The following is a 111,572-nucleotide window of genomic DNA, read 5'->3' on the forward strand; positions in this document are numbered from 1 at the left end:
GGCCGCCCTCGACCTTGACCTCGCCCGGGATCGACGCGGCGGCGGGCTCGTCGCCGAGCGACTCCAGCACCGCGCACTCGATCTCGCGGCCCTCGATCGCGGCCTCGATCAGCACCTTGGGGTCGTGCCGCCGGGCGGACTCGACGGCCGCCTCCAGCTCGGCGCGGTCGTGGGCCTTGGAGATGCCCTGCGAGGAGCCGGCCCTGGCGGGCTTGACGAACACCGGGAAGCCGAGCTCCTCGGCCTCCTTCAGCACGACCTCGCGGTTGAGCCGCCAGTCGCGGTCGCGGACGACGACGTAAGGGCCGATCGGCAGCCCGGCGGCGGCCATCACGGTCTTCATGTGGGCCTTGTCCATGCCGACGGCGCTGGCCAGCACGCCGGAGCCGACGTAGCGGACGCCGGCCATCTCCAGCAGGCCCTGGATGGTGCCGTCCTCGGCGAACGGGCCGTGCATGACGGGGAAGACGACGTCGACCGTGCCGAGCTCGACCGGGATGCTCCCGGGGTCGTAGGCCACCAGCCCGGCTCCGCCGCTGGGCAGGGCGAGCGCGGCTCCCGAGGTGTCGACCGCGGGCAGCTCCCCGGCCTCGATGGCGAACCGCTGGTCGGACGCGGCGAGCACCCACCTGCCGTCCTGGGCGATCCCGACCGGGATCACCTCGTACTTACTCCTGTCGATCACATCCAGCACGCTGCCCGCGCCCATGAGGGACACGGCATGCTCAGAATTGCGACCTCCGAAAACGACGGCGACGCGTGGCTTGCTCATGACGTCCGAATCTACCGGGGTGTCCCCCTGACAGCGAGTCGAGCGCGCGGTGGCGTCCGGATTCACAGGCCGTACCGTTCGGGTTTGGGCGAGCGGGACATGAGCAGCATGCCCGCCTCCGACGGCGACATGCCGTCGTGCACGACCCCGACGACCACCTCGGTGATCGGCATCTCGACGTCGTGCTTCCTGGCCAGTTCGAGGACGGACTCGCAGGACTTCACGCCCTCGGCGGTCTGCTTGGTAGCGGCGACGACCTCGGCGAGGGTCATGCCGCGGCCCAGGTTCTCGCCGAAGGTGCGGTTGCGCGACAGCGGCGAGGTGCAGGTGGCCACCAGGTCGCCCATGCCGGCCAGCCCGGCGAAGGTGTGGGGGTCGGCGCCCAGCGCGGCGCCGAGGCGGGAGATCTCGGCCAGGCCCCTGGTGATGAGCATGGCGCTGACGTTGTCGCCCATGCCCATGCCCGCCGAGACGCCCACGGCCAGCGCGATCACGTTCTTCACCGCGCCGCCCAGCTCGACCCCGACCACGTCGGTGTTGGTGTACGGCCGGAACCACGGCGGCAGGTGGCAGGCGGCCTGGAGGCGTTCGGCGACCGACTCGTCGGTGCAGGCGACGACCGTGGCGGCGGGCTGGCGGTGGGCGATCTCCTTGGCCAGGTTGGGCCCGGACACCACCGCGACCCGCTCCTCGGGCACCTCGGCGACCTCGCGGATCACCTCGCTCATGCGCTTGGTCGTGCCCAGCTCGACGCCCTTCATGAGGCTGACCAGGACCGCGTTCGACGGGATGTGCTCGCGCCAGGCGGTCAGGTTGGGCCGCAACATCTGCGAGGGCACGGCCAGCACCACGAAGTCGGCGCCGTCGAGCGCGCGGACGGGGTCGGTGGTGGCGCGCAGCGCCTCGGGCAGCGTCACGCCGGGCAGGTAGTCGGGGTTGGCGTGGTCCTGGTCGATCGCCTCGACCAGCTCCGGCCTGCGCCCCCACAGCGTGACCTCGTTGCCCGCCTCGGCGAGGACCATGGCGAACGTGGTGCCCCACGAGCCCGTGCCGAGAACGGCTGCCTTTGTCATGCCATCACCGCCTGGCGGGATCGTAGGGAGTTTCCGGGGCCTTCTCGCCGCGCAGCTCGGTCAGCTGCTCGGTGATGGCCGCCATGATGTCTTCGGTCGCCTCGCGCAGCACGCCGGCGCGCAGGGGCTGCCCCTCGTACTTGGACAGGTCGACCGGCGGGCCGACGGTGACGTGGAAGGTCTTGCGCGGGAACAGCCTGGGCTTCTTGGCGCCGTACGGCAGCAGCTCGTGGGCGCCCCAGTGGGCGATGGGGATGACCTGCGCGCCGCTCTCCAGCGCCAGCCGGGCGGCGCCGGTCTTGCCCACCATGGGCCACAGCTCGGGATCGCGGGTGCAGGTGCCCTCGGGGTAGAACAGGATGGCCGCGCCGTCGCGCAGCCGCTGGGCCGACGAGCTGAGCGACCTGGCCGCCTCGCTGCTGCCCCGCTCGACCGGGATGGCCAGCAGGCCGTTGAGCGCCCGGCCCAGGAAGGGCACCTTGAACAGCGCGGCCTTGGCCAGGATGACCGGCCAGCGCCCGTTGTTGAACAGGAAGTGCGACAGCAGGACGGGATCGCTCCATGACAGGTGGTTGGCCGCGATGATGATGCCGCCGGTGCGCGGGAGTCGCTCGCCGTTGCGCCAGTCCTTCTTGACCAGGAGCCACGACAGCGGCTTCACCACCGCTACGGCGAATGACTCCCAGAAACGCGAAGGTCGCGTGGGGCGGCTCATGGTCTCCTCCAACCCGTACGGTGTGCGCCCCAAGTCTCCCGGTTGGCCGCGTGGGATGTCGAGGCGAGATGCTTAAGCCTATGAGCAACCGCTGGTCTCTGGTCATTCCGGTGAAGACGCTGGTCGCGGCGAAGACCCGGCTGGCGGCCGCGACGGGCCCCCACCGTACGCGCCTGGCCGTGGCCGTGGCCTGCGACACCGTGGCCGCGGCGCTGGCCTGCCCGGCGGTGGCGCGGGTGATCGTGGTGACCGCCGATCCGGCCGCGGCGGGGCCGCTGGGGGCGCTGGGCGCGCAGGTGGTGCACGACCCCGACCGCGGGCTCAACACCGCGTTGCGCACGGGCGCGGCCCATGCCGTACGCGTCGCGCCCGGTGAGGCGGTGGGCGCGCTCCAGGCCGACCTGCCGGCCCTGCGACCGGCGGAGCTGGCGACGGCGCTGGCCGCGGCGGCCGAGTTCGACCAGTCGTTCGTGCCGGACGCCCAGGAGGTCGGCACGACGTTCTACGGCGTGCTCGCCGGGCGGCCGTTCACGCCGCGGTTCGGCGGCGAGTCGCGGGCCAGGCACCTGGCCGGCGGCGCGAAGGAGCTGTGCGTGCCGGGGATCGACTCGCTCCGCCGGGACGTGGACACCCCCGACGACCTGCGCGCGGCCCTCGCCCTGGGCCTGGGGCGGCACACGGCGGCGGTGGTCGCCGACCTGTGGCCGGGGGCGTGACCCTCCGGGCCGCCTCTCGCCCGCCGGGCGGCGGTCGGCTTAGGCTGGACGGCGTGCAGGCGACGGTACGCAGCTTCGACGAGGTCACCCGTTCCGGCTCGGTCTTCCTCGACGACGGGACGGTGCTGGAGTTCGGCACGCGCGCCTTCGACGCGGGGCCGCTGCTGCTGCTGCGCACGGGGCAGCGGGTGAACCTGGCGACCGACGGCGGGCAGATCACCTACATCACGCTGTCGACGTTCCCGATTCCCGCGCCCGAATGACGACGCGGTCCCGGAAAACAGCGAACGCCCGGGCGTGGGCCGCCCGGGCGTGATGTCCGCTGAGACTATTTCTTCTTGCCGATCTGCTTGCCGCCCTCGTTCACCAGGTCCTTGAATTCAGAGCCGGGACGGAACTTAGGCGCCCAGCTCTCGGCGACCTTGATCTCGGCGCCGGTCGACGGGTTCCTGGCAGTGCGGGCGGGCTTGTTCACCATCTCGAACGCGCCGAAGCCCGTGATGGAGACCTTGTCCCCGCTCGCCACGGCCTTCTGGATGGCCTCGATGACCGCGTTGACGGCCTCGGTGGCCGTCCTTTTGTCGCCCACCCGATCGGTGATGGCGTCGACGAGCTCTCGCTTGTTCATGAAAGTCCTGCTCCCCCAGTGACGGCTCGGGGTTCCAGCTCTCGAGTTCGACGTAGAAACCCCTTACGCGCTCGAAAGTAGGCGGGATCGCGAGGGAACTCAATCACCCTGCGTGTTTTCCCCCTCGCGTGGCGTGTCGAGAGCGCCCAGAAAGGCGTCGAGCCGGGCGGCCGCCCTTTCCGGATCGCGCTTGGCGAGATCGCAGATGGACAGGTAGCGGCGGGCCGCCCGTTCCTTGTCGGCGGCGGGGAGCATGCGGACGCGGCGGTGCGCCTCGCGCAACCGCCGCGCCAGTTCGTCGTCTTCTAGACGGTCGTCGGCAGCCATGGCTGCCGACCATTCTCGTACGCGGCCACGTCGTCGGCGTGACGCAGGGTCAGGCCGATGTCGTCCAGGCCCTCGGTGAGGCGCCAGCGGGTGTAGTCGTCGATCTCGAACGGCACGACCTCATCGGCCCAGCGGACCTGGCGTTCCAGCAGGTCGACGGTCACCTGCAGCTTCGGCTCGGCCTCGACGGCGGCCTGCAGGGCCTCGACCTTCTCGGCGGGCAGGACGACCGGCAGCAGGCCCATCTTGGTGGAGTTGTTGCGGAAGATGTCGCCGAACCGGGCGGCGATCACGGCGCGGAACCCGTACTGCTGCAGGGCCCACACGGCGTGCTCGCGGGAGGAGCCGGTGCCGAAGTCGGGGCCGGAGACCAGGATCGAGCCGCCCTCGTAGGAGGGGTCGTTCAGGACGAACGTCGGGTCCTCGCGCCAGGCGGCGAACAGGCCCTTCTCGAAGCCGGTGCGGCTGACCTGCTTGAGCCAGACGGCCGGGATGATCTGGTCGGTGTCGACGTTGCTGCGGCGCAGCGGCACCGCCGTACCGGTGTGGGTGGTGAAGGCGTCCATCGGTCTGGTTCTCCTTACAGGTCGGCGGGGGCGGTCAGGCGGCCGGTGACCGCGGTCGCGGCGGCGACCTGCGGCGACACCAGGTGGGTGCGGCCGCCCTTGCCCTGGCGGCCCTCGAAGTTGCGGTTGGAGGTGGAGGCGCTGCGCTCGCCGGGCTTGAGCGTGTCGGGGTTCATGCCGAGGCACATCGAGCAGCCGGCCTCGCGCCACTCGGCGCCGGCGGCCTTGAACACCTCGTGCAGGCCCTCCTGCTCGGCCTGGAGCTTGACCAGCATCGACCCGGGCACGATCAGCGTGCGGGTGCGGACCTGGCGGCCGCGCAGGATCTCGGCGGCCGAGCGCAGGTCCTCGATGCGGCCGTTGGTGCACGAGCCGACGAACACGGTGTCGACCTCGATCTCGCGCAGCGGCGTGCCCGCGGTCAGGCCCATGTACTCCAGCGCGCGCTCGGCGGCCGAGCGCTCGACCGGGTCGGCGAAGCTGTCGGGGCTCGGCACGGACCCGCCCAGCGGCAGGCCCTGGCCGGGGTTGGTGCCCCACGTGACGTACGGGGTCAGCGTCGAGGCGTCGATCTCCACGACCTTGTCGAACACGGCGTCGTCGTCGGTGCGCAGCGACTTCCAGTACTCGACGGCCTGGTCCCACAGCTCGCCCTCGGGGGCGTGCGGGCGGCCCTTGAGGTAGGCGAACGTGGTCTCGTCCGGGGCGATCACGCCGGCGCGGGCGCCCGCCTCGATGGACATGTTGCAGACGGTCATGCGGCCCTCCATGGAGAGCTTGCGCACGGCCTCGCCGCGGTACTCGACGATGTAGCCCTGGCCGCCACCGGTGCCGATCTTGGCGATGATCGCCAGGATCAGGTCCTTGGCCGTGACGCCGGCGGGCAGCTCGCCCGAGACCTCGATGGCCATCGTCTTCGGCCGGTAGGCGGGCAGCGTCTGGGTGGCCAGCACGTGCTCGACCTCGGAGGTGCCGATGCCGAACGCGATGCCGCCGAAGGCGCCGTGGGTGGAGGTGTGGGAGTCGCCGCACACGATCGTCATGCCCGGCTGGGTCAGGCCGAACTGCGGGCCGATGATGTGCACCACGCCCTGGCCGGCGTCGCCCATCGGGTGCAGCCTGATGCCGAACTCGGCCGCGTTCTTGCGCAGCGTCTCGACCTGGGCCTTGGAGACGGGGTCGGAGATCGGGCCGAGCACGGTCGGGACGTTGTGGTCCTCGGTGGCGATGGTGAGATCGGGCCTTCGCACCTTCCGGCCGGCGAGACGGAGGCCGTCGAACGCCTGCGGACTGGTCACCTCGTGAATGAGGTGCAGGTCGATGTAGAGCAGGTCGGGTTCGCCCTCCGCACGGCGGACGACGTGCTGCTCCCAGACCTTCTCGGCCAGTGTGCGGCCCATGATCTCCTCCTTGAGATTGCCTCCGACTTGCTTTCTCATATGTCGAGACGGCAGTATCGGTGTATGGACAACTCTAGCGGAGTCGGAGTACTCGACAAGGCCGTTCTTGTACTCAATGCCCTCGAAGCGGGTCCCGCTTCCCTGGCTCAGCTCGTCCAGGCCACCGGCCTGGCCCGCCCCACGGCCCACCGGCTGGCCGTCGCACTTGAGCACCACCGCATCGTGAGCCGCGACACCCAGGGCAGATTCGTGCTCGGGCCGCGGCTCGCGGAGTTGTCCACGGCGGCCGGCGAGGACCGGCTGCTCGCGGTGGCCTCGCCCGTGCTGATGCAGCTGCGCGACCTGACCGGCGAGAGCGCGCAACTCTACCGGCGCCAGGGTGACGAGCGGGTCTGCGTGGCGGCGGCCGAGCGGGCCAGCGGCCTGCGCGACACCGTCCCGGTGGGCTCGGCGCTGCCGATGACGGCCGGTTCGGCGGCCCAGATCCTGCTGGCCTGGGAGGAGCCCGACCGGCTGCACAGGGGCCTGCGCGGCGCCAAGTTCACCGCCGCCACCCTCGCCTCTGTGCGCCGCCGCGGGTGGGCCCACAGCGTCGGCGAGCGCGAGCAGGGGGTGGCCAGCGTGTCCGCCCCCATAAGGGGCAGCGGAGGCAAGGTGATCGCCTCCGTCTCGGTCTCCGGGCCCATCGAACGGCTCACCCGAGCGCCCGGCCGCCTGCACGCCGTACCCGTCATGGCGGCCGCCGAACGCATCACCGAGGCCATGCGCCGCACGTCATGATCGGCGAAAGCTCGTATTTCGGGGGCCGACTGCCTCGCGGGCGCACTAGCCTGAGTGCGTGACAGATCGCATCGAGGTAGCCGCCACTGAGCTGCGACCCCTGCTCGAAGAGTTCATCATGTGGGCGCGTTCCAACGCGCCCGACAGCGACCCCGAGCTCGTGGGGCCTGCCGCACTCTGGCACCGTCTCGCCTTCTCGCAGGATCTCGGCACGTGGAAGCGCGCCGACCTGCGCAACCTGCTGCTCGACCGCATGCCGAAGGTCGTGGAGGATCCCGACGCCGCCGCCGACGGCATGCTGCCCGCCGTCGACGCGTACCTGACGTTCCTCTCCCAGACCGGCAGGCTCGCCAAGGGCTCCGACTCCCTCGCCGACCTGCGGGCCGAGCTCGACGACGTCGAGGACGAGTTCGTCGAGCTCATGGAGGACCTGCTCGACGACGACGGCGCGGGTGACGACGAGGAGGAGACCGGCGACCTGGGCGACTTCGAGGCGTTCGCCGACGAGCTGGCCGAGCTCGACACCATCAGGTTGCGCCCCGACTCCGAGCTGGCCGCGGCCGCCCGCCAGGCCCCGCTGGTCGCCAAGGCCCGCGACCTGGCGCTGTGGGTCGGCTCCGGCCGCCGCGTCGGCGAGGACACCCTGCTCACCGACGCCGAGGTGGAGGAGGCGCTGGCCGCCGTCGGCCTGCCCATGCCCGAGACCGACGGCCCGGTGGCCGAGGCGGTCCCGCAGCTCTGGAACATCTGGAACCTCGCCGTCGACCTGGAGTTCCTCGAACCGGGCGAGGGCAACACCGTGGCCGTCCAGGACGACACCTCCGAGTGGCCGTTCGACGACGACGAGGACGTCCTCGACGCCTGGATGCTCGGCCTGCACTCGGTCGACTACGGCGACCCCGAGCTCGACGACGACGACCTGACGATGGCGCTGACCGGCCTGACCCGGGGCCTGCTGGTCAGGCTGCTGCTGGCCGGCGGCTCGCGTGAGCGCGACGACCTGGCCCGCGAGCTGGCCGAGGCCGCCGCCGACCTCGACGAGCTGGGCGGCGACGCCTGGGAGGCGGCCGGCGACCCGCTGGCCCCCGCCATCGACTGGCTGACCGGCTACGGCATGATCGAGGTCGAGGGCACGACCGTGCGCCTCACCCCGCTGGGCACCGAGGGCGTCATCCACCTGGTGGACGACGCCGACATCGAGGTCGACGCCCGGCCCGCGATCGAGTCGATGAGCGCCCACGAGCTGCTCGCGCTGAGCGCCGAGCTGCCCGAGGACGAGGCCGACGCCGAGTTCGCGGCCTGGATGCGGCTCAGGGAGCCGGCCAAGGCCGCCGAGGAGCTGCTCGACGCGGCGGCCGAGGACGAGAGCGACGCCCTGATCCGGGTGCAGGCGGCCAGCGTGGTGGGCACGCTGGGCGAGGCCGCCGTCCCGGCCTGGCAGGCGGCGCTCAAGCAGGCGTCCCTGCGGCCGTACGCGGCGACGCACCTGAGCCAGCTCGGGGTCGAGGGGGCGCCCGAGCCCACCCAGGACGACACCCACTGGCTGATCCTCGACATGTGGACGATCTCGGCCGGGCTGGGGCGTTCCGAGTTCGTCAGCAGCCTGCGGGACATCGGCCCCGACATGGTCAACGGGCTCCTCGAGGTGATCTGGAAGATCCCGCACGCGCACGTGGAGGAGCTGCTTGACCTGATCTCCCAGGTCCACCCCGACAAGCAGATCGCCAAGACGGCCCGCCGCGCCCTGTTCAAGGCCCGCTCCTCGGCCTGATCCCACCACGGCCAGGGCCCCGCGCGACCCGCGCGGGGCCCTGTTCCCGTTCATGGGCGGCCCGCAAGGGTTCTCGGTCGCGGGCGGCCCGTAGAACACGAAAGGTTGCCGTTCGCGGGCGGCCCGTAGAACACGAAAGGTTGCCGTTCACGAGCGGCCCGTAGAACGCGAAAAACGCCCCGGTGCTTGACGCACCGGAGCGTTTGGGTGAACGTAGTCCCGACCGGATTCGAACCGGCGCTACCGCCTTGAGAGGGCGGCGTCCTGGGCCACTAGACGACGGGACCTTCGCACAGCTTGTGATCGTGGTAGTCCCGACCGGATTCGAACCGGCGCTACCGCCTTGAGAGGGCGGCGTCCTGGGCCACTAGACGACGGGACCTTGTCCACAAGCTGGTGTGCCGGGTCTCCCCGGCGACGCAGGTAACTCTACCGCACCCCGCAGACCACAACCAACCCGCTTATCAGCGCATGAGATCGGGCCGGTGGCGGCGGACCCAGTCGCCCATCGGCCCCCGTTCCCACAGCGGGTCGATCTCGCCGAGCGGGATCGCCACCTCGGGCCGTCCGGTGACGGGGTCGGCGGGCACCCGGGCCAGGCGCTCGCGCATCCACCGCGGCGCCCGCGGCGGGAGCGTGCGCTCGCCCCACCCGACCAGCCCCACCGAGCGCAGGGCCTGGACGCGTACGCGCACGCCGCCGGGCCGGCCCAGGAGCCGTGGGTCGGCCGGCCGGGTGTCCACCACGCCGATCCTGGTGATGTCGGGCCAGCGCAGCCGCACCCGGAAGCCGCGGGCGTCGGCCAGCTCCACGCCCTCCGGCGAGAAGCGCACCACCGTGCCCGCCACCAGCCGGCGGTGCTTGACGACGAGCACGCCGGTCAGGGCCGCCGTGGCGAGCGCGCCGATCACGACGCCCAGCGCCGAGCTGCCGGTGAGGATGGCTCCGAGCAGCAGGCAGACGGCGAAGAAGAGCACCAGCGGCCCGGCGAACGGGGCGATGAAACGGGCAAGACCGCCCTCGCGCATGCGGAATTCGTCCATGAGGCGAGGGAGGCTACCCGCCGAGCAGCCCGCGGCGGAAGGCCTCGGCCACGGCGGCGGCGCGGTCACGGACGTCGAGCTTGGCGTAGGCGTGCAGCAGGTGCGTCTTGACGCTGGCCTCGCTGATGAACAGCTCGGCCGCCGCCTGCCGGTTGGTCGCTCCCCCGGCCACCAGCCGCAGCACCTCCAGCTCACGTCTGCTCAGGTCGCCCCGCCTCGGCCTGCGGACGTGGTCGGCCAGCCGTCCGGCCACGGCGGGGGCGAGCACGGTCTCCCCCTCGTACGTGGCCCGCACGGCGCGTGCCAGCTCCTCCGGGTGGGCGTCCTTCAGCAGGTAGCCGGCCGCCCCGGCCTCCAGTGCGGGCAGGACGTCGGTGTCGAACGTCGTGAGCACCAGCACCCGCGGCCCGCTCCCGCTCAGCTCCCTGATCGCGGCCAGGCCGTCCATGCCGGGCATGCGCAGGTCCATGAGGACGACGTCGGGTCGCAGCTCGGCCGCCAGCCGGACGGCCTGGGCGCCGTCGGCCGCCTCGCCCACGATCTCCATGCCGGGCTCGGCGCCCAGGGCGGCGCGCAGGCCGTCCCTGACGATCGGGTGGTCGTCCACGATGAGCAGTCTCACGGTCGTTCGCCTTCCGCGGGTATGACGGGGACGGCCGCGGCCACGGCGCTCCCCCGGCCCGGCTCGGACTCGACCTCCAGCGTGCCACCCACCGCGCGGGCCCGCCGGCGCATGCCCTCCACCCCGAAGCCCTCAGCAGCCTCCTGCGGAACGAAACCGCGCCCGTCGTCACGGATGTCGAGCATGACGACTTCGTCCGTGTACGACAGGGTGAGGGCCGTCCTGGTGGCATCGGCGTGCTTGGCGACGTTGGCCAGTGCCTCCTGGGCGATGCGGAACAGCGTGGCCTCGACGTCGGCGGACAGGGCGACGGGGGTGCCGGTGATCTCGACGGCCAGGCCGACGCCCGCCGTGGCGGCCCACGAGCGGGCCATGCGGCCGAGCGCGTCGGGGAGTCCGGAGTCCTCCAGGGGGCCGGGGCTCAGGGCGCGTACCGTCCGGCGGGTCTCGGCCAGGCTCTGGCGGGCCAGCCGGGCCGCCTGGTCGAGGTGGCGGCGGCGGTCGGCCTCGTCGGTGGCGCGGCCGGCCGCGCCGAGCTTGCCGATCAGGGCCGCGAGGTCCTGGGCGACGGGGTCGTGGATCTCGCCCGCCACGCGCTGCCGCTCGTCGAGCACGCCCGCCCGCCTGGCCTGGTGGAGGAGCCGGGCGTGCAGGTCGGCGTTCTCGTCCATGGCGGTACGCAGCTCGCCGATCAGGCGGCGGCGCCGGTCGCTCTCGGCGGAGACGTACCAGCCGGCCAGGGCGAGCGGGACGGCGATGCCGCCGGCCACCGTGAACAGCCCGGCGGGCGCGCCGGGACCGGCCTGGGCCACGACGACGACCACGGCGGTGAGCGTCACGCCCGCCATCACCAGGCGGGTCGGCAGCAGCGCGACGGCCAGGGGGTAGCCGAGCGAGGCGAACACGACGAAGGCCGGGTTGCCCGCCACCAGCGCGGCCGCGAGGCCCACGAGCAGCACGTAGTACGGGACGACGAGAACGGCCGGCCGGTGCCGCCGGGAATGCAGCCACGGGACGGCGGCGAGCCACACCGCCGCGACGGCGGCCAGGACGGGCCAGGGCGCGACGATCCAGGGCGCCGCGGCGGCGAGGGCGTTGCCACCCTGCGGCGGGTCGCCCATGACGGCGGCGGCGACCACGGAGATCGCCAGCAGCCCGTAGCCGAGCGCGACGTGGAGCAGACGCTCACGTCCTGGTGCCCGGCTCACGCCTCCAGCCTGGCACGCCGCCCGGGTCGACCGATCGGTGGATGGGCGGACTCAGCCGTACGGACGGCCGTACGGGCGATGCGCAGGACTGCCGGCCCGGGCGAACATCGGCCCATGAGCGATCGAGAGAGCCGATCCCGGCCCGGCCGGGTGACCACGTTCGTGTTCGTCACCGGAGCCGGCGGGGTGGCGCAGGGAGATCCGGAGCTGACGCTGCGCGGGCACCGGACCGTGGGCGTGGAGCTGCCGGGGCACCTGCCCGCCGAGCAGTTCAGCCGCGCCTACCAGGCTCCGCAGGACCTGGCGGCGCTGGCCGCCGCGCCCTCGCCGGTGTCCGGGGTGACCCTGGACGACTACGTCGAGGCCACGGTGGACGTCGTGCGCAGGGTCGCCGCGTACGGCCCGGTGGTCCTGGTGGGCGGGAGCCTCGGCGGAGCGGCGGTCACCAAGGCCGCCGACGAGGTCCCCCACCTGCTCGACCGGCTGGTCTATGACACGGCGTTCTGCTGCACGCGGCTGCGCTCGCCGGCCGAGTACCTGGAGACCCCGGAGGCCGCCACGAGCCTGGGGAAGGGGCTGGTGGCCGGGATGATCGGCGACCCCGCGGCGCTCATGGCGGTGCGGATGAACTGGCGGACGTCCGACCCGGCGTTCCTGGCCGCGGCCAAGGAGGCGTTCATGGCCGAGGCGGCCGACGGCGAGTTCCTGGCGCTGCTCAACACGTTGCTGCCGGACGAGAGCCTGCTGGTCTCCGCCGCGGACGCGCGCGGCAGGACGGACGCCTGGGGGCGGGTGCCGCGGACGTACATCAGGCACGCGCGGGACCGGATGATCCCGCTCGCGCTGCAGGACCGGATGATCAGGGAGGCGGACGCGGCCACCCCGGACAACACGTTCGAGGTGCGCACGGTCGACGCCGGGCACGCGGCCACGGCCGCGGAGTACCGGAGGATCAGCGAGATCCTGGACGGCCTGGCGACCTGACGGGCCGCCGAAACGAAAAAACGGACGTCTCTCAAGGAGACATCCGTTTCGGGAACTTGCTGGGGTACCAGGACTCGAACCTAGACTAACTGAACCAGAATCAGTCGTGCTGCCAATTACACCATACCCCACCGCTGCGAACCCCTTCTCGGAGCGCGCTTGGCGACGTCCGAAAGAATAGCCCAGCTCGGGGGGTAAGACCAAAACGATTGCCGAAGCGGCGTCCGGCCGCCTGCGGCACGGGCTCCGACGTGCCAAGCTGAAGAGGACAAAACACCACGTGGAGGAGCCCAAGCGTTGGCCGAGAACCCGTTCTTCGCCCCTAGTAGCCTGCCGTACCAGCTGCCGCCGTTCGCGGACGTCCGCGAGGAGCACTACCTGCCCGCGTTCGAGCGCGGCATGGCCGAGCACCTGGCCGAGGTCGACGCGATCGCGAACAACACCGAGCCGCCCACCTTCGACAACACGATCGCGGCCCTGGAGCGTTCGGGGCGGATCCTCGACCGCACGGCCACGGTCTTCTTCAGCATGGCCGCGTCCAACTCCAGCGACGGGATCATGGAGATCGAGAAGGAGATCTCCCCGAAGCTGACCGCGCACAATGACGCGATCCGCCTCAACCGGGCGCTGTGGGCGCGGATCAAGCAGGTCGGCACGTCCGACGCCGAGGAGGCGTGGCTGCTGGAGAAGTACCGGGAGGACTTCGTCCGGGCCGGGGCCGACCTGTCGGAGCCGGAGCAGGACCGGCTGCGCGAGCTCAACGGCGAGCTGTCGAAGCTGTCGACCGAGTTCGCGCAGACCCTGCTCAAGGCGTCCACCGAGGAGGCCCTGGTCCTCACGGACCCCAAGGAGCTCGACGGCTTCGACGAGGCCAGGATCGAGTCCCTGCGCAAGGACGACGGCACGTACGTCCTGCCGCTGCTGAACTTCACCAACCAGCCCGGCCTGGCCCAGCTCACCGACCGCGACGTGCGCCGCCGCCTGTACGAGCGGAGCGTCGGCCGCGCCCCCGCCAACTTCGACCGGGCCGCCAGGATGGCCACGCTGCGGGCCGAGCGGGCCGCGCTGCTCGGCTTCCCCGACCACGCCGCCTACTCGGTGGCCGACCAGACGGCCAAGACCGTCGAGGCGGTCGAGGAGATGCTCGGCCAGCTCGTCGGCCCGGCGGTGCGCAACGCCGGCAGGGAGGCCGAGGCGCTGACCGAGCAGGCCGGGTTCGAGATCGAGCCGTGGGACTGGTCGTACTACTCGGAGAAGGTGCGGCTGGCCCGCTACGACTTCGACGCCGACGCCATGCGCCCCTACTTCGAGCTGAACCGGGTCATCAGGGACGGCGTGTTCTTCGCCGCCACCGAGCTCTACGGCATCACCTTCACCGAGCGGCCCGACCTGCGCGGCTACCACCCCGACGTAACCGTCTTCGAGGTGTTCAACGAGGACGGCGGCGCGCTCGGCCTGTTCCTGCTCGACCCCTACGCCAGGGCGAACAAGCGCGGCGGGGCGTGGATGAACAACCTGGTCGACCAGTCGCACCTGTTCGGCGAGCTGCCGGTGGTCATGAACAACCTCAACATCACCAAGCCGGCCTCGGGGCCGACGCTGCTGACGTACGACGAGGTGAACACCGCCTTCCACGAGTTCGGCCACGCGCTGCACGGGCTGTTCTCGCAGGTGCGCTACCCGCGCGTGTCGGGCACCAGCGTGCCGCGCGACTTCGTCGAGTACCCCTCGCAGGTCAACGAGATGTGGGTGACCTGGCCGGAGGTCCTGGCCAACTACGCCAAGCACCACGAGACGGGCGAGCCGATGCCCGCCGAGCTGGTGGAGAAGCTCAACGCGGCCGAGAAGTTCAACCAGGGCTTCGCGACGGTGGAGTACCTGGCGGCCACGCTGCTCGACTGGGCCTGGCACCGGCTGGCGCCCGGCGAGCAGGTGGCCGACGCGCAGGCGTTCGAGCAGCGGGCCCTGGAGGCGGCCGGGATCGACGTGCGGCTGGTGCGCCCGCGTTACCGGACGAACTACTTCGCCCACATCTTCTCGGGCGGCTACAGCGCCGGCTACTACTCCTACATCTGGAGCGAGGTGCTCGACGCCGAGAGCGTGGAGTGGTTCAAGGAGAACGGCGGCCTGACCAGGGCGAACGGCGACCACTTCCGCCGCGAGCTGCTCTCCAGGGGCGGCAGCCTCGACCCGCTGACCGCCTTCCGCAACTTCCGCGGGCGCGAGCCGGGCATCGGGCCGCTGCTGGCCCGCCGCGGCCTCGACTGACCGCCGCTCCCCGCCTCCCCCGCCGAGGCTTTCCCCTATGGCTCCGGCAGCTCCTCGATGCGCTGCCGGAGCCATTCCTTCTCCGCCCGGCTCGACGCGCGGGCGATCTCCAGCATCCCGCGCCGGTACGGGTCGGGCTCGTCCTTGATCCGGACGGGCCGGCCGCCCTCGTAGAAGAAGCTCGCCGGGGCCTCCAGGAAGGCCAGCCTGCGCCGCAGCACCCGTGACCGGTCGGCGGGGTCGGGCAGCGCCGACAGGAACGTCAGCAGGGCGAAGAAGCGCGTCTGGTCGCTGACGTCGAGCTCGCTCGGGTCGCGCAGCCGCCGCAGCAGCTCCTCGCGGCCCTTGCCGGTGAGCGTGAGCACCTGCCTGCGGGCCGCCGCCGCGCCCGCCTCCTCGTGCCGCTCGACCAGGCCCTTGCTCTCCAGTCTCGAGATGGCGGGGTAGAGGGCGCCGTCGCTGACCGGGCGGAGGTGGCCGGTGAGCGCGGCCAGGCGCGCCTTGAGCTCGTAGCCGTGCATCGGCCGTTCGTTCAGGAACCCCAGGATCGTGAGGGACAGATCCCCGCCGCTTGCCATGTCGTGCATCGTAACGCTATACCTCTAATCGAGGTACAACGAAACGAGGTACGCATGTTCAGGCTGGCTCTCCCCATCTACGTGGAGCTGCTCACGGCCGTGGTGGCGGTGGGGGTGATCGACCTGCTGTGGGTCTCGGGGCTCGGGGAGGGCGCCATCGCGGCCGTCACCGTGGGCACCACGGCCGAATACCTGGCCTACGGCCTGTTCCTGGCCGTCCCGACGGGGGTGACCGTGCTGATCGGGCGGCGTGACGGGCACGCGCTGATCGGGCCCGTGATCAGGACGGGCTGGGTGTTGTGGGCCGCGTTCTCGGTCGCCGTCGCCGTCCCCGGCGTGTTGCTGAGCGAGCCGCTGGCGGCCCTGTTCACCGACGATCCCCGGCTGACGGCCGACTTCTTCCTGGTCTCGCTGGCCGGGCTGCCGGTGTTCTTCGCCCAGACGGTCGTGGACGGCGTCCTCAAGGGGCTGGGCGACACGAAGACCCCCATGCGGAACGCGCTGATCTGCAACGCCCTGGTCGTCGTCCTGGACCCGCTGTTCATCTACGGCCTCGACCTGGGCGTCCAGGGGGCCGCGCTGGCCACCGTGGCGGCGCGGCTGGTCACGCTCGGGGTGGCCCTGACCTCCCTCGTACGGCTCCGCGCCGCCGGCGGCGACGGCCTGCTCGCCGGCGAGGTGCTGCGGACCGGCCTGCCCATGTCGGGCGACTTCCTGGCCCGCTCCCTGGTGGGCATGGCGCTGGTGGAGATCGTGGCCGGGTTCGGCACGGCCGAGGTCGCCGGGTACGGCATCGGCCAGAAGATCATGCTGGCCGGGGTCATGGTCTTCTACGCGCTGCGCCAGGCGGCGATGATCCGCACCGCGCGGTCGGAGCCGGTCGGGTCACCGCTGCGGCTCGGGCTGGCGACGGGGGCGGTGGTCGCGGTCGTGCTCAACCTGGTGGCCGCGCCCGCGGCCGGGCTGTTCACCGACGACCCGGCGGTGGCCGTGGGCTTCCTGCGGTGGATGGCGCTCTACCTGGTGCCGTTCGGCGGGCTGATCGCCGTCGGCGGGGTGCTCCAGGCGAGCGGAAGGGGCAGCCGCCTGCTCGCCGCCACGCTGGCGGGCTTCGCGGTGCAGCTGCCCCTGGCCTACCTGCTGAGCTCGTGGCTCGGTGTCACGGGGGTGTGGTTGTCGATGGCCGTCGGGTCGTCGCTCAGCCTCGCAGGCGCGCTAGCGCCGCCCGGATCCGCTCCATGGCGCGCTCGCGCCCGAGCACCTCGATCGACTCGAACAGCGGCAGGCCCACCGTCCGGCCGGTGATCGCCACGCGTACGGGGGCCTGGGTCTTGCCCAGCTTGAGCCCGAGCGGCGCGCCGACCTCCTCCAGGGCCTCCTTGAGCGACTCCGGGTCCCAGGCGACCGTCTGCAGGCGGTCGAGATAGCCGCCGAGGATCTCCACCGGGGAGTTCTTCATCGCCTTGTCCCAGGACGGCTGGTCGAAGACGGGCTCGTCGAGGAAGAGGAAGTCGACGTTCTGCCGGATCTCCGACAGCACGCCGATGCGGGTCTGGGCCAGCGCCGCGACCTTGCTGAACAGCTCGCGGTCCCAGGTGGGGTCGAGGTAGGGCGAGCAGCGCTCCTCGAAGGTCTCCAGCGGCAGGGCCCTGATGTACTCGCCGTTGAAGGCCCGCAGCTTCTTCTCGTCGAAGAAGGCGCTGGCGGAGTTGACGTCCTCCAGCCTGAACAGCGGGACCATCTCCGCCCACGGCATGATCTCGCGGTCCTCGCCGGGGCCCCAGCCGAGCAGCATGAGGTAGTTGACCATGGCCTCGGCGAGGTAGCCCTCGTCGCGATAGTCCTCCAGGGCCACCTTGTCGCGGCGCTTGGACAGCTTCTTGCGCTGCTCGTTGACGATCACCGGCAGGTGGGCCCAGACCGGCGGGGTCGAGCCGAGCGCGGGCCACAGCAGCACCTGCTTGGCGGCGTTGCCGAGGTGCTCCTCGCCGCGCACGACGTGCGTGATGCCCTGGGTGATGTCGTCGACGGCGTTGGCCAGCACGTAGAGCGGCGAGCCGTCGGTGCGGGCGATCACGAAGTCTTCCTGGGCCTCGTTGGGGAACTCGACGTTGCCCCTGATCAGGTCTTCGACGAGGGTGACGCCCTCGTCGGGGGTGCGGAAGCGCACCGCGCCCTCGGTCAGGCCGCGCTCGCGGCAGAACCCGTCGTAGCCCTTGTGCTCGGAGCCGGTGCGGGCCACCAGCGTCTCGCGGGTGCAGTCGCAGTGGTACGCCTTGCCGTCGGCCAGCAGCTTGGCCACGGCCTCGCGGTGCTGCGGCTCGTACGCCGACTGGAAGTAGGGGCCCTCGAACACCGGGTTGGTGCCGTTGATGCCGATCCAGTCGAGCGCCGAGATGATGCCCTCGGTCCACTCCGGACGGTTGCGCGTGGCGTCGGTGTCCTCCACGCGCAGGACGAAGCGGCCGCCGGACTGTTCGGCGAGTGCCCAGTTGAACAGCGCCGTACGGGCGCCGCCGACGTGGAACATGCCGGTCGGGGACGGGGCGAAACGCACCCGTAGATCAGTCACGGGAGACCACCTTGTTCGTGAGAGTGCCGATGCCTTCGATGCCGACGCTGACCTCGTCGCCGATCTCCAGCGGGCCGATGCCCGCCGGGGTGCCGGTCAGGATGACGTCGCCGGGGATCAGCGTCATGACGGCGCTGACGTAGGCGACCAGCGCCGGGATGTCGTTGATGAGCTGGCTGGTGCGGCCGCTCTGCCGGATCTCGCCGTTGACCGTGGTGGTCAGCGCGAGGTCGCTCGCGTCGAGATCGGTCTGGATCCAGGGACCGAGCGGGCAGAACGTGTCGAAGCTCTTGGCCCGGGTGAACTGCACGTCCTTCTTCTGCAGGTCGCGGGCGGTGACGTCGTTGGCGCAGGTGTAGCCGAAGATGACGTCCTTGACCCGGTCGACGGGCACGTCGCGGCAGAGCCTGCCGATCACCACGGCCAGCTCGCCCTCGTAGTCGACCCGGTCGGACAGCGAGGTCGGGTAGGCGATGGCCTCGCCGTGGCCGATCACCGACGTGGACGGCTTCATGAAGATGAGCGGCTCGTCGGGCACCTCGTTGCCCATCTCGCGGGCGTGCTCAGCGTAGTTCCTGCCGATGGCGACGACCTTGCTCGGCAGCATCGGGGCCAGCAGCTTCACCTGGGACAGCGGGAAGCGCTCGCCGGTGAACTGCACCTGGCCGAACGGATGGCCGGAGACCGTGGAGACGAACTCCTCTCCAGGGCCGCCTTCGACCACGCCGAACGACACGCCTTCGCCTGTGGAGAACCTCGCTATACGCACCTGACAAGGCTATCGCCGCCGCCGGAGGGGTCCGCCCACCGCCAAAAAAGTCAGGAACTCTCCATAAATGCCCCCAGAGTCCGTTTTGTGGGGCATCGGTGGTGGTTAACCGGATATCTCTGCTTATCAGAGACTTCTAGGGGGTGACGGAACGTGCCGGACACGATGGTCAACCAGACTTCTGCCGTACCGCGGGCCAGAACGCAGGACGGCGGGCCGGCGACCTCGCTGGTCACCGACAAGGGCACGACGAGCATCGACGACGTCGTCGTCGCCAAGATCGCCGGACTGGCCGCACGCGAGGTCTCCGGCGTGCACGCCATGGGCGGCGGCGCCGCCAGGGCGCTCGGCAACGTGCGCGGGATGGTCGGCGGCGAGCGCAGCGTCGCCCAGGGCGTCTCGGTCGAGGTCGGCGAGCGCCAGGCGGCCGTGGACATGGACCTGGTCGCCGAGTACGGCACCGCCATCCCCGACCTGGCCGCGGCCGTGCGCAGGAACGTCATCGCGGCGGTCGAGCGCATGTGCGGCCTGGAGGTGACCGAGGTCAACATCAGGGTCGACGACGTGCACCTGCCCGGCCAGGATCGCGACAGGGATCGCGGCAGGAGCGACGGCAGGGGCGAGGACGCCGAGCAGCCGGAGCCCCGGGTCCAATGACCGGGCCCGGCGCCACCGCCTGCACGCGGGCCGACGCCGACGCCGACGCCAAGGCGGAGGCCGAGACGCTGGCCGAGCTCGTACGGGCCTGCCCGGGGGTGGCGGGGCTCTCCGGCGGCCCGTTCGGGACGGTGGCGACGTACCTGCCCGGGGCGCGGGTCATGGGCGTCTCGGCCGACGGCGACACGGTGGAGATCGCCATCGTGGCGACCCTGGAACGGCCGCTGCCCGAGACCGCCGAGGACGTCCGCCAGGCCGTGTGGGAGCCGGCCGGCGGGCGTCCCGTCAACGTACGCATCGACGACGTGGTGATCGACGTGGTGGAGGAATCATGAGCAACGTCCCTTGGCTGCCGGTCATCGGCATGGCGGTCGGCATCATCCTCGGACTCGCGGGAGCCTTCGGCGGCCTCGGCGCGTTCCTGCTCGTCCTCGTGCTCGGCGCGGTCGGCTTCCTGGTCGGCAAGGTCGCCGAGACCGGCGAGGTCAACCTGTCCGGTCTGACCGCGAGGCGGCGATGACCACTCCCGCTCCCCAGGTTGATCCACAGGGCGCTGTCCGGGTCACGGTGCCCCGGCAGCGGCTCGCGCCGGCGGCCGAGCCCGGGCGGCGGGGCCGTACCGAGATCTCCGAGCGGGTGGTCGCCAAGATCGCCTGCTGCGCGGCGCGGGAGGTGCCCGAGGTGCTCGACGTGCGGCTGGGCGGGGTGCCGTGGACGCACTCGTCCAGCGCCGAGGTGCGCGGCGAGCGGGCCACCCTGAAGCTGGACGTGACCGTCGCCTACCCGGCCCCGCTGCACGCCGTGGCCGCCCGGCTGCGGCAGCACGTGCGCAACCGGGTGGCCATGCAGACCGGCCTGGACGTCACCCGCCTCGACGTGATCATGACCGATCTGTCGGGAGGCCCGGCATGACCCACGACCGCCCGCCCGGGGAGTCCGCGGACACGACAGGAGGCGGCCCGCCGCGGGACAAGGGCGCCGACCGGGCCGCGGTGCGCGCGTTCCGGCCGCAGCGCCGGGTGCCCGCCATCGTGGTCGCCGTCCTGCTCACGCTGCTGGGGTTGCTGGTCGCCGCCGAGACGGTGTCCGCGCTGGTCGGCAGCCCGCTGCGGTGGTTGCCCTACGACCGGATGCTGGCGTGGGCGGCCACGACGCCGTGGTCGGACCCGCTGGTCCTGACCGGGGCCGCGATCGTGGCGCTGGTGGGGCTGGCGCTGCTGGTCACCGCCCTGGTGCCGGGACGGCCGCGGATGGTCCCCGTGCGGACCGGCGACCCCGACCTGATCATCGGCGTGCGTCCCAAGAGCTTCACCAGGGCCCTGGAGCACGCCGCCGAGGAGGTGCCCGGGGTGCGCTCGGCGCACGCCAGCCTGCGCGGCCGCACGGTCGCCGTCACCCCCGCCACGTCCGGCTGGGACGACGAGGGCTTCGGCCGGGCCGTGCGCGAAGCCGTCCTCACCAGGCTCGCCGGGCTGGATCCGGTGGAGCCGTACCGGGTGGCGGTCAACGTCAAGGAGCGCCGATGAACAGGAAGACCGGCCGCGGCAACCGCTGGGGGCTGGCCCTGGTCGGGCTGGTGCTGGCCGTCCTGGGCGGGCTGACGCTGGCCCGCGGGCTGCTGGGGCCGGCCACGCCGATCGTGGACGCGGGCGTCCGGGGGTTCTTCACCCGCAACAGCCCGCCCGTGTGGTGGGCCGTGGCCGCCGTGTCGGTCCTGGTCGCGCTGCTGGCCCTGCGCTGGCTGGTCGCGCAGGGCCGCAGGGACGCCCACACCCGGCTGCGCCTGGAGGCCGGCCCGGACGGCGTCACCGAGATCGCCGCGGGCGGCATGGCCCACGCGGTCGCCGCGGACGTCGAGGCCAGCCCCGCCGTCCTGAACGCCGACGCCGACCTGGTCGGCCCGCGCGGCCACCCCGAGGTACGGCTGCGCGTGGCCGCCGACGAGGCCGCCCCGATGAGCGAGCTGAGCGAGCACCTGTCCCGGGTCACCCTGCCGAACCTGCGGGACGCGCTGGACAGGGATCACGTACCGGCGGTGGCCCGCGTTAGCCTGGAGCCCTCACCTGCGACGCAGCGGGTCGTGCGCTAAGGCTTCGCCGAGAGGGGTCCTCCGTTGTCCATCGTGAAGATCAACGTCCTGACCGTGCCCGCCGAGATGCGGGAGGAGCTGGAGAAGCGGTTCTCCGGCCGGGCCGGGATGGTGGAGTCGGCCGACGGCTTCGAGTGGTTCGAGCTGCTGCGGCCGGTCGAGGGCACCGACCAGTACCTCGTCTACACGCGCTGGCGCAGCGAGGAGGACTTCCAGACCTGGCAGCAGGGCCAGGCGTTCCGGCGCGGCCACGCCCAGGCCGCCGCAGGGCAGGGCCAGGGGCACGGCCAGGGACACGGTCACGGGCAGGGCCCGGCGGCGACGGACTCCCGGGTGTGGAGCTTCGACGTCGTTCAGAGCGCCGGGCCCAAGGGCTAGGCGTCGAGGGGGTTGGCGGCGATGCGGTCGGCGATCCCGCCGCGCACGAACCGGCCCGCGTAGCTCGACGGCTTGCGCGCGCCCTGGTCGGCGATGCAGGCGGCGAACTCCTTGGCGATCTCCAGCCGCGGGTAGCGCTCCAGCACCTCGCGCCGCACGCCCTCGGGGATGTCCTCGGTACGCCGGCCGGAGATGTCCATGCCGGTGGAGAGCTCCAGCAGGTGACCCTCCGGGTCCTCCTCCACCGGCACCTCCTCCCACATGTGCCGGATGATCACCTCGGCGGCGCGCAGCCGGCGCTCGGGCGACCAACCGGCTCCCGCGCAGAAGGCCCAGGCCACGTGGCCGCCGGCCTCCTCGTACGGCACCGTCTGGCTGTCGAACTCGGCGACCAGGCCGATGTCGTGCAGCATGGACGACACGTAGAGCAGCTCGGCGTCGAAGTCGATCGCCCTGCTCTGGGCGTACGCGGCGGCCCACAGGTACGCGCGCGAGGAGTGGTTGAGCAGCGAGGGTGTCTGGTAGCGGGTGGCCACCTCCAGCGCGCCGCGGCAGGCGGGCGTGTCGGGCAGCACGATGTCGTCGAATCTCACGGCCTCAGCATGACATCCGCGGCGCCGGAGCCACCGGGGGGCATCGGGCCGTTAACGATCCGGTACGCGACTTGACCGGTTGATCGTGATTCCGAAAGCATGTCCCGCCCTCACTTTCTTGTCCGGAAGGAACCCTGGCGTGCGCCGGCTCGCGATACCTCTTGCCCTCACGCTCGCGCTCGGCGGGCTGACGAGCCCGGCCCAGGCCGCCGACAAGGTCACCCGTACCGCACAGTGCCAGGGGGACTGGCTGCCGGGCACGCCGACGGCCGAGGACGTCATGAAGGGCGAGATCTCGCTGGTGGGGCTGCCGGCGTACAAGCTGGGCAAGGACATCAGCTGGGGGGCGAGCCCGTACCGGAACCGGTCGTGGGAGTTCGTCTTCCAGTCGTTGCGCTGGATGGGCACCCTGGTCGTGGCCTACGAGAACACCGGCGAGCGGCGTTACCTGGATCGTGCCACCGAGATCACCAAGGACTGGGTGGCGAACAACCGGCGCGGGGCCGCCGCCACCAAGCCGTACGTGTGGAAGGACCACCCGGTCTCGCTGCGCACGCAGCCGTTGTTGTGCCTGAGCATGCACGTCAAGGAGAGCTGGCTGAAGGACAGCCTGGCCGACCACGCCAAGCTGCTGTCGGACGCGCGGTTGTACAAGAAGGGCCACAACCACGGCATCGACCAGGACATCGCCCTCATGGGCATCGGCTGCCGGTACGGCCGCTCCGACTGGTCGAACCTGGCCTCCAGGCGGCTCGCCGGCACGGTCAAGCTGGACGTCGACTCCCAGGGCGCGCTCATGGAGCAGGCCCCCCGCTACGCCGTCTACGTGTACGGCCGCCTCCAGGTCGCCATCACCAACATGAAGGCGTGCGACCGCAAGGTGCCGGCCGAGATCAGCCGGCGGGCCGAGGCGCTGAAGGACTTCATCGCCCACTCCACGATGCCCAACGGCTACATGGTCCCGATCGGCGACGGCAGCGCCGAGACCGAGCCCAAGATGGAGACCGGCACCCCGAAGCAGAAGGTCAAGGTCTACAAGGCCGGTTACGTCTACGGCCGGACGGCCTGGGGCAAGCCGGGCTCGTCGTACTACTCGATCAGGTTCGGGCCCGGCATGAAGTTCCACGGGCACGAGGACCACCTGGGCGTGACGTACTACGCGCAGGGCCGCGACATCCTCATGGACGGCGGCTTCCACTCCTACGAGAAGAGCGCCTACCGCTACTGGACGCTCTCCCCCGAGGCGCACAACGTGCCGACGGTCGAGGGGGCCCGGTTCCGGCCGCGCACCTCGTCCAGACTGACCAAGACCTCCTACGGCAAGGACCGGCAGGCCTTCCGCCTCACGGACCGGGCCTACGGCGTGAGCCGGACGCGTTCGGTGCTGGTGAACCACGGCCAGGACCTGATGGCGGTGCTCGACACGGCCTCCGGGGGCAAGAAGGTCAGGAACCTGTGGCGGTTCGCGCCCTCGTACAAGGTCGTCTCCAACGGCGGCGGCAAGGTGGTGCTGGCCGACGGCGCCTTCAAGGTGACGCTGATGCAGTTCTCCTCGTGCCGGCGGGTCGGCGGCCAGAAGGTGGAGCGCGGCGGCGAGCTGGGCTGGGTGTCGCCCACCTACCTGGCCAAGGACGCGACCAACGTGGTGGTGTCGCCGGCGGCGAAGTCGCTGCTGACGGTGATCGTGCCGGGCACCGACTCGCCCAAGGTGTCGTGCTCGGGAGGCAAGCTCAAGGTCGAGGGCGAGACCCTCTCCGCGGGCCTGCTCTAGCCGGTCTAGAAGGCGATCCGGCGGTACCACTCGTTGGAGAGCATCTGGGCGCGGGCCCGCTCCGGCAGCCCGGTCAGCATGGTCATCGACGCGCCGCGCTCCACCTCTGACTCGTGGGCGAGCATGGCCGCCCACTTGCGCTCCGACCAGCGTGACACGTCGATCGCGGCCGAGACCTGGTGGTCGGGGACCCCGGGCAGGGCCTGGCCCGGCTCCGGATCGGCGCCGAAGACCGCCCGCCAGTGGGCCGTCACGACCGAGCGCGGGACGGTCGCCAGGTAGAGCGCGTGCGGCCGCCAGGGGTCGCCCGTGCCGGGGTAGAGCTGGTCGTAGCCGGCCGCCTCGACCGCGGCCAGGGTGACCCGGTGCACGTGGACGTGGTCGGGGTGGCCGTAGCCGCCGAAGCCGTCGAAGGTGAGCACGACGTCGGGCCGGACGGCCCTGATGTGCTCGACCAGCAGGCCCACCGCCTCGTCGAACGGCACATCGAGGAAGCGCGGGCGGCCGGGGGCGGACTCGGGCTTGCCCGCGTCGGCCAGGCCGAGCAGCCGGGGCTTGCCCGCGCCGAGGATGTCGAGGGCCCGTTCCAGTTCCTGCGCCCGCTGGGTGCCCTCGGCCCAGGTGCAGGTGACGACGGCGGTCGTGGCGCCCTCGTCGGCGTATTTGGCGAGGGTGCCGCCGGTCCAGATCGCCTCGTCGTCCGGGTGGGCGTGCACGCCGAGCACACTGAAGCTCATGGGTCACCATCGTATGGAGGCCGGGCACCGGTCGGGACCCGCGTAGGCTCTACGCGGAACACCCGCCCCCGGAAGAGACGAGCCGATGAGCGAGCCCGTACCCCCTGACCTGCTGGAGATCGCCGACGCGCTCGTGCCCGGCGCTCCCCTGGGCAGCGCGCGGCTCGCCCGTGGCGGGATGCACGACGTCGTGCTGCTCCCGGGGGTGGCGGCCGTACGGGTCGGCCGGCGGCCGAGCGTGACCGAGGCGCTGCCCCGGCGGACCGAGGTGCTGCGCGCGATCGCGGCCGCCGGGCTGCCGTTCGCGGTGCCCGAGCCGGTGACGCCGGTGACGACGTTCGGGGAGCGCGCCGCCGTGGCCGTGTCCTGGCTGGACGGCGCCGGTCTCGACGCCGGCCGGGGCGACCCGGCCCTGATCGGCGAGCTGCTCGGCGCCCTGCGCGAGCTGCCCGTCACCCCGGAGCTGCGTGCCCTGCTGCCCGCCCCGCGCTCGTACGCCGGGCCCGCGAGCTGGAGCACGATCCTCGCCGAAGAGGTCATCCCCCGCTTCCCGGCCAGGTGGCAGGAGGAGGGACGCCGGCGCCTCGACGACGCCCTGGCCCTGGAACAGGTCCCCGACACGCTGGTCCACGGCGACCTCGTCGGCGACAACGTCCACTGGGACGCGAACGGCAAGCTGGTCGGCGTCCTCGACTGGGACCGGGCCCACCTGTTCGACCCGGCGATCGACGCGGCCTTCATGGGCTGGCACGGCTGGGAGCACCTGCGCGACGCCGTCGACGCCGGCACCTACCGGCGGGCGGTCACGTGGGAGCGCGCGTTCGGCGTCAACCAGCTCGTCGCCCTCCTCGTGCTCGCCGGCGAGCCCCTGACCCTCGTGGACAGCTTCACCACCCACGTCGTGGCCTGGCTGGACGAGGACGGCGGCCCCGACGTGCCCTAGGCCGCCCGTTCCCGCGGCGCCGGCATGCGGATGATCGACACGCCGACGGTGCCGAACGCGGCCAGCAGGATGACCGGGCCGCCGATCCCGAGCACCAGGTTCCACGCGCTCGCGCCGAACAGCCACACCACGATGCCCACCAGCACGCCCGCCGGGAACCACCAGCCCGCCAGCCCCGCCCGCGCGTACGCGACCGCGACGAGGACCAGGCCCAGGAAGGACCCGATCATCCCGGGCAGCTGCCAGGCGGCGATGAGGGCGGGCTGCGCCGCGTCCTGCATGAGCTTCTCGGCCTGCGCGGCGGGCAGGGCGTCGAAGAGCACGATGTCGAAGAAGTCCGAGATCATCAGCGACGAGAAGTTGATCAGGCCGAGCACCGCGAGCGCGCCCGCGACGGTGGCCAGCGCCCTGCCCTTGCCCCTGACGAGCTGGACCATGCCGATCATCCCTGGCACGAACAGCACCCAGGTGTAGTGCAGGAGCGTCGCGCTGACACCCACGGCGCCCGGGTTGTGCGCGTAGACCAGCGGGTCCTCGACCCCGGGCTCGGACGGGTCGGTGATCATGCCGAGGATCAGGCAGACCGGGGCCACGAGGCTCGCGCCGGCCAGGAAGCGGCGGATGGAGAGTGCGTCGGTTGACATGCCGGGCACGGTAGGCGGCGCTCGCCGGGCCCGTCGTCAAGGCAGGCTTGGACCCGGCGTCCCCCTTTCGGTGGATTCCGCTGCACATTGTGACAATCCGGGCGGGCTACTCTCGCCTCATGCTCCACCGCCGTTCCCCCTCCCCCGTCGACTGGCTCGTGGCGGCGGTCGTGGCCCTGTTCGCGGTCGCGGAGGAGGTCAGCGTGCGCTCGATGGCCTCTCCCCGCTCATACGTGCCGCTGTGGATCGCCGCCGGGCTGGTCACCGCCGCCGCGGTGCTGTTCAGGACCCGCGCGCCCTTTGCGATCCTGGCCGTCTACTCGGCCGCCAACATCGCGACGTTCGCGCTGGCGCCCGGGTCCCCCGCGGCCTGGCAGTTCTACACCCAGCTCGTGCTGCTGTGCACGCTGCTGGCCGAGGTGCGCCCCGACAGTGCGCGGGCCGTGGCCGGGCTGACGGCGACGGGCGTGTTCGTGGCCGCCATGCTGTCCAGAACCTCCCCTCCGTCCGGATGGGGGGACGTCGCCGTGGCGCTGGTGATGTGCGCCATCGCCGCCGGAGCCGGTCTGGCCGTACGCCGCCACCGCGTGCTGGCCGTGCAGGCGGCCGAGCGCGGCGCGCTGCTGGCCCGCGAGTCGGTTCAGGAGGAACGGGCCCGGATCGCCCGCGAGCTGCACGACATCGTCGCGCACAGCGTCAGTGTGATGACCATGCACACCGGCACCGTCCGGCTGCTCCTGCGCGAGGACCAGGAACCCGAGCGGCAGGCGCTCACCACGGTGGAGGCGGCCGGCCGGGAGGCCATGGAGGAGCTGCGGCGCATGCTCGGGCTGCTGCGCGGCACGCAGGCCGGCGACCGGCTCCCGCAGGCCGGCCTCGACCGGCTGGCGGACCTGCTGGAGCAGTTCAGGTCGGCCGGGCTCGACGTCACCCTTGAGGTGTCGGGCGAGCGGGTGCCGCTGTCCGCCGGGCTGGATCTGTCGGCGTACCGGATCGTCCAGGAGGCGCTGACCAACACCCTCAAGCACGCCGGGCCGACGCGGGCGGCGGTGCACGTCTCGTACCTGCCGGCGGAGCTCCGGCTGGAGATCACGGACCAGGGGCCGCGCGGCCCCCGGCCGCCGTCGGGCGGGGGCGGCGGCCACGGCCTGATCGGCATGCGCGAGCGAGCCGCCCTCTTCGAGGGCACGCTGACGGCGGCCCCTCTGCCTGGGGGCGGCTTCACGGTACGCGCGGAGCTCCCCCTGTGACCCCCGCCTCCTCGCCGCGCCCGGACGCCCCCGCCATCCCCGCCGCCTCTCCCCTCGACGCCGCCGACGATCTCGCCCTCGACGGGCCCGGTCGCGGGATCGGCGTGGTGATCGCCGACGACCAGGCGATGATCAGGGCCGGGCTGCGCCTGATGATCGGCACCCAGCCGGACCTGTCCGTGCTGGGCGAGGCCGCCGACGGCGAACGGGCCGTGCAGCTGGCCCGCGACCTGCGCCCCGACGTCGTCCTGCTCGACATCGCGATGCCCAGGCTGAACGGCCTGGAGGCCGCCCGCCGCATCCTCGCGGTCCCGGCGCCTCCACGGGTGATCATGCTGACCACCTACGACACCGACGAGAACCTCGACCTCGCGCTGCACGCCGGGGTCAGCGGGTTCCTGCTCAAGGTGTCGCCGCCCGAGCACCTGTTCGCCGCCATCCGCAGCGCCGCGCGGGGTGACGTCCTGCTCGACCCGGCGGTGACCGGCCGCGTCGTGGCGGCCTACCGGCGTACGGCCCCCGCCCCCTCACCGGCGGCCACTGGCGTCACGGCCCGGGAGGAGGAGGTGCTGCGGCTGGTGGCGCAGGGCCTGTCCAACACCGAGATCGCCGGCACGCTGTCCATCACGGAGGCGACCGTCAGCACCCACATCAACCGCCTGCTGACCAAACTCGCCCTCCGCGACCGCGCCCAGATGGTCCGCCACGCCTACGAATCAGGCCTCGTCCGCCCCGGCGACCCCCCGGACGGCATCCCATCGATCAGATGATCTGATTCCTAAAGGTGATGACCGCCACCGAAGCGTCCAGAAGCTTCGCCGCCGCCGTGATCGGACCGGCTCCCATGGCACCGGGCGGCATGGTCAAGGCGTTCCTGGCGAGGCGTTCGACGACGAGCTGAGGGACACGTGGCCCGACGCCTGATCCCGGACACAGGGGTGCTCATCGCAGCCGCGCCTCCAGGTCCGCCCGGGTCACCCCTTGCCCCGCCCCCGGCTGAGGGCCGCCCCTTCCACAGGGCGGCCCTCAGCGGCGAGGGCCGCTCGGAGCAGGCTCCCGAAGACCCCCGGCAAGTAGACGAACAGGCGGGCCGAGGCACGGGGTGCGCCGAAGGCGCCAGATCAAAAACGTCTGAGCCCCCAGCGTGCAGCGCCCCGAAGGCGAAGCCCGCTCCCAGCGCGCCGGGGTCAGCTGCAGTCGCGGCCCGCGCGTAGCAGGCCGTACGTGACTGCCTGCTCCAGCGCCTGCCAGGAGGCGTCGATGATGTTCTCGGCCACCCCCACCGTCGCCCACTCGGCGGTGTCGTCGCTGGAGGTGATGAGGACGCGGGTGACGGCGTCCGTGCCGTGGGTGCCCTCGAGGATGCGGACCTTGTAGTCCACCAGCTCAAGCCTGGCCAGCTCGGGGTAGAGCTGCTCGAGCCCCTGCCGTACGGCCTTGTCCAGGGCGTTCACGGGGCCGTTGCCCTCGCCGGTGGCGACGATGCGCTCGCCCTTGGCGTGCAGCTTGACGGTGGCCTCGCTGACCAGCTCGCCGCCCTTCGTCCGCTCGACGATCACCCGCCACGACTCCACCTCGAAGTGCCGCCGGCGCGCCCCCTGGACGGTGTCGCGCAGCAGCAGCTCGAACGACGCGTCCGCGGCCTCGAAGGTGAACCCCTGCGACTCCAGCTCCTTGACGCGATCGACCAGCGTCTTGGTGTGCTCGGGGGTCAGCTCGTAGCCCAGCTCGCGGCCCTTGAGCTCGACGGAGGCGCGGCCGGCCATGTCGGAGACGAGCATGCGCATGTCGTTGCCCACGGCGGCCGGGTCGATGTGCTGGTAGAGGTTGGGGTCGACCTTGATGGCGCTGGCGTGCAGGCCGGCCTTGTGGGCGAAGGCGGACATGCCGACGTAGGGGGCGTGGGAGTTGGGGGTGACGTTGGTGACCTCGGTGATCGCGTGGGCGATGCGGGTCATGTCCGCCAGCGCCTCCCGCGGCACGAGGTCGAAACCGCGCTTGAGCTGGAGGTTGGCGACGACGGTGAAGAGGTTGGCGTTGCCCGAGCGCTCGCCGTAGCCGTTGGCGCAGCCCTGGACGTGCGTGGCGCCCGCCTTGACCGCGGCGAGGGTGTTGGCGACGGCGCAGCCGGTGTCGTCGTGGCAGTGGATGCCGACGCGGGCCCCGGTCTGGACGGCCGCGTGCACGGTCTCGGCCAGCTCGTCGGGCAGCATGCCGCCGTTCGTGTCGCACAGGGCGATGACGTCGGCCCCGGCTTCGGCCGCGGTCCGCAGCACTTCGAGCGCGTAGGCTGGGTTGGACGTGTAGCCGTCGAAGAAGTGCTCGGCGTCGAGGAAGACTCGCTGTCCCTCCGCACGAAGGTGAGAAACCGTGTCGCGGATCATCGCGAGGTTCTCCTGGAGAGTCGTGCGGAGGGCCAGCTCCACGTGCCGGTCGTGACTCTTGGCGACAAGGGTCACGACCGGCGCGCCGGATTCGCGCAATGCGGCTACCAATGGGTCGTCGGCGGCCTTCACACCGGCCCGGCGGGTCGCGCCGAACGCGGCGAGCTGCGCGTGCTTCAGGTCGAGCTCTGTTCGAGCGCGCCTGAAGAACTCTGTGTCCTTGGGGTTGGCGCCCGGCCAGCCCCCCTCGATGAAACCGACGCCCAGGCTGTCCAGCTGCCGTGCGATGGCGAGCTTGTCGACGACGGTGAGGTTGAGTCCTTCCTGCTGCGCGCCGTCGCGCAGGGTCGTGTCGTAGACGTGGAAGCGGTCGTCGGCCATGAAGTCTCTTCTTTCGGATCCGTGTCCTGGAAAACAAAAAGACCCCTCACGGACGTGAGAGGTCTGCGCGCTGGCGGTGTCCCTTTGTCAGCCAGCGCGCCTGCCGATAATGAGCAGACCGTAGAACATGGTGCCTGCCAGTCTGCCACAGGGATTCACCATCTGGCACATCGGTCTCAGGTTGTGGACACGACCTTTACACTTGCACGCCGGCGCCCCCGGTGACGGCACGTTCGAACGCCGCCGGGTCGAACACCTCGTTGCCGAGCTGCTGCCCGTCGAGCAACACGGTGGGCGTGCCCTGGATGCGGATCTTCGCGGTCTCCCCCAGGTGGGTCTTGGCGTACGACTGCGAGGTCACGCACTCGTCCACCGAGGCGCCGACCTTCCTGGCGGCGGCCACCAGCTCCGGCACGGTGAAGCCCGAGGCCGAGCCGTGCGGGGCGGGCTGCATGGCGTAGAGCTCGTCCCTGAAGGCCAGCCAGTTGTCCTCCGGCATGCACCGGGCGGCGGCCGCGGCCCTGATGGAGTTGGAGCGCATCGGCTCGTCCTGGAAGATCGTCACGGCGTGGAAGACGACCTTGAGCCTGCCCTCCCTGGCCAGCTTCTGGATCGTGCCGTCGACCTTGGAGTGCATCTCCTTGCAGATCGGGCAGTCGAAGTCTTCGTACACGTCTAGCACGAGCGCGTCGCTGGACCTGTCGGCCAGCACCATCGAACCGTCGAGCTGCCTGGTCAGGCGTACCGACCCGGCCGTCTCACCCGGCTCCGAGAAGGCCAGCACACCCAGCATCACCAGCGCCGCACACGCGACCGCGACCGCAACCAACCGCTTCATCATCCGCCCACTTCCAGCTCACCGATCGCGCGAACCCTACCAACGACAGACCCCCTCTCCGGACAGCCGGCCGGGGCGGGCCCGGCGCGGCGGCCCGCCGGAGGATCTTCCATGGATACCTGATGACGATGAGAGAACGCTGTGAGGGGAGAATGACCTTCATGAAGGCGAACCTCCTCGACCCCGCGGTGGGCCGGTACATCCTCGACCACTCCACCCCGCCCGACCCTCTGCTCGACGAGCTGGCGCGGGAGACCGCCGAGGCGACGGGCGACGCCGCCAGGATGCAGATCTCCGCCGACCAGGGCCGGTTCCTGACCATGCTGACCCAGCTCGTGGCCCCGGCCGTGGCGGTCGAGGTGGGCACGTTCACCGGCTACTCGTCGGTGTGCATCGCGCGGGGGCTGTCCGGCGGGCGGCTGCACTGCTTCGACGTGAGCGAGGAGTGGACGTCGATCGCCCGGCGCTACTGGGAGCGGGCGGGCGTGGCCGACCGCGTCTCGCTGACGCTCGGGCCCGCGCTGGAGACGCTGGCCGCGTTCGACGAGCCGATCGACCTGGCCTTCCTCGACGCCGACAAGGGCAACTACCCCGGTTACTACGAGTTGCTGGTCGAGCGGCTGCGGCCGGGCGGCCTGCTGCTGGCCGACAACACGCTGCGCAGCGGGCACGTCGCCGATCCGGCGCGCTCGGAGACGACGACGGTGCAGATCCGCGAGTTCAACGACCTGGTGATCGAGGACCCGCGGGTGAGCGTGGTCATGCTGCCGGTCGCCGACGGGATCACGATGATCAGGAAGAACCACTAGATCACGGGACGCCGCTCCCGTTACTCTGAGTGATCCTTTGGAGACCCCCGGGAAAGCATGAGGACGGCGGCATGGTCAGGCCCCTGGAAGAGCGCTACCGCACCGTGCGCGAACTGTTCCCCGAGTTCCGCATCGAGACGGTCCAGGGCCGGATCGTGGTGAACGAGCCGGGCACCTGGCAGCACAACACGATCCTGTCCCGGACGTTGTTCCAGCTCGCCGCCGCGGCGGCGGTCCGGGGCTGGGAGATCTGGCCGAACATCACCGTCTACCTGGGCCCCGGCCACGATCTCTACGTGCCCGACCTGGCCGTGGTCCCGCGCCGGCCGCGGCTGCACGAGGAGCACGCCGTCCACGGCGCCTCGACGATCCTGCTCGTGGACGTCGTCTCGGTGGCCACGACGTACGACGTGCACTTCGTCAAGACGGGCGGTTACGCGCGCGGCGGGGTGCCGCTCTACCTGGTGATCGACCCGTTCCAGCAGCTGGTGACGTTGTTCGGCGGGCCGGGCGGGCGGCGCTACCGCAGCGAGAACGTCGTCTCCCTGGGCGAGCCGGTGTTCCTGCCCGACCCGTGGAACCTCCACGTCGACACCGCGGCCCTGACGGAGGCCGGCGCCTGAACGCCGGCCGTCCGCGCGGCTCTAGCCGACCTTGTGGATCCAGTTGCGGGTGTCGGGACGGGCGCCGTACTGGATGCCGACGAGCTCCTCGCGCACCCGCATCGTCACCGGGCCGGGGGTGCCGTCGGCGATGGTCCAGGAGCGGTCGTCGCCCCTGACCGAGCCCACCGGCGTGACCACGGCGGCGGTGCCGCACGCGAACACCTCGGTCAGCTCGCCGGAGGCGCAGGCGGACTCCCACTCGTCCACCGAGATCAGCCGCTCCTCGGTCTCCAGACCGAGGTCGCCGGCCATCTCCAGGATCGACTCCCGGGTGATGCCGGGCAGCAGGGTGCCGGTGAGCGCCGGGGTGACGAGCTTGTTGCCGAAGACGAAGAACAGGTTCATCCCGCCCATCTCCTCGACGTACTCGTGCTTGTGGGCGTCGAGCCAGACGACCTGGTCGCAGCCGTTGTCGACGGCCTGGCGCTGGGCGACGAAGGCGGCGGCGTAGTTGCCGCCGCACTTGGCGAAGCCGGTGCCGCCGGGCGCGGCGCGCGTGTACTCGGTGGACAGCCAGACCGAGACCGGCTTGATGCCGCCGCTGAAGTACGAGGCCGCCGGCGAGGCGATCACCATGTACTTGTAGGTCTTCGACGGGTAGTTGACGCCGAGCCCGGCCTGCGTGGCGAACATGAACGGGCGCAGGTAGAGGCTGTGGCCCTCGGTGGTGGGCACCCACTCCTTGTCGGCCGAGACCAGCAGCTCCAGCGACTCCACGAACGCCTCCTCCGGCAGCTCGGGCATGGCCATGCGCTCGGCCGAGCGGTTGAAGCGGGCGGCGTTCGCGTACGGACGGAAGGTCGCGATCGAGCCGGAGATCTGCCGGTACGCCTTCAGGCCCTCGAACAGCTCCTGCGCATAGTGGAAGACCGAGGTCGCGGGGTCGAGCGAGAGCGGCCCGTACGGCATGAGCCTGGCGTCGTGCCATCCCTCGCCGTCGGTGTAGTCGATCGAGATCATGTGGTCGGTGAAGACCTGCCCGAACCCGGGGTTCGCCAGTACCTGCTCCCGCTCGGCCGCGGTGCGAGCGTGGTCGGAATGCTGCACGTCGAAGCTGAGCTTCTGAGCGATGGTCATGACGGCGGTCCTTCTCTCTACGAATCTGCGACTTCAAGCTGATTCTGGTAGCTACTGCCCGCGAGCAGTATTCGTACTTCCTAGTGTCTCGCGATTTGGGATAGCAAGAGGCAGTTGGGGGTGGTTCGATCCGGTGAACGCAAAAAGCGCCTGGCAGTCCTCGTCCGGACCGCCAGGCGCGTGCGGGGCTAGGCGGTCCTAGCCGGCTACTCGCGCGGCGATGTCGTCGCCGATCTCGCTGGTCGTGCGGCCGGCGCGGCCGGTCACCCGCTCGGCGATGTCGGCGGCCACGGCCTGCTCGACCTTGGCGGCCTCGGCGTGCAGGCCGAGGTGGTCGAGGAGCATGCCGACGGACAGGATGGTGGCGGTCGGGTCGGCCTTGCCCTGACCGGCGATGTCGGGCGCGCTGCCGTGCACCGGCTCGAACATGCTCGGCGAGGTGCGCTCGGGGTTGATGTTGCCGCTGGCCGCCAGGCCGATGCCGCCGGTGATCGCGGCGCCGAGGTCGGTGATGATGTCGCCGAACAGGTTGTCGGTGACGATCACGTCGAAGCGCTCGGGCTGGGTGACGAAGAACATCGAGGCCGCGTCGATGTGGCTGTAGTCGGTGGTGACGTCGGGGAACTCGGCGGCCACGCGGTTGACCGTGCGCTGCCAGAGGTCGCCGGCGTAGGTGAGCACGTTCGTCTTGTGGACGAGCGTGAGCTTCTTGCGGGGCCGCGACTGAGCCTTCTGGAAGGCGTAACGCACGACGCGCTCGACGCCGTGGGCGGTGTTCAGCGACTCCTGGGTGGCGATCTCGTGCGGCGTGCCGCGGCGCATGACGCCGCCGGTGCCCGCGTAGAGGCCCTCGGTGCCCTCGCGGACGACGACCATGTCGATGTGCTCGGCCGAGGCGCCGGCCAGCGCGGTCTCGACGCCGGGGAACAGCTTGACCGGCCGCAGGTTGACGTAGTGGTCGAACTCGAACCGGAGCTTGAGCAGCAGGTCGCGCTCCAGGATGCCGGGCGGCACGCTGGGGTCGCCCACGGCGCCGAGCAGGATCGCGTCATAGCCGCGCAGCTCTTCGAGCACCGCGTCGGGCAGTGTCTCGCCCGTGCGGTGGTAGCGGGCTGCGCCCAGGTCGTAGTGGGTGGGCTCGATCTTCGTGCCCACGGCCTCCAGGACCTTGAGCCCTTCGGCTACGACCTCGGCGCCGATGCCATCCCCGGGGATGACGGCCAGGCGGATGTTACGCGACTCCATGGGCGGTACCTTACCGGCTCGTCTCGGCTGACGAACACATCATCTCAACAACCGGACAATCCGTTTTGGGGGGATTGCGACCTTTTGACCGTTTCGTTAGAGTCCGACGAGCCTAATCCACGCAGCCGCTGCGTGGAGCCGGGGACCCACCTTTCCCCCCGGGGCGAATCGGCCGCGCCTCCCCCCGAGGAGCACCGCCGTAGGGCTACTTCCAGGCCCGAGCCCGTCAGCTAACCCGGTCGGCCACGTGGAAGGACAGTCCCCTGTCTAGCATCGCCATCTTTTTGGCGGTGGCAGCGGGCGCCGCAGGTCTCGCGCCTGCCGCCCCCGCGGCTCCCGCCGCTCCGGCCGCCCCCGCCCCCTCCGTCACCCTCACCGGCCCCCAGGTGAAACAGGTCCAGGAACGGCACGTGCCGAAACCGGCCTGGAAGGTCGCCCTCGAATACGCCATGGACAAGCGCGGCACCCCGTACGTGTGGGGTGGCGCCAGCGAACGGGGCTACGACTGCTCGGGCCTCATGCTCCGGGCCTACGAAGACGCCGGCATCGAGCTCCCCAGAACCGCCGCGGAGCAGTACGGCGCCTTCTCCAGGAAGATCGCCTGGAAGGACCTCGAACCAGGCGACCTGGTGTTCTTCAGCGGCCTGGGCCACGTCGGCATGATCTCCAAGCCCGGCTATATGGTCCACTCCCCCCACACCGGCGACGTGGTGAAGGAGGAACGCCTGTCGCAGTGGCGCAGGCAGGCCTTCGTCGGCGCGGTACGCCCCGACCCCAAGGGCGTCAAGCGCTGGGCCGACTACAAGCAGCTCCAGAAGGCCCCCGCCCCCGCCATGCTCACCGCGACCCTGTGACGACGACCTTCCCCGGGGCGTGCCCCTCCTCCTGGTAGCGGACGGCCGCCGGGAGCTCGCCGAACGGGAAGGTCCTGTCGATGACCGGGGTGACCGCGCCCTGCTCGATCAGCCTGGTCAACGTCAGCAGGTTCGCCCTGTTGCTCCCGCAGCGGACCACGTCCGCCCTGACGATCCGCTGCGGGACGAAGGGCCCCGACGCGAGCGCGGCGAACATGTGGCCGGCCGGCTGCACCCAGCGGCCGGCCGGCCCGCCGACCAGCACGTACGTGCCCTTCCTGGTCAGCACGCGGCGGCAGTCCGCCAGCCGGCGACCGCCCGCCACGTCGAGCAGGAGGTCGAAGCGCCGCCCCGACGCCGCGAAGTCCTCCTTGGTGTGGTCGATGACGTCGTCCGCGCCGAGCGAGCGGACCAGGTCCGCGTTGCGCCCGCTGCACACGCCCGTGACCTGCGCCCCCAGCGCCTTGGCGAGCTGCACGGCGAACGTGCCCACGCCGCCGGACGCGCCGTTGACCAGTACCTTCTGGCCCGGCTGGACGCGTCCCTCGTCGCGCAGCGCGATCAGCGCGGTGTTGGCCGCCATCGGCACCGCCGCCGCCTGCTCGAACGACAGGCCCGCCGGCTTGGGCGCCACCTCGCCCTGCCGCAGGCAGACGTACTCGCCGAAGCCGCCCCCCAGCGACATCGCGTACACCTCGTCGCCGGGACGGAACAGCGTGACGTCCTTGCCGGCCGCCTCCACCTCCCCCGCCACGTCGGCCCCGAGGACGGCGATGCTGGGCCGGCGCAGCCCGACCCCGCCGCCCATGACCCGGGCCAGGTACGGCTCTCCCCGCATGAAGTGCCAGTCGTAGGGCTGCACGGACGTGGCCCGCACCCGCACCAGCACCTCGTCGTCGCGCGGCACGGGCCGCTCGACGTCGGTCAGGACGAGCTGGTCGGGCGAGCCGAACGAGCGCAGGACGTACGCCTTCATCGTTTTTCTCCCTCGTGCCGCTGATGTGCCGTCAGTGTGGGCGTGACCTGCACGGACGCTCAACGGTCGAAAGGCGACGGCTCGATGGCCGAAAGTACGACCGCCCTCCCGCCGATGGTGCGAACCGGGACGGGCCGTCCGCGCGATGACCGGGCACGGGCGCGGGCGGCACGCTTTCGGGCATGAGATGGATCGCACCCGCCGGGCTGCTCGCGCTCAGCGTCGTCCCCCTGGTCGCCGGCGCACTCCGGCTGACCGAACTGGCCGCCGGCGCGCCCGTCACGGCGGACAACGCGCGCTTCTTCGCCATGCCCGTGCCGGTGCTGCTGCACATCCCGGCTTCCCTGGTGTTCTGCGTCCTCGGCACGTTCCAGTTCCAGGCCCGGTTCCGGGCCGGGCGGCCGGGGTGGCACCGCGCGGCGGGCCGGGTCCTGGTGGCCTGCGGGCTGGTCGCCGCATTGTCGGGGTTGTGGCTGACGCTCTTCTCCGACCTTCCCGCCGGCGACGGGCTGCTGCTGGCCGCCTTCCGGCTGCTGTTCGGGACGGCCATGGCCGCCTGCCTCCTGCTCGGCCTGGCCGCGATCCGGCGGCGCGACGTGGCCCGCCATCGCGCCTGGATGACCCGCGGGTACGCGATCGGGCTCGGCGCGGGCACGCAGGCGTTCACCCTGGCGTTCGGGCCGGCCGCCTTCGGGCCGCCCGGCGAGCTCGGCCGGGCGCTGCTCGTCGGCGCGGGCTGGGTGATCAACCTGGCGGTGGCCGAGTCGATCCTCCGCAGAGCCCGCAGAGTCCGTCGAGGTCAGGTGCGTACGCGGTCGGTCTCGTAGGCCCACATGGCGATCTCGACGCGGTTGCGCACGCCGAGCTTGGTCATCAGGCTCGCGACGTGGCTCTTGACCGTGCTGAGCGAGATGTGCAGCTCGCGGGCGATCTCGCTGTTGGTCCGGCCGCGGGCCACGGCGCGCAGGATCTCCTCCTCGCGGCCGGTGAGCGCCTCGACCGGCTGCGCGGGCGCCTCCGTACGCCCGGCTCCGGCGAACGCGGCCAGCAGGCGCGCGGTCACGCTCGGGGCGATGAGCGCCTCGCCGCCGGCCGCCGCGGTCACCGCCTGGGCGAGCAGCGCCGGGCCGGCGTCCTTGAGCAGGAAACCCCTGGCCCCGGCGCGCAGGGCGGCGTAGACGTACTCGTCGAGGTCGAACGTGGTGATCACGACCACCGCCATGGGGTCGGCGACGTCGGGCCCGGCCAGCTCGCGGGTGGCCGCGATGCCGTCGAGGCCGGGCATGCGGATGTCGAACAGGCACACGTCGGGGCGCAGGCGGCGGGCCAGCTCGACGGCCCGCCTGCCGTCGCCGGCCTCGCCGACGACCTCGATGCCGGGCTGGGCGTCGAGGATCATCCTGAGGCCGGTGCGGGCGATCTCCTGGTCGTCGGCGACCAGCACCCGGATGGCCGCCGCCCCCTCCGGATCACTCACCGCGGCCTCCCGCCGGTCGCTCACGCCGCCTCCCTCCGGTCACTCACCGCGGCCTCCCGCCGGTCGTTCATGCGGTCTCTTTCGGCAGGACGGCGGTGACCGTCCAGCCCCGGTTGGGGTTGGGGCCCGCCTCGCAGGTGCCGCCGAGCAGGGCGGCGCGTTCGATCATGCCGATCAGGCCGTAGCCGGGGGCGGCGACCCCGCCGGCGCGGTCGCCGTCGTCGCTCACGGTCAGGTGTACGGCGGCGTCGTCGGCGGTGACCCGGACGGTGATGTGGGTGGCGTGGCGGGCGTGCCGCCGGGCGTTGGTGATCGACTCCTGGGCGATGCGGTAGAGCGCCGCGCCGGCCGAGGGCGGCAGGTCGCCGAGCCCGTCCGCGATCTCCACCTCGACGGCCGGGCCGACGCGTGGGCGTCCGGCGAGCCGCCGCAGGTCGTCGAGGTGGCGGCCCGGGGTCAGCTCCGCCGGCTCGTTCCTGCGCAGCACGCGGACCATGGCCCGCATCTCGGCGAGCGTGCGCGACGCCTCGGCCTCGATCACCCGCAGCGCGTCGGTGGCCGCGCCCGGCTCGGAGGCGGCGGTGGCCAGGCCCGCCTGGGCGCGGATGGCCATGGCCGAGACGTGGTGGGCGACGGTGTCGTGCAGGTCGCGGGCGAGCTGTTCGCGTTCGAGCAGTTTGACCTGGTCGAGCTCGCGCAGCCGCGCGCCGGCCCGGTAGCGGAAGGCGCTGCCCAGCCCGACGGTCGCGACCAGCACGCCGAGCGCCGGGACGACGTCGCCGGGCGCCATGCGGCCGGAGACCAGCGACAGGCCGACCGCGACCAGCCCGGCCGCCATCCCGATCACGGCCTCGCGCCCCGATCCCCACCGGAACAGCGCGTAGAGCACGATCGTGACGAACGCCAGCGTGTACGTCTCCACCGGCTCGCCGCCGGTCAGCAGCGGGGCCACGGCGGTGGCGCCGAACACGAGCGCGACCATGAGCAGCGGCCTGGTCCTGCGCCACAGCAACGTGGGGATCAGCGCGACGGTGACGGCCGTCGAGACCACCGGCCACCGGAGGTCGGGCCGTAACACGCCCTCGATCACCGCGGCCGGCACGAGCGCCGCGACGAGCGCCCAGTCGCGCCACACCCGCACCGGCGGGCCGGGAGGACGAGGCTCGCGCCACACGGAACGAAGGAGGCCGGCCACCCCCACATCGTAAGCGCGCCCCACCTCCCCACAGAGCCCCGAACCCGCACCAACCCCCGTCCCCGAAAACTCCGGCACCGGAGGGGGCCGAGCCAGGGGTCCAGCGGGCAGACCCGGCCAACGGAACCGAGGAGCACGTGCCAAGCCAAGGGGCCGGGGGCCGGGGGCGGAACCAGGGGCGACCGGGGCCGCCTCGGGGACTCAGCGGGTGTGGGCTCTGGGGGCTGTTGGGGTGGTCAGTGTTTGCGGGCGTCGAAGATGAGGTCCCAGGCGCGGGACTTGGCGTGGGCGACCGCGCCCAGCAGCACGCCGCTGTCACCCAGCGCGCTGGCCACCACCCGCGGGCGCAGCGGTCCGAGCTCGGCGATGCGGCGCTCCACGGACGCGCCCAGCAGGTCGAGGTTGCGGCCCACTCCCCCGCTCAGCACGATCACCTCCGGATCGAGCACGGCGGCCACGGCCACCAGCAGCCCGCCGATGCGGCGGCCCTCGGCCTCCACCACCGACCTGGCCGCCTCGTTCCCGTCGGCGGCGGCGGCGAAGACCTCCCTGGCCGTCTGCAGCTCCAGCCCCGCCGCCCGAGCGGCGCGCACCACGCCGGGCGCGGAGGTGACCGCCTCGGTGGCCCCGTGCGTGAAGGGGTCGGCGTCCTGCGTGAAGGGGCCGGCGGGCAGGGCGGGGGCGGAAGGTTCCTCGGCGGCCGGGATGTAGGAGACCTCCCCCGCCGCCCCTCGCGCCCCGACGTACAGCTCGCCGTTGATCACGATGCCCATGCCGACGCCGGTGCCGATGGACACCAGGGCGAAGTTGGCCTTGCCCCGCCCCGCCCCGTGGACGTGCTCGCCGACGGCGGCCAGGTTGATGTCGTTCTCGATGACGAGGTCGACGCCCAGGGCGGCGTGCAGCCGGTCGGCCAGGTCAGGCGGTCCGGGCAGGTTGGGGGCGAAGTCGAGGCCGCCGCGCACGGGGTCGTACACGCCGGGCGAGCCCACCACCGCGCAGGTGATCGAGCGCCACTCGACCTCGGCCTCGCGGGCCGCCGCCCTGGCCAGCTCGCCGACCAGCGCGGCCAGCTCGGCCGAGGTGCGGGCCGTGTTGCGGCCGTCGGTACGCCCGGCGAACGTGCCGCGCAGGTCGGCCACGGCCACCCTGATCCAGTCGCGGCCGATGTCGACCCCGGCGACGTGGGTGGAGGCGGCGTTGACGTCGTAGAGCGAGGAGACCGGGCCGGGCCGCCCGGACACCTCCCCCACCAGGTGGACCAGGCCGTCCTCGGCCAGCCCCGCCAGGGCGGCCGAGACCGTGGGCTTGGACAGGCCGGTGCTCTTGGCCAGGTCGGCGCGCGAGGCGGGGCCGTGCTCGTGCAGCTGGTCGAGCAGGCGGCGCTCGTTGAGCACCCGCAGCAGCCGTGGATTCGCCAGGTCGCGTCGCATGTCCGGCCTCCCTCCGAGGTGCACTCTAGCCAACACACCTGATAGTAAACTACCTTTCTTACCAAGCGGGGGCGGGCATCTTCTGAGAGGACGAAGTGTGATGCACCGAGCTTGGCGACTCATCCCCGCGGCGGCGGTCCTGCTGGCCGCCGCCTGCGGGACCAGCACCACCGGCACGACCACCACCACCACTCAGGCCGAGGGGACGTCGAAGGGCGGGACGATCGCCCTGTTCCTCCCCGAATCCAAGACCACCCGGTACGAAGCCTTCGACCGCCCGCTGTTCGAGGCCAAGGTCAAGGCGTTGTGCCCCGACTGCAAGGTGATCTACGGCAACGCCGAGCAGGACGCGGCCAAACAACAACAACAGGTCGAGGCCGCGCTCACCCAGGACGCCGACGTGCTCGTCCTGGACGCCGTGGACGCCAACGCGGTCGCGCCCCTGGTCAACCAGGCCAGACAGAAGAAGGTCCCGGTGGTCGCCTACGACCGGCTGATCTCGGGGATCGACTACGCCTACTACGTCTCGTTCAACAACGTACGGGTGGGCGAGATGCAGGGCCAGGCGCTGCTCGACGCCATGAACGCCAAGGGCACCACGTCCAAGGGCCAGATCGTGATGATCCACGGCTCGCCCACCGACCCCAGCTCGGCCGACTACAAGAAGGGCGCCAAGAGCGTCCTGGACGGCAAGGTCAGGGTCGGCAGGGAGTTCGACACCCCCGACTGGAGCCCCGACAAGGCGCAGCAGCAGATGGAGCAGGCGATCACCGCCATCGGCAGGGACCAGATCGTCGGCGTGCTGTCGGCCAACGACGGCATGGCGGGCGGCGCCATCGCGGCCATGAAGCGCGCCGGCTACAAGGAGCTGCCGCCCATCACCGGGCAGGACGCCGAGCTGGCCGCCGTGCAGCGCATCCTCACCGGCGAGCAGTACATGACCATCTACCTGGACATCAGGCGGGAGGCGGAGAAGGCGGCCGAGCTGGCCGTCGCCCTGACCATGGGTGAGCAGCCCGCCGCCACCTCCAAGATGAACAACGGCACGGCCGACATCCCGGCCTTCCTCCTCGACCCCATCGCGGTCACCGCCGACAAGATCAAGGACACCATCGTGAAGGACGGGTTCTACCAGGCAGACCAGATCTGCACGGCCGAGGTCAAGGCCGCCTGCGCGAAGGCGGGCATCGAGTAGATGATCGCGGCGACCGGGATCTCCAAACGGTACGGAGCGGTGCGGGCGCTCGACGGGGCAGGGCTGGAGCTGCGTCCCGGCGAGGTCGTGGCGCTCATGGGCGACAACGGCGCGGGCAAGTCGACGCTGGTCAAGACCATCTCCGGCGCGGTCGTGCCGGACGAGGGCGAGATCACGGTGGACGGCGTGCCGGTGCGCGTCGCCACCCCGCACGACGCGCAGGCGCTCGGCATCTCGACCGTCTACCAGGACCTCGCGCTCTGCGAGAACCTCGACGTCGTGGCCAACCTGTTCCTCGGCGCCGAACGCCGCCGCTGGTCGGTGCTGCGCCACCTGAGCATGGAACGCGCGACCCGCGACCTGCTCGCCCAGCTCGACGTGCGCATCGGCGACATCAGGGTGCCGGTGTCGACGTTGTCGGGCGGGCAGCGGCAGTCGGTGGCCATCGCCAGGGCGCTGCTCGGCGAGCCCCGGCTGGTCATCCTGGACGAGCCGACCGCCGCTCTCGGCGTCGAGCAGACGGCCCAGGTGCTGGCGCTGATCCGGCGGTTGCGCGAGCGCGGGCTCGCGGTGCTGGTCATCTCGCACAACCTCGCCGACGTGCACGAGGTGAGCGACCGGGTGGTGGTGCTGCGTCTCGGGCGCAACGCCGGTGAGTTCCGTACGGCCGAGGCCTCCCGCGAGGAGATCGTGGCCGCGATCACAGGAGCGGGCGAATGACGGCGATGCCGATCACGGTGACCGGACGGCTGCGCCACGGAGAGGCCGGCGCCTGGCCGGTGGTCGGCGGCCTGGTGGCGATCACGATCGTGTTCAGCACGCTCAACGAGCGTTTCCTGTCGCCCGAGAACCTCACCAACCTGGCACTCCAGATGGCCGCCACGGGCACGATCGCGCTCGGCGTCATCATGGTGCTGCTGCTCGGCGAGATCGACCTGTCGGCCGGCTCGGTCAGCGGCCTGTGCGCCACGATCATGACGATCGCCCACGTCAAGCAGGGCTGGAACGCCCTTCTCGCCATCCTGCTGGCGCTGGCGGCCGGCGCGGCGATCGGGCTGCTGCACGGGCTCATGCTGACCAAGCTGCGGATGCCGTCGTTCGTGGTCACGCTGGCCGGGCTGATGGGCTGGCTCGGGCTGCTGCTCTACCTGCTGCGCCAGGGCGGGACGATCAACCTGCCGTTCAACGGGTTCATCTCGGGGCTGAGCGACACCTGGCTGCCGGGGTGGCTGTCCTGGGCGCTGGTGGTCGTGCTGGCGGGCGGTCACGCCGGGATCGCCACGCTGGCCAGGCGGGCGCGGGTGGCCGCCGGGCTGCCCGTGGCGCCGGCGTGGCAGGTCCCCGTGACGGCGGGCGGGCTGGCGGTCGTGCTCGGCGCGGCGGTGGCGATCATGTCGGCCGACCGGGGCGTGCCGCTGCTGCTGGTGCTCTTCGGCGCGCTGGTGGTCCTGCTCGACCTGGTGCTGCGGCACACCGCGTTCGGCCGCCACCTGTACGCCGTCGGCGGCAACGCCGAGGCCGCCAGGCGCGCGGGCATCAACGTGACCAGGATCAGGATCCTGGCGTTCGTGCTGGCCTCGACGCTGGCGGCGGCGGGCGGCGTGCTGGCCGCCAGTCGGCTGTCGGCGGTCAACCAGGGGTCGGGCGGGAGCGACATTCTGCTCATGGCCATCGCCACGGCGGTCATCGGCGGCACGTCCCTGTTCGGCGGACGGGGACGGGCCTACGCCGCGCTGCTCGGGGTGCTGGTCATCCAGTCGATCACCAACGGCATGTTCCTGCTGAGCGTGGACTCCTCCGTCCGGTTCATGGTGACGGCCGGCGTGCTGGCCCTGGCGGTGGCGATCGACTCGCTGGCCCGCAGGGGCGCGGCGCGGTGAGCCGGGTCCTGGGCATCGACGTCGGCGGGACCAAGGTCGCGATCGGGGTCTCGGGCTCGGACGGGCCCGTGGTCGCCGGACGCACCCGGCTGGAGACCGGGCCGGACACGCTCGTCCGGGCCCTCGCCGCCGCCCGCGCCCTGGACGCGCGTCCGGCCGCGGTCGGCTTCTCGACCTGCGGGGTGATCAGGGACGGCGTGGTGCGCCTGGCGCCGAACGTGCCCGGCTGGGAGGGGCTGGAGCTGCCCAGGCTGCTGCGCGAGGAGTTCGGCGCGACACCGGTGGCCATCGACAACGACGTGAACGCGGCGGCGGCTGCCGAGCTGCGGTGGGGCGCGCTGCGCGGCGTCTCCACGGGCGTCTACCTCAACCTCGGCACCGGCCTGGCGGCGGCCCTGGTGGTCGGCGGCCGGGTGGTGCCCGGCGCGCACGGCGCGGCGGGCGAGATCGGCTACCTCCAGGTCACGCCGGGGCAGGCGGCCTTCGCCGACGGGCGGGTGCCGCTGGAGGAGCTGGTCTCCGGCGCGGGGCTGGCGGCCAGGGGCGGCGCGCTGCTCGGCCGCGCGACCACGGCGGAGGAGGTGCTCGCCGCGCGTTCCGGACCGATGGCGGAGCTGGTGGCGCAGGCGCTGTCGGTGCTGACCATGACCGTGGCGAACCTGTGCGTCACCCTCGACCCCGAGGTGCTGGTCGTGGGCGGCGGCATGATGGGCGCGGCCGGGCTGATCGTGCCCAGGCTGGCCGGGGAGGTGCGGCGCGCCGTGCCGTTCCCGCCGGAGATCCGGCCCGGCCGGTTCACGGACGACGCGCCGCTGCTCGGCGCGCTCGCCCTGGCCCACGCCGCGGCGCGGGCCTGAGGGCGGCGCTACCGGGCGGAGTTCTGGGGGGCGCCGCCGTTGTCCCTGCGGTCCAGGGCGGTCTGCAGGGCCTCGGCGGCCTCGTTCTCGTTCTCTTCGGTACGGTTCCAGGCGTACATCTCGTACATGTCGCTCATCTCGTTTCGCTGGCGCGTTCCAGAAAGGGGCGTCGGACCCCGGTCGCGAATCCGACCGGGCCTGCTCTCGCGGGTCCGGGTCACGGACCGGGCGAAGGGAAGGGACTGACCGGCCGACGGCATCACCACTCACCGCGGCGGGTCGTCGGCCTGCCCTAACAGGCCCCGCCGCGGCAGGTAATGAGTACGAGAACCTGGCGCATTTCCACCAACGCTACCCGGCGGCTGTTTCGCTGTCTCGTTGGATGTCCTAATATCTCGCATTCTGAGACAAGAAAAGGCCGCCACCCGGAACGGTCCAGGTGACGGCCTTCCCCCGGATCGGGGGCTCAGTCCTCAGGTCGCGAGGTCAGTCCTCCAGGTCGACCGAACGGCCGCTCTCGGCGCCGATCTCGGCCGCGATCTGGTCGATCACGGCGGCCGGGATGGCCGAGTCGACGGTCAGCGCGATGAGCGCCTTGCCGCCCTTGACGTCGCGGGCCACCTGCATCGAGGCGATGTTCACGCCGGCCTCGCCGAGCAGCCGGCCGACCACGCCGACGACGCCGGGACGGTCGGTGTAGGTGAAGAAGGACAGGTGGGCCGTCGGCTCGATCTCCATCTCGTAGCCGTTGACCTCGACGATCTTCGTGATCTGCCGGGGGCCGGACAGCGTGCCGGAGACCGAGATCTGGCGACCGTCGGCGAGCACGCCGCGTACGGTCACCACGTTGCGCCAGTCGGGGCTCTCGGAGCTGGTCACCAGCTCCACGCTGATGCCCCGCTCCTTGGCCAGCAGCGGCGCGTTGACGTACGTGACCTGCTCCTCGATCACGTCGGCGAACACGCCCTTGAGCGCGGCCAGCTCGATGACCCGCACGTCCTGGGAGGCGATCTCGCCGCGGACCTCGACGTCGAGCTTGGTGGCGACCTCGCCGGCCAGGGCGGTGAACACCCGGCCCAGCTTCTCGGCCAGCGGCAGGCCCGGCTTGACGTCCTCGGCCACCGCGCCGCCCTGGACGTTGACCGCGTCGGGCACGAACTCGCCCGCCAGCGCCAGCTTCACGCTCCGCGCGACCTGCGTGCCGGCCTTCTCCTGGGCCTCGTGGGTGGAGGCGCCGAGGTGCGGCGTGGCGACGACCTGGTCCAGCTCGAACAGGGGGCTGTCGGTGCACGGCTCCTTGGCGAACACGTCGAGGCCGGCGCCCGCGACGCGGCCCTCCTTGATCGCCGAGTAGAGCGCACCCTCGTCCACGATGCCGCCGCGGGCCACGTTGATGATCCGCACGGACGGCTTGACCTCGTGCAGCTCCTTGTCGCCGATGAGCCCGAGGGTCTCCTTCGACTTCGGCAGGTGCACGGTGATGAAGTCGGCCTGCTTGAGCACCTCTTCGAGGCTGAGCAGCTTGACACCCATCTGCGCGGCGCGGGCCGGCGGCAGGTAGGGGTCGTAGGCGATCAGTTCGACGCCGAACGGCTGGAGCCGCTGGGCCACGAGCTGGCCGATCTTGCCGAGGCCGAGGATGCCGACGACCTTCTCGTCCAGCTCGACGCCGGTGTACTTGGAGCGCTTCCACTCCCCGTTCTTCAGCGCGGCGTGGGCCTGGGCGGTGTTGCGGGCGCTGGCCAGGATGAGCGCGATGGTCTGCTCGGCGGCGCTGGTGATGTTGGAGGTCGGCGCGTTGACGACCATGACACCGGCCTTGGTGGCGGCCTCGACGTCGACGTTGTCGAGGCCGACGCCGGCGCGGGCGACCACGCGCAGCTTCGGCGCGGCGGCGATGGCCTCGGCGTCGACCTGCGTGGCGGAGCGCACGATCAGGGCGTCCACGTCGGCGAGGGCGGGCAGAAGCTGGGAACGGTCCGCTCCGTCGGTGTGGCGGACCTCGAAATCAGCGCCGAGCACGGCGAGGCCGGCCTCGGACAGCTCCTCTGCGACCAGAACGACGGGCTTGTTCACAGGCGTGGATCCTTAGGGGCATGCGGCGGGCTGGAGGGACACGTCGCTGGGCCCCTCGGATCCCTCAGATTCTATCCGCGCTTGTGAACGCGTTCACGAGGGACCCACGATTTGAGACGGCCCGCTCGGCGTCGCGACACCCTGGACGCGGCTCCGGTACCCAGGCGGCAGCAAAGTCATCCACTCTGCACACATCTTTGTCTTGATCGGGGGATTTGTTGGCCATTAGCCTGATAAGCCGTGGCCGACTACCTATGGTTCGTCATATGAGCATCGGGAATCCTGCGCTTGCCGACGTGCTCGCACAGCATGGCACGCCCCATCGCCTGCTGGCGGCCCTCGCCGACGGTGGAGTCCTGGTGGCAGTGCGACCAGATCGATCGGTCGTCCTTGGGACGACCCAGGCGGGTGACCGGGTTCTGCTCGGGTACACCAGCCCTACGACCTACGCCAGGCACCGCGGCAGCCATTCCCTCTCGGTGTGCGACGCCGACACCATCCTGGACATCCAGCGCGTCACCGGCGTGCCGGAGATCGTGATCGACGCCGCGGGCCCCGCAGCCGCGGCCGTGCCCATCGACGATCTCCAGCGCTTCCTCACCGGCACGCGTTCGGGGCCCACACCCGTGCTGTCGGGGGCGGTGCCCGCCGCCTACGCGACCGGCGCCATGGCCACCGTCTCGCGCGTGCCCTCGCTGGCGCAGGTGGCCCCGCCCGCCCCGCAGGCGCCCGCGCTGCCGTGGGTCCCCGCGCCCCGGCCCCACCTGTCGGGGCCGATGCAGCAGGTGGACCCCGGCTACCGCAGGTGCACGCATCCGATCCTGCCGGCGCTGCGGCAGGCCATCGCGCAACTGCTGGCCGACTTCCCGCTCGTGCACCACGTGTGGATCTCCGAGGCCGGCACCGCGTCCGGGGCGACCGGGATCATGCTGCACGTCAAGGTGCACATGTCGGCCGCCGAGGACGTCGTCCGCGACCTGCACCGCCTGGTACGCGCCCGCCTGCCGCAGTTCGCGGCCAGCGGCGCGCCGATCCTCATGGCCAGGGTCGCCGACGCGCGCAGCGAGCGCCGGATGATCGAGATCGGCGCGCACGTGGTCTGCGCCGACGTGCGCGAGTAGCCGGCGTACGGGAGCGACCCGGTGGGGCCCGGGAAACTGGGCCCTACCGAACAAGCCCTAGCTCGGCTTGAATGGGCCTCATGATCACATCGCCGGTGAGCGCGCCCACGGTCTCCAGGGGCGTGCGCCTCGGCTACGGCGTGGGCTCTTTCTGCACGGCCACGGTCAGCGCCGTGCCCGGCCTGCTCCTGCTCTACTACATGACCAACTTCCTGGCCGTGCCCGCGTGGCTGGCCGGCGTGGTGGTCACCGCGCCCAAGGTCTGGGACCTGATCATCAACCCGCTGGTCGGCCGCTGGTCGGACCGGACCGTCTCGCGGATGGGGCCGCGCCGCCCCTGGTTGCTGGCCGGGTCGCTGACGCTGCCCGTCGCGTTCTTCCTCGTCTTCGCCGGGCCGCCGCTGACCGGGGTGCCGGCCGCCCTGTACGTCGGGCTGTGCTTCATGGCGACGGCGACCGCGTACGCGCTGTACGAGGTGCCGTACAAGGCCATGCCCGGCGAGATGACCCACGACTACCACGAGCGCACCTCGCTGCTGCAGTGGCGGATGATCTTCATCGGCGCGGCCACCGCGATCAGCGGCGTGCTGGCCCCGATGATCGCCACCGGTCAGGGCGAGGAGGGCACGCTCGGCAGCTACCGGCTGATGGGCCTGACGATCGCCCTCATCCTGCTGGCCTCGATGCTCGGCTCGTTCTTCGGCACCGCCCGCGCCCCCATGACCGGGGCGCCGGAGGCCGACCACGGCGGGTGGCGCGAGCAGTTCGCGGCGATCAGGGGGAACCGGGCGTTCCTGTGGCTGACCGTCATGGCCTGCCTGCAGATGCTCGCCGTCAGCATGATGCTGGCCGCGGCGCCGTACTTCGCGTCGTACACGCTGGGGTCGCCGAAGAGCACGCAGACGCTCTTCGCCGCGCTGGTCGGGCCGATGCTGCTGACCATGCCGCTGTGGGTGTGGCTGGCCCGGCGCTTCGACAAGCGCGGCGCGATGATCCTGGCCGCGCTGCTGTTCGGCGGCGGCACCGCGGCGGCCATGGCGACCCCGCTGTTCGGCCCCCTGTACGCCCACCTGACCATCCTGCTCGTCGGCATCGGCATCGCCGGGGTCGAGCTCATGCTGTTCTCGATGCTGGCCGACGTGGTCGCCGCGGACGCCGCCGAGTCGGGCAAGCGGCGGGCCGGTGTGCTGACCGGGCTGTGGACGGCCATCGAGAGCGGCGTCAGCTCGTTCGGCGCGCTGATCTTCGGGATCATCCTGTCGATCGGCGGGTTCGTCGAGTCCGACGCGAGCACGCCCGTCCAGCAGCCGGACAGCGCCGTGACCGCGGTCCTCATCGGGCAGACCGCGGTCCCGGCGCTGATCATCTTCCTGTCCGTGCTGGTGACGCTGCGGTACCGGCTCAGGCCACCCGACGGGCCAGCACCAGGCGCGTCCGGGTGAACAGCCCGGCCACCAGGGCCGCGACGAGCGGCAGACCCACCACGACCGCGGCCAGGAACAGCCAGGGGACGTCGATCACCGAACCCTCCATGCCGCCGTTCTGGCCGAACTCGCCTCTCCTTTGCATCGGCCAGGTCAGCGCGAGGCCGCCGACCACACCTCCGACGAGGCCGACCACCGCGCCCAGGCCCGCGATGTAGGCGGCCTGGGCGGCCACCACCAGCCTGCGCACCCGGGGCGCCGCGCCGATCGCCGACAGGTTGTTCAGGTCGGGGCGCATGTCGGCCGCCGCCAGCCCGGTGGCCGCGAACGTGCCCCCGAGCACGAGGATCAGCGCCGCGCCGAGCAACAACATAAGGACGGAGGCGCGTTCCTCTCCCTCCTCCCGCTCGGAGTAGAGATACATGTCGCTGTCCAGCTCGCCCCGCAGGTCGGCCTCCATGCGCCGCTCGTCCTGCGGCAGGGACGCGACGTAGAGCGACCGCTCGACCGTGCCGATCCCCGCCTTGGCCAGCGCCTGCGGCGGGATCACGGCGCCCGTCTGGAGGGCGTCGGCGCCGCTCGACACCACGGCCGGCACCCGGAAGGTCCGGGAAGTCGAAGTGCCGTTCGAGTCCCAGGGTTCCGAGGTCACCTCGATCATGCCGTCACGCACCGAGTGCGGGCTGAACGCCACGGCCTTGCCCGCCGCCAGCGCGGCGGCCGCCTGCGGGTCCCGGCGTTTCTGGAGGAAGGCGAGCAGGTCGGCCCCACCGATCGGAGTACGGCCGTAGAACCGGTGTAGGCAGGACTCGCAATTCATGGTCACGGTCAGCAGCAGGAGCCCGCCCTTATTGTTCGTCGCCTCCTGTCCGGTTGCGACCTCCGCCCCGGGGAACCGGGCCCGGACGGCGTCCTTCAGCCGGGCCCACTGCTGGTCGTCCATCCCCGTGGTGCCGCCGACCACCGTGGTGCCCAACGGGAACACCGAGAAGTTGTTCTCCTTCTGGGAGGTGTACGTGCTGCTGGTGGCGATGCCGATCGCGACCGCCCCCATGGTGGCCGCCATGACGGCGGCGGTGGCCGAGGCCGTACGGACGCGGTGACGCGCGGCGTCGCGCACGGACAGGCGCAGCGGCAGCGGCAGCCGGGCGGCGATCCGCGAGGTGGCCTGGACCAGCCACGGCATCAACGCCACCATGCCGAGCACGCACGGCACGAAGGCCGCGGTCATCGTCACCGGGCCCCTGGTCATGGCGTATTCGATCGCGCCCAGCCCGGCCGTCACCAGCACGATCCCGAGCAGGGGGCGCCGGGCGCGCCCGCGGACCTCCGCGGCCCGGCCGGCCAGGATCTGCGCGGTGTTCTGGCGGCTGGCCTGCACCGCCGGCACGATCGCCGCGATCAGCCCGCTGACCAGGCCGAGCGCCGCCACACCGAGTACCGGCAGCCACGGCACGTCGACCGGCCCGTGCGACCAGTCCAGCTCCCTGGCCGCGATCGACTCGACCAGCAGGCCCGGACCGATGCCGAGGACGACCCCGAGCACCGCCGCCGCGCCGCCGAGCACCAGGCCGTCGGCCAGCACGATCACGCGCAGGTGCCGGGCCGACCCACCCTGCGCGGAGATCACCGCCAGCTCCCTGCGCCGCCGCCGCAGCCCCACGGCGAACGCCGGCCCGGCCAGCAGCGCGGTCTCCATGACGACGAGCACGATCACCACGCCGAGCTGGACCAGCTCGCGCGGGTCGTTCCAGATCTGGTGGGAGCCGTCACCCGTGTGGGCGTCGAGCACCGCGCGGGAGGCGACGCCGAGGCCCGCCTTGTTGAGCTGCCGCACCTTCGACCGCGTGACCGGGCCGGAGGTGTCGGCGAGCCAGCCGCTGCTGTTGCCGTCGTTCTGGCGGTTGAGCAGGCCCTCCGGCAGGGCGGCCAGCTCCAGGATGCCGGGCCGGTTGGGGTTCTCGGCGACGCCGACCACCTTCACGGCGCGGTCCGGCCGCCGCACGGTGAGCGTGTCGCCCACCCGGACGCCCAGGTCGGCCATCTTCGGCGAGATCGCCACCTCGCCGGGCGCGGCGGCGTAGCGGCCCTGCTCCAGGGTGCGCATCCCGGCCGTCATGGGGTCGCGCAGATCGACCTCCACGACGTCCGCCTGGTTGAAGCCGTCGGGCAGCCGGACGTTGACCTGGCTCGTCTGGTAGCGCAGCAGGCGGCCCGGGAGCAGCGCGTTGATCTCCGTGGTCGTCCACGGCCGCGGCGAACCGCTGATCTCCGGCTGGTACGCGGAGTCACCGCTGTAGTCCTGCCGGACCGGCGTGCGGTACGGGAAGGTGATCAGGCGGGCGTCGGCCGCCCCTAAGCGCGTGACCGCCCGCTCCTTCGGGGTGAGACTGGTCGTGGCGGCGCCGGTGAGCACCGCCGTGATCACCAGGACGGGCAGGCCGATCATCACCATGATCAGGGCGCTGCGGCCCTTGAAGCGCGACGCGTCCCTGCGGGAGATCCGCAGGGCGGCGAGGAAGGCGCTCATCGGGAGCTCTCCATCCGCATCGCCGACGCCTCCGCGATCAGGCCGTCCCGCAGGTAGACCACCCGGTCCGCCCAGGCCGCGTAGCGCGGCTCGTGGGTGACCAGCAGCACCGCCGCGCCCTCGTCGCAGCGGTTGCGCAGCAGGTGCAGGATCTCGTCGCCGGTGGCCGTGTCGAGCGCGCCGGTCGGCTCGTCGGCCAGCAGCAGCCGCCGCTCGCCGACCAGTGCCCTGGCGATGGCCACGCGCTGGCGCTGGCCGCCGGACAGTTCCTCGGGAAACCGGTCGGCGATCTGGTCGACGCCCACGTCGGCCAGGACGGCCAGCGCCTCCCGGCGGGCCTGGCCGGCGCGGACGCCGTCCAGTTCCCTGGGCAGCATCACGTTCTCGGCAGCCGTCAGGGACGGGATCAGGTTGAGGTCCTGGAAGACGTACCCGACGCTGCCGCGTCGCAGCGCGGCCAGGTCGCGGACCTCGGCCAGGTCGCGGCCCTCGATCCGGACCGTGCCCGTCGTGGGCCGGTCGAGGCCGCCGGCCAGGTTGAGCAGGGTCGACTTCCCCGAGCCCGACGGGCCCATGACCGCGACGAGCTCACCTTGTGCCACCTCCAGGCTCACGCCGCGCAGGGCGTGCACCTGGCCGTGCTCGCGGGTAACGTCCCGCAGCTCCACCACAGTCATTGGTTCTTCTCCTTGACAACGGCCTCGCAGTGGTCGAGCCAGCGCTGCTCGGCCTCGGCCTTGAAGATCATCGATTCCAGGACGAGCCGCTGGGCGAGGCCGTCACCGGCGGCCCTCTTGGCCCTGGTCAGGTCCTGGAGCGTGCGCATGGTCGCCATCCGCTGGGCCAGGATGACCGCGCCCACGTCCACGTCGGTGGCGGCGACGGCCATCGCGATCTTGATGGCTAGTTCGTCCCGAGGCCGGTCGGAGTGGTCGACGGGGGTGCTGAACCATCGCTCCAGTTCCTCCCGACCGGCCTCGGTGATCGTGTAGACGGCCCTGCCCTGCTCGTCGGCTCCGCCCGGCGCCACCAGGCCGTCACGTTCCAGGCGGGCGAGCGTCGTGTAGACCTGGCCGATGTTGAGCGGCCAGGTCGCCCCCGTCGACGCCTCGAACTCCACCCGGAGCTGGTAGCCGTAGCGCGGTGCGCTGCTCAGCAGGGCGAGCAGTCCGTGTCTGATCGACATGGATACTGAGTATGCATACTGAGTATGTCCATCGCAACTGATCCGCGTATTCTGGACACGGAACGCCGTTCAGGCCGATACTCGGGACATGAGCTCCACCCAACCGCCGTTCCGCGCCTCCGACGGGGAACGCGACCGTGCGATCGACGAGCTCAAGCACCGGGCCGTGGAGGGCCGGATCTCCCACGACACCTTCGTCGGCCGGGTCGACCAGGCGCTGCGGGCGCGCAACCAGCACGAGCTCGACGAGCTGGTCGCCGACCTGCCGCGGCGGCCCACGATCAGGCAGCGGCTGACGGACGCGGTCTCGTCGGTGTCGGAGCTCACCACCCGGCTACAGGCGGCCTGGCGGCGGCCGCGGCTGCCCCGGCTGGCGCTGCCGGACGACGACCGGCTGCGTTACGTCGTGGGCCGGGGGTCGGCCTGCGACCTCGTCCTGGCGGACCTGACGGTGTCGCGCGTGCACGCCGAGCTGCGGCGGGAGGGCGACGGCGGCTGGATGCTGGTCGATCTCGGCTCGCTCAACGGCACCCGGCTCAACGGGTGGCGGCTGGTGGGGCCCGTCCGGGTCAAGTCGGGCGACGAGATCTCCTTCGGCGACTGCGGCTTCCTCGTCACCTCAGGCCAACCCTCCTCCTGACCCCTCCTCCGGCCCTGCCCCCCGTGCCGGACGCGCCGAGTCGGCTCCAGAAATACGGATATTTGCGGATTACACGGCGACTGCGCTGATTCATGCTCACATGCGATCCCCCAGTCCCTTGGAGACCACATGCGGCGCACCTCAGCCTCCCTCCTCGCGGGCACGCTCGTCGCGGCACTCGCGTGGGCGTCCGGCCCCTCCACACCGGCGGTCGCCCTCGACCCCTCCCCCGGCGTGGCCGACCTGACCCAGGACATCAACCAGATCCTCGGCGACTCCAGGCTCACGATCGCCAGGGCGGGCGTCGTCGTGAAGAGCGCCGCGAACGGCGAGCAGCTCTACGCCACCGACGCCGGCAAGCTCATGACCCCGGCGTCCAACACCAAGCTGTTCACCTCGGCGGCGGCGGTGGAGACGCTCGGCCTGGACTACCGCTTCCCGACCACCGTGCTGAACACCGGCCGCAAGGTCGGCTCGGTGCTCACCGGCGACCTCGTGCTGCGCGGCACCGGCGACCCGACCATGCTCGCCGAGGACTACGACGCGCTGGCGGCCAAGGTCGCGGCGGCCGGCGTCAAGGTCGTCACGGGCAAGCTGATCGCCGACGACACCTGGTTCGACGGCCAGCGACTCGGCACCGACTGGGCCTGGGACGACGAGACCGCCTACTACGCGGCGCCGATCTCCGCACTGACCGCCTCCCCCGACCGCGACTACGACGCCGGCTCGGTGATCGTCTCGGTCGAGGCGGACGGCGGCCAGGTCAAGGTCTCGACCACCCCGGCGACCGACTACCTGAAGATCGTCAACAAGGCCACCGTGGGCGCCGAGACCGACGTGCTCATCGAGCGGCAGCACGGCACGCGGACGGTCGTGATCACCGGCACGGTCGCCGACCCGTACCAGGAGTGGGTGGCCGTGGACGACCCCACGGCGTACGTGTCCTCGCTGTTCCGCAAGGCGCTGGCCGCGCACGGCGTACGGGTGCTCGGGCCGACGGCGACGGGCGCGGCTCCCGCCGGGGCGGCCGAGCTGGCCAGGCACGACTCGATGCCCCTGAGCGAGCTGCTGGTGCCGTTCCTGAAGCTGAGCAACAACATGCACGCCGAGATCCTCACCAAGGCCATGGGCCGCAAGGCCGCGAACCAGGGCACGTGGTCGGCCGGGCTGAAGGTCGCCACGGACTTCGCGAAGGCCAACGGCGTCCAGGTGATCAACATGCGGGACGGCTCGGGGTTGTCGCGCCGCGACGGCTTCTCGCCGGACTCGATCGTCCAGCTGCTGACCGCCGTACGGACCAAGCCGTGGTTCAGCACCTGGTACGAGGCCCTGCCCATCGCCGGCAACGCCGACCGTTTCACCGGCGGCACGCTGCGCAGCCGGATGCGGAACACCCCCGCGGCCAACAACGTGCACGCCAAGACGGGCTCGCTGACCGGCGTGACCTCGCTGTCCGGCTACGTGACCAGCGCCGAGGGCGAGCCGCTGGTCTTCTCGATCATGCTGAACCAGTACCTGTCCGGCTCGCCGAAGGACATCGAGGACAAGATCGCCGTACGGCTCGCCCAGTTCTCGCGGGCGACGGCGACCGACGTCACCGCCCAGCTCAAGGCCGCCGACCAGGGCCCGGCGGGCGACCTGGAGTGCTCGTGGCTGAAGCCGGCCCAGTGCTGACGAACCGATGACGACCCCGGCGGCCCTCCGGACCTCCGGCGGGCTGCCGGGGTTGGTCTGGCTCGACAGGACGGTCATCACGATCTGATCACCTGGAGCTCCAGATATAGTTCGCATTTTCACTACATAGCCGACATGGGCGCGTCAGAATGCGGATTCAACGCCGTGGCGAACCCCCCGATCCCCGGGAGCGCCGGGCCGTCGCCGGCCCCACCCCCAAGCCGGTCGTCCCACCACATGCCCGGCACGCTCCCCTCCCGGCGGGCCCGCGCCGCACGTCCCCCCGCACACCGGACCGCGGCCGGGCCCGCCCCCCTCTCCGACAGAAGGCGGCCCGCCCTTCGAGGCGCCCTTTCTCGCATACAAAAGGGCACGACTAAGGGGCCTGCCCTTGTGGACAGGCCCCTTAGTCGCGCAGTTCAGCCGCTGAGGAATTACTTCAGCTGACGGCGCACTTCGTGTCTTTGCTCTTGATGCCGAGGATCTGGCTCAGGATGTCGCCGGTCTCGAGGACGAGCACGCCGCTGGTGCTGTTGTCGACCTCGCCACGGGCGAAGATGTTCTCGTCACCGCAGACGAAGAGAACCCGGCCCGGGTCCTCGTCGGAGTGAGGGACGAAGGCCATGTGAGGGGTCGCCGCTAGAGCGGAGCCGCCGACCATGACCATCCCGCCGACGAGCCCGGCCAGGATGAGCCCTTGTCTGAACATATCGATTCTCCTTGATACCTATCGACTACTCTCCGTAGCTATCGGGAGGAGATTTGCCCTAGGCCCTCTTTCAACAAACGCCGGTATTTCTGTCTTTACCAGCGAAAATACGCCGCATGGGGGAAGGGGTGACACAGCTCGCCCTTCTTGACCGATCGGTGTACGCGGCAGAGGAATATCCGGCCCCGCCATGACCTGCCGCTGACGGCGGGCGTCAGGGAAGGGTGAGAACCACCGGGCCGTCGGTGGTGATGGCCACCGTGTGCTCGACGTGGGCACTCCTGCTGCCGTCCGCCGAGCACACCGACCACCCGTCCTCGGCCATGAGGTACTCGTCGTCGCCGCCCGCCATCAGGCTCGGCTCGATGGCGATCACCAGTCCGGGGCGCAGTCGCAGGCCGCGTCCGGGGCGGGCCTCGTTGGGCACGAACGGCGACTCGTGCATGGCCCGGCCGATGCCGTGGCCGCCGAAGTCGTTCTGCATGCCGTAGCCGGCGCCGCGGCCGACCAGCGACATCGCGTGCCCGATGTCGCCCATCCAGCCGCCCGGCACGGCGGCCGCGATGCCCGCCGCCAGCGTCTCCTCGGCCACCCGGATGAGCTTGAGGTCCTCGGCCCGCGCGTGCCCGACGACGAAGGTGACCGCGCCGTCGGCGTGCCAGCCGTCGACGTGCGCGCCGAAGTCCACGCTCAGCACGTCGCCCTCACGCAGCCGGTACGGCGTGGGCAACCCGTGCAACATGACCCCGTTCACCGACGTGCACACCACCCCCGGGTACGGCATGGCCCCGAACGACGGGTGGTAGCCGAGGAACGACGACCGCGCCCCGGCCTCGTGCATGACCTCGCGGGCCACGTCGTCGAGCTGCAGCAGCGACACCCCGACGGCGGCCCGCTCCCGGACGGCGGCGTGCACGGCGGCCACGACGCGGCCCGCCTCCCGCATGGCGTCGATCTCCCCGGCGGTCTTGAGCGTGATCACAGCGGCCTCCCAGCCCTCGGCGCGATAACTATACCGGTATTACTATCACGCTTCCCGAGAGCTCGCAGCGACCTCACCACCCGCTTGACTAATCACCCAGAGTACTCGTTATAGTGCTCAGAGTATGCGTTTCGGACGGTTCTCCATGCTCGCTCTGGCGCTCGCGGCAGGGGCCGTCGACGCGCTGAGCTTTCTCGCGCTCGGACAGGTGTTCACCGCGAACATGACCGGCAACGTCGTCCTGCTCGGCCTGGCGCTCGGCACCGGCGACACCTCGCACGTCATCCGCTCGGGGATCGCCCTGACCACGTTCTGCCTGGGCCTGGCCATCGGCTTCACCCTGCTGGGCCGCGCCGCCCCCGCCGGACGCGCTCCCCCGCCCCCGCGGACCGCCACACCACCCGCCCGCGCGCCGACGCAGGCGCCGGGCGGGGAACCGCCGGAGGGACCGAACCGGGAACCCGCGAAAGTGCGGGCCCGGGAGCCTGCGGAGGTGCCGGTGGGGGTGCCGGTCGGGACGCCGGTGGGGGTGCCGGTGCGTCCGCTGGTGGTGCTGCTCGCGGAGTTGGTGCTGCTGGTGGTGGTGGCGGCCGGATGGGCGGCGCGCGCGCTGCCGCATCCGGCGCTGATCGCCGCCTCGGGAACCGCGATGGGCCTGCAGAGCGCGGTCACGCGCTGGGCGGGCGGCCCCGGCCTGTCCACGACCTACGTCACGGGCACGCTGACCAGCCTGGCGGGCCAGGCGGTCGGCCCGCGCTCGGGGGTGCTGCGCCCTTTGGGCGTGGTGCTCTGCGTGGCCTCGGGCGCCGTCGTCGCGGCCTCGGCGCTGCGCGTGCACGCCGCCGTCACCCCGTTCATCGCCCCGGCCACGGTCGCGGCGGCCACCGCCGCCTGGGTCCTCACCACGACCCACCGCGCGAGACCGCGCCCACACGCCCGGTCGGCCCTGTAACGAGAAGGCGGAGGGCCAGCGCTGCACCCCAGAGGCGGCACACTCCGGGACAGGTCTGCCCGGAAGCCCCGAGGCGACAGGCTTACGACAGGTCAGCCCCGAGGCGGCGCGTCTTGCGGCAGGTCAGCCCCGAAGTCCCAAGGCGGCACACCTTGCGGCAGGTCAGCCTGGTATCTCCGAGGTGGCAGGTTTGCGGTAGGTCAGCAGGTAGCGCCAGAAGAGCAGCCTGCGCAGGGAGAAGCCGGGCAGCAGGGACGCCGCTTCCCGCCGTACCTCCGCCAGGGACATGTCCGCCGGCCGCACCGGCGCGGGCACCGTCCCGGCACGCGGGCCGCCCGCCCGCTCTCCCGCCGTCACCGCCACCCGTGCCGCCGCGTTCACCGGTACGGCGGCCAGGCTCCACACGAAGTCGGCGGCCGTCCGCTCCGCGTAGCACCCGAGGACGGCCAGCACCCCGCCGGGCGCCAGCGCGTCCCGGAAGGCGGCCACGGTCCCGAACGGCATGTGGTGCAGGCTGGCCAGGCAGGAGATGTAGTCGTAGCGCCCCGCGGGCAACTCCATGCGCGTGACGTCGGCGCACAGAAACCGGACCCCGCTCACCGGCGACGACGAGGCGGCCTCGATCACCTCGGGCGCCGGGTCGACCGCGTCCACCTCGATCCCGAGGCCCGCCAGCCGCCGCGCGAACCGCCCGGTGCCACAGCCGACGTCGAGCGCCGTCCGGGCTCCCCTGGGCACGAGCCGGGCCATCGCCGGGTGGTAGTGATCGTTGTGATCGAAAGGCATCCCGGCATCATGCCACCGCCTCGCCGGCGAAACCCCACAAACGGGAGAAAAGCATCGCCCGCCCACTGACCGTGCAGCAGGCGGGCGACGTACGGCGGAAAGGTCAGGCCTTCAGCCAGCTCATCATCGGACGCAGCTTCGCGCCCGTCTTCTCGATCGGGTTCTCGGCCAGCTCCTCGCGGTGACGCGTGAACTCCTTCTGGCCGCCGTCGAACTCCTCGACGAGCTGCCGGGCGAAGGTGCCGTCCTGGATCTCGCCGAGGATGCGGCGCATCTCCTGACGGGTCTCGTCGGTGATGACGCGCGGGCCGCGGGTGTAGCCGCCGTACTCGGCGGTGTCGGAGACCGACCAGTACATCTTGGAGATGCCGCCCTCGTACATGAGGTCGACGATGAGCTTCATCTCGTGGAGGCACTCGAAGTAGGCGACCTCGGGCTGGTAGCCGGCCTCGATGAGGGTCTCGAAGCCCGCCTTGATCAGCTCGGAGACGCCGCCGCACAGCACGGCCTGCTCGCCGAACAGGTCGGTCTCGGTCTCCTCGGTGAAGGTGGTGCGCAGCGCGCCGGCGCGGGTGCCGCCGATGCCCTTGGCGTACGACAGCGCCAGGTCGAGGGCCTTGCCGGAGGCGTCCTTCTCGACGGCGACCAGACACGGGACGCCGCGGCCGGCCTCGAACTGGCGGCGGACCAGGTGGCCCGGGCCCTTCGGGGCGACCATGCAGACGTCGACGCCCTCGGGCGCCTCGATGAGGCCGTAGCGGATGTTGAGGCCGTGGCCGAAGAAGAGCGCGTCGCCCTCGACGAGGTTGGGGGCGACGTGCTCGGCGTACAGGTGGCGCTGGATGTGGTCCGGCGCGAGGATCATGGTGAGGTTGGCCTCCTCCACCGCCTCGGCCGGGGTGACGACCCGCAGCCCGTCGTTCTCCGCCTTCTCGCGGCTCTTGGAGCCCTCGGGGAGGCCGACGCGCACGTCGACGCCGGAGTCACGCAGGGAGAGCGCGTGGGCGTGGCCCTGGCTGCCGTACCCCAGCACGGCCACGTGACGCCCCTGGATGATCGACAGGTCGGCCTGGTCGTCGTAGTAGATCTCGGTCACTTGAATAAACCTTTCAGGCGGTACGGTCCAGTGCCCTGAGGGACCGGTCTGTGATGGAACGGGCGCCGCGGCCGATGGCCACCATGCCCGACTGGACGAGCTCTTTGATCCCGAACGGCTCAAGGACCTTGACGAACGCCTCGAGCTTGTCGGGAGTGCCGGTGACCTCTATGGTCACCGCGTCGGCCGCGACGTCCACGCAGCGGGCACGGAAGAGGTTGACGAGTTCGAGGACGTGCGACCGGTTCTCGGCGTCCGCCTTGACCTTGATCAGCATGAGTTCGCGCTGGACCGACTGTGACGGGTCCAATTCGACGATCTTCAGGACGTTGACCAGCTTGTTGAGCTGCTTGGTGACCTGTTCAAGGGGCAGTTCCTCCACGCTCACCACGATCGTGATGCGCGAGATGTCGTCGTGCTCGGTGGGCCCGACGGCGAGCGAGTCGATGTTGAACCCCCGCCTGCTGAACAGCGCGGAGACCCGAGCGAGAACACCCGGCTTGTTCTCGACAAGCACGGACAGCGTGTGTCTACTCATCCTCGTTCTCCCACTTCGGCGCCATGTCACGGGCGATCTTGATGTCGTCGTTGCTGGTGCCGGCCGCGACCATGGGCCAGACCATGGCGTCCTGGTGGACGACGAAGTCGATCACGACCGGCACGTCGTTGATCTCCATGGCCTTCCTGATGGTCGCGTCGACGTCCTCGGCGCGCTCGCACCTCAGGCCCACACAACCATAGGCCTCGGCCAGCTTGACGAAGTCGGGGATGCGACGCGCGGTCTGCAGGTTGGTGTTGGAGTACCGCTCCTCGTAGAAGAGCGTCTGCCACTGGCGGACCATGCCGAGGTTGCCGTTGTTGATGACGGCGATCTTGACCGGCACGCCCTCCAGGGCACAGGTGGCCAGCTCCTGGTTGGTCATCTGGAAGCAGCCGTCGCCGTCGATGGCCCACACCGTGGCCTCCGGCCGGCCCATCTTCGCGCCCATGGCGGCCGGGACGGCGAAGCCCATCGTGCCGAGGCCGCCGGAGTTGATGAACGTCCCGGGGTTCTCGTAGTCGATGAACTGCGCGGCCCACATCTGGTGCTGGCCGACCCCGGACACGTAGTAGGCGTCGGGCCCGGCGATGGCGCTCAGCCGCTCCATCACGTACTGGGGGGCCAGCGTGCCGTCCTCGAAGGTCTCGTAGCCCAGCGGGTAGGTCTCCTTGTAGCCGTTCAGGACGGTCCACCAGTCGGTGTAGTCGCCCTTCTGGCCGGAGGCCTGGATCGCGCCGACGAGGTCGCTGATGACCTCCTTGCAGTCGCCCACGATGGGCACGTCGGCGTGCCGGTTCTTGGAGATCTCGGCGGGGTCGATGTCGGCGTGCACGATCTTGGCCTGCGGCGCGAACGAGGCCAGGTTGCCGGTCACCCGGTCGTCGAAGCGCACGCCCAGCCCGATGATCAGATCGGATCTCTGCAGCGCGCCCACGGCCGAGACGCTACCGTGCATGCCCGGCATGCCCATGTGCTGGGGGTGGCTGTCCGGGAACGTGCCACGGGCCATCAGGGTGGTGACGACCGGGATGCCGGTCAGCTCGGCGAGCTGCAGCAGTTCGGCCGACGCACCGGCCTTGTGCACGCCGCCGCCGACGTACAGGACCGGCCGCTGGGACTCGGCGATCAGCTTGGCGGCCTCGCGGATCTGCTTGGAGTGCGGCCTGGTGACCGGGCGGTAGCCCGGCAGCTGCATGACCGGCGGCCAGCTGAACGTGGTCTGGGCCTGCAACGCGTCCTTGGAGATGTCCACCAGCACCGGCCCCGGACGGCCGGTCGAGGCGATGTGGAAGGCCTCCATGATCGTGCGCGGGATGTCCGCGGGATCGGTGATCAGGAAGTTGTGCTTCGTGATCGGCATGGTGATGCCGGAGATGTCGGCTTCCTGGAACGCGTCCGTGCCGATCATCGGCGCGGCGACCTGGCCGGTGATCGCCACGATCGGCACCGAGTCCATGAAGGCGTCGGCGATCGGCGTCACCAGGTTGGTGGCTCCGGGGCCGCTGGTCGCCATGCACACGCCCACCTTGCCGGTGGCCTGCGCGTAACCCTCGGCCGCGTGGCCGGCGCCCTGCTCGTGCCGTACAAGCACGTGCCGGACCTTGGTCGAGTCGTAAAGGGGATCGTAGGCGGGCAGAATCGCGCCGCCCGGGATCCCGAACACGGTGTCGACTCCCACGTGCTCCAGCGCCCTCACCAGGGCCTGTGCACCTGTCATCCGTTCGGTCATCGGCTCGTTCCTTGCGTGGCTACTCACTTAAGGACATAAAAAATGCCCCTTCCCACCGGTGGGGGTGGGACTGGGGCGGCGCGCAGGTCGGAGTGCTTCGCTATCGGCCTGCGCGCCGGCGAAGTACTACGAGAATCTCACTGCGAAGCATGGCTTACACCATAGCCGCTCAGAACGCCCCGATGTCAACTTGGCGGGACGCGAGTCTCAAACCGTGAGACTCGTACGCATGAGACTGTCCACGCCGCGGGCCGCCATGGGACGCGCCACCAGGAATCCTTGCCCTCTGGTGCAGCCCATCTCGCGCAGCAGCTCCAGCTGCTCGGGGCGTTCGATGCCCTCGGCCACCACGGTGAGCCCGAGGTCGTGGCCGAGCCGCACGATCGTACGGGTGAGCAGGGTGAGCGTGTCGTCCCTGCCCAGGCCCGACACGAACGACGGGTCGATCTTGATCATGTCGACCGGGAGCTGCCTGAGGAAGGCCAGCGAGGCGTAGCCGGTGCCGAAGTCGTCGATCGCCAGCCGCACGCCCAGCGCGCGCAGCTCCGACAGCCGCCTGATGGTCTCCTCGGCGTCCTCGACCAGCATCTCCTCGATCACCTCGAGGGTGAGCGCGGAGGCGGGCAGGCCGCTCTCGGCCAGCGCCTGCTCGACGGTCTCGACGAAGCGGGGGGCGGTGATCTGCCGGGCCGACAGGTTGAGCGACAGGCCGATGTCCCAGGACGAGGCCCGCCAGGACGCCACCTCGCGGCACGCCTCGCGCAGGATCCACTCGCTCAGCGGCACGATCAGCCCGGTGTCCTCGGCCGGGCCGAGGAACTGCTCGGGCGGCACGAACACCGAGCCGCGCCACCACCGCACCAGCGCCTCGACCGCGGTCACCCGGGAGGTGGCCAGGTCGACCACGGGCTGGTACTCGATGGCGAACTGCTGCTCGATGAGCGCCCGCTGCAGGTCGGCGGCCAGCTCCAGGCGGCGCACCACGTCGGCGTGCATCTGCGCGGCGAACACCTCGACCCGCCGCCCGCCCAGCTCCTTGGAACGCGCCATCGCCACATCGGCGTTGCGCATGAGGTCGCCGGCGGGCAGGCCGTCCTCGGTGAAGGCCACGCCCACGCTCGCGGTCAGCGCCACGTCGCGGTCGGCCACTCGGAACGGCTCCTGGGAGACCGCGCGTACCAGGCGCTCGGCCATGTCCACGGCCATCTGCGCGTCGCCGCCGGTCTCCACGAGCACGGCGAACTCGTCGCCGCCCCACCGGGCCAGCGTGTCGTCGGCGCGTACGGCCCCGCGCAGCCGGCGGGCGGCCTGGCCGAGCAGGTAGTCGCCGCTGGCGTGCCCCACCGAGTCGTTGACGGAGGTGAACCCGTCGAGGTCAAGGAAGATCACCGCGACGTTGCCGGACGTGCGCCCGGACAGCACCTCGCGGGTGCGCTCCTCGAAGTAGGCGCGGTTGGGCAGCCCGGTGACGCCGTCGTGGAAGGTCAGGTGGGCGACCTGGTTGCGCAGGGCCTCCTCGTCGCTGACGTCGCGGGTGGTGACGAGCATGAGGTCGTCGCCGCCGATGTGGCGGGTGGCGACGGACTCGGTGGGCCGCCAGGTGCCGTCGGCGGCGCGCACCCGGCAGGCGATCATGCAGGCGCCCGGCGCGGCGCCCTCCTCGTCGGTGGTCATGGCGCGCATCGCGGCCTGGATGCCCGGGACGTCCTCGGGGTGGATGTAGTCGAAGATCGAGCCGCCGACCAGCTCCTCGGGCGGGTAGCCGTACGTGACCTCGACACCGGCGCCGATCTCGTGGACGACGCCCTCGTAGTCGCACAGCAGCACCACGTCGCCGGTGCTCTCGGCCAGCTCCCTGAGCTGCCGCTCGCCCAGCGAGACCAGGCCGCGCAGCCGGATGGACGCCGCCGAGAGCACGAACAGGCGGACGAGCAGGAGCAGCACCACGGAAACCGCGACCACCACGACGCCGGTGACCGGCTGCGCGGCCCGGGATCCCGCCAGGTGGGCGAGCAGCGTGCAGGCGGCCACGGCCACGAGCGCGAGCGGCATCATCGCGACCACGTTGCGCACGATGGGACCGCCGACCGGCCGCGCCCGCGGCCCCCAGGGCACCGCGGCCAGCAGCAGCAGCGCGACGGGCACGAGCATGACGGTCCACATGGGCGGCGGGTCGCCGGCCAGGCGGGCCATGGCGGCCGACAGGCCGCCGACGGTCATGGTGGCCAGCACGCCCACCCCGGCCAGGCCGAGCAGCCAGGAGCCCGCCCGGCTGGTGAGCACCGAGGGGATCACCCCGCAGGTGACCAGCAACGCGATCATCGGCGGCACCATGGCGAACGTGAACGTGGGCGCGTCACCCGCGTCCTCGTAGTAGTGGCGCAGCGCCACCACCCAGCCGACGAGGAAGAGCGAGGCCGCGCACAGGTACGCGTCCGTGAGATGCCGTAACACGACCTTGGCCGGGAACCTGCGGTCGGCGGCGATCAGCGCGCCGCCCGCGATGATCACGGTGCCGAGCAGGACGAACAGATCGGCGAAGCTGACGACGAAGCTGGTGGCCACCGCGCGCAGCGCCACGCCGGCGAGCCACACGACGGCGCCGCCGCCCATCCAGCGCGCGGCCATCGCCATCGAGCGGTGTTCGGCCGACCTGACCGAGGCCACCAGCAGCGAGGCGGCGGCGACCAGGGCCGCCACGCCTCCCGCCACGGCACCGGTCAGCACGGCCGGCCCGCCCGAGAGGAGCGCGGCGGTGAACGCCACCACTCCGGCCGCCCCTGCGGCGGCCAGCGGCGCCCGTGGATCACGCCAGCGGATCACAGTCGTTGCCCATCCTGTCTTGAACCCTGCACCAGTGACCGCCGAAGCCCGGCGCTCACATCGCCAGTGTGTGCGGTCGCGGATGCGCGGGTGGTGACAACGCCGATGTCGTCACCGATCTGATAACCACACAGACCAATTTCCGCCAAGAGTTCCTTGACAGCGAGTCAGGAACTCCCTGCAGACGCCACCGTACGCACGAAAGGTCACGGACCAGCCACGTTCCGGGATCCTCTCAATACGAGTCGGTAATGACGTTGATCAACTCTTCACCTGCGCGGTAGCGCCCGAGCTGCTCGCGGATCAGCCGGAGCGTGCGCCGTACGGAGGCGGGGGTGCTGCCCGCGATGTGCGGCGTGATCAGCACGCCCGGAGCGCTCCAAAGGGGGTGGCCCTCCGGCAGCGGCTCGGGCGCGGTGACGTCGAGCGCGGCGCGTAGCCTACCGGTTTTGAGCTCGGCGATCAGGGCTTCGGTGTCGACCACGCCACCCCTGGCCGCGTTGACCAGGACGGCGCCGTCCTTCATGCGGGCCAGGAAGGCGGCGTCGACCATGCCGGCGGTGTCGGGCGTGGCGGGCACGAGCAGGACCACGACGTCGGCCGACGGCAGCAGCGCGGGCAGCTCCTCCATGGCGTGCACGCCCTCGCGCGCGCTCCTGGCCACCCGGACGACCTCGACCTCGAAGCCGCTCAGCCGCCGCTCGACCGCCGCGCCGATGGACCCGTGGCCGACGATGAGCACGGTGGAGTCGGCCAGCACGTCGGTGTGGTGGTAGGTCCACTCGCCGCGGCGCTGGGCGTCGGTGAATCCAGGGAACTCCCTGAGCACCGCGATCATCGCGCCGACCGCCCACTCGGCGGTGCCGGCGTCGTGCACGCCGCGGGCGTTGCACAGCACCGCCCCCTCGGGCAGGTGCGGCCGGTACGGCTCCACCCCCGCGGTGACGGTCTGCACCAGCCGCAACGAGCGCATCCGCGCCAGCGTCCCCGGCACGTCGGGCACCACGACCAGCGGCGGGATCCAGACCTCGACGTCCTCGATGCCGTCCGGCATGGCCGAACCATCGTAAACAGTGCATTCGACGCCTGGCATGTCAGACAGGACATCCGCCGCCGCTTCGGACGGAACCCAGATCTTCATGCCGAGAACCTTACGACCCGCGGGGAAGTATGGAACACATGAGGAAGCTCTGGACGATCCTGCTCCTGGCCGCGCTCGCCGCCTGCTCGGCCGGCGGCGAGGCGCCGACGGCGGCGGCGGTCCCGGACCCGGCGGCCTCGGCCCCGACGGCCTCGGTCCCGGCGGCCAGGGCGCCCCGCGCTCCCGAGGACGTGGCGACCGGCCTGGCCGTGCCGTGGGCGATCGCGTTCCTGCCCGGCGGGGACGCCCTGGTCACCGAGCGGGACACGGCCAGGCTGCTGCGCGTCACCCCCGCGGGCGCGGTCACCGAGGTCGCCCGGATCGGCGACGCGCGGCCCGGCGGCGAGGGCGGCCTGCTGGGCGTGGCGGTCAAGGACCGGCAGGTCTTCCTGTACTACACCGCCGAGCAGGACAACCGGATCGTCCGCTACCGGCTCGGCGACGACGGCCTCGGCGACGAGCGGCTCCTCGTGGAGGGCATCCCCAAGGGCGGCATCCACAACGGCGGCCGGCTCGCCTTCGGCCCCGACGGCTACCTGTACGCCACCACCGGCGAGACCGGCGACCGCGGCCTGGCCCAGCGGCGCGACTCGCTCGGCGGCAAGATCCTGCGCATGACCGTGGACGGCGCCCCCGCCCCCGGCAACCCGTTCGGCACGCTCGTCTACAGCTACGGCCACCGCAACGTCCAGGGCCTGGCCTGGGATGCCGCGGGCCGCCTGTACGCCTCCGAGTTCGGCGCCGACACCTACGACGAGATCAACCTGGTCCGGCCGGGCGCCAACTACGGCTGGCCGGAGGTCGAGGGCAAGGGCAAGGACGCCCGGTTCGTCAACCCCATCCTCACCTGGCCCACCGGCGAGGCGTCGCCGTCCGGCATGGCGTACGCGGACGGCGCGCTGTGGGTGGGCACGCTGCGCGGCCAGCGGCTGTGGCAGGTGCCGCTGGCCCCGGACGGCTCGCCGGGCACGCCCGTGGCCCGCTTCACCGGCCGCTACGGCAGGCTGCGCGCGGTCACCGCGGCGCCCGGCGGCGGCCTGTGGGTGAGCACCAGCAACAAGGACGGCCGCGGCTCACCGCGTGCGGGTGACGACCGGATCCTGTCGGTCGCCACGTCCTAGCCGGCCGCGCCGCAGGTGAGCGCGGTCTGCGGCCGGTACTTGGTGACCAGCTTCTTGTCCTTCTTCACGATCTCGCCGTCCTTGTGGAACACGCGGGTGACGTCGATCGTGAAGCCCTGCTGGCCGGTGGCGGCCACGCAGCCCGGCTCGTCGCTGGTCGCCCGGCCGAACGGCTTGAAGTCGCGCCGCTCGGACTCGACCGCCTCGACCTTGTCGTACCGCTTGGTGCTCCACAGGGTGACGCTGACCGTCGTGGCGGTGGTGGCGGTCTTGATCAGCACGCCGTACTCGGAGTCGTTGCGCCACTTGAGGTCGCGGTCGGGGTAGAGCAGCGCCACGTCGCGCCCGGCCGGGTAGGAGGGCGCGTAGTAGTCCATGGGCTCGTGCTCGACCAGGTCGAAGCCGCCGAGGAAGGCCGCGTTGTACAGGGTGGTGGCGAACTGGGAGACGCCGCCGCCGACGATGTCGACCATCCGGCCGCCGACGATCTGGCCGGCCCGGACGTAGCCGTCCTCGACCGTGCGCTCGCCGGTCGCCTCGTTGAGCGAGAACGTCTCGCCCGGCTTGACCAGCCTGCCGTCGAGCTGCTGGGCCATGCGCCGGATGTTGGTGACGCGCGGCGGGCAGCAGTCGAAGGTCGTGCTGAACGTGCCGACGTTCTCCTTGATGCCGAGGCCGCGGAGCTGGCTCGTGGTGACCTCCGGGGTGACCACGCCCAGCTTGACCTCCACGGTCCGGGGGCCGGCGGAGGCGAGCAGCTTCTCGACGTCGCGGGCCACCAGCTTGGCGTTCACACCCCTGCCCTTGCGCGCGGGCACCAGCACCGGCTTGTCGCCGACGATCTGGTACGTCGCGTCGCGCGGCTGCTGGGTGGCGTCCACGAGGCTGTTCTCCACCGGCGCGAGCGCGGCCTCCGCGTCGAACTCGGGGACGAGCGCACCGTCACCGTCCGGCACGTAGGTCAGGTGGGCGGCGATCATGGCCGGGGTGAGCTGGGCCTGCTTGCCGGCGAGGGTCAGCGTGACGGGCGCGGAGACGGCCTTCCTGGCCGCGGCCAGGGCCGACTCGACGTTCTCGGTCGAGGTGGCGGGCTTGGCCGGGCGCATGGACAGCACCACCGCGCCGCCGCCGCGCAGGAACGCCTCGCCGATCCGGCGCACGGCGTCGTCCCGGTCGAGGAGCACGCCGTCCTCGGGCATGCGGGCCTTGGGCTCCAGCCCCGAGAAGGTCACCCTGCCCTCGCGGGCCTGCTTGTCCACGCCTTCGGCCAGGCCCTCGACGGTCCTGGTGAGCTGGGAGGAGTCGATGGTGATCTTGGGCGGGACGTCGGTCGTGCCGGTCAGGCCGCGCCAGACCTCGACCGGGCCGGGGAAGCCGCTGGGGGCCTGCCCGATGGTGCCGACCACGTCGAGCTCGAGTCCGGCCTCGTCGGGCTGGACGGTGTCCTTCTTTCCGTTGATGTTCACCGTGACCGGCCGGCTGAGCCTGGGGCCCAGCTCGGTGCGCAGCTTGTCGGCCGCCTGGGTGACGGTCAGGCCGCCGATCTCCACGCCGCCCACCCGGGTGCCGCGCAGCACGGCCCCCGACATCATCACGGCCGGCACCACGTACGCCAGCGTGGCCAGGACGAGCACCAGCACCAGCACCCCGGGCAGCAGACGGCGCCGGCGGGCGGGCTCAGGCTCGAAGGCGGGCGGCCGGTCGCCGCCGCCCCCGAACACGGGGGCGGGCGCGGCGGGGTCCTTGTCCTTCATCGGCCACGGCTGCGCGGGCGGCGCCTTCGGTGGCAGCGCACCGCCGGTCTGACCGCCGGGCGCGCTCGGTCCTGGGGCCGGCCGGGGCTCCTGCTGGTCCTGCGGGCCGAAGATGTCACGGGACACGCCCGGAGGTAATCCTTCGATCCGCGGCTTCTTGGAGACACCCGACGTGGGCATCGGCACCGAGGCGAACGGGTCGGTCGGTGATTCGATCGGTCCGGCGTTTCGCACGCCTCAATCTCCTCCCGGTCCGCAGCCAAGTCTCAGGCAACAGTAAGGCACGAGTGTCCGACTATGTCACCAGAAACGAATACGGAAGTGTGTCAACCTAGCCACCGGTAGCGATGTTCCGGCCGTCCCGCGGTGCCGTACCTGGGGTGGAGCTCGGCCCGGCCCGACGCGCACAGGTGCTCCAGATACCGCCGCGCGCTCACCCTCGACAGGCCCGTGAGCTCGGCCGTCTCGGCCGCCGACAGGTCGCGCCCGGCCTCGCGCAGCGCCTGTGCCACCAGCGCGCAGGTGGCCGGCGACAGGCCCTTGGGCACCGGGACGGGCTGCTTGGGCGCGCCGAACAGCCGGTCCACGTCGTCCTGGCGGGCCTGGGGGCCGATGGCGGTGAGCCGCCTGCGGGTGTCGGCGTACTGGCGCAGGCGTTCGGTGAGCGCGGCCGCGGTGAACGGCTTGATCAGGTAGTTGACCGCGCCGCCGCGCATGGCCTCCCTGACCGTGGCGACGTCGCGGGCCGCGCTGATCATCAGGACGTCCACGTCGTCGATGGCCTTGAGCACCTCCAGGCCGGACATGTCGGGCAGGTAGATGTCGAGCAGGACCAGGTCGGGCCGGAGCTCGGCCACGGCGGCGAGCGCGTCGGCACCGGTGTGCGCCACGGCGACGACCTCGAAGCCGGGCACGCGCGCGACGTACCCGCCGTGGATACGGGCGACCATGAAGTCGTCGTCCACCACCAGGACCCGTACGTCGTTCACGCGCGGGCCTCGGCGGGCAGCAGGGCGGTGAAGACGGCGCCGCCGGCGTTGCGCACCCGGACCCAGCCGCCCCGGCGCAGGCACGCCTGCCGGGTCAGGGCCAGGCCCAGGCCGCGCGGCCCCGACAGGGCGGCCTTCGTCGTGAACCCCTCCCTGAAGACCTCCTCCACCAGCTCGGGGGTGATGCCGGGGCCCGAGTCGCCGACGCGGACGTGCAGGCCATCGGCGTCGGCCACGACCGAGACCTCGATCGTGCCGCCCGCGCCGTCGAGCGCGTCGATCGCGTTGGCGACCAGGTTGCCGACCACGAGGACGGCGTCCTGCGGGTCGCCGAGCGCGCCCTCCGGCACGGCGGAGTTCTCGGCCAGCACCAGCCGCGCCCCGCGCTCGGCCGCCTCGGCCGACTTGGCCAGCAGCAGCGCGGCCAGCGTAGGGTCCTGGACGCGTTCGCGCAGGCCGGTGGCGTACGCGCCGGAGGTGGTGCGGGTGATGAAGCCGATCGCGGCCTCGTGCTCGCCGAGCTCCAGCAGGCCGACGACGGTGTGCATGCGGTTGGCGAACTCGTGGGCCTGGGCGCGCAGGGCCTCGGTCGCGCTGCTGGTGTCGTCCAGCTCGCGGGCCAGGCGGACCAGCTCGGTGCGGTCGCGCAGGGTGACGACCCAGCCGCGGTGCCGGCCGCGTACCGCGACCGGGGTCCTGTTGAGCACCAACACCCGCTCGCCGTGCAGCACCACGCGGTCCTCGCCCGGGTCGGCGCCGGTCAGCACGTCGCGCATGCGCTCGGAGACCGGCATGCTGGTCACGTCGGCCCCGAGGTCGCCGAGCAGGTCGCGGGCCGCGTCGTTGACCAGCGTGACCCGCCCGGCCAGGTCGAGGGCGAGCACGCCCTCCTTCACGCCGTGCAGCACCCCCTCGCGCTGCTCCAGCAGCGCGGCGATCTCGCGCGGCTCCAGCCCGAACGTCTGCCTGCGTACCCGGGCGGTGATCAGCGCGGCCAGCGCCAGACCGGCCAGCAGCACGGCCAGCGCGGTCCAGATCAGCGGCGGCAGCGCGCCGCCGAGCTGGCCGGTGACCGTGGTCTGCAGCACGCCGACCGACACCAGGCCGATGACGTTGCCGTATTCGTCGCGGATGGGAGTCTTGCCCCTGACCGTGGTGCCGATCGTGCCCGTCTCGGTGCCGACCCAGCTCCGGCCCGTACGCAGGACCGCGGTGCCGTCGGTGGACAGCCGCTTGCCGATCAGGGCGGCGTTGGGATGGGCGTAACGCTTCTGCTCGGCGTTGGCGATGGCCACGTAGTCGGCTCCGGTCTCGTGCTGGACGCTGAGCGCCAGCGGCTGCAGCACCGACTCCGGGTTCTCCAGCCGGAAGGCGTCGCGCACCTGCGGAAGGGCGGCCACCGACTGGGCGATGGCCAGGGCGCGCTGCTGGTGCAGCGCGTCGAGCTGCTCCCTCGTGTGCCCCGCCCACACGCCTGCCGTGCCGCCGACGGCGAGCAGCACGATCACCATCTGGAGCACGAACAGCTGGGTGCCGAGGGGGGCGTCGGTAACCCTGCGCACGCCCACATGGAAACAAAGCCAGGTCACGGCCAGGTCGCGACCAATACGACCACTATGACGGCAACCGCCCAAAGCCTCGACCGGGCAGGGAACGGGCATCACCATCGCAGCCCTACGACTGTGCGAATCCCCCCTTGGAGTGATCATGCGCTTGCGCGTATTCGCCGCCGCCCTGGCGGCACTCTCCGTCGCCGCCCTGTCCGGCTGCGGCGAGACCGGCGCCTCCGGCGGCGACGGATCCCTGCGGATCATGGCCCCCGCGGCGGCCGGCGGCGGCTGGGACCAGACCGCCCGTACGGCCGAGCAGGCCCTCAAGACGGCCGACCCCAAGCGCAAGGTCGAGGTCTACAACGTGCCGGGCGCGGGCGGCACGATCGGCCTGGCCCAGCTCGCCGGCGAGAAGGGCAACGGCAACCTGCTGATGACCATGGGCCTGGTCATGGTGGGCGCGATCGAGCAGAACAAGTCGAAGGTCACCCTGGCCGAGACCACCCCCATCGCCAAGCTGACCGAGGAGTACGAGATCGTCGTGGTCCCGGCCGACTCCCCGTTCAAGACGCTGGCCGACATGGTCGCCGCGTGGAAGGCCGACCCGGCGAAGGTCTCCGTCGCGGGCGGCTCGGCGGGCGGCACCGACCACATCGTGGCCGGGCTGATGGCCAAGGCCGCGGGCGTGGACCCCAAGCAGGTCAACTACATCGCCCACTCCGGCGGCGGCGAGGCGCTCAACGCGCTGCTGGGCAGCAAGGTCAGCGCGGGCATCTCGGGCGTCGGCGAGTTCGCCGAGCACGTCAAGTCCGGCAAGCTGCGGGCGCTGGCCGTCAGCAGCGGCTCGCGCGTGGCCGGCCTGGACGCGCCGACGTTGAAGGAGGGCGGCCTGGACGTCGAGCTGGCCAACTGGCGCGGCTTCGTCGCCCCCGGCGGCCTGGACGACGCCGCCAAGAAGTCCCTCACCGACCTGGTCACCAAGATGCACGACTCCCAGCCCTGGAAGGACGCCGTCGCCAAGAACGGCTGGATCGACTCCTTCCAGACCGGGCAGCAGTTCGCCGACTACCTGAAGTCCGAGGAGACCAAGGTCAAGGGCATCATCGCCGAAATGGGGCTCGTGTCCTGATGGCTCGCTGGTGGCGGCCCGAACTCGGGCTGGCGGTCGTGGTGCTCGGGCTGGGCGTGTTCGTGATGGTCGGCACGCTCGACGTCTCGGCCGCGGCCTCCCAGCTCGGCCTCGGGCCGCGCTTCTTCCCCATGCTGGTCGGCGGGGCCATGGTGCTGATCGGCCTGTTCTACGTGATCGACGTGCTGCGCGGCGGCGCCGGCGACCCCGAGGAGAGCGAGGACGTGGACGCGGACGCGCCCACCGACTGGCGCAGCGTCGGGCTGGTCAGCGGCGTCTTCCTGGCCTTCGCCGCGCTCCTCGACGTGCTCGGCTGGGTCATCGGCGCGAGCCTGCTGTTCTTCGGCCTGTCGGTCGTGCTCGGGGCCGAGCACAAGGTGCGGGCCGCCGTGGTGGCCGTGGTCCTCGGCGTGACGACGTACCTGCTGTTCGTCAAGGGCCTCGGCGTCTCGCTGCCGGCCGGCCCGCTCGGCGGGGTGATCTGAGATGGGCTCGTTCCAGCTCCTCATGGACGGCTTCGCCGCCGCGCTCACCCCCGTCAACCTCCTGTACGCCCTGGTCGGCGTCACCCTCGGCACCCTGGTCGGCGTGCTGCCCGGCATCGGGCCCGCGATGACCGTGGCGCTGCTGCTGCCGATCACCTTCACCGTGCCGCCGGCCAGCGCGTTCATCATGTTCGCCGGCATCTACTACGGCGGCATGTACGGCGGCTCGACCACCTCCATCCTGCTCAACACGCCCGGCGAGTCGTCCTCCATGATCACCGCCCTGGAGGGCAACAAGATGGCCAGGCGCGGGCGGGCGGCGCAGGCCCTGGCGACGGCGGCCGTCGGGTCGTTCGTGGCCGGCACGATCGCCACCGCGCTGCTGGTGGTGGCCGCGCCCGCCGTGGTGAGCTTCGCGATCTCGTTCGGCCCCGAGGACTACTTCGCGCTGGCGATCCTGGCCTTCACCGCCGTGTCGTCGGTGTTGTCGCGTTCGGTCGTGCGCGGGCTGGCCTCCCTGGGGCTGGGGCTGGTGATCGGGCTGATCGGCATCGACCAGCAGACCGGTCAGGCGCGGCTCACGCTGGGCGTCCCGCAGCTGCTCGACGGCATCGACGTGGTGATCGTCGCGGTCGGCCTGTTCGCGGTCGGCGAGGCCCTGTACGTGGCCTCCCGGCTGCGGCACGCCGCGCCCGAGGTGGTGCCCGTGGGCCGGGCGTGGATGGGCCGCGCCGACTGGCGGCGCTCCTGGTTGCCCTGGCTGCGCGGGACCGCACTCGGGTTCCCGTTCGGCGCGCTGCCCGGCGGGGGCGCGGAGATCCCCACGTTCCTGTCGTACGCGGCCGAGAAACGCCTGGCCAAGGGCGTGGCCAAGGAGGAGTACGGCAAGGGCGCCATCGAGGGCGTCGCGGGCCCGGAGGCGGCCAACAACGCCTCGGCCGCCGGGACCCTGGTCCCGCTGCTCACGCTGGGCCTGCCCACGTCGGCCACGGCCGCCATCCTGCTGGCCGCCTTCCAGCAGTACGGCCTGCAGCCCGGCCCGCAGCTCTTCGACCACAACCCGGCCCTGGTGTGGGCGATGATCGCCTCGCTGTTCGTCGGCAACACGATGCTGCTGGTGCTGAACCTGCCGCTGGCTCCCCTGTGGGCACGCGTCCTGCGCATCCCCCGGTCGTACCTGTACGCCGGGATCGTGCTGTTCGCCGCGCTCGGCGTCTACGCCGTGAACGGCACCGTCGTGGACCTGTTCGTCCTGTACGTCCTCGGCCTGCTCGGGTTCTCCATGCGCCGCTTCGGCCTGCCCGTCGCGCCCGCGGTGATCGGCATGATCCTCGGGCCGATGGCGGAGATCCAGCTCCGCCGCGCGCTCGCCATCGGCGCGGGCGACGTCAGCGTGCTGGTACGCAGTCCGATCGCCGCCGTGCTCCTCGCCCTCGCCCTGCTCGCGCTGCTCACGCCGTTGTTGCGGCGGCTGATGGGGCGGCTGATGGCACGCCGCGGCGTCGATGCGGTCACACCCGTGTCACGCGAGGACTGACCGGCCCGCCCACCGGGAACGTCGCCCGGTGGTTCTTGGGACCCGCCTTCCGGCGGCGGAACGCGCGGAAGGCACGGCGCCCGCGAGCGCGCCCCCTCGGTGGCCCCGTCGATATGTCCGGATCGGCGGGACCACCAGGGGCCCCGCCGATGTGCGCGCATCCGCGGGGCCGCCGCAGGCCCCGCGGATGGGCCGTGCCTACTCCGAGACGCCCAGCTTCTCCAGGATGAGCTGCCGGGCGCGGGCCGCGTCGGCCTTGCCGCGGCTGGCCTTCATCACGCCACCCACCAGCGCACCGGCGGCGGCGATCTTCCCGGACCGCACCTTCTCGACCGCGTCCGCGTTGCCGGCCAGCACCTGGTCGATGATCGCCGACAGCTCGCCCTCGTCGTTGACGATCTGCAGGCCGCGCGCCTCGACCACCTCGTCGGGCGTGCCCTCACCGGCCAGCACGCCTTCGAGCACCTCCCGGGCGAGCTTGTCGTTGAGCGCGCCCGAGGCCACCAGCTCGGTGACCCTGGCGATCTGGGCCGGCGTGATGGGCAGCTCGGCCAGCGCCACGCCGCTCTCGTTGGCGCGCCGCGCCAGCTCGCCCATCCACCACTTGCGCGCGTCGGCCGCCGGGGCGCCGGCCGCGACCGTGGCCTCGACCAGGTCGATCGCGTCGGCGTTGTGCATGGCCTGCATGTCGAGGTCGGACAGACCCCACTCGGCCTGCAGCCGCTTGCGCTTGACCGACGGCAGCTCGGGCAGCGCCGCCTTCAGCTCGGCCACCCACGCCGGGTCGGGCTCGATCGGTACCAGGTCGGGCTCCGGGAAGTACCGGTAGTCCTGGGCCTCCTCCTTGGACCGGCCGGACGTGGTGGTGCCGGTGTCCTCGTGGAAGTGCCGCGTCTCCTGGATGATCTTGCCGCCCTCGGCGAGGACCCCCGCCTGGCGCTCGATCTCGCTGCGCACCGCCCGCTCGACGCTGCGCAGCGAGTTGACGTTCTTGGTCTCGGTGCGGGTGCCCCACTCCGACGACCCGCGCGGCATGAGCGAGACGTTGACGTCGCAGCGCAGCGAGCCCTCCTCCATGCGCACGTCGGACACGCCGAGCGAGCGCATGATCTCGCGCAGCTCGGTGACGTACGCCTTGGCCACCTCCGGCGCGAGCCGGTCGGTGCCCGGGATGGGCTTGGTGACGATCTCCACCAGCGGGATGCCCGCGCGGTTGTAGTCGACGATCGAGTAGTCGGCCCCGTGGATGCGGCCGGTCGCGCCGCCCACGTGGGTGGACTTGCCGGTGTCCTCCTCCAGGTGCACCCGCTCGATCTCGATGCGCACGGTCTCGCCGTTGACCTCGACGTCGACGTAGCCGTCGAAGCAGAGCGGCTCGTCGTACTGGGAGATCTGGTAGTTCTTCGGCATGTCCGGATAGAAGTAGTTCTTCCGGGCGAAGCGGCACCATTCGGCGATCGAGCAGTTCAGCGCCAGGCCGATGCGGATCGTCGACTCGATGGCCATGGCGTTGGCCACGGGCAGCGAGCCGGGCAGCGCCAGGCAGGTCGGGCACACCTGGGTGTTGGCCGGGGCGCCGAAGGCGGTCTTGCAGCCGCAGAACATCTTCGACTTGGTGCCGAGCTCGACGTGCGTCTCCAGCCCGAGCACCGGCTCGAACCTGTCGAGCGCTTCGTCATAGACCATGGTCATAGCGACGGGGCCTCCTTCAGCAGCGGGCCGCCCCAGCGGCTCTCAAGGGCCTTCTCGACGGCGGCGCCGACGCGGTAACAACGGTCGTCGGCCAGAACCGGGGCCATGATCTGCAGGCCGACCGGCAGGTTGTCCTCGTCGGCCAGGCCGCACGGCACCGAGATGGCCGCGTTGCCCGCGAGGTTGGACGGGATGGTGCACAGGTCGGCGAGGTACATCGCCATCGGGTCGTCGGTGCGCTCGCCCAGCCGGAACGCCGTGGTCGGCGTGGTCGGCGAGACCAGCACGTCGACCTGCTCGTAGGCCGCCTGGAACTCCCGCGAGATGACCGTGCGCACCTTCTGCGCCTGGCCGTAGTAGGCGTCGTAGTAGCCGCTGGACAGCGCGTACGTGCCCAGCATGATGCGCCGCTTGACCTCGGGGCCGAACCCGGCCGCCCTGGTCAGCGCCATGACCTCCTCGGCGCTGCGGGTGCCGTCGTCGCCGACGCGCAGGCCGTAACGCATGGCGTCGAAGCGGGCCAGGTTGGACGAGCACTCCGACGGCGCGATCAGGTAGTACGCCGGCAGCGCGGTCGTGAACGACGGGCAGGACACCTCGACGACCGTGGCGCCCAGCGACTCCAGCAGCTTGACGACCTCGTGGTAGCGGGCCAGCACGCCCGGCTGGTAGCCCTCGCCGGCGAACTCCTTCACCACGCCGATGCGCATGCCGGACACGTCGGGGTTCCTGGCCGCCTCGACGACGCTCGGTACCGGCGCGTCGACCGACGTGGAGTCCATCGGGTCGTGCCCGGAGAACGCCTCCTGCAGCAGCGCCGCGTCGAGCACGTTCCGCGCGAACGGCCCCGGCGTGTCGAGCGAGCTCGCGAACGCGATCAGCCCGTACCGGGACGAACCGCCATAGGTGGGCTTCATGCCCACGATGCCGGTGACGGCGGCGGGCTGCCGGATCGAGCCACCGGTGTCGGTGCCCGTGGACAGCGGCGCCTCGTACGCGGCGACGGCCGCGCTGGACCCGCCGGACGAGCCGCCCGGGATCCTGTCCAGGTCCCACGGGTTGCGGGTCGGGTGGTAGGCGGAGTTCTCCGTGGAGGAGCCCATGGCGAACTCGTCGAGGTTCGTCTTGCCGAGGATGACCAGCCCGGCCGCGCGCAGGCGCGCGGTCACGGTCGCGTCGTACGGCGGCCGCCACCCTTCGAGGATCTTGGACCCGGCCGTGGTCGGCATGTCGCGGGTGGCGAAGATGTCCTTGTGCGCGACCGGCACCCCGGCCAGCGGCCCGAGCTTCTCGCCCGCACGCAGCCGGGCGTCGACCGCCCGCGCCTGCTCAAGGGTCGTCTCCCGGTCGACGTGCAGGAACGCCTGGACCTTGGGCTCCACCTCGGCCATGCGGTCGAGATGCGCCTCGGCCACCTCGGCGGCCGACACCTCACCCGCGGCGATCATCGCGCCCAGCTCGGCGGCGGTCTTGCGGATCAGACTCATGCCTCCTCCCCGAGGATGCGCGGCACACGGAAGCGGTCGTCCTCGACGGCGGGAGCGCCGGAAAGGGCTTGCTCGGGCGTCAGGGACTGTCGCACCTCGTCGGCGCGGAAGACATTGGTCAGCGGAAGCGCGTGCGACGAAGGCGGCACGTCCTCGGCGGCGACCTCGGCCACCTTCGCGACCGACTCGATGATGGCATCGAGCTGGGTGGCGTAGTGGTCGAGCTCGTCGTCGGTGAGCGCCAGCCTGGACAACCGGGCCAGGTGGGCGACCTCGTCGCGGGTTATGGCGGACATGAGTCGTTGAACCCGTTTCGTGGATGGAGTTTGGGACACTGCCATCCTAGGGGGCTTGACGCCGCAGGCCCGAACCCTTAACCCGGCGGAAACACACTCATCCGTAGAGCTGGTCCAGGCCGATCGCCAGCACGTCGCTCTCCTGGGCCGGCGCGGCCTCGAATCCCGCCCCGCTGTAGCAGACCAGCTTGGCGTCCCGCACGTCGTACCCCTTGGCGTCGAGCAGGTCCCGCGCCCTCCTGAGCCGGGCGACGTGCCGGGGGCCCATGACCTTGCCCCACTTCGCCTCGCCCAGCGACAACACCCGCTTGCGCTCGCCGCGCATCGCCGGCGCGAAGACCGCGACGTCGATCTGGATCTGCTCGTGCCGTACGGGGTCGACGACGGTTCCCGCGCCGATCTCGCCGGGCGAGTCTCCCAGGACATCGGGTTCCAGCAGGTGGAACTGACGGCACATCTCCTCGAAGTGCGGGCCGAGCACCTGGTCGCTGAAGCCGGCCCGGCCGTCCTGCCACACGGACTCGGCCCGGCCGCTCTCCAGCGGCCCCCACTGCGGTCGCATCACGACCTCGTAGAAGTGGATGAGCGGCTCGCACACGCGGTAGACCGACCGCGAGGAGCGGAAGACGTCCACCTCCCTGCGAAGCAGGTTGCTGTCCTCCAGCACGTTGAGGTGATGGCCGATGTCGGACGCCTTGCGCCCCACATAGCTCGCGATGCCGCCCCGGGTGCCGTTCCCGGTGGCCACGGCCGCCAGCACGGACTTGTACATGGCGGTGTCCCGCACCTCCGCCTCCTCTTCGAGGAGATAGCGGGCCTCCTTGAAGAGCGGGGTCAAGGGCGAGAGCACCGTGCGCCGCACCCAGGCGTCGAAGTCCTCCAGGCCGTCCGGCCTGTCGTCGTTGGCCAGGGGCAGGTACGCGGGGGTCCCGCCGGCGATCGCGTGCACCTTCACGGCCAGCTGCGGATCGGTGATCCCCCAGTACTGGGCGGCGAGGCGGTAGTCGAACGGCCGGACCGCGAGTTCCATGGAAGCCCGCCCCCTCAGCGGCGCGTTGCCTGCCAGCAGCCGGCCCATCACGGACATCGCCGAGCCGCACAACAGCAGGGACGCCGGCACTTCGTCGAAGACCGCCCGGTCGATGGCCTGCTGGATGATCGAGGGCAGGGCCGGCGACGCCTTGCTGAGGTAGGGGAACTCGTCGATCACCATGAGAGCGCGGCGCTCGGCGCTGACGGCGAAGAGCTGGCCGATCGCCTCGTCCCAGGTCGTGAAACGGAACGGCGCCGAAGCCCCCACGTACCGGGCCAGAGCGGCGGCGAAGAGGTTCAGCGACTCCGTCGGGGTGCCCTCTGTCGCGCCGAAATAGAAGCCGCCCGTCTTGCGCGCGAGCGACTCGACCAGGAACGTCTTGCCCTGGCGGCGCCTGCCGCTGACGACGCCGAGCCGGGGCCGCGGCCGGGGACCGGACCGCTCGACGAAGGCGGTCAGAGCCTCCCACTCGAAGTCGCGCGCGAAGATCCGTTCAGGCTTCGGGATCAAGACGCCCCCAGAGACATCGAAGTGTACTTCGACGAAGTATACTTCGACGAAGTCGACTCCTGTAATCGTTCAGGCCGTCTGGGTGACCTCGGACTGGTAGCCGAACTCGATCGCCGGCGCCGGCTCGCAGCGGCCCCTGAGCCAGGCGGTGGCTTCGGCGGCCGGCATGGGCTGGCAGAACAGCCAGCCCTGGCCCAGGTCGCAGCCCATCTCGGCCAGCCGCAGGGCGACGTCGTCGGACTCCACGCCCTCGGCCACCGAGCGCAGGCCGAGCGAGCGGACCAGGTCGACGATCGAGCGGACGATGCGGTCGTCGTCCTCGGACTCGGCGATGCGGCGGACGAACGAGGCGTCGATCTTGACCTCGGAGACCGCCAGGCGCTGGAGCCTGATCAGCGAGGAGTAGCCGGTGCCGAAGTCGTCGAGGGACAGCGGGACGCCGAGCGTGGCCAGCGCCTTGATGGTCTCCTGGGTGTAGGCCTGGTCGCCGGTCAGGATGCGCTCGGTGACCTCCAGCTGGATCGCGGCGGGCGGCAGGCCGTACCGGGTCAGGCCGACCTCCAGCTGCTCGGGCAGCGCCGCGTCGAGCAGGTCGCGGGCCGAGATGTTGACCGAGATCTGCACCTGCAGGCCGGTGTGCCACCAGCGGGCGGCCTGCTCGAGCGCGGCCTCGATGACGTATTCGGTGAGCTGGCGCATCAGGTACGTCTGCTCGGCCAGCGGGACGAAGTCCGACGGCGGGATCGGCCCGTGCACCGGATGGCACCAGCGCAGCAGGGCCTCCACCCCGGTCACCGCGCCGCCGGCCAGGCTAACCTTGGGCTGGTAGTGCAGCTGCAGCTCGCGGTTGTCGATGGCGCGGCGCAGGTCGCCCAGCAGGTTGAGCCGTTCGGGTGAGTTCCGGTCTTTGTCGGGCTGGTAGAGCTCTACCCCGGTACGCCCTTCCTTGGCCAGGTACATGGCCACGTCGGCGCGTTGCAGCAGCAGCTCGAAGTCGGGGGCGTGGTCGGGGAAGAGCGCGATGCCGACCGAGCCGTCGAGGTCGAAGCTCATGCCCTCCAGGCGCACGGGCTCGGTCAGGGCGGCCCGCAGCCTGGCGGCCACCTCCCTGGCGGCGTTGGCGTCTCTGATCGAGGGCAGCAGCACGGCGAACTCGTCGCCGCCGAGCCTGGCCACCACGTCACCCGGACGGACGGAGTGGGTGAGCCGGTGGGCCACCATCTGCAGCAGGCGGTCGCCCACCGGATGGCCCATCGTGTCGTTGACCTCCTTGAACCGGTCGAGGTCGAGGAGGAACAGCCCGACCCGCTCGTCGTGGCGGGACTCGGCCAGCGCCTCCTCCGTGCTGACGATGAGCATCTTGCGGTTGGGCAGGCCGGTCAGCTCGTCGTGCATGGCCTGGTGGTCGCGGCGCATGGACAGCGTGGCGGTGAAGTAGACGGCGGCGAGGGGGGCGACGAAGAGCGGCACGAGGCCGGGGGAATGGTCCATCACCACGACGACCAGCGGCGCGAGGCCCAGCAGCGCGGTGTAGACGAGCCCCTGCGGCCCGGCGGTGACCCGCAGCACGCGGACGATCGAGCGCCGCTCGTGCAGGGCGACCGCCCCGGACACGAGCGCGGCCCTGGTGGCGAAGTAGGCCACGCCGGCCAGCGCGATCGCCGGCAGGTCGGCCCCGGTGGGCGTCCACGGCACGGCCGGGCCCGGCACGACGCCGAACAGCCCGAGCACCACGGCCGCGGCGGTGAGCGCGAGGGTGGACTGGGCGACGTTGAACATGACCCGGTGCCACGCCTTGCGCGTCACGACGCCGTTCATGGCGATGGCGACGGCCTGCATGAGCACGGCCGTGGACAGCCCGAAGTGCAGCAGCACCGCGAAGGTGAACATGGTCGACGGGTAGGTGCCGCCGACCGCGGTCGCCGAGGACACCATGACGGGCCGCAGCTCGCCCAGCATCACCAGCACCGCCAGCACCCAGAACAGCGGGGTGCGGGCGAGCTCCGCCAGCGCGGCCGGATCCAGCCTGAGCAGGGCCACGATCAGCGCGGTGAAGCCGATCACGGTGATGCCCGCGAGGAACGCCCAGAGCGGCGTGCCGACGCGTGGACCGGTGTCACGGGTGTCGGTTGGGTCAGTCATCGGTAACAGAACCCCCATTAGGTCACTATGGGAGGGTACGACCTTCACCCCACTTCGCGAAACCAAGCGCGTACGTTCCGTCACTTCTCCTTTCCGACATATACCCAAAAACCACTATGGGTAGCGCGGCCATCGACAGTCCGTACACAACTCTGATCCCCAGCCCGCCGGGCGCCCATCCGCGAGGCCACCGAACACCAGCCCCGCCGCAAGGGCGAGCCGGGCTCCGCTACCCCTCCTCGACGACCGCCACGCGCGCCGCGGCCTCCGGGCCCTCCTTCAGAAGCAGCTCGAACCCCTGCTCGTCGAGGATCGGCACCTTCAGGCTGACCGCCTTGTCGTACTTCGACCCGGCGTTCTCCCCCGCCACCAGGAACGACGTCTTCTTCGACACCGAACTTGCCACCTTTCCGCCCCGGCCGGTCAGCGCCTCGGACGCGGTGTCGCGGGTGTACGCCTCCAGCGTCCCGGTGACCACGAACGTCAGCCCCTCCAGGATCTGGGGCTCGGTCTTCTCCGGAGCGGGGCCGTCGTCCATCCGCACCCCGGCCCGCCGCCACCGCTCGACGATCTCCCGGTGCCAGTCGACCTCGAACCACTCCCGGATCGTCGCCGCCACCCGCGGCCCGATGCCCTTGACCGAGGCCAGCTCCTCCTCCGAGGCGTTCATGATGGCGTCGATCGACCGCATGGAGTCGGCGAGGTCGCGGGCCGTCGGCGGCCCGACGTGCCGGATCGACAGCGCGACCAGCACCTGCGCGAGCGGCGCCGACTTGGCGCGGGCGAGTTCGTCGACCAGCGTGCGGGCGGCCTGGCTGGGCCCGCCGTCGAGGTTGGCGAACAGGGAGACGACCTTCTGCTCGCCGGTCTCGGGGTCGAGCTTGGGCAGGCCGGTGTCCTGGTCGCGGACGACCGACCGGATCGGCATGAGCTGCTCGATCGTCAGGTCGAACAGGTCGGCCTCGGTGCGCAGGACGGGCTCCTGCGGCGGCACCGGCTGGGTGAGCGCGGTCGCCGCCACGTAACCCAGCCCGTCGATGTCGAGCGCGCGCCGGCCGGCCGCGAAGTAGAGGCGCTCGCGGATCTGCGCGGGGCAGCTGCGGGCGTTGGGGCAGCGCAGGTCGGCGTCGCCCTCCTTCTCGTAGGCCAGCTCGGTGCCGCACTCCGGGCAGTGGGTCGGCATGACGAACTCCCGCTCGGAGCCGTCGCGCAACGCCGTGACCGCGCCGACGATCTCGGGGATGACGTCGCCCGCCTTGCGCAGCACCACGGTGTCGCCGACGAGGACGCCCTTCTTGATCACCGTGGCCGCGTTGTGCAGGGTGGCCCGCTCGACGGTCGAGCCCGCGACCACGATGGGCTCCATCACCGCGTACGGCGTGACCCGGCCGGTGCGGCCCACCCCCACCTGGATGTCGAGCAGCTTGGTGTTGACCTCCTCCGGCGGGTATTTGAAGGCGATCGCCCAGCGCGGGGCCCGGGAGGTGGACCCCAGCTCCCGCTGCGTGCGGAAGTCGTCGACCTTGACCACGACCCCGTCGATCTCGTACGCCGGATCGTGCCGGTGCACCCGGTAGTGCTCGATGAACTCGTCGACCTCGGTGAGGCCGGGCACCACCTGGAACAGGTCGCTGACCGGCAGCCCGAACTCCCGCAGCCGCTCGTAGACCTCCGACTGGGCGCGCGGCACGGCCGAGCCCTCCCAGACGCCGATGCCGTGCACGAGCATGCGCAGCGGGCGCTGGGCGGTGACGCGCGCGTCCTTCTGCCGCAGCGTGCCCGCCGCCGAGTTGCGCGGATTGGCGAACGGCGGCTTGCCCTGCTCCACGAGCTGCTCGTTGAGCTGCCTGAAGCCCTCGACCGGGATGTAGACCTCGCCGCGCACCTCGACCAGGCTCGGCACACCCTCGCCCTTGAGCCGGTGGGGCACCCCCTTGATCGTGCGCACGTTGGCCGTGACGTCGTCGCCGACCCGGCCGTCGCCCCGGGTCGCGCCGCGCTCCAGCTTGCCGTCGCGGTAGACGAGCGCGATGGCCAGCCCGTCGATCTTCAGCTCGCACAGGTAGGGCCCCGGGTCGCGCTCGGCCAGCCGCTCGACGCGGGCCATCCAAGCGGCCATGTCGGCCTGGTTGAAGGCGTTGTCGAGGCTCTCCATGCGGTTGAGGTGGCTGACCTTGGTGAAGTCGCCCGAGACCGGCGCGCCCACCTTCTGGGTGGGCGAGTCGGGCGTCTGCAGCTCCGGATGGGCCTGCTCCAGCGTGAGCAGCTCGCCGAACCACTCGTCGAACTGCGCGTCGCTGACCGTCGGCTGGTCGAGCACGTAGTAGCGCCAGCGCGCGTCCTCGACCAGCTCGCTCAGCTCCGCATGCCGCTTGAGCGCGGCCACGGGCACGCCCCCGACCTCGGTGTCACGCTCGCTCACGCTGGGTCTCCTTCCACGTCAGACACGCTGAGCAAACGCTACCGCCGGGCCCCGACAGGAACGACTCCGCCGGTCATCCGCCCTGGGCCCAGACGCCTTCCCAGACCGAGCAGTTACCGGTGATCTTCCTTGCCGTGCCCCGGCAGACCCTGCCCTCGATGGAGAGCATGTAGCCGGTCTTGAGCGAGAACTCCAGCGGCTTGGTGCCCGAGCAGTTGCGGTACGTCTTGTGCCCGTCGCCGCCGCCGTCCTTGACCCAGCGCAGCTGCAACCACGAGCACCCGGAACGGCCGGGGAAGTCGTACAGCCTGCCGCTGACCACGAACCCCGGCCGGTCGAGCAGGACCTTGCCCTTGGCCTTCCCAGCCCGGTCGGCGGAGTAGATCGACCCCCAGCTCCAGATCTCGGGGTTGGCCGAGGCCCCGGCGGGGACGGCGATCGAGGCGGACGCGATCAGCATGGCGGCACCGACGGCCAGAGCGCGAACAATCATGGCAAGGACGCTACTCAGCCGCCTTGCATCCCGCTTGCCGGATCGTCCTTGAGCACCTGGGCGGCCTTCCTGCACGCCGCCAGGGCCGCGCGCGCGTAGCGGGGCGAGGCTCCGGCGAGGCCGCAGGCGGGCGTCAGCGTGACCTTGGCGGCCAGCCCGTCGGGGGCGAACCCGAGCCGCCGCCACAGCTCCACCGCGGGCCTGGCGACCACCCCGGTGTCCGGCAGCGCGACATCCCTGCCCGGCACGACGCCGAGCAGCAGGCCCGCACCGGCCTCGAAGAGCTCGCCGAGCTGGTCGTCGTCCCTGCGGCGCAGCAGCGACGCGTCGACCGACACCGCGCGCGCCCCGGCCCGCCGCAGCAGCGCATAAGGCACCCCGGGCGCGCAGCAGTGGACCACCGCGTCGGGGAACAGCCGCAGCGACTCCTCCACCCGCCACTCCTCGACCGCCGCCAGCCGCCCGAACCCGGACGCGGTCGGGACCGTGCCCGCCAGCACGCCCGGCAGCCCAGGCTCGTCGAGCTGCAGCACGATCTCGGTGACCCCCGGCAACCGCCGCCGTACCTCGGCGCAGTGGTCGGCGACCCCCTGGGCCAGCGACGCGACCAGGTCGCGCACGGCGCCCGCGTCGGAGAGCATCTTGTCGCCGTACTTCAGCTCAAGGGACCCGGCCAGCGTCCACGGCCCGCACACCTGCAGCTTGAGCGGCCCGGAGTAGTCGTGCGCGACCTCCTCCAGCCCGTCGAGGTCGCGGCGCAGGTGGTCGACGGCCCGCTGATGGTCGCGGCCGGGCCGGTCGGCCAGCCGCCACCCGGACGGCTGCACCTCGACCGGCAGGTCGATCAGCAGCCCGGCCGTCCTGCCGACCATGTCGGCGCCGACCCCGCGGGCCGGCAGCTCCGGCAGGTACGGCAGGCCGGGCAACTCGCCGAACACGACACGGATCGCCTCAAGATGATCCTCACCCGGATGTGACCCGACCCCGGTGGCTTCCCACGTAGACATGGGCACAAGCGTAGGCTCTGCCGAATGGAGCTCACCAAACTCACGCACGCCTGCGTACGCCTTGAGAAGAACGGCAAGGTCCTGGTCATCGACCCGGGCACCTTCTCGCAGGAGCCGGTGCTCGACGGGGTCGACGCGGTTCTGATCACCCATCAGCACTTCGACCACTTCGACATCGAGAAGCTGAAGGCCGCCCCCGCCGGGGTCGAGGTCTGGACGTGCGAGGGCGTCGCGGCCGCGCTGACCGACGTGCCGGTCAAGGTCCAGGTGGTCCGGCACGGCGATTCCTTCGACGCGGCCGGTTTCCGGGTGAAGGCGTTCGGCGAGTGGCACAGCAAGAACCACCCCGACGCGCCCGTCGTGCAGAATGTCGGTTTCATGCTCGACGACGAGGTGTTCTACCCCGGCGACGCGCTCACCTTGCCCGGTGTCGAGGTGCCCACCCTCCTCGCGCCGACCAACGCCCCCTGGATGAAGCTCAGCGAGATGGTCGAGTACCTGCGCACGGTCCGCCCGGCCCGCGCGTTCTCCACGCACGACGGCCTGCTCAACGACATCGGCCTGTCGCTGGTGGACAACTACCTGGAGCTGGAGTCGGAGAAGCAGGGCGCCGACATGCGCCGGCTCAGGGTCGGCGAGTCGGTGACGCTGCCCTAGGCGGCCGAGACGATGGTGGCCGAGCCGATGACCGTGTCGCCGGAGTAGAGCACGGCCGCCTGGCCCGCCGCGACGCCGGTGGCCGGGCGGTCGAGGTCGATGCGCAGGCCGCCCGCCTCCTCCTCGAAGCGGCAGCCGTAGACCTCGCCGTGGGCCCTGAGCTGCACGGTCAGGTCGTCGAGGCGGGACGGGCCGTTCCAGACCGGGCGGACGCAGGAGATCGAGGTGACCTCCAGCGCCGAGCGCGGGCCGACCGTGACCGTGTTGGAGACCGGCTCGATCGACAACACGTAGCGCGGCCTGCCGTCGGCGGCCGGACGGTCGATGTGCAGGCCCTTGCGCTGGCCGACCGTGAAGCCGTGGGCGCCCTGGTGGGTGCCCACCACCGCGCCCTCCTGGTCGACGATCGGGCCTTCCTCGGCGCCGAGCCGGCCGGCCAGGAAGCCGCGGGTGTCGCCGTCGGCGATGAAGCAGATGTCGTGGCTGTCGGGCTTGTCGGCGACGGTCAGGCCGCGCCGCGCGGCCTCCTCGCGCACCTCGGCCTTGGTGGAGCCGCCGAGCGGGAAGATCGCGTGGCTGAGCTGCTCACGGGTGAGCACCCCCAGCACGTACGACTGGTCCTTGCCCTGGTCGACGCTCCTGGACAGCACGCCGTCGGACAGCTTGGCGTGGTGGCCGGTCGCGACGGCGTCGAAGCCGAGGGCGAGCGCCCGGTCGAGCACCGCCTCGAACTTGATCTTCTCGTTGCACCGCAGGCACGGGTTGGGTGTGCGGCCCGCGGCGTATTCGGCCACGAAGTCCTCCACCACGTCGCGCTGGAACCTCTCGGCCATGTCCCAGATGTAGAACGGGATGCCGATCACGTCCGCGGCCCGCCGCGCGTCGCGGGAGTCCTCGATCGTGCAGCAGCCCCGCGCACCCGTGCGGTGGGATTGAGGGTTGGCCGACAGGGCCAGATGCACACCAGTGACGTCGTGACCGGCCTCGGCTATCCGGGCGGCGGCCACGGCGGAATCGACGCCGCCCGACATGGCGGCAAGCACACGCAGTCCCATGACCGTTCCAGCGTACTGTCCGGCGGAGAGTGCGCGGCCATCGGCTCCGTCTGGAAGGATTCAGCGCATGCGACTGTTCGGGCGCAAGGACGAAGAAGAAGAGGCCGGCCGGCCCGGCGACGGCGTGGCCGCGTTCTGGGCGTGGTGGCAGGAGGCCAGGCCGCGGCTCGACTCGCTGGTGGCGGCGGGCACGGCCGACGGCATCGAGGAGCTGGTAGCGCCCGCCGTGGCCGCGATCGACCCCGGCCTGGTCTGGGAGGTGGCGCCCGGCAGGAACGCCGCGCACGCCCTGGTGGTGACCGCGGCCGGCGACGCCGAGCTGCGCTCGCTCGCCCACCGCTGGGCCAGGGCCGCGCCGCCGGCCGACCTGTTGTGGGAGTTCCATCCGTCCCGGCAGGCCAACCCGCAGGCGCTGGAGCTGACGCTCGACGTGGGCGGGTTCGAGTTCGCGCTCGACAAGCTGGTCTTCGGGCTGCGCGTGCCGCGCAACCAGCCGCGCGTCGACGTGGCCGCCCACCACCCGATCTTCAGCGAGCTCGACGAGGAGACCCGCCTGGAGGCGACGCTGCTCGCCCTCGACTGGCTGCTGGGCGAGGACGACGTCGCCAGGTGGGTGGGCGAGATCACGCCCGCCACGTTCCAGCCGATCGACGCGGTCGCCGCCGTCCACCTGCCCGCCGTGGTCGCCGACCTGGCCTCGGGCTACCAGGGCGAGGAGTGGCTGCTGCTGGAGGGCCAGACCGGCGAGGGCGCGTCGCTGGTGGCCACCGCGCGCTTCCCGCTGCGACCCGTCGACCACCCGCTGCTCGACCAGCACATCGAGATCACGCTCCCGTACGCCCACCGCGACGCCGACGGCCTGCCCGTCGGCGATTCGCTGAAGGCGTTGCGCGACTTCGAGGAGCGCCTGGCCGCCCGCCTGCTCAAACTTCGCGACGACGCCCTGCTGGCCGCGCACCTGAGCGCCGCCGGCCACCGGGTCATCCACGTCTACGCCGACCCGGCCTCCGACGCGGCGATCCACGCCAAGGAGCTGATCGTGAGCTGGGAGGAGGGCGAGCCGCGGGTCGACGTGGGCAGTGACCCCGCCTGGGCCGCGGTCTCCCCCTTCCTCAGCTGAGCCCGGCCCTGCGGGCCCGTTCGACGGCCGCGGGCAGCACCTCGATCAGGCGGTCGACGTCGGCGCCTGTCGAGGTGTGGCCCAGGGTGAACCTGAGCGAGCCGCGCGCGGCCGCCGCGTCGGCGCCCATCGCGAGCAGCACGTGCGAGGGCTGCGCCACGCCCGCCGAGCAGGCCGAGCCGGTCGAGCACTCCACGCCCTTGGCGTCGAGCAGCATGAGCAGCGCGTCGCCCTCGCAGCCGGGGAAGGAGAAGTGGGCGTTGCCGGGCAGCCGGCCGGTCGGGTCGCCGTTGAGCACGACGTCGGGGACGGCCTGGCGGACGCGCTGGATGAGCTCGTCGCGCAGCGCCGTCAGGCGGCGGCCCAGGGCCTCCTGCTCCTTCACGGCGGTCCGCACGGCGGCGGCCAGACCCGCGATGGCGGGCGCGTCGAGCGTGCCGGAGCGCACGTCGCGCTCCTGACCTCCGCCGTGCTGCACCGACACCGGGGTCAGCCCCCTGGTCAGCAGCAGCGCGCCGACGCCCATCGGGCCGCCGACCTTGTGGCCGGTCAGCGTGAGCGCGTCGGCGCCGGACTCGGCGAACGACACCGGGAGCTGGCCGATCGCCTGCACCGCGTCGGTGTGGAACGGGACGCCGTGGTCGTGGGCGACGGCCGCCAGCACGTGGACCGGCTGGACCGTGCCCACCTCGTTGTTGGCCCACATGACGCTGATCATGGCGACGTCGTCGGGGTCGCGCTCGATGGCGGCGCGCAGCGTGTCGGGATGGACCCGGCCGTATTCGTCGACGTCGAGCAGCTCGACCTCGGCGCCCTGGCTCTCGGCCAGCCACGCGGCCGGGTCGAGCGCGGCGTGGTGCTCGACGGAGCTGAGCAGGATGCGCCGCCGGGGCCTGCGCGCCCAGTAGAGGCCCTTGATCGCGAGGTTGTCGGCCTCGGTGCCGCCCGAGGTGAACACGACCTCGCTCGGCCGGGCCCCCAGGGCGTCGGCGATGCTCTCGCGGGACTCCTCGACGACCCTGCGCACCTGACGGCCTGCGGCGTGCAGCGAGGAGGCGTTGCCGACGCGTTTGAGTTGCTCCGTCATGGCCTCGATCGCTTCGGGCAGCATGGGCGTGGTCGCCGCATGATCAAGATAGGCCGACGGTCGTGTCACCAGATCAGGGTATCTCGTTTGCCACTGTACCGTCCGGACGGTACAGTTAAGGCATGCGAAGGGACGAGCTGTTGGACGCGGCGGAAGACCTCCTGTGCGACCAGGGGTCGGCCGCGCTGACGCTGTCCGCCGTGGCCGACCGGGCCGGGGTGAGCAAGGGCGGCCTTCTTTACCACTTCGGCACCAAAGAGGCCCTGATCAAGGGCATGGTCGAACGACTGATCGAAGAGTTCGACGACCTGATGACCGCGCAGCCCGACGGCACGTACACCGAGCGCTACCTCGGCGCCACGCTGATCGCCGTGCGCTCGGGGCGGCTCCGAAGATGGGCCGTCGTGACGGGTGCGTCGGGGAACCTCTTCCTGCTCGCGCCGCTGCGGGAGGCGATGTCGCGATGGCACCGGGAGGGGTTGAGCGACGAGCCCGACCCGCTGGCCGCGCAGATCGTGCGGCTGGCGTGCGAGGGGTTGTGGGACGTGGCCAGCCATGACCCGCAGCTCAACTCGGAGGCGGACCTGCGTGCCCTCGAAGCCCGGCTGAGAGCGCTGCTCAAACCCGGCTGAACCGGCTGCTTCCGGTGTGTCGGGAGTCACTGTGGTCCCGGGAATGCGCCTGGGTCACTTCTGGTTCAGCTGTCGGAGCTTCGATCACGGAGCTTTCCGCAGTTCTCTGCGGCTTTCTGTGGCTTCTGTGGTGGACCGGAACGGATGGGAGGGGGCCTCGCGATGACGATCCCGTGCTCCCACGACCCCTGTCCCGTGGCCTTCGCCCGCTCTTCCTCCAGACCGAGCGCCTCGGCGGCGCCCTCCGTCCCCGTCAGACCGGCCCATACGGGCTGGGCGGGCCGGACGCGTAGGCCCCCGTCAGGCAGACGGTAGGCCGGAGGGCGCGGCGATCGGGCGAGTGGCGGGACAGATCTGGTCCGGCCGTCAGCCCGACAGGGCCGACCGTCCGGCCATGACGCGGGCCACGATCGAGAGCCCGGGTCGCTCACCGAGCACCACGAGCTGACCCCGACCGGCACCAGCCGGCCACCCGCTCCCCGACACCACCCACCCGTGCCCTCAGCCGCGTCTCAGCGCACCCAAGGGCCCCGAACCGACCGACCGCCTCAACCCACGCCGGTCGCCCGACCTGGGCCTGCCAACACCCGCACGGCCCCCGCTCGCCCTCCAAGCAGACCCGTCGACAAGCCAAGTCGCTCGGCTCCGTGGGGGCCGGGCGGCCGAGCCAGCCCTACGGGTGCTCAGGCGCAGGTCGGCCGGGCACTAGCGACGTAGGACCAGCCGGACGCTGGGGTGAGCCGGGCCGCAGGCCCGGCTGGCCGGTCCGGAGGACCTCAGGCACAGGAACCGTCGGGCCGACCGAGCACTCGGTGAGCCGGATCGGCGGCGAACTGACCAAAGGCACGAAGGCCGGGCCGGCGAACCGGCCGCGCATTCGGGCGGGCCGGGCCAGAGGCTCGGGGCCGGGCCGAAGGCTTGGGGCCGGGGCGGTCGGTCCGGGTCTGGTCGGTGGTTTTTTGTCCCTTCGAGTGTTCATCCCCCCAGATTTTCCGGGCGCCCCCGCAAGGGGGTGCCTGATTTGTGGCGAAATAACGAGTTTGTGAGAGGTGTGCCATATGACCCGCGACCTGAGGACGGCCCGCTACGGGGCGATCCTCACCTTCGTCCTCGGCGGCCTGATGGTGGGCACGATGACCGTGCGCATCCCCGCCCTGACCGACAAACTCGGCCTGTCCGAGTCCACGGTCGGCGCGGTGCTCCTCGCATGGGGCCTCGGGGCCCTCGTGACCATGCAGTCCATGCGACGGATCATGGCCCGCGCGGGCAGCAGGGCGGTTCTGCGGATCGGCGCCCCACTCACCGCGATCGGCCTGCTGGCCGTCGCCTTCGCCCCGAACCTGCCCCTCCTTGTCGTGGCCGCCACGTTCTTCGGCATGGCCTTCGGCACCGTGGACGTCGCCATGAACGCCCAGGGCTCCACCGTCGAGCAGGCGTACGGCCGTCCGCTGATGAACGGCATGCACGCCGGCTGGTGCGTGGGCGCCATCTCGGCGGGCGCCCTGGGCAGCCTGTCGATCGCCGCCGGCCTGTCGTTCACCGCCAACCTGGCGCTGGTCGCCCTGGTCTCGCTGCCGGTCGCGGTGCTGCTCGGCCGTACGTACCTGCCGGAGGCCCCGGTGACGGAGGCGGCGCGCACGGCCCGGCACCGCATGCCGGCGATCGTCTACCTGCTCGGCGCGATCATGTTCTTCGCTTTCATGGTCGAGGGCATGGTCGCCGACTGGAACGGCCTGTACATGCGCAACGAGCTCGGCGCGCCCGAGGCGCTGGCCGCGCTCGGCTACCCGGTGTTCGAGGCCGGCATGCTGCTGGCCAGGCTCACCGGTGACCGGCTGCGCTCCCGGTTCGGGGTGCGCGGCATGCTGGGCGTGTCCGGCGTGGCCACGGCCGGGTTCTTCACGGTCGTGCTGATGGCTCCGGCGGCGCTGGTGGCGGTGCTGGCGATGTTCTTCGTCGGGCTCGGCGTGGCGACGATCGCGCCGCTGACGCTGTCCCTGGCGGGCACCGCGACCGACGCCCCCGGACCGGCCATCGCCCAGGCGGGCGCCATGGGCTACGCGGGCCTGCTGCTCGGCCCGGTGGCGATCGGCTTCCTGTCGGACGCCACCTCGCTGCGCGGCGCGCTCGGCATCGCGGTCGTCCTGGGCGTGCTGATCGCCGTGGCGTCGCGGTTCCTGCCCAGGCGGGAGGCGCCGGTGTTCGGAGCCGTTCCGGTGCGGGAGCCGGTGAAGGTCGCCGCGTAGGACATTTGTCATGCCAAGCCTCGTACATCCATCCATGTCCGATTCATGGAGAGCGTGCGAGGCTTAGGCGGTGTTCAAGCCATATGCCACTGGCGTCGTCCTCGTCGGCACGGCGGTTCCGAGCCTCCTGCAGTTCGCCGTCCCGGGGCTGGAGGCCGGGTGGATGCGGGATCCGGCGGCGATCTCCGGCGGCGAATGGTGGCGGCTGGGGACGGCGCTGCTCGTCCAGGACGGCGGCGCGTTCGGCACCCTGTTCAACCTGGCGTTCCTCGCGGTGCTCGGCTATGTCGCCGAGCGCGCGCTCGGCCCCGGGCGCTGGCTCCTGCTCTACGCCTCGGGCGCGGTCGCGGGCGAGGCCGCCGGTTACCTCATGCACGACCCCGGCGCCGGCAACTCGGTCGCCCTCTGCGGCCTGGCCGGCGGCCTCGCCGTGGCCGCCTCCGGCGCCCTGGAACGCTCGCTGGGCACGTTCTACGCGGTCGTCTCGGGCGCCTGGACGTTGTCGGCGTTCGGCACGGCCGGCGTGGTGCTCATGGTCGTCCTGGCCGGGGCCGGCTTCCAGCTCGTGGTGCACCGCGACCGCGTTCCCGCCCCGCTGTTCCCGGCGGTCGCCGCGGCGGCCGCCGTCGTCCTGTGCGCCCTGCCGGACCTGCACGGCTTCGCCCTGCTGGCCGGCGTCCTCGCGGGATGGGCACTGAAGGCGGCCGGCGCCCGGACCGCGCCCGCCACCTCCGCCTGAGACGGCGAAGCGGCGCCGCACGTCGTGCGGCGCCGCTTCCGTCCGGGCGCTACCCGCGCCCGCCGATCTCTGACGCTACTTGCGCTTGCCGACCTCTTCGGTGAGCTGCGGGACGACCTGGTGCAGGTCGCCCACGACCCCGTAGTCGGCGAGCTCGAAGATCGGCGCCTCGGGGTCCTTGTTGATCGCGATGATGGTCTTCGCGGTCTGCATGCCGGCCCGGTGCTGGATGGCGCCGGAGATCCCGGCCGCGATGTAGAGCTGCGGCGAGACCGTCTTGCCCGTCTGGCCCACCTGGAACTGGTGGGGGTACCAGCCGGCGTCCGTGGCGGCACGCGAGGCGCCGACGGCCGCGCCCAGCGCGTCGGCCAGGCCCTCGATGACGGAGAAGTTCTCGGCGGAGCCCACGCCCCGGCCGCCGGAGACCACGATCGCGGCCTCGGTCAGCTCGGGCCTGGCGCCCTTCTCCTGCTTGACGCGCTCGACGATGCGGGCGGCCTTGGCCGCCTCGCTCAGCGCGACCGACACCTCCTCGACGGCGCCGGCGCCCGCGGCGGCCTGCGGGGCCGTCGAGTTCGGGCGTACGGCGACGATCGGGGTGCCCCTGCGCACCTTGGAGTGCACGTTGACGCCGCCACCGAAGATCGACTGGTCGGCCACGAAGCCCTCGGACAGGCCCACGGCGTCGGTGATGACGCCGGAGTCGGTCTTGACGGCCAGGCGACCGGCGACCTCCTTGCCCTCGGCCGTGGCGGCCACGAGCACCGCGGCGGGCGACTTCTCGGCGACGAGCTGCGCCAGCAGCTCGGCCTTGGGCGCCACCACGTGGTCGACGATGTCGGCGGACCCGGCGTTGTAGATCGTCTCGGCGCCGTACTCGGCCAGCTTGGCCTTGGCGGCGTCGCCGAGGCCGGGGCCGGCCCAGACGGCGGCGGGCGTGCCGAGCGAGCGGGCCAGGGTCAGCAGTTCGAGCGTGACCTTCTTGACCTCGCCGTCGACCTGCTCCACGAGAACGAGAATCTCCGACATATCAGTAAAACCCCCGTTCTCAGATGAACTTCTTGGAGGCGAGGAAGTCGGCGGCCTTCGAGCCTCCGTCGCCCTCGTCCTTGACGATCGTGCCGGCGGCGCGCGGCGGCGCGGCGGCGAAGTCGACCACCTCGGACCAGGCGGCGCCCAGGCCGACCTGGGCGGCGTCGATCTCGGCGTCGGCGATGGCCAGCGTCTCGACCGGCTTCTTCTTGGCCGCCATGATGCCCTTGAAGGACGGGTAACGCGGCTCGTTGATCTTCTCGACCACGGACACGACGGCCGGCAGCGAGGCCTGGACCTTGTCGAAGCCGTAGTCGGTGATGCGCTGGACGCTGATCGAGGAGCCCTCGATCTCGACCTTGTTGGCCAGGGTGAGCTGGGCCGTGCCCAGGCGCTCGGCCAGCATCGCGGCCAGCACGCCGGTGCGGGCGTCGGTCGACTCCGAGCCCAGGACGACCAGGTCGAACCCGATCTTCTTGAGCACCTGGGCCATCGCGTACGAGGTGGACAGCGCGTCGGAGCCGTGCAGCGCGTCGTCGCTCAGGTGGACCGCCTTGTCGGCGCCCATCGCCAGGGCCTTGCGGATGGTCTCGGTGGCCTTGCCCGGGCCCATGGTGAGCACGGTGACCTCGCCACCGTGCGCCTCCTTGAGCTTCAGCGCCTCCTCGACCGCGTACTCGTCAAGCTCGTTGACCACGCCGTCGACGGCGTCACGATCGAGCGTGTTGTCATCGGACCGCAGCTTGCGCTCGGTCGCCGTATCGGGGACCTGCTTCACGCAGACGACGATGTTCATGGCCGGTGGCCGACCTCCCGTGTTAGCGTGCGCCCACCGCGTCGCTGCGATAGGCGCCGAATGCAATGCTGACCAGACTGCCAGGTTCCCGACGGGCTCCTGACACGGGGTGGGTCAGAGTCGTGCCCTGGCTCCCGCGGTCATGTTACCCATGGGTAGCTTACGCGCAAACTGGCGGTTCCCGCGTGAAGCCCTACCCTTCCCACCATACCGAACTTTATTCGGTACGTTCCGACCGCCCCCGGAGGGAAATCAGGCGGACAACAGGAACACGATGCCCACCACCAGGGCCGTACCCGCGAACAGGGCCAGTGTGAACGTGCTGAACACCGCGGCGAGCCCGAAGCACAACCCCACCGCCCCCGCCACGCTCACCAGGTCGGCCACCATCCGGCTCCGCCGGTACGGCCCACGCGAGAGCAGCGCCACCCCCGCGTCGCTCACCACCGCCAGCACGTAGGCGGCCAGCAGGAACAGCGCCACCTCGGGCAGCGGCTCGCGGGCGGCCGCCGCCAGCAGCGACACGAACAGGCCCGAGCCGATCAGCCACCGCCTGCGCACCTTCTCCCGGTGCCGCGCCCTGGACTCCTCGACCGACCTGCGACGGCCGTCGCCCGGCCGCCACTCTCTCGTGCTCATGTCGTCGGCCGGCCGGGGACGCGCCGCCGGGGCCGAGGGACGGGGGCCGGTCTGCCGTACGTGCGGGACGGGGGCGACGCCCAGCCGGGCGCAGATCTGCGCGGCCGTGGGCCGCGCGGCGGGGTCGGTGGCCAGGCACTCGCGTAACAGCGGCGCCAGCCAGTCCGGCACGCCCTCCAGGTCGGGCGGATGGTGCACGACCCGGTAGGCCACCGCCGAGGCCGGCCCCTGCCCGTACGGCTGCCGCCCGGTCGCGGCGTAGGCGAGCGTCGCGCCGAAGGAGAACACGTCGGCCTCGACGCCCGCGCTCCCGCCTTCGAGAAGCTCCGGAGCCAGGTAGCCGGGCGTGCCGACCACCGCGCCCGACGCGGTGACCGACAACGAGTCGAGCGCGCTGGCGATGCCGAAGTCGATGACGACCGGGCCGTCCTCGCTCATCATCACGTTGGCCGGCTTGAGGTCGCGGTGGACCACCCCGGACTCGTGCATGGCCAGCAGCGCGTCGGCCAGCCCCGAGGCCAGGGGACCGAGCTCGGCCACGGGCACGGGCACGGCGCTGAGCGGGCGGCCCTGGACGTAGCGGGTCACCAGGTAGGGTCTGGGGCCCTCCAGCGAGGCGTCGAGCACCTCGGCGACGTGCGGCCCGCCGACCCGGCGCATCGTCTCGACCTCGCGGTCGAGCCTGCCCAGCGCGAGGGCGTCGGCCGCGACGTGCGGATGCAGCACCTTGACCGCGACCGTGCGCCCCTGGGTGTCGAGCGCCAGGTGGACCTCGCCGAAGCCGCCCGCGCCGAGCCTGGAGAGAAGCTCATAAGGGCCGAGGCGCTCGCTCATACCTCATCTCTCCCCCGTCGGGCCGAGGGGGACACTCACGACCACGGAGTCAGGAAGCCCAACCCCAGCCCGTCGAGCAGACTTTCGATCAGGCCGGTGATCAGCCCGATCGTGCTCTGCCTGGCGTCGCTCGCCAGGTCGTCGATCACGCTCTGGGGGGCCCGCCAGGGCGTCCAGACCGGGTCCTGGCCGAGCGCGAACATCACCGCGAACAGCGCGGCCGTGCCCACCGCGACGACCGCGACCAGCGCGGCGCCGGGGCTGCGCAGCACGCCGGTGAGCGTACGGGTCACGGCCTTGCGCGGCGCGCCGCCGCCCGGGAGCACGAACAGGCCCCCGGCGAACGCGCCGGCCGCGTAGGCGGCGGCCTGGTTCGTGCCCATGCCGCCGGCCCAGTGGAGCGCGCCCCACACGCACGCGCCGAACAGCAGCGCGAGCGGCACGTGCACCAGCGTCACCAGCGCGGACTTGACCAGCGCCCACGGCGTGCCGACCAGCGCGAGCAGCGGGTCGGCCGAGCTGCTGCCGCGGATCTGGCGCCGCTTGACCATGTCGCCGAAGAGGTATTCGCCCACGCGCAGCACCACCGCGAGCGCGACGGCCACCGCGCCCATGACGACGGGCATCATGACGGTCAGCGCCACCAGCGTGACCAGCAGCAGCAACCCGGTCACCTGGGCGCCGAACAGGTACCTCTTCCGCTCCGCCGGCGGCACGTGGCCGCGCGGCTGGGGCGGCGGCGTGTAGGGGCGCGGTTGCGGCGGCGGCGCCGGGTAGCCGGCCACCCGCTGGTCGGTGCGCGGCACCGGGCGCGCCGAGGTGGGCGCGGGCACGTAGGGCGGCGGCCGCTCCTCCCGCCGCGCGGGCGGCGGCGGGGGCGGGGGCGCGGGCTTGCGGTACTCGACCGGCGGCAGCAGGTCGGAGAACGTGTCCATGGCGCGCGTGCCGCTGCCGATGCGCTTGGTGCCGGTCGGCCCCTCGATCTCGTTGAACGTCGTCACCGACGGGTCGAGCTCCCTGGCCATCCGCAGCAGCTCATGGGCGCCCGGCCGGGCGGCGGGATCGACCCGCAGCGCGCGCGACAACCAGCCGCGCAGCCACGCGGGCGCCCGGTCGAGCTGGGCCCGCCCTTCCATGATGTTGAAGCAGACCGCCTCGAACGTCCCGGTGCCGAACGGGGGCGCGCCCGTGGCGGCGAAGAACACCGTCGAGGCCAGCGCGTGCACGTCGGCCGCCTGGGTGATGTCGGAGTCGCGGATGATCTCGGGCGCCAGGTAGCCGGGCGTGCCGACGAACATGCCGGTCTGGGTCAGCCGGGTCGCGTTCACCAGGTGGGCGATGCCGAAGTCGATGACCAGCGGCTCGCCGTCGACCAGCATGACGTTGGACGGCTTGAAGTCACGGTGGATCACGTCGGCCGCGTGGATGGCGACCAGCGCCTGGCACAGCCCCTGGGCCAGCCTGATGACCTGCCGCGCCTCCAGGGCGCCCTCGGTCAGCACGGTCTCCTCGAGCGTGCGCCCGGGGGCGAAGCGGGTCACGACGTAGGGCTGGCCCCCCACCAGCTCGGCGTCGATGACCTCGGCGACGTACGGACTGCGCACCCGGCGCATGGTCTCGACCTCGCGCGTGAGCCGGTCGCGGGCCTTGAGGTCGGCGGCCACGTGCGGGTGGAGCACCTTGATGGCGACCTCGCGGCCCTCACCGTCGAGACCCAGGTGGACGACCCCCATGCCGCCCTCGCCGATCTTCCTGACGATGCGGTAGGGGCCGAGGCGTTCCGGCGCTTGGATGCTCATCGCCACCTTCCTCGGCTCAGCCGCCCTTCAGGCTGGTGAGTTGCTCTGTCACGGGTGTGACGTCCAGTGGACTCCATACACTCCCCCTTGCCGTGTCCCCGAACGTGCCGTAGGCGAGGATCAGCGAGAGCGCGGCGCCCGCCGCCAGGACTCCCGCCATCGCCATGGCCGCTGTCCTCGAGGGTACGAGCGATGAGAGCGTTCTGCGCATCTGCCGCCCCGGGCCCTCGACGCCCGGCCCCGCGCAGAGGGTCCAGAGCGCGACCGCGGCCCCCCACGCGAGGGCGTTGGCCGAGTTCATCTTGACCACCACGCTGAGCAGCAGCGTCACCGGCAGGCCGAGGATCAGGGCGTACAGGACGAGCGCGACCGTGATACCCACGGACTTGGCCAGCGCCTGCGGCCGGGCGAAGACCCTGAACACGTCGAGGGCGGCGGACCCGGCGGGCCTGCGGCCGCTCAGCGCCGGCTGGGCGAGGTCGGCCGCGCGCAGCAGCACGGCGATCGGGATCGCCACCACCGCCACCAGGACGGGAGCCGTCACCGCCGCCACGATCATGAGGATCAGCAGCATGGCGCTCGCCACCCCGTACGCCTTCGAGCGCTGCAGCGCCTGCCCCGGACGCCCGCCCGCGTTGTACGGCTCGCGAGCGGCCTGCGGGTCCTGGGACGGGTATTGCGGCTGCGCCGGGATGTAGGGCGGCGGCTGCACGGGCACCGGGCCGTAGTTCGCCGGTTCCTGGCCGGAGTTGAACCGGCCGTGGTCGACCGGCTGGGCGCCGGACCCGAGCCGGCCGTGGTCGACCGGCTGGGGGCCGGAGCTGAGCCGGCCGAACTCGGCCGAGTCCGGGCGCACGCGCCGGGTGGGCACGTCGGCCTCGTGCGGGTTGACCTGCGGGTGCGACTGCGGCTGGGGCTGGGGGTGCGGCGGAGGCTGCTGCTGCGGCCAGGGCTGGCTGGGCCCCGCCTCGCGCTGGATCTGGCGCAGCTCCTCCGGCGAGACCCGGCGGGTCGGCCACGGGTCGCCCGCGCCCTGGTCCGGCAGCGCCGCGCCCTGTTCGGGCAGCCCGGCGCCGGGCAGCGGGGCCGCCTGGTTGGGCAGCCCGGCCGCCTGGTTGGGCAGCAGCGAGACGAAGTGCGGGTCGGCGGGCGGCGCGACCGGCTGCTCCTGGCCGTCGATCAGCCGGCGCGGCGTCATCGGCGGCGTGGAGACGTCGTAGGAGGGCTTCTCCCCCACGAACGGCGGCCGCCTGGTCGGGTAGTCGTCGGGCGCGTCGGGCCGCGGGACGGTGGAGATCTCGTCGGGCCCGCCGCGCGGCGGCCTCGGCAACATGCGGGCCGTCTGCTCGGCCAGGTCGGCGGCCTTGGGCCGCTTGGCCGGGTTGCGCTGGAAGCCCGCCTTGAGCAGCGGCTGCAGCTCGGCCGGCACGCCGCTGATGTCGGCCTTGCCGGCGGTGATGTTGTAGAAGATCATCTCCAGCGTGCCCTTGCCGAAGGGCGGCTGGCCGGTGGCGGCGTAGAGCAGCGTGCCCGCCCAGGCGTGGATGTCGACCTCGGGACCGGCCTCCTGGCCCTCGATGATCTCGGGCGCGAGGTAGCCGGGCGTGCCGATGAACATGCCGGTCTGGGTCAGCCTGGTCGCGTCGACCGCCTGGGCGATGCCGAAGTCGATCAGGACGGGCTCGCCGTCGAGGATCAGCACGTTGCCCGGTTTGAGGTCACGGTGGATCACGCCGACGGAGTGGACGACGGCCAGCGCGGAGGCCACCCCGTGGGCGAGCCGGACCAGCGCGGGCAGGTCGAGCGGCCCGTCGTCCTTGACGATCTCGTCGAGCGGACGGCCGGGCACGTAACGCGTGACGATGTAGGGACGATGACCGGTTACATCCGCATCGACCACTTCTGCGATGAATTTGCTGCGGACCCGGCGCATGGTCTCGACCTCGCGCGAAAGCCGTCGCCTGGCGACCTCGTCACCGGCGACCTCTCCGCGCAGGACCTTGACCGCCACCTGTCGCCCCTGGGGGTCGACAGCGAGGTGGACAACGCCCATCCCGCCTTCACCGAGCCGCCTGAGCAGCCGGTAAGGGCCTAGTCGGTCATCGTTCATGGCATGAAGCACCATACCGGCTTAATCCCCGCCCACGAGATGAACCATGAGGCCACATTCCCACTCGTACAACGTCCGATACGGCCTCATCGGTTTCCCATCCAACGGTCTCGAATTGGCTTCAGTTCGGCTTCGGGGCCTTCAGGTCGTCAGGGACAGGACCTCGGCGCCCTTCAGCCCGGCCAGCGCGGCGCCCGGCACGGCGAGCTTCGACCTGCGCACGCCGCTGCCGATCACCACTCTGGGATGGTCGGCGACGTGCACGTCGACCAGGACGGGCCAGTCGCCGGGCAGCCCGAGCGGGGTGATGCCGCCGTACTCCATGCCGGTCAGCTCGACCGCGTCGGCCATCGGCGCGAAGCTCGCTTTCCGGGCGTCAAGGTGCTTGCGCACCACGCCGTTGACGTCGACGCGCATCGTCGCGAGCACCATGCAGGCGGCGTAGCGGGTCTCGCCGCCGCGCTTGGCGGCCACGACCACGCAGTTGGCCGACTCGTCGAGCCGTACGCCGTAGCGCTCGCAGAACGCGGCCGTGTCGGCCAGGTCGGGGTCGATCTCCGCCACCTCGGCGCCCTCGACGCCCGGCACGGCGAACACCACCGGATCGGCCAGCAGGTCGGTGCGGTCGGTCGCGGGCACCCAGTGCAACGTCATCCTCGTCTCCTCGATCGCTCTTCCTTGACCGACCCTATGCCGGTCGAGGAAGTGGCGTGCGACGTCACGCGGACTGCAGCACCCGCTGGTGCAGCAGGGTGACGGCGCTGCGGGCCGACTCCATGGCGCCTGCCTGCCAGGCGATCAAGTGGGTGAGCCAGTCACCCGCGAAGTAGACCCTTCCGGCGGGGCGTTGCAGAAGAGTGAAGGACGAATCAAAGGACGGCCAGTACATCCAGCCTCCCTGGATGTGCTCCTGGCGGTGCCAGGCGATCGAGACGCTGGACAGCAGGTTCTGGCGGTATTTGTCGCCGTGGATCTTCCGGCCCTGGGTGAGTGCCTTCCGCCTTCTGTCCTCGGGGGTCAGGGAGCCGTACAGCTCGGCGTTCTGCTCGGTGTTGTAGTAGCCGACGATCAGGCCGCGTTCGGAGTGGTAACCGTGGGAGGGGTACCAGATGTGGGTGATGTCCAGGTCGGTCTCGGTGACGCCGCCGTAGATGCGGTCCTCCAGCTCCCACCAGCGCCTGCCGTACTCCAGGCCGATCTTGCCGGCGGCGATCGGGATGGGGGTGCTCAGTGCGCTGGTGACCTGCGCTCCGAGGTTGTGCGGGATCTTGGCGAGGAGGTGCGGGGGAAGGGTGGCGATGCAGTAGTCGGCCTTGACGGTGCCGCCGTCGTACGCCACCTCGACGCCGTCGTCCAGGGTCGTGATCCTGGTGACCTTGGCGCCGGTCCTGATCCGGTCGGGCCCTACGGCCTCGGTCAGTTTCCTGACGATCGCGTCCATGCCGCCGACCGGCTGGAACATGGGGGTGGCCATGTCGTAGCCGAAGTCGTTGGTGATGGCGCGGCCGGTGGCGGCGGCCAGCACGTCGTGGAGGGTGCCGGGGGGCGGGATGGGGGTGCCGCCGTCGAGCGCCGGGTACTTGGTGAAGCCGCGCCGGGGTGAGCCCTCGTAGTCGAGCTTGGGTCCGAGGTCGCCGAACCGGCGGAGGAACTCCAGCAGGCGTTGCCGGTCGTCGGCGGTGATCGCCTTGTCGAGCGCGCCGATATTTGTGGCCTTGGCCAGCAATTCTGCGACATATCCGTACATATCGGCTCGGGCGGTGCGGGCCCGCACCGTCTTGCCGTTGGTGTGGACGTACGCGGCGGCGTTGTTGTTGACGAACGTCTCGATCGGGACGCCCAGCTCCCTGCAGTAGTCGAGGGTGACCATCCAGGGGGCGATGCGGCCGGGCCCGGCGTTGAAGTAGACGCCCTCGCCGAGCTTGACGTCCTGGGCCGGGCCGTTCAGCTCGGTCAGGCGGTCGCCGCCGCGCAGCGTGAGGTTCCTCCCGCCGGCCCTGCCCCTGGCTTCGAGCAGGGTGCAGTCGTAGCCGGCCTTGCCCAGCTCGTACGCGGCGGTCAGCCCCGCCACGCCCGCGCCGAGGATCACCACCTTGGCCGCGCCCTTGCCGCGCAGGGAGAAGTCGCCGGGGCGCGGCGCGGCGAACTCCTTGTCCTGCTCCGAGGGGGCGAGCCCGAGCGCGCCCATGGCGGCGTACATGGCGCCCGCGCCGCCCACCGCTCCGATCCCGACGAGCAGCCCCCGCCGGGTCAGCGCCGCGCCTTCCACCGTCACCCGCTCCCTAGGTCAGCAGTTACCGACATCTCAGCCGTACGGCCCGCTGCCGCAGGCCACCTGGCCGCCGATGGTGGCGAAGATCCCGAGCAGCGCCATGATCTGGCGGAAGTCGTCGGTGGTGAACTCGGTGTGCCGGGAGCCGACCGTCTTCACCCCGGGCACCAGCGCCACCGCCGCCGCGATGGCGGTCGAGTTCCACTCCACCCCCAGCGTGTACGGCGCCTCCACCCGATAAGGCGTGAAGTCGCTCAACCGGGACAGCCCACGAGCGGCGGCCTCACGGATCTTCGCCTGGGCGACGCTCGGCGGCAGCAACTCGGCCGAGAACTTGTCGATCCCCTTCTTCACCGCGACCGTCTCGACGTCGCCGAGCAGCTCGCGCGCCTCCTCGCCGACGGCCTCGTCCCCCGTCACCAGCACGACGGGCACGCCGTGGAAGCCCGCGCACGCCGCGACCAGCCGGGTCTCGCCGCACAGCTCGCCGTTGAGGTAGACGTTCTGGATCTCCTTGCCCATCCACGTGTGGTTGAGCACGCCGTGCTGGACGCCGGCCATGGCGTGGTAGCCCACGAAGCACGCGGCCTGGAACGTGCCGTCGAGCCCCTGGGCCATGCGCTGGGCCTTGCCCGGCCCCCGGATCAGGGTGGCCCGCGGGTCCAGGAGGTCGATCCGCAGGTTCTTGGTGGATCCGTGAGCGTCGTTGACCAGCACCGAGCCCGCCCCCGCGGCGAACGCGCCCTCGACGGCGGCGTTGGCGTCGGCGGTCATCAGCTCGCAGCCGCGGTCGTAGCCGCGTTTGCCGGCGTGCATCTCCTCGGGGTCGGTCAGCCCCGTCACGCCCTCCATGTCCACCGACAGGTAAACCTTCACGCAGTCAACTCCTCGCACTTCGCCGGATCCGCCCCGCGGACGGTCACGCGCCCCACGTCTCCACCCGCCGTACCTCGGCCTCGGTCATGAGACCGACCTGATCGGTCAGGAAGGCGGCCGCCTCCGCCCGCCACGGCTCGGGGATCTCCTCGATCGCCGGCGGGTAGCAGTGGTCGAGCCAGCTCGTGGACTCCTCGGTGGCCTCGAAGTGGTCGAGGGCCTTGGCGAAGAGGGACCGTTCGACGCCGGGGATCCGGGCGAGGCCGTACTCGACCATCTCCTGCCCCCCGAAGGGGGGCGGCCGCAGCCACTTGCGGGCCACGGGACGGTCGGCGGTGAGGGGCGTGTCCAGCGGACGGCGCTCGACGGCGGCCTGGATGAGCTCCTTGTACAGGCACTTGCCGCAGGTGCGGCAGGGGCCGTCGGTGCCGCGCAGGCACCAGCGCACCTGGTCCTTGAGCTCGGAGTTCAGCGCCAGCCGCATGGTGACGGCCTCGCTCACCCCGCCGACCGGGAGCACGATGTGCACGCCCGCGGCGGCGAACAACCGGCCCCACGCGCCGTGCGGCGCCCACATGGGGTTGTCAGGCGTGAACCGCAACAAGTAACGGTCACCGCCGAGCCAGCGTGAACCGAGTTCATAGCCGAAGCCCAGGCCGCCGAGGTTCATCCGGTCGGCCAGCAGGAGCGCCCCCGCCGCGACGGCGTGGTGCTCCGGATAGCCCGGACGCGGCTCGGCGAGGGTGAACTCCAGGTCGGAGGTGACGGTGGTGAGCTCGCGACCGGTCTGCTCGGCCAGCTTGGCCAGCACGTCGGAGCGGTAGTGCGGCCACCGGTTGGGCACCCTCGGATGCGGCACCCGCCGAAAGTGCACGAACTGCGCCGACGGATGGATGGCCGCCGCGGCCACGGAGTCCGCGCCGCCGCTGTAGGAGATGGCGAGCCGGTCCCCGGCCCGGCGCGGCTCGGCCCCGACCGGCCCGGCCTCGATGCCCCACCCGTCGTGCAGGGCCGCGGCCACCTCGGCGGAGACGGCCCGGTCGAACGTGATCCGCCGTCTGGTCCAGGGCGCCACGATCGTCCAGGCGGCCACGGCGAACAGGTCGGGGTGGGCGTCGGCGGGCACGCCGCCGATCGAGCAGGAGTTGGTGGCCAGCTTGACGGGATGTTCGTCGGCCGCCCTGCCGGTGATCTCGTCCTCGGGGTCGAGACGGAAGGTCAGCTCGCCGCCGGACCAGGTCACGCGCACGGCCGGCCCCCCTCGGGGACGCGGGCCCGCAGGTCGTCGATGGCCTGCCAGACGAGCACCTCGTTCTGGAGCACGCCGTCGAGTGCCTGCGCGGTCTCCTGCGCCAGCCGGTACGTGTCGTCGACCCTGGCCTTGTCGATCACCGGCCCGGCCGCCGGGCGGGCGTTCCGCAGCCGCTCGACCTCGCCCTGCAGGGTCGCCATCTCCCTGCGCAGGGTCTGGACCTCCCAGAGCGCGTCCCGGATGTCCTGCCGGTGGTCGGCGACGGAGATGTAACGGGAGTCGAACCACGTACGCACGGCTTTACGCAGCCGGGCGGGGACCGGGACGCGCATCATGAAACGCCACCATACTGGCAAACCCGCTTCCCCTTGGACGGCCTACTCCAAAGGGTCGCAATCGTATGGCGGCCGGGCGGTCACCGTCCGGTGAACTTGGCCTTGGCCTTCTCCGCGAAGGCCCGCATGCCGATCCTGGCGTCGTCGGTGGCGAACAGGCCGGAGAAGTGCAGGCGCTCGATCTCCAGGCCGGAGTCGAGGTCGACCTCGGCTCCCTGATCGACGGCCTGCTTGGCGGCGCGCAGCGCCACGGCCGGGCCGCCGACGAACGTGGCCGCCCACTCCAGGGCCGCCGTGTAGACCTGCTCGTCCGGCACCACCCGGTCGACCAGCCCGATGGCCAGGGCCTCGGCGGCGGGGACGTGCCGGCCGGTGAAGATCAGATCCTTGGCGCGGGACGGGCCGACGAGCCGGGGCAGGCGCTGCGTGCCGCCCGCGCCCGGGATGAGCCCGAGCAGGATCTCCGGCTGGCCGAGCCGGGCCGACTCGCCCGCCACCCTGAAGTCGGCGCACAGGGCCAGCTCGCAGCCGCCGCCCAGGGCGTAGCCGGCGACGGCGGCGATGACCGGCTTGCCGATGCGGGCCACCGTGGTGAAGCACGCCTGGAGCGTGCGGGAGTGGGTGGACATGTCGGCATAGGACATGTCGGCCATCTCCTTGACGTCCACGCCGGCGGCGAAGACCCGCTCGCCGCCGTAGAGGATCACCGCCTGCACCTGGTCGTCGGCATCGACCTGAAGCGCCGCCTCGACGAGCTCCCGTTGCGTCTGAACGTCGATCGCGTTCATCTTCGGACGGTCAAGACGGATCGTGGCGATCTGGTCGGCCACCTCGACGCTCACAAACTCACCCATGAGCCGAACCTAACAGAGCGCCCCCGCTCACCCCGCCGCGGCCGACTTCACCTCGTCGGCGGCCTTCTTACTGGTCGACACGCGTACCAGCGCCGCCGACAGGCGGGCGAGCTCGTCGCCGGAGCGGGCCAGGCGGGCCAGGCCGCGTTCCTGGCGCGGCAGCCCGAGCCGGGCCGCGCCGTCCAGCACCCGCCCGTCCAGGTGCGGCGCGACCTGCGGCCAGACGCCCTGGACCTCGCGCAGGAAGATGTCGGCGCCGGTCGGGCCGATGCCGGGGAACTCCCGGAGCAGCTCGCCGATGCGCCCGGGGTCGCCCCCGGCCTCGTCGCGCAACCTGCGCAGGTCGCCCTTCCAGCGGTCGAGCAGCAGTTCGGCGCCCCTGCCGAGCATGGTCGAGGTGCGTTCGTCGTAACGCCGGTAGTGGCCGCGGCCGAGGGCGTCCACGCGGTCCTGCCAGCTCGCCCGCGCCATGTCCCGCGGCGTGCGGTACCCGGCGGCGAACAGCTCGCGCGCCGCCGCCACCGCCACCCCGGACGAGATGCGCGCGCTGAGCAGCGTGGCCAGCACGAGGAGCTGGTACAGCGGCCGCGGCCGGTCGGCGAGCCGGATGCCCGCCTCCGCGGCGAACGTCTGGCCGCACTGTTCGAGCAGGGCGTCCAGCACGCCCTTGTCCTTGTCAGCCATGACGCTCCGCTACCCCCATGGCGGGCGCTCATCCCGGCCCGGCGCGTTTGCCTCCCTGGTCGCGGGGGAGGCGGGGGGTCTCCAGCGAGAAGGAGAGCATCGTGCTGACTTTGACTGACAACGCCGTGGTCGCGATCCGTGACCTGATGGTCGGCGAGGACGTGCCCGCGCACGCCGGCCTGCGGATCGCCGCCAAGCCGGACGAGGCGGGCGCCTTGGAGGTGTCGCTGGCGAGCACGCCGTACGCCGGGGACCAGGTCATCGAGCAGGGGGACGTGCGCGTCTTCGTGGCCGAGGACGCGGCGCCCATCCTCGACGACAAGTCGCTGGACGCCCAGCCGGGCACGCCGGGGCACCCGACGTTCCGGCTGGACCGCCGCACCTGACCGGCCCTGCCGGGCTTCCGGCGGCCCGCCCGCCACCTCGGGGGCCGCCGGGAGACCGTCAGCCGGCGGCGCGACCGGCGCGCACGGCGTCGGCCAGCTCGGCCAGCAGGCGCTCGGTCTTCTCCCAGCCCACGCAGGCGTCGGTGATGCTCTGCCCGTACGTCAGGCCCTCGGCCGGGCCGGGCTCCTGCCGCCCCGGCACCAGGAAGCTCTCCACCATCAGCCCCGCGATGCCCTTCTCGCCCGCCGCCAGGCGTCCGGCCACCTCGCGCACCACCGCCGCCTGCCGTACGTGGTCCTTGCCGCTGTTGCCGTGGCTGGCGTCGATGATCAGCCGCTCCGGCAGGCCGGCCTTGGCCAGCAGCGCGAGCGCGTCGCCGATGGACTGGGGGTCGTAGTTCGGGCCGGTGCGCCCGCCGCGCAGGATGACGTGGCAGTCGGGGTTGCCGGTGGTCGAGACGACCGCGGCCCGGCCCTCGTCGTCGATGCCGAAGAACACCTGCGGGTGCGCGGCGGCCTTCACGCCGTCGATGGCCACCTGCACGTCGCCGTCGGTGGCGTTCTTGAAGCCGACCGGCATGGACAGGCCGGAGGTGAGCTGGCGGTGCACCTGGCTCTCGGGCGTGCGCGCGCCGATCGCGCCCCAGGTGACGGCGTCGGCGATGTACTGCGGGCTGGTGGGCTCAAGGAACTCGCAGCCCACCGGCAGCCCGGTGTCGAGCACGTCGAGCAGCACCGTCCTGGCCAGGCGCAGCCCGCGCTGGACGTCGTGGCCGCCGTCGATGTCCGGGTCGTTGATCAGGCCCTTCCAGCCGATGGTGGTACGCGGCTTCTCGAAGTACACCCGCATGACCACGCACAGGGCGTCGCCGAGGTCGCGGGTGGCGGCGGCCAGGCGGCGGGCGTAGTCGAGCGCGGCCTCCGGGTCGTGCACCGAGCACGGGCCGACGATGAGCAGCAGGCGGTCGTCGTCGCCGGCGAGCACGTCGCGCACGGCGTTCCTGCTCGCCGCCACCAGCGCCTCACGCTCGGGGCCGAGCGGCTGTTCACCGATGAGCTCGCGGGGCGTGGGCAGGGGTTCGAACGAGGTGATACGCAGGTCGCTGGTCGTGGTCATGGGCTGGTCCTCCGCTTTCGCTGGAAGTTCGAAGGCGGTACGGCCCACATCCGTGGCCCCCGGAGCCGTCCGCCTGAACGACGAAAGGCAGAGACGGGACGTCTCTGCCTTTGGGCTCCGGGTGATCAGTAAGTCAGCGCATGTGACCTTCGGCTCCACCCGGAGCCGCCACATAGCGCCAAAATCGGCTGATCACTGACATGCTGTCGACGCTAGCAGACGCCGGGTGACGGCTCCAAATCCCGTCCGCTATCCGAGATCGGATTCCCAGCCGGGTTCGCGCAGGTCGCCGAGCCCGTAGAGACCGACCAGGGTGCCGTCGGCGCGGGTGACGACGACGTGGTCGACGTTCGCGCCTTCCATGCGGGTGGCCAGGGCGTCGAGCTGCTCGCTGGGCCGTACGGTGGTGACGCCGGTGTTCATGGCGGCCTCGGCGGTGCCGGTCAGGTCGGCGCCCTTGAGCTCGCGCGACCCGATGACACCCTGCACCACCTCGTCCCGGTCCACCACGACCGCGAGCCCGGCCGGGTCGGCGACGATGCGCTCGCTGAGCTCCTCCAGCGGATCCTCCAGGTCCGCCGTGACCGGGTCGCGCCGGGCGCCGGAGCCCACCAGGACGGCCTCCCCCTCGTACGGCAGGTCGGCCGACAGCCAGTCCATCTTGCCCAGGCCGTAGTCGTGCACGTCGGCAAAGCCCAGCCGGGCCAGCCGGTGGGCGGCGCGCGGGCTCAGGTCGCAGAGCCAGTCGTGGCAGTAGACGACGACCGGGCGCGACCGGTCCAGCAGGTCGTCGGCCAGCCGGTCGAGCGAGCCGAGCGGCAGGTGCACGGCGCCGGGCAGGTGCGCCCAGGCGTACTCGCGCTCGGGCAGCACCTCGGCGAGTTGGGCGTCGCGCGTCGCGAGCAGGTCCTGGACGCCGACGCGGTCGATGATGCCGGTCATCAGGCCCTCAGCGCTCCCCCCGGCGCGGCCGCTCGGACTTGGGTCCTTCGGCGCGGTCGCCGCCCACCTTGCGCGGGCTCTTGTCCGGATCCGACTGGAGTTTCCTGGCCACGCGTTTCTTGAGCTCCTGCTCGCTCATCCCTTGCCGGTCCAGCTGCTTGCGCAACCGGCGGCGCTCGTTGTCATAGGAGTGACTTCCGGGTCGAGGCATGACAACTCCCCCTCTCCTCCGAAGGCCCGCCTACCCAGCCCCTCACCTGCTAGTCCTGGATATTCGGCCCCTCGGGGCCGGTCCGGTGGCCTGTTAAGCGATGAAAAATATCTTCGCAAAGTTCTCGCCAGAGAAGGAAAATGTTGAGACGCTGAACCGGCACCACACCCCCCAGTCAAGGAGCGGTTCATGCGCAGAGCGCTGGCGATCGCCGTCGTCGCCTTGTTGCCCTTAACCCAAGTGCCCTCGGCCAACGCCGAAGAACCCGCCGACCGGCAGCAGGCGTTCGCCGCGGCGGCCGACGAGTTCAAGGTCCCGCAGAGCGTGCTGCTCGGCGTCTCGTACCTGGAGTCACGCTGGGACGCCCACGCGGGCCAGCCGTCGAGCGACGCCGGGTTCGGCCCGATGCACCTGACCGACGCGGCCGCGTACACCGGCTCGAACCACCACGGAGAGGGCGAGGAGGACGCCCGCGGCGACGAGAGCAGGCCGCTCGCGCCCACGGCGACCCCCGCCCCGGCGGAGATCCCCGCCTCGCTGCGCACGATGGAACGCGCCGCGCAGCTCACCGGCGAGAGCCACGAGCGGTTGCGCACCGACGACGCGGCCAACATCCGCGGCGGCGCGGCGCTGCTCGCCGACTACCAGAAGAGCCTCGGCGCGCCCCTGAGCGCCAATCCCGGCGAATGGTACGGAGCCGTCGCCAAGTACTCCGGCGCCGACGAGGCCGACGCGGCCAAGTTCTTCGCCGACGAGGTCTACGCCACCATCCAGGAGGGCGCCGAGCGCACCACGGACGACGGGCAGAAGGTCACCCTGCCCAAGGTCCCGGACCTGGAGAAGATCGAGAAGTGGCTGGAGAAGCTCGGCCTGCGGCCCGCGCGGCGCGACGGCGTCGAGTGCCCGGCCTCGATCTCCTGCGAGTGGATCCCCTCGGCCTACCAGGAGCTCCCGCCGGACGACTACGGCCACTACGACCTGGCCGACCGCCCGGTCAGCCAGAAGGTCGACTACATCATCATCCACGACATGGAGGGCTACTTCCTCCCGTCGATCAGGCTCAACCAGGACCCGAACTACGGCGCGAGCTGGCACTACTCGGTCCGTTCCAGTGACGGGCACATCGCCCAGCACATCAAGACCAAGGACGTCGGCTGGCAGGCCGGCAACTGGTACATCAACGCCAAGTCCATCGGCATCGAGCACGAAGGCTTCCTGGCCGAGGGCAGCACCTGGTACACCGAGGCGATGTACCGCTCGTCGGCCCGGCTCGTCCGCTACCTGGCGCTCAAGCACGGCGTGCCGCTCGACCGCGCCCACATCCTGGGCCACGACAACGTCCCGGGCACGATCCCGAGCACCGTCCGCGGCATGCACGAGGACCCGGGGCCGTTCTGGGACTGGGCGCACTACTTCCAGCTCATGGGCGCGCCGCTGCACCAGTTCGGCGGGCCGAGGGCCGGCTCGGTCATGATCAAGCCGGACTTCGCCACCAACAAGCCCTACTTCTACGGCTGCGACCGCAAGAACCCCGAGGCGGCCTGCCCGCCGCTCAGCGCCGGCACCGTGTGGCTGCGCACCGAGCCGCGCGACGACGCCCCGCTGATCAAGGACATCGGCAAGCACCCGACCGGCGGCTCGCTCTACAGCGTGTACGACCACAGCGCCAGGGCCAGCACCGGCCAGCGCTTCGCCGTCGCCGACCGCCAGGGCGACTGGA

At 71.8% G+C, this 111,572-nt stretch carries 107 protein-coding genes, 3 tRNA genes and 1 riboswitch (2 of these 111 running past the window's edge); of the genes, 42 read left to right on the forward strand and 68 right to left on the reverse strand.

What is annotated here, in order from left to right; all coding sequences use genetic code 11:
* From ABZ459_RS22250 to ABZ459_RS22260, 3 genes are all read right to left on the reverse strand, one after another.
* Positions 1-772, reverse strand: partial view of a D-alanine--D-alanine ligase family protein gene (locus tag ABZ459_RS22250; protein WP_357973079.1) — the 5' portion only. 323 nt of this gene lie to the left of the window's left edge; 772 of the gene's 1,095 nt are visible here — the first part of the coding sequence; the start codon lies at positions 770-772; its stop codon lies beyond the left edge, outside the window.
* A 62-nt stretch (positions 773-834) separates the two neighbouring features.
* Positions 835-1,845 carry an NAD(P)H-dependent glycerol-3-phosphate dehydrogenase gene (locus ABZ459_RS22255; protein ID WP_357973082.1) on the reverse strand — a complete coding sequence of 337 codons (1,011 nt, stop codon included), beginning with the start codon at positions 1,843-1,845 and terminating at the stop codon, positions 835-837.
* 4 nt (positions 1,846-1,849) lie between these two features.
* Entirely contained in the window at positions 1,850-2,506 is a 657-nt protein-coding gene (locus ABZ459_RS22260) for a lysophospholipid acyltransferase family protein (protein WP_357973086.1), read from the reverse strand.
* 134 nt (positions 2,507-2,640) lie between these two features.
* On the opposite strand from ABZ459_RS22260, the gene cofC reads away from it, so the two are divergent.
* A complete protein-coding gene (cofC, locus tag ABZ459_RS22265) occupies positions 2,641-3,276 on the forward strand; it encodes a 2-phospho-L-lactate guanylyltransferase (RefSeq protein WP_352324832.1) in 636 nt (211 codons plus the stop codon).
* Positions 3,277-3,329: 53 nt separating this feature from the next.
* Positions 3,330-3,539, forward strand: a complete 210-nt coding sequence (locus ABZ459_RS22270) for a hypothetical protein (RefSeq protein WP_352324833.1) — start codon at positions 3,330-3,332, stop codon at positions 3,537-3,539.
* 65 nt (positions 3,540-3,604) lie between these two features.
* On the opposite strand, the gene ABZ459_RS22275 is transcribed toward ABZ459_RS22270, so the two are convergent.
* The 4 genes from ABZ459_RS22275 to leuC all read right to left on the reverse strand — a co-directional run bounded on the left by ABZ459_RS22275 (position 3,605) and on the right by leuC (position 6,197).
* Positions 3,605-3,904: an HU family DNA-binding protein gene (locus tag ABZ459_RS22275; RefSeq protein ID WP_352352161.1), complete on the reverse strand. Its 300-nt coding sequence runs from the start codon at positions 3,902-3,904 to the stop codon at positions 3,605-3,607.
* Between the two features lie 99 nt (positions 3,905-4,003).
* Entirely contained in the window at positions 4,004-4,231 is a 228-nt protein-coding gene (locus ABZ459_RS22280) for a hypothetical protein (protein ID WP_352352162.1), read from the reverse strand.
* Entirely contained in the window at positions 4,210-4,797 is a 588-nt protein-coding gene (gene leuD / locus ABZ459_RS22285; RefSeq protein ID WP_357973091.1) for a 3-isopropylmalate dehydratase small subunit, read from the reverse strand. Before leuD ends, ABZ459_RS22280 begins: the two co-directional genes overlap by 22 nt.
* A 14-nt stretch (positions 4,798-4,811) precedes the next feature.
* Complete coding sequence (gene leuC / locus ABZ459_RS22290) at positions 4,812-6,197, reverse strand: 3-isopropylmalate dehydratase large subunit (protein WP_357973094.1); 1,386 nt, start codon at positions 6,195-6,197, stop codon at positions 4,812-4,814.
* Between the two features lie 63 nt (positions 6,198-6,260).
* Between leuC and ABZ459_RS22295 the strand changes: the two genes are divergently transcribed.
* Together ABZ459_RS22295 and ABZ459_RS22300 are read left to right on the forward strand one after the other, a co-directional pair.
* Entirely contained in the window at positions 6,261-6,977 is a 717-nt protein-coding gene (locus tag ABZ459_RS22295) for an IclR family transcriptional regulator (protein ID WP_352319070.1), read from the forward strand.
* A gap of 58 nt (positions 6,978-7,035) precedes the next feature.
* A complete protein-coding gene (locus tag ABZ459_RS22300; protein WP_357973098.1) occupies positions 7,036-8,748 on the forward strand; it encodes a hypothetical protein in 1,713 nt (570 codons plus the stop codon).
* A 214-nt stretch (positions 8,749-8,962) separates the two neighbouring features.
* Here the strand turns inward: ABZ459_RS22300 and ABZ459_RS22305 are convergent.
* The 5 genes from ABZ459_RS22305 to ABZ459_RS22325 all read right to left on the reverse strand — a co-directional run bounded on the left by ABZ459_RS22305 (position 8,963) and on the right by ABZ459_RS22325 (position 11,621).
* Positions 8,963-9,035, reverse strand: a tRNA-Glu gene (locus tag ABZ459_RS22305).
* Positions 9,036-9,054: 19 nt separating this feature from the next.
* Positions 9,055-9,130 (reverse strand) — tRNA-Glu (locus ABZ459_RS22310).
* 82 nt (positions 9,131-9,212) lie between these two features.
* Complete coding sequence (locus ABZ459_RS22315; RefSeq protein WP_357973101.1) at positions 9,213-9,791, reverse strand: hypothetical protein; 579 nt, start codon at positions 9,789-9,791, stop codon at positions 9,213-9,215.
* Positions 9,792-9,804: 13 nt separating this feature from the next.
* Positions 9,805-10,413, reverse strand: a complete 609-nt coding sequence (locus tag ABZ459_RS22320; RefSeq protein ID WP_357973104.1) for a response regulator transcription factor — start codon at positions 10,411-10,413, stop codon at positions 9,805-9,807.
* Positions 10,410-11,621 (reverse strand): sensor histidine kinase, encoded by a 1,212-nt coding sequence (locus tag ABZ459_RS22325; RefSeq protein ID WP_357973106.1) that lies wholly within the window; start codon positions 11,619-11,621, stop codon positions 10,410-10,412. Before ABZ459_RS22325 ends, ABZ459_RS22320 begins: the two co-directional genes overlap by 4 nt.
* 114 nt (positions 11,622-11,735) lie before the next feature.
* Here ABZ459_RS22325 and ABZ459_RS22330 point away from each other — a divergent pair, with 114 nt between their 5' ends.
* The gene (locus ABZ459_RS22330; protein ID WP_357973109.1) at positions 11,736-12,605 is read left to right on the forward strand and encodes an alpha/beta hydrolase; all 870 of its coding nucleotides are present in this window, start codon (positions 11,736-11,738) and stop codon (positions 12,603-12,605) included.
* Positions 12,606-12,664: 59 nt separating this feature from the next.
* On the opposite strand, the gene ABZ459_RS22335 is transcribed toward ABZ459_RS22330, so the two are convergent.
* Positions 12,665-12,736 (reverse strand) — tRNA-Gln (locus tag ABZ459_RS22335).
* 166 nt (positions 12,737-12,902) lie between these two features.
* Between ABZ459_RS22335 and ABZ459_RS22340 the strand changes: the two genes are divergently transcribed.
* The gene (locus ABZ459_RS22340) at positions 12,903-14,873 is read left to right on the forward strand and encodes a M3 family metallopeptidase (RefSeq protein WP_357973112.1); all 1,971 of its coding nucleotides are present in this window, start codon (positions 12,903-12,905) and stop codon (positions 14,871-14,873) included.
* A gap of 35 nt (positions 14,874-14,908) precedes the next feature.
* On the opposite strand, the gene ABZ459_RS22345 is transcribed toward ABZ459_RS22340, so the two are convergent.
* Positions 14,909-15,451 carry a PadR family transcriptional regulator gene (locus ABZ459_RS22345; RefSeq protein WP_357973115.1) on the reverse strand — a complete coding sequence of 181 codons (543 nt, stop codon included), beginning with the start codon at positions 15,449-15,451 and terminating at the stop codon, positions 14,909-14,911.
* 54 nt (positions 15,452-15,505) lie between these two features.
* Between ABZ459_RS22345 and ABZ459_RS22350 the strand changes: the two genes are divergently transcribed.
* Positions 15,506-16,756 carry an MATE family efflux transporter gene (locus ABZ459_RS22350; protein ID WP_357973118.1) on the forward strand — a complete coding sequence of 417 codons (1,251 nt, stop codon included), beginning with the start codon at positions 15,506-15,508 and terminating at the stop codon, positions 16,754-16,756.
* Here the strand turns inward: ABZ459_RS22350 and gltX are convergent.
* Together gltX and ABZ459_RS22360 are read right to left on the reverse strand one after the other, a co-directional pair.
* Complete coding sequence (gene gltX / locus ABZ459_RS22355; RefSeq protein WP_357973121.1) at positions 16,650-18,023, reverse strand: glutamate--tRNA ligase; 1,374 nt, start codon at positions 18,021-18,023, stop codon at positions 16,650-16,652. The two genes, ABZ459_RS22350 and gltX, sit on opposite strands and share 107 nt — an antisense overlap.
* The gene (locus ABZ459_RS22360; protein WP_352319059.1) at positions 18,016-18,792 is read right to left on the reverse strand and encodes a fumarylacetoacetate hydrolase family protein; all 777 of its coding nucleotides are present in this window, start codon (positions 18,790-18,792) and stop codon (positions 18,016-18,018) included. The genes gltX and ABZ459_RS22360 overlap by 8 nt, the downstream gene beginning before the upstream one ends.
* Positions 18,793-18,945: 153 nt before the next feature.
* On the opposite strand from ABZ459_RS22360, the gene ABZ459_RS22365 reads away from it, so the two are divergent.
* From ABZ459_RS22365 to ABZ459_RS22395, 7 genes are read left to right on the forward strand one after another with little or no spacing between them, the layout of a single operon-like run.
* On the forward strand, positions 18,946-19,449 hold the full coding sequence (locus ABZ459_RS22365) for an Asp23/Gls24 family envelope stress response protein (protein ID WP_357973125.1): 504 nt from the start codon (positions 18,946-18,948) through the stop codon (positions 19,447-19,449).
* Complete coding sequence (locus ABZ459_RS22370) at positions 19,446-19,784, forward strand: hypothetical protein (RefSeq protein WP_357973128.1); 339 nt, start codon at positions 19,446-19,448, stop codon at positions 19,782-19,784. The genes ABZ459_RS22365 and ABZ459_RS22370 overlap by 4 nt, the downstream gene beginning before the upstream one ends.
* Complete coding sequence (locus ABZ459_RS22375; RefSeq protein WP_352319054.1) at positions 19,781-19,969, forward strand: hypothetical protein; 189 nt, start codon at positions 19,781-19,783, stop codon at positions 19,967-19,969. Before ABZ459_RS22370 ends, ABZ459_RS22375 begins: the two co-directional genes overlap by 4 nt.
* Positions 19,966-20,361 (forward strand): Asp23/Gls24 family envelope stress response protein, encoded by a 396-nt coding sequence (locus ABZ459_RS22380; RefSeq protein ID WP_357973131.1) that lies wholly within the window; start codon positions 19,966-19,968, stop codon positions 20,359-20,361. Before ABZ459_RS22375 ends, ABZ459_RS22380 begins: the two co-directional genes overlap by 4 nt.
* Complete coding sequence (locus ABZ459_RS22385) at positions 20,358-20,975, forward strand: DUF6286 domain-containing protein (protein ID WP_357973134.1); 618 nt, start codon at positions 20,358-20,360, stop codon at positions 20,973-20,975. The genes ABZ459_RS22380 and ABZ459_RS22385 overlap by 4 nt, the downstream gene beginning before the upstream one ends.
* On the forward strand, positions 20,972-21,538 hold the full coding sequence (locus ABZ459_RS22390) for an alkaline shock response membrane anchor protein AmaP (RefSeq protein WP_357973137.1): 567 nt from the start codon (positions 20,972-20,974) through the stop codon (positions 21,536-21,538). Before ABZ459_RS22385 ends, ABZ459_RS22390 begins: the two co-directional genes overlap by 4 nt.
* Positions 21,539-21,562: 24 nt before the next feature.
* Complete coding sequence (locus tag ABZ459_RS22395; RefSeq protein ID WP_357973141.1) at positions 21,563-21,916, forward strand: antibiotic biosynthesis monooxygenase; 354 nt, start codon at positions 21,563-21,565, stop codon at positions 21,914-21,916.
* Here the strand turns inward: ABZ459_RS22395 and ABZ459_RS22400 are convergent.
* Positions 21,913-22,509 carry a cyanamide hydratase gene (locus ABZ459_RS22400; RefSeq protein WP_357973144.1) on the reverse strand — a complete coding sequence of 199 codons (597 nt, stop codon included), beginning with the start codon at positions 22,507-22,509 and terminating at the stop codon, positions 21,913-21,915. The two genes, ABZ459_RS22395 and ABZ459_RS22400, sit on opposite strands and share 4 nt — an antisense overlap.
* Positions 22,510-22,648: 139 nt before the next feature.
* On the opposite strand from ABZ459_RS22400, the gene ABZ459_RS22405 reads away from it, so the two are divergent.
* Entirely contained in the window at positions 22,649-24,280 is a 1,632-nt protein-coding gene (locus ABZ459_RS22405; protein ID WP_357973147.1) for a heparinase II/III family protein, read from the forward strand.
* 5 nt (positions 24,281-24,285) lie between these two features.
* On the opposite strand, the gene ABZ459_RS22410 is transcribed toward ABZ459_RS22405, so the two are convergent.
* Positions 24,286-25,017, reverse strand: a complete 732-nt coding sequence (locus ABZ459_RS22410) for a PIG-L family deacetylase (RefSeq protein ID WP_357973150.1) — start codon at positions 25,015-25,017, stop codon at positions 24,286-24,288.
* An 85-nt stretch (positions 25,018-25,102) separates the two neighbouring features.
* Here ABZ459_RS22410 and ABZ459_RS22415 point away from each other — a divergent pair, with 85 nt between their 5' ends.
* Positions 25,103-25,960 carry a phosphotransferase gene (locus ABZ459_RS22415; protein WP_357973153.1) on the forward strand — a complete coding sequence of 286 codons (858 nt, stop codon included), beginning with the start codon at positions 25,103-25,105 and terminating at the stop codon, positions 25,958-25,960.
* On the opposite strand, the gene ABZ459_RS22420 is transcribed toward ABZ459_RS22415, so the two are convergent.
* Complete coding sequence (locus ABZ459_RS22420) at positions 25,957-26,604, reverse strand: hypothetical protein (RefSeq protein ID WP_357973156.1); 648 nt, start codon at positions 26,602-26,604, stop codon at positions 25,957-25,959. The genes ABZ459_RS22415 and ABZ459_RS22420 overlap by 4 nt on opposite strands.
* A 119-nt stretch (positions 26,605-26,723) precedes the next feature.
* On the opposite strand from ABZ459_RS22420, the gene ABZ459_RS22425 reads away from it, so the two are divergent.
* Together ABZ459_RS22425 and ABZ459_RS22430 are read left to right on the forward strand one after the other, a co-directional pair.
* Positions 26,724-27,854, forward strand: a complete 1,131-nt coding sequence (locus ABZ459_RS22425; protein WP_357973158.1) for a sensor histidine kinase — start codon at positions 26,724-26,726, stop codon at positions 27,852-27,854.
* The gene (locus tag ABZ459_RS22430) at positions 27,851-28,624 is read left to right on the forward strand and encodes a response regulator transcription factor (RefSeq protein ID WP_357973161.1); all 774 of its coding nucleotides are present in this window, start codon (positions 27,851-27,853) and stop codon (positions 28,622-28,624) included. Before ABZ459_RS22425 ends, ABZ459_RS22430 begins: the two co-directional genes overlap by 4 nt.
* Positions 28,625-29,041: 417 nt before the next feature.
* Here the strand turns inward: ABZ459_RS22430 and cimA are convergent, their stop codons facing one another.
* The gene (gene cimA / locus ABZ459_RS22435) at positions 29,042-30,619 is read right to left on the reverse strand and encodes a citramalate synthase (protein WP_357973164.1); all 1,578 of its coding nucleotides are present in this window, start codon (positions 30,617-30,619) and stop codon (positions 29,042-29,044) included.
* 196 nt (positions 30,620-30,815) lie between these two features.
* Complete coding sequence (locus ABZ459_RS22440) at positions 30,816-31,460, reverse strand: thioredoxin domain-containing protein (RefSeq protein WP_357973167.1); 645 nt, start codon at positions 31,458-31,460, stop codon at positions 30,816-30,818.
* A gap of 158 nt (positions 31,461-31,618) precedes the next feature.
* Here ABZ459_RS22440 and ABZ459_RS22445 point away from each other — a divergent pair, with 158 nt between their 5' ends.
* Both ABZ459_RS22445 and ABZ459_RS22450 read left to right on the forward strand, forming a co-directional pair.
* The gene (locus ABZ459_RS22445) at positions 31,619-32,266 is read left to right on the forward strand and encodes an O-methyltransferase (RefSeq protein ID WP_357973170.1); all 648 of its coding nucleotides are present in this window, start codon (positions 31,619-31,621) and stop codon (positions 32,264-32,266) included.
* Between the two features lie 71 nt (positions 32,267-32,337).
* Positions 32,338-32,889 carry a Uma2 family endonuclease gene (locus tag ABZ459_RS22450; protein ID WP_357973173.1) on the forward strand — a complete coding sequence of 184 codons (552 nt, stop codon included), beginning with the start codon at positions 32,338-32,340 and terminating at the stop codon, positions 32,887-32,889.
* Positions 32,890-32,910: 21 nt separating this feature from the next.
* Here the strand turns inward: ABZ459_RS22450 and ABZ459_RS22455 are convergent, their stop codons facing one another.
* The gene (locus ABZ459_RS22455) at positions 32,911-34,008 is read right to left on the reverse strand and encodes a branched-chain amino acid aminotransferase (RefSeq protein WP_357973176.1); all 1,098 of its coding nucleotides are present in this window, start codon (positions 34,006-34,008) and stop codon (positions 32,911-32,913) included.
* A 198-nt stretch (positions 34,009-34,206) separates the two neighbouring features.
* The gene (locus ABZ459_RS22460; RefSeq protein ID WP_357973179.1) at positions 34,207-35,253 is read right to left on the reverse strand and encodes a 3-isopropylmalate dehydrogenase; all 1,047 of its coding nucleotides are present in this window, start codon (positions 35,251-35,253) and stop codon (positions 34,207-34,209) included.
* Between the two features lie 99 nt (positions 35,254-35,352).
* Positions 35,353-35,513: riboswitch (cyclic di-AMP (ydaO/yuaA leader) on the forward strand.
* Positions 35,514-35,543: 30 nt separating this feature from the next.
* On the opposite strand from ABZ459_RS22460, the gene ABZ459_RS22465 reads away from it, so the two are divergent.
* The gene (locus ABZ459_RS22465; RefSeq protein ID WP_357973182.1) at positions 35,544-36,107 is read left to right on the forward strand and encodes a C40 family peptidase; all 564 of its coding nucleotides are present in this window, start codon (positions 35,544-35,546) and stop codon (positions 36,105-36,107) included.
* Here ABZ459_RS22465 and ABZ459_RS22470 read toward each other — a convergent pair.
* Positions 36,091-37,083, reverse strand: coding sequence for an NAD(P)-dependent alcohol dehydrogenase (locus tag ABZ459_RS22470; protein ID WP_357973185.1), 993 nt, complete (start codon positions 37,081-37,083; stop codon positions 36,091-36,093). The genes ABZ459_RS22465 and ABZ459_RS22470 overlap by 17 nt on opposite strands.
* Before the next feature lie 182 nt (positions 37,084-37,265).
* On the opposite strand from ABZ459_RS22470, the gene ABZ459_RS22475 reads away from it, so the two are divergent.
* Complete coding sequence (locus tag ABZ459_RS22475; RefSeq protein ID WP_357973188.1) at positions 37,266-37,910, forward strand: DUF2306 domain-containing protein; 645 nt, start codon at positions 37,266-37,268, stop codon at positions 37,908-37,910.
* Here ABZ459_RS22475 and ABZ459_RS22480 read toward each other — a convergent pair.
* The 3 genes from ABZ459_RS22480 to ABZ459_RS22490 all read right to left on the reverse strand — a co-directional run bounded on the left by ABZ459_RS22480 (position 37,883) and on the right by ABZ459_RS22490 (position 41,188).
* Complete coding sequence (locus ABZ459_RS22480; RefSeq protein ID WP_357973191.1) at positions 37,883-38,584, reverse strand: response regulator transcription factor; 702 nt, start codon at positions 38,582-38,584, stop codon at positions 37,883-37,885. The two genes, ABZ459_RS22475 and ABZ459_RS22480, sit on opposite strands and share 28 nt — an antisense overlap.
* Positions 38,585-38,627: 43 nt before the next feature.
* Positions 38,628-39,755 carry a histidine kinase gene (locus tag ABZ459_RS22485; RefSeq protein ID WP_357973194.1) on the reverse strand — a complete coding sequence of 376 codons (1,128 nt, stop codon included), beginning with the start codon at positions 39,753-39,755 and terminating at the stop codon, positions 38,628-38,630.
* Positions 39,756-39,991: 236 nt separating this feature from the next.
* On the reverse strand, positions 39,992-41,188 hold the full coding sequence (locus ABZ459_RS22490) for an ROK family transcriptional regulator (RefSeq protein WP_357973197.1): 1,197 nt from the start codon (positions 41,186-41,188) through the stop codon (positions 39,992-39,994).
* 100 nt (positions 41,189-41,288) lie between these two features.
* Here ABZ459_RS22490 and ABZ459_RS22495 point away from each other — a divergent pair, with 100 nt between their 5' ends.
* Genes ABZ459_RS22495 through ABZ459_RS22510 form a run of 4 tightly spaced genes read left to right on the forward strand, consistent with a single transcriptional unit; the run spans position 41,289 to position 45,120 of the window.
* Entirely contained in the window at positions 41,289-42,383 is a 1,095-nt protein-coding gene (locus ABZ459_RS22495; RefSeq protein WP_357973511.1) for a sugar ABC transporter substrate-binding protein, read from the forward strand.
* Positions 42,384-43,103, forward strand: a complete 720-nt coding sequence (locus ABZ459_RS22500) for an ATP-binding cassette domain-containing protein (RefSeq protein ID WP_357973200.1) — start codon at positions 42,384-42,386, stop codon at positions 43,101-43,103.
* A complete protein-coding gene (locus tag ABZ459_RS22505; RefSeq protein ID WP_357973203.1) occupies positions 43,100-44,263 on the forward strand; it encodes a sugar ABC transporter permease in 1,164 nt (387 codons plus the stop codon). Before ABZ459_RS22500 ends, ABZ459_RS22505 begins: the two co-directional genes overlap by 4 nt.
* Entirely contained in the window at positions 44,260-45,120 is an 861-nt protein-coding gene (locus ABZ459_RS22510; protein ID WP_357973206.1) for an ROK family protein, read from the forward strand. Before ABZ459_RS22505 ends, ABZ459_RS22510 begins: the two co-directional genes overlap by 4 nt.
* An 8-nt stretch (positions 45,121-45,128) precedes the next feature.
* Here the strand turns inward: ABZ459_RS22510 and ABZ459_RS22515 are convergent, their stop codons facing one another.
* Positions 45,129-45,257, reverse strand: coding sequence for a hypothetical protein (locus tag ABZ459_RS22515; protein ID WP_352318996.1), 129 nt, complete (start codon positions 45,255-45,257; stop codon positions 45,129-45,131).
* 349 nt (positions 45,258-45,606) lie between these two features.
* On the reverse strand, positions 45,607-47,196 hold the full coding sequence (serA, locus tag ABZ459_RS22520; protein WP_357973210.1) for a phosphoglycerate dehydrogenase: 1,590 nt from the start codon (positions 47,194-47,196) through the stop codon (positions 45,607-45,609).
* Between the two features lie 296 nt (positions 47,197-47,492).
* Here serA and ABZ459_RS22525 point away from each other — a divergent pair, with 296 nt between their 5' ends.
* On the forward strand, positions 47,493-48,317 hold the full coding sequence (locus ABZ459_RS22525) for a hypothetical protein (RefSeq protein ID WP_357973213.1): 825 nt from the start codon (positions 47,493-47,495) through the stop codon (positions 48,315-48,317).
* 80 nt (positions 48,318-48,397) lie between these two features.
* On the forward strand, positions 48,398-49,759 hold the full coding sequence (locus tag ABZ459_RS22530; RefSeq protein ID WP_357973216.1) for an MFS transporter: 1,362 nt from the start codon (positions 48,398-48,400) through the stop codon (positions 49,757-49,759).
* Here the strand turns inward: ABZ459_RS22530 and ABZ459_RS22535 are convergent.
* The 3 genes from ABZ459_RS22535 to ABZ459_RS22545 are packed head-to-tail and all read right to left on the reverse strand — an operon-like array spanning position 49,719 to position 53,457.
* Positions 49,719-52,271, reverse strand: a complete 2,553-nt coding sequence (locus tag ABZ459_RS22535) for an FtsX-like permease family protein (RefSeq protein ID WP_357973219.1) — start codon at positions 52,269-52,271, stop codon at positions 49,719-49,721. The two genes, ABZ459_RS22530 and ABZ459_RS22535, sit on opposite strands and share 41 nt — an antisense overlap.
* A complete protein-coding gene (locus tag ABZ459_RS22540; protein WP_357973221.1) occupies positions 52,268-52,948 on the reverse strand; it encodes an ABC transporter ATP-binding protein in 681 nt (226 codons plus the stop codon). Before ABZ459_RS22540 ends, ABZ459_RS22535 begins: the two co-directional genes overlap by 4 nt.
* Positions 52,945-53,457 carry a helix-turn-helix transcriptional regulator gene (locus ABZ459_RS22545; protein WP_352318985.1) on the reverse strand — a complete coding sequence of 171 codons (513 nt, stop codon included), beginning with the start codon at positions 53,455-53,457 and terminating at the stop codon, positions 52,945-52,947. Before ABZ459_RS22545 ends, ABZ459_RS22540 begins: the two co-directional genes overlap by 4 nt.
* An 88-nt stretch (positions 53,458-53,545) precedes the next feature.
* Here ABZ459_RS22545 and ABZ459_RS22550 point away from each other — a divergent pair, with 88 nt between their 5' ends.
* Entirely contained in the window at positions 53,546-54,097 is a 552-nt protein-coding gene (locus tag ABZ459_RS22550) for a DUF1707 and FHA domain-containing protein (RefSeq protein ID WP_357973225.1), read from the forward strand.
* 129 nt (positions 54,098-54,226) lie between these two features.
* Entirely contained in the window at positions 54,227-55,771 is a 1,545-nt protein-coding gene (dacB, locus tag ABZ459_RS22555) for a D-alanyl-D-alanine carboxypeptidase/D-alanyl-D-alanine-endopeptidase (RefSeq protein WP_357973228.1), read from the forward strand.
* 439 nt (positions 55,772-56,210) lie between these two features.
* On the opposite strand, the gene ABZ459_RS22560 is transcribed toward dacB, so the two are convergent.
* Positions 56,211-56,480 (reverse strand): hypothetical protein, encoded by a 270-nt coding sequence (locus ABZ459_RS22560; RefSeq protein ID WP_352318980.1) that lies wholly within the window; start codon positions 56,478-56,480, stop codon positions 56,211-56,213.
* Positions 56,481-56,694: 214 nt separating this feature from the next.
* Complete coding sequence (gene map, locus ABZ459_RS22565; RefSeq protein ID WP_357973231.1) at positions 56,695-57,462, reverse strand: type I methionyl aminopeptidase; 768 nt, start codon at positions 57,460-57,462, stop codon at positions 56,695-56,697.
* 124 nt (positions 57,463-57,586) lie between these two features.
* Here map and ABZ459_RS22570 point away from each other — a divergent pair, with 124 nt between their 5' ends.
* Complete coding sequence (locus ABZ459_RS22570) at positions 57,587-58,414, forward strand: YoaK family protein (protein WP_357973234.1); 828 nt, start codon at positions 57,587-57,589, stop codon at positions 58,412-58,414.
* Between the two features lie 162 nt (positions 58,415-58,576).
* Here ABZ459_RS22570 and ABZ459_RS22575 read toward each other — a convergent pair whose 3' ends face one another.
* The 6 genes from ABZ459_RS22575 to ABZ459_RS22600 all read right to left on the reverse strand — a co-directional run bounded on the left by ABZ459_RS22575 (position 58,577) and on the right by ABZ459_RS22600 (position 66,443).
* Complete coding sequence (locus tag ABZ459_RS22575; RefSeq protein WP_357973237.1) at positions 58,577-59,200, reverse strand: class I SAM-dependent methyltransferase; 624 nt, start codon at positions 59,198-59,200, stop codon at positions 58,577-58,579.
* Between the two features lie 103 nt (positions 59,201-59,303).
* Positions 59,304-60,287, reverse strand: coding sequence for a ketol-acid reductoisomerase (ilvC, locus tag ABZ459_RS22580; protein WP_357973514.1), 984 nt, complete (start codon positions 60,285-60,287; stop codon positions 59,304-59,306).
* 22 nt (positions 60,288-60,309) lie between these two features.
* Positions 60,310-60,834: an acetolactate synthase small subunit gene (ilvN, locus tag ABZ459_RS22585; protein WP_352318972.1), complete on the reverse strand. Its 525-nt coding sequence runs from the start codon at positions 60,832-60,834 to the stop codon at positions 60,310-60,312.
* Positions 60,827-62,566, reverse strand: coding sequence for an acetolactate synthase large subunit (locus ABZ459_RS22590; protein WP_357973239.1), 1,740 nt, complete (start codon positions 62,564-62,566; stop codon positions 60,827-60,829). Before ABZ459_RS22590 ends, ilvN begins: the two co-directional genes overlap by 8 nt.
* Before the next feature lie 207 nt (positions 62,567-62,773).
* Positions 62,774-65,389, reverse strand: a complete 2,616-nt coding sequence (locus ABZ459_RS22595) for a sensor domain-containing phosphodiesterase (RefSeq protein ID WP_357973242.1) — start codon at positions 65,387-65,389, stop codon at positions 62,774-62,776.
* A gap of 235 nt (positions 65,390-65,624) precedes the next feature.
* Positions 65,625-66,443, reverse strand: coding sequence for a 2-hydroxyacid dehydrogenase (locus ABZ459_RS22600; RefSeq protein ID WP_357973244.1), 819 nt, complete (start codon positions 66,441-66,443; stop codon positions 65,625-65,627).
* Between the two features lie 125 nt (positions 66,444-66,568).
* Between ABZ459_RS22600 and ABZ459_RS22605 the strand changes: the two genes are divergently transcribed.
* Positions 66,569-67,651: a PQQ-dependent sugar dehydrogenase gene (locus tag ABZ459_RS22605; RefSeq protein WP_357973246.1), complete on the forward strand. Its 1,083-nt coding sequence runs from the start codon at positions 66,569-66,571 to the stop codon at positions 67,649-67,651.
* Here ABZ459_RS22605 and ABZ459_RS22610 read toward each other — a convergent pair.
* The 3 genes from ABZ459_RS22610 to ABZ459_RS22620 form a co-directional block, all read right to left on the reverse strand.
* A complete protein-coding gene (locus ABZ459_RS22610; protein ID WP_357973249.1) occupies positions 67,648-69,531 on the reverse strand; it encodes a VanW family protein in 1,884 nt (627 codons plus the stop codon). The genes ABZ459_RS22605 and ABZ459_RS22610 overlap by 4 nt on opposite strands.
* A 200-nt stretch (positions 69,532-69,731) precedes the next feature.
* Positions 69,732-70,394: a response regulator gene (locus tag ABZ459_RS22615; RefSeq protein ID WP_357973252.1), complete on the reverse strand. Its 663-nt coding sequence runs from the start codon at positions 70,392-70,394 to the stop codon at positions 69,732-69,734.
* Positions 70,391-71,956, reverse strand: coding sequence for a sensor histidine kinase (locus ABZ459_RS22620; RefSeq protein ID WP_357973255.1), 1,566 nt, complete (start codon positions 71,954-71,956; stop codon positions 70,391-70,393). Before ABZ459_RS22620 ends, ABZ459_RS22615 begins: the two co-directional genes overlap by 4 nt.
* Before the next feature lie 145 nt (positions 71,957-72,101).
* Here ABZ459_RS22620 and ABZ459_RS22625 point away from each other — a divergent pair, with 145 nt between their 5' ends.
* The 3 genes from ABZ459_RS22625 to ABZ459_RS22635 are packed head-to-tail and all read left to right on the forward strand — an operon-like array spanning position 72,102 to position 75,095.
* Positions 72,102-73,073, forward strand: coding sequence for a tripartite tricarboxylate transporter substrate binding protein (locus ABZ459_RS22625; RefSeq protein ID WP_357973258.1), 972 nt, complete (start codon positions 72,102-72,104; stop codon positions 73,071-73,073).
* Positions 73,073-73,558, forward strand: coding sequence for a tripartite tricarboxylate transporter TctB family protein (locus ABZ459_RS22630; protein WP_357973260.1), 486 nt, complete (start codon positions 73,073-73,075; stop codon positions 73,556-73,558). The genes ABZ459_RS22625 and ABZ459_RS22630 overlap by 1 nt, the downstream gene beginning before the upstream one ends.
* Position 73,559: 1 nt before the next feature.
* Positions 73,560-75,095: a tripartite tricarboxylate transporter permease gene (locus ABZ459_RS22635; protein WP_357973262.1), complete on the forward strand. Its 1,536-nt coding sequence runs from the start codon at positions 73,560-73,562 to the stop codon at positions 75,093-75,095.
* Positions 75,096-75,293: 198 nt separating this feature from the next.
* Here ABZ459_RS22635 and gatB read toward each other — a convergent pair whose 3' ends face one another.
* From gatB to ABZ459_RS22675, 8 genes are all read right to left on the reverse strand, one after another.
* Entirely contained in the window at positions 75,294-76,781 is a 1,488-nt protein-coding gene (gatB, locus tag ABZ459_RS22640; RefSeq protein ID WP_357973517.1) for an Asp-tRNA(Asn)/Glu-tRNA(Gln) amidotransferase subunit GatB, read from the reverse strand.
* A gap of 2 nt (positions 76,782-76,783) precedes the next feature.
* Entirely contained in the window at positions 76,784-78,274 is a 1,491-nt protein-coding gene (gene gatA / locus ABZ459_RS22645; RefSeq protein WP_357973265.1) for an Asp-tRNA(Asn)/Glu-tRNA(Gln) amidotransferase subunit GatA, read from the reverse strand.
* Positions 78,271-78,570, reverse strand: coding sequence for an Asp-tRNA(Asn)/Glu-tRNA(Gln) amidotransferase subunit GatC (gene gatC / locus ABZ459_RS22650; RefSeq protein WP_101787882.1), 300 nt, complete (start codon positions 78,568-78,570; stop codon positions 78,271-78,273). Before gatC ends, gatA begins: the two co-directional genes overlap by 4 nt.
* Before the next feature lie 97 nt (positions 78,571-78,667).
* Positions 78,668-80,113, reverse strand: a complete 1,446-nt coding sequence (locus ABZ459_RS22655; RefSeq protein ID WP_357973268.1) for an ATP-binding protein — start codon at positions 80,111-80,113, stop codon at positions 78,668-78,670.
* A 69-nt stretch (positions 80,114-80,182) separates the two neighbouring features.
* Positions 80,183-82,255: an EAL domain-containing protein gene (locus ABZ459_RS22660; RefSeq protein WP_357973271.1), complete on the reverse strand. Its 2,073-nt coding sequence runs from the start codon at positions 82,253-82,255 to the stop codon at positions 80,183-80,185.
* 229 nt (positions 82,256-82,484) lie between these two features.
* A complete protein-coding gene (gene ligA, locus ABZ459_RS22665) occupies positions 82,485-84,677 on the reverse strand; it encodes an NAD-dependent DNA ligase LigA (RefSeq protein WP_357973274.1) in 2,193 nt (730 codons plus the stop codon).
* A 73-nt stretch (positions 84,678-84,750) separates the two neighbouring features.
* Positions 84,751-85,170, reverse strand: coding sequence for a hypothetical protein (locus ABZ459_RS22670; protein WP_357973277.1), 420 nt, complete (start codon positions 85,168-85,170; stop codon positions 84,751-84,753).
* A gap of 14 nt (positions 85,171-85,184) precedes the next feature.
* Complete coding sequence (locus ABZ459_RS22675) at positions 85,185-86,177, reverse strand: methionine synthase (protein WP_357973280.1); 993 nt, start codon at positions 86,175-86,177, stop codon at positions 85,185-85,187.
* 24 nt (positions 86,178-86,201) lie between these two features.
* Here ABZ459_RS22675 and ABZ459_RS22680 point away from each other — a divergent pair, with 24 nt between their 5' ends.
* Positions 86,202-86,834 carry an MBL fold metallo-hydrolase gene (locus ABZ459_RS22680; RefSeq protein ID WP_357973283.1) on the forward strand — a complete coding sequence of 211 codons (633 nt, stop codon included), beginning with the start codon at positions 86,202-86,204 and terminating at the stop codon, positions 86,832-86,834.
* Here ABZ459_RS22680 and mnmA read toward each other — a convergent pair.
* Positions 86,831-87,889: a tRNA 2-thiouridine(34) synthase MnmA gene (gene mnmA, locus ABZ459_RS22685; protein ID WP_357973286.1), complete on the reverse strand. Its 1,059-nt coding sequence runs from the start codon at positions 87,887-87,889 to the stop codon at positions 86,831-86,833. The two genes, ABZ459_RS22680 and mnmA, sit on opposite strands and share 4 nt — an antisense overlap.
* Positions 87,890-87,956: 67 nt before the next feature.
* On the opposite strand from mnmA, the gene ABZ459_RS22690 reads away from it, so the two are divergent.
* Positions 87,957-89,009 (forward strand): DUF695 domain-containing protein, encoded by a 1,053-nt coding sequence (locus ABZ459_RS22690; protein ID WP_357973289.1) that lies wholly within the window; start codon positions 87,957-87,959, stop codon positions 89,007-89,009.
* On the opposite strand, the gene ABZ459_RS22695 is transcribed toward ABZ459_RS22690, so the two are convergent.
* Positions 89,002-90,165, reverse strand: coding sequence for a cysteine desulfurase family protein (locus ABZ459_RS22695; RefSeq protein WP_357973292.1), 1,164 nt, complete (start codon positions 90,163-90,165; stop codon positions 89,002-89,004). The two genes, ABZ459_RS22690 and ABZ459_RS22695, sit on opposite strands and share 8 nt — an antisense overlap.
* Positions 90,166-90,218: 53 nt before the next feature.
* On the opposite strand from ABZ459_RS22695, the gene ABZ459_RS22700 reads away from it, so the two are divergent.
* The 3 genes from ABZ459_RS22700 to ABZ459_RS22710 all read left to right on the forward strand — a co-directional run bounded on the left by ABZ459_RS22700 (position 90,219) and on the right by ABZ459_RS22710 (position 93,713).
* A complete protein-coding gene (locus tag ABZ459_RS22700; protein ID WP_357973295.1) occupies positions 90,219-90,728 on the forward strand; it encodes a TetR/AcrR family transcriptional regulator in 510 nt (169 codons plus the stop codon).
* Positions 90,729-91,786: 1,058 nt separating this feature from the next.
* Positions 91,787-92,974, forward strand: coding sequence for an MFS transporter (locus ABZ459_RS22705; RefSeq protein ID WP_357973298.1), 1,188 nt, complete (start codon positions 91,787-91,789; stop codon positions 92,972-92,974).
* 70 nt (positions 92,975-93,044) lie between these two features.
* Positions 93,045-93,713 carry a rhomboid family intramembrane serine protease gene (locus ABZ459_RS22710; RefSeq protein WP_357973301.1) on the forward strand — a complete coding sequence of 223 codons (669 nt, stop codon included), beginning with the start codon at positions 93,045-93,047 and terminating at the stop codon, positions 93,711-93,713.
* A 75-nt stretch (positions 93,714-93,788) separates the two neighbouring features.
* On the opposite strand, the gene ABZ459_RS22715 is transcribed toward ABZ459_RS22710, so the two are convergent.
* The 12 genes from ABZ459_RS22715 to ABZ459_RS22770 form a co-directional block, all read right to left on the reverse strand.
* On the reverse strand, positions 93,789-94,742 hold the full coding sequence (locus ABZ459_RS22715; RefSeq protein ID WP_357973305.1) for an electron transfer flavoprotein subunit alpha/FixB family protein: 954 nt from the start codon (positions 94,740-94,742) through the stop codon (positions 93,789-93,791).
* A gap of 19 nt (positions 94,743-94,761) precedes the next feature.
* Positions 94,762-95,541 (reverse strand): electron transfer flavoprotein subunit beta/FixA family protein, encoded by a 780-nt coding sequence (locus tag ABZ459_RS22720; RefSeq protein ID WP_352329623.1) that lies wholly within the window; start codon positions 95,539-95,541, stop codon positions 94,762-94,764.
* Positions 95,542-95,793: 252 nt separating this feature from the next.
* Complete coding sequence (locus ABZ459_RS22725; RefSeq protein ID WP_357973308.1) at positions 95,794-97,014, reverse strand: serine/threonine-protein kinase; 1,221 nt, start codon at positions 97,012-97,014, stop codon at positions 95,794-95,796.
* A gap of 35 nt (positions 97,015-97,049) precedes the next feature.
* Positions 97,050-98,813, reverse strand: a complete 1,764-nt coding sequence (locus tag ABZ459_RS22730; RefSeq protein WP_357973311.1) for a serine/threonine-protein kinase — start codon at positions 98,811-98,813, stop codon at positions 97,050-97,052.
* A gap of 16 nt (positions 98,814-98,829) precedes the next feature.
* Positions 98,830-100,938, reverse strand: a complete 2,109-nt coding sequence (locus tag ABZ459_RS22735) for a protein kinase (RefSeq protein WP_357973314.1) — start codon at positions 100,936-100,938, stop codon at positions 98,830-98,832.
* 126 nt (positions 100,939-101,064) lie between these two features.
* Positions 101,065-101,577: a YbaK/EbsC family protein gene (locus ABZ459_RS22740; RefSeq protein WP_357973317.1), complete on the reverse strand. Its 513-nt coding sequence runs from the start codon at positions 101,575-101,577 to the stop codon at positions 101,065-101,067.
* Positions 101,578-101,641: 64 nt separating this feature from the next.
* Positions 101,642-103,198 carry a flavin monoamine oxidase family protein gene (locus ABZ459_RS22745; RefSeq protein WP_357973320.1) on the reverse strand — a complete coding sequence of 519 codons (1,557 nt, stop codon included), beginning with the start codon at positions 103,196-103,198 and terminating at the stop codon, positions 101,642-101,644.
* A 30-nt stretch (positions 103,199-103,228) separates the two neighbouring features.
* A complete protein-coding gene (locus ABZ459_RS22750) occupies positions 103,229-104,071 on the reverse strand; it encodes a M55 family metallopeptidase (protein ID WP_357973323.1) in 843 nt (280 codons plus the stop codon).
* Positions 104,072-104,114: 43 nt separating this feature from the next.
* Complete coding sequence (locus ABZ459_RS22755) at positions 104,115-105,320, reverse strand: DUF6395 domain-containing protein (RefSeq protein ID WP_357973326.1); 1,206 nt, start codon at positions 105,318-105,320, stop codon at positions 104,115-104,117.
* Positions 105,311-105,658, reverse strand: coding sequence for a hypothetical protein (locus tag ABZ459_RS22760; protein WP_357973329.1), 348 nt, complete (start codon positions 105,656-105,658; stop codon positions 105,311-105,313). Before ABZ459_RS22760 ends, ABZ459_RS22755 begins: the two co-directional genes overlap by 10 nt.
* Positions 105,659-105,738: 80 nt before the next feature.
* Positions 105,739-106,512 carry an enoyl-CoA hydratase-related protein gene (locus ABZ459_RS22765; protein ID WP_357973332.1) on the reverse strand — a complete coding sequence of 258 codons (774 nt, stop codon included), beginning with the start codon at positions 106,510-106,512 and terminating at the stop codon, positions 105,739-105,741.
* Between the two features lie 27 nt (positions 106,513-106,539).
* Positions 106,540-107,196: an endonuclease gene (locus ABZ459_RS22770; RefSeq protein WP_357973335.1), complete on the reverse strand. Its 657-nt coding sequence runs from the start codon at positions 107,194-107,196 to the stop codon at positions 106,540-106,542.
* 101 nt (positions 107,197-107,297) lie between these two features.
* Between ABZ459_RS22770 and ABZ459_RS22775 the strand changes: the two genes are divergently transcribed.
* Positions 107,298-107,582 (forward strand): Fe-S cluster assembly protein HesB, encoded by a 285-nt coding sequence (locus tag ABZ459_RS22775; RefSeq protein WP_352328823.1) that lies wholly within the window; start codon positions 107,298-107,300, stop codon positions 107,580-107,582.
* Between the two features lie 58 nt (positions 107,583-107,640).
* Here ABZ459_RS22775 and ABZ459_RS22780 read toward each other — a convergent pair whose 3' ends face one another.
* From ABZ459_RS22780 to ABZ459_RS22790, 3 genes are all read right to left on the reverse strand, one after another.
* The gene (locus ABZ459_RS22780) at positions 107,641-108,699 is read right to left on the reverse strand and encodes a 3-deoxy-7-phosphoheptulonate synthase (protein WP_357973338.1); all 1,059 of its coding nucleotides are present in this window, start codon (positions 108,697-108,699) and stop codon (positions 107,641-107,643) included.
* Positions 108,700-108,948: 249 nt separating this feature from the next.
* Positions 108,949-109,641, reverse strand: a complete 693-nt coding sequence (locus ABZ459_RS22785; RefSeq protein ID WP_357973341.1) for a CBS domain-containing protein — start codon at positions 109,639-109,641, stop codon at positions 108,949-108,951.
* A 7-nt stretch (positions 109,642-109,648) separates the two neighbouring features.
* Positions 109,649-109,852, reverse strand: a complete 204-nt coding sequence (locus ABZ459_RS22790) for a hypothetical protein (RefSeq protein ID WP_352322071.1) — start codon at positions 109,850-109,852, stop codon at positions 109,649-109,651.
* 189 nt (positions 109,853-110,041) lie between these two features.
* Here ABZ459_RS22790 and ABZ459_RS22795 point away from each other — a divergent pair, with 189 nt between their 5' ends.
* Positions 110,042-111,572: the 5' portion of a peptidoglycan recognition family protein gene (locus ABZ459_RS22795; protein WP_357973344.1), read on the forward strand. It continues 380 nt past the right edge of the window; only the first 1,531 of its 1,911 coding nucleotides appear in the window; the start codon lies at positions 110,042-110,044; the stop codon falls past the right edge of the window.

The organism is Nonomuraea sp. NPDC005692 (assembly GCF_040631115.1).
Classification (GTDB): Bacteria; Actinomycetota; Actinomycetes; order Streptosporangiales; family Streptosporangiaceae; genus Nonomuraea.

Coding starts and splice junctions, on each gene's coding strand:
- ABZ459_RS22720 (WP_352329623.1), bottom strand. CDS start 95,541: ATGAACATCGTCGTCTGCGTGAAGCAGGTCCCCGATACGGCGACCGAG.
- leuD (WP_357973091.1), bottom strand. CDS start 4,797: ATGGACGCCTTCACCACCCACACCGGTACGGCGGTGCCGCTGCGCCGC.
- mnmA (WP_357973286.1), bottom strand. CDS start 87,889: ATGGGACTGCGTGTGCTTGCCGCCATGTCGGGCGGCGTCGATTCCGCC.
- ABZ459_RS22380 (WP_357973131.1), top strand. CDS start 19,966: ATGACCACTCCCGCTCCCCAGGTTGATCCACAGGGCGCTGTCCGGGTC.
- leuC (WP_357973094.1), bottom strand. CDS start 6,197: ATGGGCCGCACACTGGCCGAGAAGGTCTGGGAGCAGCACGTCGTCCGC.
- ABZ459_RS22780 (WP_357973338.1), bottom strand. CDS start 108,699: ATGACCACGACCAGCGACCTGCGTATCACCTCGTTCGAACCCCTGCCC.
- ABZ459_RS22715 (WP_357973305.1), bottom strand. CDS start 94,742: ATGTCGGAGATTCTCGTTCTCGTGGAGCAGGTCGACGGCGAGGTCAAG.
- ABZ459_RS22280 (WP_352352162.1), bottom strand. CDS start 4,231: ATGGCTGCCGACGACCGTCTAGAAGACGACGAACTGGCGCGGCGGTTG.
- ABZ459_RS22770 (WP_357973335.1), bottom strand. CDS start 107,196: ATGGCTGACAAGGACAAGGGCGTGCTGGACGCCCTGCTCGAACAGTGC.
- ABZ459_RS22700 (WP_357973295.1), top strand. CDS start 90,219: ATGCGAAGGGACGAGCTGTTGGACGCGGCGGAAGACCTCCTGTGCGAC.
- ABZ459_RS22635 (WP_357973262.1), top strand. CDS start 73,560: ATGGGCTCGTTCCAGCTCCTCATGGACGGCTTCGCCGCCGCGCTCACC.
- ABZ459_RS22255 (WP_357973082.1), bottom strand. CDS start 1,845: ATGACAAAGGCAGCCGTTCTCGGCACGGGCTCGTGGGGCACCACGTTC.
- gatA (WP_357973265.1), bottom strand. CDS start 78,274: ATGAGTCTGATCCGCAAGACCGCCGCCGAGCTGGGCGCGATGATCGCC.
- ABZ459_RS22500 (WP_357973200.1), top strand. CDS start 42,384: ATGATCGCGGCGACCGGGATCTCCAAACGGTACGGAGCGGTGCGGGCG.
- ABZ459_RS22535 (WP_357973219.1), bottom strand. CDS start 52,271: ATGAGCGCCTTCCTCGCCGCCCTGCGGATCTCCCGCAGGGACGCGTCG.
- ABZ459_RS22705 (WP_357973298.1), top strand. CDS start 91,787: ATGACCCGCGACCTGAGGACGGCCCGCTACGGGGCGATCCTCACCTTC.
- gatC (WP_101787882.1), bottom strand. CDS start 78,570: ATGTCCGCCATAACCCGCGACGAGGTCGCCCACCTGGCCCGGTTGTCC.
- ABZ459_RS22605 (WP_357973246.1), top strand. CDS start 66,569: ATGAGGAAGCTCTGGACGATCCTGCTCCTGGCCGCGCTCGCCGCCTGC.
- ABZ459_RS22735 (WP_357973314.1), bottom strand. CDS start 100,938: ATGGTGCTTCATGCCATGAACGATGACCGACTAGGCCCTTACCGGCTG.
- ABZ459_RS22740 (WP_357973317.1), bottom strand. CDS start 101,577: ATGACGTTGCACTGGGTGCCCGCGACCGACCGCACCGACCTGCTGGCC.
- ABZ459_RS22495 (WP_357973511.1), top strand. CDS start 41,289: ATGCACCGAGCTTGGCGACTCATCCCCGCGGCGGCGGTCCTGCTGGCC.
- ABZ459_RS22570 (WP_357973234.1), top strand. CDS start 57,587: ATGCGTTTCGGACGGTTCTCCATGCTCGCTCTGGCGCTCGCGGCAGGG.
- ABZ459_RS22760 (WP_357973329.1), bottom strand. CDS start 105,658: ATGATGCGCGTCCCGGTCCCCGCCCGGCTGCGTAAAGCCGTGCGTACG.
- ABZ459_RS22345 (WP_357973115.1), bottom strand. CDS start 15,451: ATGGCAAGCGGCGGGGATCTGTCCCTCACGATCCTGGGGTTCCTGAAC.
- ABZ459_RS22370 (WP_357973128.1), top strand. CDS start 19,446: ATGACCGGGCCCGGCGCCACCGCCTGCACGCGGGCCGACGCCGACGCC.
- cofC (WP_352324832.1), top strand. CDS start 2,641: ATGAGCAACCGCTGGTCTCTGGTCATTCCGGTGAAGACGCTGGTCGCG.
- ABZ459_RS22675 (WP_357973280.1), bottom strand. CDS start 86,177: ATGTCTACGTGGGAAGCCACCGGGGTCGGGTCACATCCGGGTGAGGAT.
- ABZ459_RS22530 (WP_357973216.1), top strand. CDS start 48,398: ATGATCACATCGCCGGTGAGCGCGCCCACGGTCTCCAGGGGCGTGCGC.
- ABZ459_RS22505 (WP_357973203.1), top strand. CDS start 43,100: ATGACGGCGATGCCGATCACGGTGACCGGACGGCTGCGCCACGGAGAG.
- gatB (WP_357973517.1), bottom strand. CDS start 76,781: ATGGTCTATGACGAAGCGCTCGACAGGTTCGAGCCGGTGCTCGGGCTG.
- ABZ459_RS22445 (WP_357973170.1), top strand. CDS start 31,619: ATGAAGGCGAACCTCCTCGACCCCGCGGTGGGCCGGTACATCCTCGAC.
- ABZ459_RS22790 (WP_352322071.1), bottom strand. CDS start 109,852: ATGCCTCGACCCGGAAGTCACTCCTATGACAACGAGCGCCGCCGGTTG.
- ABZ459_RS22575 (WP_357973237.1), bottom strand. CDS start 59,200: ATGCCTTTCGATCACAACGATCACTACCACCCGGCGATGGCCCGGCTC.
- ABZ459_RS22330 (WP_357973109.1), top strand. CDS start 11,736: ATGAGCGATCGAGAGAGCCGATCCCGGCCCGGCCGGGTGACCACGTTC.
- ABZ459_RS22590 (WP_357973239.1), bottom strand. CDS start 62,566: ATGACCGAACGGATGACAGGTGCACAGGCCCTGGTGAGGGCGCTGGAG.
- ABZ459_RS22415 (WP_357973153.1), top strand. CDS start 25,103: ATGAGCGAGCCCGTACCCCCTGACCTGCTGGAGATCGCCGACGCGCTC.
- ABZ459_RS22765 (WP_357973332.1), bottom strand. CDS start 106,512: ATGGGTGAGTTTGTGAGCGTCGAGGTGGCCGACCAGATCGCCACGATC.
- ABZ459_RS22420 (WP_357973156.1), bottom strand. CDS start 26,604: ATGTCAACCGACGCACTCTCCATCCGCCGCTTCCTGGCCGGCGCGAGC.
- ABZ459_RS22455 (WP_357973176.1), bottom strand. CDS start 34,008: ATGACCATCGCTCAGAAGCTCAGCTTCGACGTGCAGCATTCCGACCAC.
- ABZ459_RS22390 (WP_357973137.1), top strand. CDS start 20,972: ATGAACAGGAAGACCGGCCGCGGCAACCGCTGGGGGCTGGCCCTGGTC.
- ABZ459_RS22475 (WP_357973188.1), top strand. CDS start 37,266: ATGAGATGGATCGCACCCGCCGGGCTGCTCGCGCTCAGCGTCGTCCCC.
- ABZ459_RS22315 (WP_357973101.1), bottom strand. CDS start 9,791: ATGGACGAATTCCGCATGCGCGAGGGCGGTCTTGCCCGTTTCATCGCC.
- ABZ459_RS22350 (WP_357973118.1), top strand. CDS start 15,506: ATGTTCAGGCTGGCTCTCCCCATCTACGTGGAGCTGCTCACGGCCGTG.
- ABZ459_RS22690 (WP_357973289.1), top strand. CDS start 87,957: ATGCGACTGTTCGGGCGCAAGGACGAAGAAGAAGAGGCCGGCCGGCCC.
- ABZ459_RS22550 (WP_357973225.1), top strand. CDS start 53,546: ATGAGCTCCACCCAACCGCCGTTCCGCGCCTCCGACGGGGAACGCGAC.
- ABZ459_RS22275 (WP_352352161.1), bottom strand. CDS start 3,904: ATGAACAAGCGAGAGCTCGTCGACGCCATCACCGATCGGGTGGGCGAC.
- ABZ459_RS22375 (WP_352319054.1), top strand. CDS start 19,781: ATGAGCAACGTCCCTTGGCTGCCGGTCATCGGCATGGCGGTCGGCATC.
- ABZ459_RS22540 (WP_357973221.1), bottom strand. CDS start 52,948: ATGACTGTGGTGGAGCTGCGGGACGTTACCCGCGAGCACGGCCAGGTG.
- ABZ459_RS22545 (WP_352318985.1), bottom strand. CDS start 53,457: ATGTCGATCAGACACGGACTGCTCGCCCTGCTGAGCAGCGCACCGCGC.
- dacB (WP_357973228.1), top strand. CDS start 54,227: ATGCGGCGCACCTCAGCCTCCCTCCTCGCGGGCACGCTCGTCGCGGCA.
- ABZ459_RS22670 (WP_357973277.1), bottom strand. CDS start 85,170: ATGATTGTTCGCGCTCTGGCCGTCGGTGCCGCCATGCTGATCGCGTCC.
- ABZ459_RS22490 (WP_357973197.1), bottom strand. CDS start 41,188: ATGCGACGCGACCTGGCGAATCCACGGCTGCTGCGGGTGCTCAACGAG.
- ilvN (WP_352318972.1), bottom strand. CDS start 60,834: ATGAGTAGACACACGCTGTCCGTGCTTGTCGAGAACAAGCCGGGTGTT.
- ABZ459_RS22600 (WP_357973244.1), bottom strand. CDS start 66,443: ATGCCGGACGGCATCGAGGACGTCGAGGTCTGGATCCCGCCGCTGGTC.
- ABZ459_RS22725 (WP_357973308.1), bottom strand. CDS start 97,014: ATGAGCGAGCGCCTCGGCCCTTATGAGCTTCTCTCCAGGCTCGGCGCG.
- ABZ459_RS22560 (WP_352318980.1), bottom strand. CDS start 56,480: ATGTTCAGACAAGGGCTCATCCTGGCCGGGCTCGTCGGCGGGATGGTC.
- ABZ459_RS22515 (WP_352318996.1), bottom strand. CDS start 45,257: ATGAGCGACATGTACGAGATGTACGCCTGGAACCGTACCGAAGAGAAC.
- ABZ459_RS22440 (WP_357973167.1), bottom strand. CDS start 31,460: ATGATGAAGCGGTTGGTTGCGGTCGCGGTCGCGTGTGCGGCGCTGGTG.
- ABZ459_RS22425 (WP_357973158.1), top strand. CDS start 26,724: ATGCTCCACCGCCGTTCCCCCTCCCCCGTCGACTGGCTCGTGGCGGCG.
- ABZ459_RS22460 (WP_357973179.1), bottom strand. CDS start 35,253: ATGGAGTCGCGTAACATCCGCCTGGCCGTCATCCCCGGGGATGGCATC.
- ABZ459_RS22630 (WP_357973260.1), top strand. CDS start 73,073: ATGGCTCGCTGGTGGCGGCCCGAACTCGGGCTGGCGGTCGTGGTGCTC.
- ABZ459_RS22295 (WP_352319070.1), top strand. CDS start 6,261: ATGGACAACTCTAGCGGAGTCGGAGTACTCGACAAGGCCGTTCTTGTA.
- ABZ459_RS22625 (WP_357973258.1), top strand. CDS start 72,102: ATGCGCTTGCGCGTATTCGCCGCCGCCCTGGCGGCACTCTCCGTCGCC.
- ABZ459_RS22410 (WP_357973150.1), bottom strand. CDS start 25,017: ATGAGCTTCAGTGTGCTCGGCGTGCACGCCCACCCGGACGACGAGGCG.
- cimA (WP_357973164.1), bottom strand. CDS start 30,619: ATGGCCGACGACCGCTTCCACGTCTACGACACGACCCTGCGCGACGGC.
- ABZ459_RS22660 (WP_357973271.1), bottom strand. CDS start 82,255: ATGACTGACCCAACCGACACCCGTGACACCGGTCCACGCGTCGGCACG.
- ABZ459_RS22450 (WP_357973173.1), top strand. CDS start 32,338: ATGGTCAGGCCCCTGGAAGAGCGCTACCGCACCGTGCGCGAACTGTTC.
- ABZ459_RS22785 (WP_357973341.1), bottom strand. CDS start 109,641: ATGACCGGCATCATCGACCGCGTCGGCGTCCAGGACCTGCTCGCGACG.
- ABZ459_RS22680 (WP_357973283.1), top strand. CDS start 86,202: ATGGAGCTCACCAAACTCACGCACGCCTGCGTACGCCTTGAGAAGAAC.
- ABZ459_RS22470 (WP_357973185.1), bottom strand. CDS start 37,083: ATGAAGGCGTACGTCCTGCGCTCGTTCGGCTCGCCCGACCAGCTCGTC.
- ABZ459_RS22385 (WP_357973134.1), top strand. CDS start 20,358: ATGACCCACGACCGCCCGCCCGGGGAGTCCGCGGACACGACAGGAGGC.
- ABZ459_RS22730 (WP_357973311.1), bottom strand. CDS start 98,813: ATGAGCATCCAAGCGCCGGAACGCCTCGGCCCCTACCGCATCGTCAGG.